The sequence below is a fragment of the Laspinema olomoucense D3b genome, from assembly GCF_025370785.1.
GTDB lineage: Bacteria > Cyanobacteriota > Cyanobacteriia > Cyanobacteriales > Laspinemataceae > Laspinema > Laspinema olomoucense.
The window spans coordinates 173015-288357 of the sequence record NZ_JAMXFA010000003.1 but is presented as its reverse complement, the minus strand read 5'-3'; the positions used below and the strand labels follow the sequence as shown (position 1 = coordinate 288357).

The 115343-nt window shown below is 47.8% G+C and carries 102 protein-coding genes, 2 pseudogenes and 1 riboswitch (2 of these 105 running past the window's edge); of the genes and pseudogenes, 48 read left to right on the top strand and 56 right to left on the bottom strand.

The window, feature by feature from the left end:
- From NG792_RS03590 to NG792_RS03550, 9 genes are all read right to left on the bottom strand, one after another.
- A protein-coding gene (locus NG792_RS03590) for a WD40 domain-containing protein (RefSeq protein ID WP_261234548.1) crosses the window boundary here: on the bottom strand, positions 1–3016 show its 5' portion. It extends 1973 nt beyond the left edge of the window; 3016 of the gene's 4989 nt are visible here — the first part of the coding sequence; the start codon lies at positions 3014–3016; its stop codon lies off the left edge, out of view.
- Between the two features lie 3 nt (positions 3017–3019).
- Positions 3020–4399, bottom strand: a complete 1380-nt coding sequence (locus NG792_RS03585; protein WP_261234547.1) for an ATP-binding protein — start codon at positions 4397–4399, stop codon at positions 3020–3022.
- A gap of 770 nt (positions 4400–5169) precedes the next feature.
- Positions 5170–5445, bottom strand: a complete 276-nt coding sequence (locus NG792_RS03580; protein WP_261200283.1) for a hypothetical protein — start codon at positions 5443–5445, stop codon at positions 5170–5172.
- A gap of 848 nt (positions 5446–6293) precedes the next feature.
- Positions 6294–13082, bottom strand: a complete 6789-nt coding sequence (locus NG792_RS03575) for an AAA family ATPase (protein WP_261234546.1) — start codon at positions 13080–13082, stop codon at positions 6294–6296.
- 850 nt (positions 13083–13932) lie between these two features.
- Complete coding sequence (locus tag NG792_RS03570) at positions 13933–14526, bottom strand: phycobilisome rod-core linker polypeptide (protein ID WP_261234545.1); 594 nt, start codon at positions 14524–14526, stop codon at positions 13933–13935.
- Between the two features lie 216 nt (positions 14527–14742).
- The gene (locus tag NG792_RS03565; RefSeq protein WP_261200280.1) at positions 14743–15255 is read right to left on the bottom strand and encodes a globin family protein; all 513 of its coding nucleotides are present in this window, start codon (positions 15253–15255) and stop codon (positions 14743–14745) included.
- A gap of 164 nt (positions 15256–15419) precedes the next feature.
- A complete protein-coding gene (locus NG792_RS03560) occupies positions 15420–16094 on the bottom strand; it encodes a GvpL/GvpF family gas vesicle protein (protein WP_261234544.1) in 675 nt (224 codons plus the stop codon).
- Positions 16095–16097: 3 nt separating this feature from the next.
- Positions 16098–17675, bottom strand: coding sequence for a hypothetical protein (locus NG792_RS03555; protein ID WP_261234542.1), 1578 nt, complete (start codon positions 17673–17675; stop codon positions 16098–16100).
- Positions 17668–19557, bottom strand: a complete 1890-nt coding sequence (locus tag NG792_RS03550; protein WP_261234541.1) for a serine/threonine-protein kinase — start codon at positions 19555–19557, stop codon at positions 17668–17670. Before NG792_RS03550 ends, NG792_RS03555 begins: the two co-directional genes overlap by 8 nt.
- Positions 19558–19916: 359 nt before the next feature.
- Between NG792_RS03550 and NG792_RS03545 the strand changes: the two genes are divergently transcribed.
- Positions 19917–20399, top strand: a complete 483-nt coding sequence (locus tag NG792_RS03545) for a 2Fe-2S iron-sulfur cluster-binding protein (RefSeq protein WP_261200327.1) — start codon at positions 19917–19919, stop codon at positions 20397–20399.
- Between the two features lie 566 nt (positions 20400–20965).
- On the opposite strand, the gene NG792_RS03540 is transcribed toward NG792_RS03545, so the two are convergent.
- Positions 20966–21496 (bottom strand): pentapeptide repeat-containing protein, encoded by a 531-nt coding sequence (locus NG792_RS03540; protein ID WP_261200276.1) that lies wholly within the window; start codon positions 21494–21496, stop codon positions 20966–20968.
- A 120-nt stretch (positions 21497–21616) separates the two neighbouring features.
- Here NG792_RS03540 and NG792_RS03535 point away from each other — a divergent pair, with 120 nt between their 5' ends.
- Positions 21617–22162, top strand: coding sequence for a YraN family protein (locus NG792_RS03535; protein WP_261234538.1), 546 nt, complete (start codon positions 21617–21619; stop codon positions 22160–22162).
- Between the two features lie 59 nt (positions 22163–22221).
- Here NG792_RS03535 and NG792_RS03530 read toward each other — a convergent pair whose 3' ends face one another.
- Positions 22222–22611: a hypothetical protein gene (locus NG792_RS03530; RefSeq protein WP_207089712.1), complete on the bottom strand. Its 390-nt coding sequence runs from the start codon at positions 22609–22611 to the stop codon at positions 22222–22224.
- Between the two features lie 681 nt (positions 22612–23292).
- Here NG792_RS03530 and queA point away from each other — a divergent pair.
- A complete protein-coding gene (gene queA / locus NG792_RS03525) occupies positions 23293–24459 on the top strand; it encodes a tRNA preQ1(34) S-adenosylmethionine ribosyltransferase-isomerase QueA (RefSeq protein ID WP_261234537.1) in 1167 nt (388 codons plus the stop codon).
- Positions 24460–24580: 121 nt separating this feature from the next.
- Here queA and rpmF read toward each other — a convergent pair whose 3' ends face one another.
- Both rpmF and NG792_RS03515 read right to left on the bottom strand, forming a co-directional pair.
- Positions 24581–24760, bottom strand: coding sequence for a 50S ribosomal protein L32 (rpmF, locus tag NG792_RS03520; RefSeq protein WP_015151487.1), 180 nt, complete (start codon positions 24758–24760; stop codon positions 24581–24583).
- 135 nt (positions 24761–24895) lie between these two features.
- Complete coding sequence (locus NG792_RS03515; RefSeq protein ID WP_261201658.1) at positions 24896–25738, bottom strand: Npun_R2479 family HD domain-containing metalloprotein; 843 nt, start codon at positions 25736–25738, stop codon at positions 24896–24898.
- Between the two features lie 476 nt (positions 25739–26214).
- Here NG792_RS03515 and NG792_RS03510 point away from each other — a divergent pair, with 476 nt between their 5' ends.
- The 3 genes from NG792_RS03510 (at position 26215) to NG792_RS03500 (ending at position 27840) form a co-directional block, all read left to right on the top strand.
- Positions 26215–26415 (top strand): hypothetical protein, encoded by a 201-nt coding sequence (locus NG792_RS03510; protein ID WP_261201657.1) that lies wholly within the window; start codon positions 26215–26217, stop codon positions 26413–26415.
- Positions 26416–26932: 517 nt separating this feature from the next.
- The gene (gene psb28 / locus NG792_RS03505; protein ID WP_261201656.1) at positions 26933–27289 is read left to right on the top strand and encodes a photosystem II reaction center protein Psb28; all 357 of its coding nucleotides are present in this window, start codon (positions 26933–26935) and stop codon (positions 27287–27289) included.
- A 212-nt stretch (positions 27290–27501) separates the two neighbouring features.
- On the top strand, positions 27502–27840 hold the full coding sequence (locus NG792_RS03500; RefSeq protein WP_015151491.1) for a P-II family nitrogen regulator: 339 nt from the start codon (positions 27502–27504) through the stop codon (positions 27838–27840).
- 177 nt (positions 27841–28017) lie between these two features.
- On the opposite strand, the gene rdgB is transcribed toward NG792_RS03500, so the two are convergent.
- The 3 genes from rdgB to NG792_RS03485 all read right to left on the bottom strand — a co-directional run bounded on the left by rdgB (position 28018) and on the right by NG792_RS03485 (position 30613).
- The gene (gene rdgB / locus NG792_RS03495) at positions 28018–28623 is read right to left on the bottom strand and encodes an RdgB/HAM1 family non-canonical purine NTP pyrophosphatase (RefSeq protein WP_261234536.1); all 606 of its coding nucleotides are present in this window, start codon (positions 28621–28623) and stop codon (positions 28018–28020) included.
- A gap of 142 nt (positions 28624–28765) precedes the next feature.
- Positions 28766–30238, bottom strand: a complete 1473-nt coding sequence (locus tag NG792_RS03490) for a phosphoglucomutase/phosphomannomutase family protein (RefSeq protein ID WP_261234533.1) — start codon at positions 30236–30238, stop codon at positions 28766–28768.
- Between the two features lie 243 nt (positions 30239–30481).
- Entirely contained in the window at positions 30482–30613 is a 132-nt protein-coding gene (locus tag NG792_RS03485; RefSeq protein WP_261234531.1) for a hypothetical protein, read from the bottom strand.
- A gap of 68 nt (positions 30614–30681) precedes the next feature.
- Between NG792_RS03485 and NG792_RS03480 the strand changes: the two genes are divergently transcribed.
- The gene (locus NG792_RS03480) at positions 30682–31860 is read left to right on the top strand and encodes a calcium-binding protein (RefSeq protein ID WP_261234530.1); all 1179 of its coding nucleotides are present in this window, start codon (positions 30682–30684) and stop codon (positions 31858–31860) included.
- A 339-nt stretch (positions 31861–32199) separates the two neighbouring features.
- On the opposite strand, the gene NG792_RS03475 is transcribed toward NG792_RS03480, so the two are convergent.
- The gene (locus NG792_RS03475; protein ID WP_261201652.1) at positions 32200–32547 is read right to left on the bottom strand and encodes a hypothetical protein; all 348 of its coding nucleotides are present in this window, start codon (positions 32545–32547) and stop codon (positions 32200–32202) included.
- A gap of 550 nt (positions 32548–33097) precedes the next feature.
- On the opposite strand from NG792_RS03475, the gene NG792_RS03470 reads away from it, so the two are divergent.
- Complete coding sequence (locus tag NG792_RS03470; protein ID WP_261201651.1) at positions 33098–33253, top strand: hypothetical protein; 156 nt, start codon at positions 33098–33100, stop codon at positions 33251–33253.
- Positions 33254–33371: 118 nt separating this feature from the next.
- Here NG792_RS03470 and NG792_RS03465 read toward each other — a convergent pair whose 3' ends face one another.
- The gene (locus tag NG792_RS03465; protein WP_261234528.1) at positions 33372–33530 is read right to left on the bottom strand and encodes a hypothetical protein; all 159 of its coding nucleotides are present in this window, start codon (positions 33528–33530) and stop codon (positions 33372–33374) included.
- Between the two features lie 140 nt (positions 33531–33670).
- On the opposite strand from NG792_RS03465, the gene NG792_RS03460 reads away from it, so the two are divergent.
- On the top strand, positions 33671–34498 hold the full coding sequence (locus NG792_RS03460; RefSeq protein ID WP_261201650.1) for a photosystem II manganese-stabilizing polypeptide: 828 nt from the start codon (positions 33671–33673) through the stop codon (positions 34496–34498).
- A gap of 231 nt (positions 34499–34729) precedes the next feature.
- Here NG792_RS03460 and NG792_RS03455 read toward each other — a convergent pair whose 3' ends face one another.
- Positions 34730–34894 (bottom strand): hypothetical protein, encoded by a 165-nt coding sequence (locus NG792_RS03455; RefSeq protein ID WP_261234527.1) that lies wholly within the window; start codon positions 34892–34894, stop codon positions 34730–34732.
- 115 nt (positions 34895–35009) lie between these two features.
- On the opposite strand from NG792_RS03455, the gene NG792_RS03450 reads away from it, so the two are divergent.
- The 5 genes from NG792_RS03450 (at position 35010) to NG792_RS03430 (ending at position 41096) form a co-directional block, all read left to right on the top strand.
- On the top strand, positions 35010–37217 hold the full coding sequence (locus NG792_RS03450) for a protein kinase domain-containing protein (RefSeq protein WP_261201648.1): 2208 nt from the start codon (positions 35010–35012) through the stop codon (positions 37215–37217).
- A 177-nt stretch (positions 37218–37394) separates the two neighbouring features.
- A complete protein-coding gene (locus NG792_RS03445) occupies positions 37395–38087 on the top strand; it encodes a hypothetical protein (protein ID WP_261201647.1) in 693 nt (230 codons plus the stop codon).
- 57 nt (positions 38088–38144) lie between these two features.
- On the top strand, positions 38145–38759 hold the full coding sequence (locus NG792_RS03440) for a DUF1822 family protein (RefSeq protein WP_261234526.1): 615 nt from the start codon (positions 38145–38147) through the stop codon (positions 38757–38759).
- 149 nt (positions 38760–38908) lie between these two features.
- A complete protein-coding gene (locus NG792_RS03435) occupies positions 38909–39691 on the top strand; it encodes a TspO-related membrane protein (protein WP_261234524.1) in 783 nt (260 codons plus the stop codon).
- 31 nt (positions 39692–39722) lie between these two features.
- The gene (locus NG792_RS03430) at positions 39723–41096 is read left to right on the top strand and encodes an MATE family efflux transporter (RefSeq protein ID WP_261234523.1); all 1374 of its coding nucleotides are present in this window, start codon (positions 39723–39725) and stop codon (positions 41094–41096) included.
- A gap of 32 nt (positions 41097–41128) precedes the next feature.
- Here the strand turns inward: NG792_RS03430 and NG792_RS03425 are convergent, their stop codons facing one another.
- The gene (locus NG792_RS03425; protein WP_261201643.1) at positions 41129–41698 is read right to left on the bottom strand and encodes a Uma2 family endonuclease; all 570 of its coding nucleotides are present in this window, start codon (positions 41696–41698) and stop codon (positions 41129–41131) included.
- 463 nt (positions 41699–42161) lie between these two features.
- Here NG792_RS03425 and NG792_RS03420 point away from each other — a divergent pair, with 463 nt between their 5' ends.
- The gene (locus tag NG792_RS03420) at positions 42162–42386 is read left to right on the top strand and encodes a hypothetical protein (protein ID WP_261201642.1); all 225 of its coding nucleotides are present in this window, start codon (positions 42162–42164) and stop codon (positions 42384–42386) included.
- A gap of 88 nt (positions 42387–42474) precedes the next feature.
- Positions 42475–42551: riboswitch (Glutamine riboswitch) on the top strand.
- A gap of 32 nt (positions 42552–42583) precedes the next feature.
- Positions 42584–42790 (top strand): hypothetical protein, encoded by a 207-nt coding sequence (locus tag NG792_RS03415; protein ID WP_261201641.1) that lies wholly within the window; start codon positions 42584–42586, stop codon positions 42788–42790.
- 243 nt (positions 42791–43033) lie between these two features.
- Here NG792_RS03415 and NG792_RS03410 read toward each other — a convergent pair.
- Positions 43034–43696, bottom strand: a pseudogene (locus NG792_RS03410) (CHAT domain-containing protein); the annotation flags it as partial.
- 158 nt (positions 43697–43854) lie between these two features.
- Between NG792_RS03410 and NG792_RS03405 the strand changes: the two are divergent.
- The gene (locus NG792_RS03405; protein WP_261234522.1) at positions 43855–45810 is read left to right on the top strand and encodes a protein kinase domain-containing protein; all 1956 of its coding nucleotides are present in this window, start codon (positions 43855–43857) and stop codon (positions 45808–45810) included.
- Between the two features lie 27 nt (positions 45811–45837).
- On the opposite strand, the gene NG792_RS03400 is transcribed toward NG792_RS03405, so the two are convergent.
- The 10 genes and pseudogenes from NG792_RS03400 to trmD all read right to left on the bottom strand — a co-directional run bounded on the left by NG792_RS03400 (position 45838) and on the right by trmD (position 52695).
- Complete coding sequence (locus NG792_RS03400) at positions 45838–47160, bottom strand: VWA domain-containing protein (protein WP_261234521.1); 1323 nt, start codon at positions 47158–47160, stop codon at positions 45838–45840.
- A 62-nt stretch (positions 47161–47222) separates the two neighbouring features.
- Positions 47223–47432, bottom strand: a complete 210-nt coding sequence (locus NG792_RS03395) for a hypothetical protein (RefSeq protein ID WP_261234519.1) — start codon at positions 47430–47432, stop codon at positions 47223–47225.
- Between the two features lie 128 nt (positions 47433–47560).
- Positions 47561–47779 carry a PIN domain-containing protein gene (locus NG792_RS03390; protein WP_261234515.1) on the bottom strand — a complete coding sequence of 73 codons (219 nt, stop codon included), beginning with the start codon at positions 47777–47779 and terminating at the stop codon, positions 47561–47563.
- Entirely contained in the window at positions 47754–48017 is a 264-nt protein-coding gene (locus NG792_RS03385) for a PIN domain-containing protein (protein WP_261234513.1), read from the bottom strand. The genes NG792_RS03390 and NG792_RS03385 overlap by 26 nt, the downstream gene beginning before the upstream one ends.
- Before the next feature lie 27 nt (positions 48018–48044).
- Positions 48045–48290: a UPF0175 family protein gene (locus NG792_RS03380; RefSeq protein ID WP_261234511.1), complete on the bottom strand. Its 246-nt coding sequence runs from the start codon at positions 48288–48290 to the stop codon at positions 48045–48047.
- 40 nt (positions 48291–48330) lie between these two features.
- Positions 48331–48621 (bottom strand): annotated as a pseudogene (locus NG792_RS03375) (hypothetical protein); the annotation flags it as partial.
- A gap of 211 nt (positions 48622–48832) precedes the next feature.
- Positions 48833–49834, bottom strand: a complete 1002-nt coding sequence (locus NG792_RS03370; protein ID WP_261234509.1) for a hypothetical protein — start codon at positions 49832–49834, stop codon at positions 48833–48835.
- Positions 49835–49916: 82 nt separating this feature from the next.
- Positions 49917–50507: a DUF1517 domain-containing protein gene (locus tag NG792_RS03365; protein ID WP_261234508.1), complete on the bottom strand. Its 591-nt coding sequence runs from the start codon at positions 50505–50507 to the stop codon at positions 49917–49919.
- A gap of 145 nt (positions 50508–50652) precedes the next feature.
- Entirely contained in the window at positions 50653–51945 is a 1293-nt protein-coding gene (locus NG792_RS03360; RefSeq protein WP_261234506.1) for a DUF1517 domain-containing protein, read from the bottom strand.
- 24 nt (positions 51946–51969) lie between these two features.
- On the bottom strand, positions 51970–52695 hold the full coding sequence (gene trmD / locus NG792_RS03355; RefSeq protein WP_261201638.1) for a tRNA (guanosine(37)-N1)-methyltransferase TrmD: 726 nt from the start codon (positions 52693–52695) through the stop codon (positions 51970–51972).
- Between the two features lie 492 nt (positions 52696–53187).
- On the opposite strand from trmD, the gene NG792_RS03350 reads away from it, so the two are divergent.
- The 5 genes from NG792_RS03350 (at position 53188) to NG792_RS03330 (ending at position 59192) form a co-directional block, all read left to right on the top strand.
- Positions 53188–54039 carry a cyanophycinase gene (locus NG792_RS03350; RefSeq protein WP_261201637.1) on the top strand — a complete coding sequence of 284 codons (852 nt, stop codon included), beginning with the start codon at positions 53188–53190 and terminating at the stop codon, positions 54037–54039.
- Between the two features lie 284 nt (positions 54040–54323).
- Positions 54324–57017: a cyanophycin synthetase gene (gene cphA, locus NG792_RS03345; RefSeq protein WP_261201636.1), complete on the top strand. Its 2694-nt coding sequence runs from the start codon at positions 54324–54326 to the stop codon at positions 57015–57017.
- A gap of 135 nt (positions 57018–57152) precedes the next feature.
- Complete coding sequence (locus tag NG792_RS03340) at positions 57153–57752, top strand: hypothetical protein (RefSeq protein WP_261234505.1); 600 nt, start codon at positions 57153–57155, stop codon at positions 57750–57752.
- Between the two features lie 414 nt (positions 57753–58166).
- Positions 58167–58904 (top strand): phycocyanobilin:ferredoxin oxidoreductase, encoded by a 738-nt coding sequence (locus NG792_RS03335; RefSeq protein ID WP_261234503.1) that lies wholly within the window; start codon positions 58167–58169, stop codon positions 58902–58904.
- Positions 58905–58910: 6 nt separating this feature from the next.
- Positions 58911–59192 (top strand): acylphosphatase, encoded by a 282-nt coding sequence (locus NG792_RS03330; protein WP_261234501.1) that lies wholly within the window; start codon positions 58911–58913, stop codon positions 59190–59192.
- A 38-nt stretch (positions 59193–59230) separates the two neighbouring features.
- On the opposite strand, the gene NG792_RS03325 is transcribed toward NG792_RS03330, so the two are convergent.
- From NG792_RS03325 to NG792_RS03300, 6 genes are all read right to left on the bottom strand, one after another.
- Positions 59231–59749, bottom strand: coding sequence for a DUF29 domain-containing protein (locus NG792_RS03325; protein ID WP_261234500.1), 519 nt, complete (start codon positions 59747–59749; stop codon positions 59231–59233).
- 154 nt (positions 59750–59903) lie between these two features.
- Entirely contained in the window at positions 59904–61166 is a 1263-nt protein-coding gene (locus NG792_RS03320) for a SufS family cysteine desulfurase (protein WP_261234499.1), read from the bottom strand.
- Positions 61167–61530: 364 nt separating this feature from the next.
- Positions 61531–62874, bottom strand: a complete 1344-nt coding sequence (sufD, locus tag NG792_RS03315; RefSeq protein ID WP_317619490.1) for a Fe-S cluster assembly protein SufD — start codon at positions 62872–62874, stop codon at positions 61531–61533.
- A 29-nt stretch (positions 62875–62903) separates the two neighbouring features.
- The gene (gene sufC / locus NG792_RS03310; protein ID WP_261201134.1) at positions 62904–63692 is read right to left on the bottom strand and encodes a Fe-S cluster assembly ATPase SufC; all 789 of its coding nucleotides are present in this window, start codon (positions 63690–63692) and stop codon (positions 62904–62906) included.
- A 118-nt stretch (positions 63693–63810) separates the two neighbouring features.
- Positions 63811–65250, bottom strand: a complete 1440-nt coding sequence (sufB, locus tag NG792_RS03305) for a Fe-S cluster assembly protein SufB (RefSeq protein WP_261201133.1) — start codon at positions 65248–65250, stop codon at positions 63811–63813.
- Between the two features lie 232 nt (positions 65251–65482).
- Complete coding sequence (locus NG792_RS03300; protein ID WP_261201132.1) at positions 65483–65845, bottom strand: ferredoxin-thioredoxin reductase catalytic domain-containing protein; 363 nt, start codon at positions 65843–65845, stop codon at positions 65483–65485.
- 362 nt (positions 65846–66207) lie between these two features.
- Between NG792_RS03300 and sufR the strand changes: the two genes are divergently transcribed.
- From sufR to NG792_RS03265, 7 genes are all read left to right on the top strand, one after another.
- On the top strand, positions 66208–66885 hold the full coding sequence (sufR, locus tag NG792_RS03295) for an iron-sulfur cluster biosynthesis transcriptional regulator SufR (RefSeq protein ID WP_261201131.1): 678 nt from the start codon (positions 66208–66210) through the stop codon (positions 66883–66885).
- Between the two features lie 99 nt (positions 66886–66984).
- Positions 66985–67239, top strand: a complete 255-nt coding sequence (locus tag NG792_RS03290) for an NDH complex assembly factor CRR9 (protein ID WP_261234497.1) — start codon at positions 66985–66987, stop codon at positions 67237–67239.
- Positions 67240–68203: 964 nt separating this feature from the next.
- Positions 68204–69349: a Re/Si-specific NAD(P)(+) transhydrogenase subunit alpha gene (locus NG792_RS03285; RefSeq protein WP_261234566.1), complete on the top strand. Its 1146-nt coding sequence runs from the start codon at positions 68204–68206 to the stop codon at positions 69347–69349.
- A 100-nt stretch (positions 69350–69449) separates the two neighbouring features.
- Positions 69450–69743, top strand: coding sequence for an NAD(P) transhydrogenase subunit alpha part 2 (locus NG792_RS03280; protein ID WP_261234496.1), 294 nt, complete (start codon positions 69450–69452; stop codon positions 69741–69743).
- Positions 69740–71146, top strand: coding sequence for an NAD(P)(+) transhydrogenase (Re/Si-specific) subunit beta (locus NG792_RS03275; RefSeq protein WP_261234495.1), 1407 nt, complete (start codon positions 69740–69742; stop codon positions 71144–71146). Before NG792_RS03280 ends, NG792_RS03275 begins: the two co-directional genes overlap by 4 nt.
- A gap of 261 nt (positions 71147–71407) precedes the next feature.
- Entirely contained in the window at positions 71408–71611 is a 204-nt protein-coding gene (locus tag NG792_RS03270; protein ID WP_261234494.1) for a hypothetical protein, read from the top strand.
- On the top strand, positions 71611–73326 hold the full coding sequence (locus NG792_RS03265) for a serine/threonine protein kinase (RefSeq protein ID WP_261234493.1): 1716 nt from the start codon (positions 71611–71613) through the stop codon (positions 73324–73326). Before NG792_RS03270 ends, NG792_RS03265 begins: the two co-directional genes overlap by 1 nt.
- A 133-nt stretch (positions 73327–73459) precedes the next feature.
- On the opposite strand, the gene NG792_RS03260 is transcribed toward NG792_RS03265, so the two are convergent.
- The 8 genes from NG792_RS03260 to lgt form a co-directional block, all read right to left on the bottom strand.
- Positions 73460–74095 carry a hypothetical protein gene (locus tag NG792_RS03260; RefSeq protein ID WP_261234492.1) on the bottom strand — a complete coding sequence of 212 codons (636 nt, stop codon included), beginning with the start codon at positions 74093–74095 and terminating at the stop codon, positions 73460–73462.
- Positions 74095–74442 carry an STAS-like domain-containing protein gene (locus tag NG792_RS03255; protein WP_261234491.1) on the bottom strand — a complete coding sequence of 116 codons (348 nt, stop codon included), beginning with the start codon at positions 74440–74442 and terminating at the stop codon, positions 74095–74097. Before NG792_RS03255 ends, NG792_RS03260 begins: the two co-directional genes overlap by 1 nt.
- Before the next feature lie 102 nt (positions 74443–74544).
- Positions 74545–74718 carry a type II toxin-antitoxin system VapB family antitoxin gene (locus NG792_RS03250; RefSeq protein WP_261234490.1) on the bottom strand — a complete coding sequence of 58 codons (174 nt, stop codon included), beginning with the start codon at positions 74716–74718 and terminating at the stop codon, positions 74545–74547.
- Between the two features lie 50 nt (positions 74719–74768).
- Positions 74769–75848 (bottom strand): Gfo/Idh/MocA family protein, encoded by a 1080-nt coding sequence (locus NG792_RS03245; protein WP_261234565.1) that lies wholly within the window; start codon positions 75846–75848, stop codon positions 74769–74771.
- A 404-nt stretch (positions 75849–76252) separates the two neighbouring features.
- Entirely contained in the window at positions 76253–76603 is a 351-nt protein-coding gene (locus NG792_RS03240; protein ID WP_261201124.1) for a phenylpyruvate tautomerase MIF-related protein, read from the bottom strand.
- 65 nt (positions 76604–76668) lie between these two features.
- Positions 76669–77148 carry a flavin reductase family protein gene (locus NG792_RS03235; RefSeq protein ID WP_261201123.1) on the bottom strand — a complete coding sequence of 160 codons (480 nt, stop codon included), beginning with the start codon at positions 77146–77148 and terminating at the stop codon, positions 76669–76671.
- 68 nt (positions 77149–77216) lie between these two features.
- Entirely contained in the window at positions 77217–78050 is an 834-nt protein-coding gene (cobM, locus tag NG792_RS03230) for a precorrin-4 C(11)-methyltransferase (RefSeq protein ID WP_261234489.1), read from the bottom strand.
- A 258-nt stretch (positions 78051–78308) separates the two neighbouring features.
- Positions 78309–79175, bottom strand: coding sequence for a prolipoprotein diacylglyceryl transferase (gene lgt, locus NG792_RS03225; RefSeq protein ID WP_261234488.1), 867 nt, complete (start codon positions 79173–79175; stop codon positions 78309–78311).
- Positions 79176–79370: 195 nt separating this feature from the next.
- Between lgt and NG792_RS03220 the strand changes: the two genes are divergently transcribed.
- Positions 79371–80201, top strand: a complete 831-nt coding sequence (locus tag NG792_RS03220) for a SirB1 family protein (protein WP_261234487.1) — start codon at positions 79371–79373, stop codon at positions 80199–80201.
- A gap of 77 nt (positions 80202–80278) precedes the next feature.
- Here the strand turns inward: NG792_RS03220 and NG792_RS03215 are convergent, their stop codons facing one another.
- Entirely contained in the window at positions 80279–80740 is a 462-nt protein-coding gene (locus NG792_RS03215; protein WP_261234486.1) for an SRPBCC family protein, read from the bottom strand.
- A gap of 382 nt (positions 80741–81122) precedes the next feature.
- On the opposite strand from NG792_RS03215, the gene NG792_RS03210 reads away from it, so the two are divergent.
- On the top strand, positions 81123–82829 hold the full coding sequence (locus tag NG792_RS03210) for a mechanosensitive ion channel (protein WP_261234485.1): 1707 nt from the start codon (positions 81123–81125) through the stop codon (positions 82827–82829).
- 85 nt (positions 82830–82914) lie between these two features.
- Here the strand turns inward: NG792_RS03210 and NG792_RS03205 are convergent, their stop codons facing one another.
- Both NG792_RS03205 and NG792_RS03200 read right to left on the bottom strand, forming a co-directional pair.
- Complete coding sequence (locus NG792_RS03205) at positions 82915–84447, bottom strand: GTP-binding protein (protein ID WP_261234484.1); 1533 nt, start codon at positions 84445–84447, stop codon at positions 82915–82917.
- Positions 84448–84572: 125 nt separating this feature from the next.
- Positions 84573–85856: a Sll1247 family protein gene (locus tag NG792_RS03200; protein ID WP_261201115.1), complete on the bottom strand. Its 1284-nt coding sequence runs from the start codon at positions 85854–85856 to the stop codon at positions 84573–84575.
- Between the two features lie 489 nt (positions 85857–86345).
- Here NG792_RS03200 and NG792_RS03195 point away from each other — a divergent pair, with 489 nt between their 5' ends.
- The 3 genes from NG792_RS03195 (at position 86346) to NG792_RS03185 (ending at position 89053) form a co-directional block, all read left to right on the top strand.
- On the top strand, positions 86346–87719 hold the full coding sequence (locus NG792_RS03195; protein ID WP_261234483.1) for a UDP-N-acetylmuramoyl-tripeptide--D-alanyl-D-alanine ligase: 1374 nt from the start codon (positions 86346–86348) through the stop codon (positions 87717–87719).
- A 217-nt stretch (positions 87720–87936) separates the two neighbouring features.
- The gene (locus tag NG792_RS03190) at positions 87937–88491 is read left to right on the top strand and encodes a 3'-5' exonuclease (protein ID WP_261234482.1); all 555 of its coding nucleotides are present in this window, start codon (positions 87937–87939) and stop codon (positions 88489–88491) included.
- 4 nt (positions 88492–88495) lie between these two features.
- Positions 88496–89053, top strand: coding sequence for a GNAT family N-acetyltransferase (locus NG792_RS03185; protein WP_261234480.1), 558 nt, complete (start codon positions 88496–88498; stop codon positions 89051–89053).
- A gap of 44 nt (positions 89054–89097) precedes the next feature.
- On the opposite strand, the gene mutL is transcribed toward NG792_RS03185, so the two are convergent.
- Positions 89098–90768, bottom strand: a complete 1671-nt coding sequence (gene mutL, locus NG792_RS03180; protein ID WP_261234563.1) for a DNA mismatch repair endonuclease MutL — start codon at positions 90766–90768, stop codon at positions 89098–89100.
- A 386-nt stretch (positions 90769–91154) separates the two neighbouring features.
- Between mutL and NG792_RS03175 the strand changes: the two genes are divergently transcribed.
- From NG792_RS03175 to NG792_RS03155, 5 genes are all read left to right on the top strand, one after another.
- Positions 91155–94604 carry a S8 family serine peptidase gene (locus tag NG792_RS03175; protein ID WP_261234479.1) on the top strand — a complete coding sequence of 1150 codons (3450 nt, stop codon included), beginning with the start codon at positions 91155–91157 and terminating at the stop codon, positions 94602–94604.
- A 304-nt stretch (positions 94605–94908) separates the two neighbouring features.
- Positions 94909–95433, top strand: a complete 525-nt coding sequence (locus NG792_RS03170) for an SH3 domain-containing protein (RefSeq protein ID WP_261234478.1) — start codon at positions 94909–94911, stop codon at positions 95431–95433.
- 120 nt (positions 95434–95553) lie between these two features.
- Positions 95554–95751 (top strand): hypothetical protein, encoded by a 198-nt coding sequence (locus NG792_RS03165; protein ID WP_261234477.1) that lies wholly within the window; start codon positions 95554–95556, stop codon positions 95749–95751.
- Positions 95752–96061: 310 nt separating this feature from the next.
- Positions 96062–96427: a hypothetical protein gene (locus NG792_RS03160; RefSeq protein ID WP_261201108.1), complete on the top strand. Its 366-nt coding sequence runs from the start codon at positions 96062–96064 to the stop codon at positions 96425–96427.
- 95 nt (positions 96428–96522) lie between these two features.
- Positions 96523–97026 carry a hypothetical protein gene (locus NG792_RS03155; protein ID WP_261234475.1) on the top strand — a complete coding sequence of 168 codons (504 nt, stop codon included), beginning with the start codon at positions 96523–96525 and terminating at the stop codon, positions 97024–97026.
- A 409-nt stretch (positions 97027–97435) separates the two neighbouring features.
- Here NG792_RS03155 and NG792_RS03150 read toward each other — a convergent pair whose 3' ends face one another.
- Positions 97436–97846 (bottom strand): peptide chain release factor 1, encoded by a 411-nt coding sequence (locus NG792_RS03150; protein WP_261201106.1) that lies wholly within the window; start codon positions 97844–97846, stop codon positions 97436–97438.
- 238 nt (positions 97847–98084) lie between these two features.
- On the opposite strand from NG792_RS03150, the gene NG792_RS03145 reads away from it, so the two are divergent.
- Entirely contained in the window at positions 98085–103802 is a 5718-nt protein-coding gene (locus NG792_RS03145; RefSeq protein WP_261234474.1) for a trifunctional serine/threonine-protein kinase/ATP-binding protein/sensor histidine kinase, read from the top strand.
- 70 nt (positions 103803–103872) lie between these two features.
- Here the strand turns inward: NG792_RS03145 and NG792_RS03140 are convergent, their stop codons facing one another.
- Complete coding sequence (locus tag NG792_RS03140) at positions 103873–104109, bottom strand: acetyltransferase (protein WP_261201104.1); 237 nt, start codon at positions 104107–104109, stop codon at positions 103873–103875.
- A gap of 434 nt (positions 104110–104543) precedes the next feature.
- On the opposite strand from NG792_RS03140, the gene NG792_RS03135 reads away from it, so the two are divergent.
- The gene (locus tag NG792_RS03135) at positions 104544–104936 is read left to right on the top strand and encodes a DUF6464 family protein (protein ID WP_261234473.1); all 393 of its coding nucleotides are present in this window, start codon (positions 104544–104546) and stop codon (positions 104934–104936) included.
- A 25-nt stretch (positions 104937–104961) separates the two neighbouring features.
- Here the strand turns inward: NG792_RS03135 and fmt are convergent, their stop codons facing one another.
- The 3 genes from fmt to NG792_RS03120 form a co-directional block, all read right to left on the bottom strand.
- Positions 104962–105969, bottom strand: a complete 1008-nt coding sequence (gene fmt / locus NG792_RS03130; protein ID WP_261201102.1) for a methionyl-tRNA formyltransferase — start codon at positions 105967–105969, stop codon at positions 104962–104964.
- 470 nt (positions 105970–106439) lie between these two features.
- Positions 106440–107870 (bottom strand): DUF4335 domain-containing protein, encoded by a 1431-nt coding sequence (locus NG792_RS03125; RefSeq protein ID WP_261234472.1) that lies wholly within the window; start codon positions 107868–107870, stop codon positions 106440–106442.
- Complete coding sequence (locus tag NG792_RS03120) at positions 107867–108475, bottom strand: DUF3038 domain-containing protein (protein WP_317619489.1); 609 nt, start codon at positions 108473–108475, stop codon at positions 107867–107869. The genes NG792_RS03125 and NG792_RS03120 overlap by 4 nt, the downstream gene beginning before the upstream one ends.
- 532 nt (positions 108476–109007) lie before the next feature.
- Between NG792_RS03120 and NG792_RS03115 the strand changes: the two genes are divergently transcribed.
- From NG792_RS03115 to NG792_RS03085, 7 genes are all read left to right on the top strand, one after another.
- The gene (locus tag NG792_RS03115) at positions 109008–109520 is read left to right on the top strand and encodes an adenine phosphoribosyltransferase (RefSeq protein ID WP_261234469.1); all 513 of its coding nucleotides are present in this window, start codon (positions 109008–109010) and stop codon (positions 109518–109520) included.
- A gap of 124 nt (positions 109521–109644) precedes the next feature.
- Positions 109645–110706 carry an ABC transporter permease gene (locus NG792_RS03110; protein ID WP_261234467.1) on the top strand — a complete coding sequence of 354 codons (1062 nt, stop codon included), beginning with the start codon at positions 109645–109647 and terminating at the stop codon, positions 110704–110706.
- A gap of 144 nt (positions 110707–110850) precedes the next feature.
- A complete protein-coding gene (locus NG792_RS03105) occupies positions 110851–111153 on the top strand; it encodes a hypothetical protein (RefSeq protein ID WP_261201096.1) in 303 nt (100 codons plus the stop codon).
- Positions 111154–111199: 46 nt separating this feature from the next.
- Positions 111200–111976 (top strand): SAM-dependent methyltransferase, encoded by a 777-nt coding sequence (locus NG792_RS03100; RefSeq protein WP_261234465.1) that lies wholly within the window; start codon positions 111200–111202, stop codon positions 111974–111976.
- Between the two features lie 100 nt (positions 111977–112076).
- Positions 112077–112421 (top strand): cupin domain-containing protein, encoded by a 345-nt coding sequence (locus NG792_RS03095; protein WP_261234464.1) that lies wholly within the window; start codon positions 112077–112079, stop codon positions 112419–112421.
- Positions 112422–112533: 112 nt separating this feature from the next.
- On the top strand, positions 112534–112839 hold the full coding sequence (locus NG792_RS03090) for a BMC domain-containing protein (protein ID WP_261201093.1): 306 nt from the start codon (positions 112534–112536) through the stop codon (positions 112837–112839).
- A gap of 121 nt (positions 112840–112960) precedes the next feature.
- Positions 112961–113323 carry a carbon dioxide-concentrating mechanism protein CcmK gene (locus NG792_RS03085; RefSeq protein WP_261201092.1) on the top strand — a complete coding sequence of 121 codons (363 nt, stop codon included), beginning with the start codon at positions 112961–112963 and terminating at the stop codon, positions 113321–113323.
- A 129-nt stretch (positions 113324–113452) separates the two neighbouring features.
- On the opposite strand, the gene NG792_RS03080 is transcribed toward NG792_RS03085, so the two are convergent.
- Together NG792_RS03080 and kaiC are read right to left on the bottom strand one after the other, a co-directional pair.
- The gene (locus NG792_RS03080; RefSeq protein ID WP_261201091.1) at positions 113453–113809 is read right to left on the bottom strand and encodes a circadian clock KaiB family protein; all 357 of its coding nucleotides are present in this window, start codon (positions 113807–113809) and stop codon (positions 113453–113455) included.
- A gap of 236 nt (positions 113810–114045) precedes the next feature.
- Positions 114046–115343: the 3' portion of a circadian clock protein KaiC gene (gene kaiC / locus NG792_RS03075; protein ID WP_261201090.1), read on the bottom strand. 436 nt of this gene lie beyond the right edge of the window; the window shows 1298 of its 1734 coding nt (coding positions 437–1734); its start codon lies off the right edge, out of view; it ends in the stop codon at positions 114046–114048.

Below are 115343 nucleotides of genomic sequence, written 5' to 3'. Positions count from 1 at the left end.
TCACCAACGCCCCAAATTCGTTGTTTTTCAGGCGCAATGCTTCCGAAGATAAATTTTTGGCTTCCAGTTCAGCAATCTCAGCCTTGAGGCTTTTAGAAAAGGTTTGCCAACTCAACAAACCAAACCCCGCAACCATAATCGCCAGGATCCAATTCAGTTGGGTCTGCATCCACTTTTCTCGCTCCTTGGATTGGGTTAATTGCGCCTGAACTTCTTTCTCTTGATGGAGTTTTAAATTCGTCGCTTGCAATTCTTTGTTTTTTTCTCGTAACCCTTTTAATCCGGCTTGGATGCGGTCTTGTTCTCGGATAAATTTCACTAAATAATCATGAACCAACTGATAGCGGCTTTCCGGAAGTTCCGGCAGCACAAACACTAACCCGGCCTTTTCCAGGATTTTTAAAATTTCTTCTAAATTATCAGGATTAACCGCTAATTCCGGGGTTAAATCGGCTAATAACTCCGCTTGCTTTTTCAGGGGACGAATGCCGCTTTCTTCCGTGAGGAAATAGAGCAACAACCGGGCTGTATATTCATTTTCTGGGCCACAGTCTGCGATCGCCTCTTCTAAGAAGCGTTGCACCAGTTTCTCTTTCGGCCCGGATTGCCGATATTGCGCTAAGGTGGTGATGTTCTCCGCTTGCAGTTGAGCACCGACCACTTGTAACTCAATGGGACGCACCTCCCCGACGCGATCGGCCAGGTCCTCAACCAATTCCTCAATTAAGGCGGGTTCTAAATAAAATTGAGCCCGTTGGGTCAAGCTTTCAATCACTTGCCGTGCTTTCGCCTGGGAGAGATTTCCCAGGTAATAGCGGAACTTTTTATTCAGAATATCTTGATCCACCACCTCCAGATTCCCCAGGCGTTCGCACTCCAGCAAATAATGTAAGTAATCTTCTCGTAAAGAAAAAATTACTTTGACAAAGGGAACATTAACGCAGGCATTTAAGAATTGATAGAATTCCTGTCTCTGACCTGGGTCAGTTTCCACAAAAAAGAATTCTTCAAATTGGTCAAAAATTAAGACCGTCAGTAAATTGCGCTCGTTATTGCGATGCAATTCGGTCAGTAATTCTTGAACCTTCTCCGAGAACTGAGGGGTATTGAAATCCAGAGGAGGAGTCGTATTTCCTGTTAATCGTCCCGAGTCATCCCGGTCATATCCAGACTCTTCTAGTCCCCGTTCGATGCCTTGCTTCAAGCCGGTGACCCAATCGGTGTACACTTGCAGAAGAACCGGGAAGGCATTTCTAGCGGCGATCGCCGTTTGTTTGAGGACCGGCACTAATCCCGCTTGGACCAAGGAACTTTTTCCCACCCCGGAATGACCATGAATCACCGTGAGTCGGTAGTCATTCCGACCCAAGCGTTCGATTAAGCGATTCACATCCCCTTCCCGTCCCGATGTGGCAATTTCCACCGGAACATGAGTGGGTTGAGCACTCACCATCAAGGAGGGATTCAAAGTGTGGAGTCGCGCTTGTAAACGTCCAGCCCCAATAAAAGCCCGCAAGCCAAACTGAGCCTCAACTGCCCGCTGTTTTTGCTTAATTTCAAAGGCTTTTAGATATTCCGACTGTTGAAAATACAGCGATCGCAACTCCTCTAAAATCCGGCGATATAACTGTAAGTCATACTGCGGATCGGTCTGCTGTTCGGCGAGGTGCAAGTGAGAAATCGCCTGTTCCCCCTGCTCCAAGTGAGCAAAAGCCCGGGCCAACAGCAGTAAATATAACCCATGAGGCCGGGGAATCAGCACCTTGGGGGCATGGGAGAGGACCTCTAGGGCGCGTTTGGCAAAGTTCCGCGCTTTTTCCCACTGGGACTGCTGCAAGGCAACCTCAGCCAAAAATCCATAATCCCGGGCTAACTCCTGGGGTTTGCCATGTTGATGCAAGGTAATCGATTTTTTGGCAACAATGGATAAGGCATCCCATGCCTGTAACCGCTGCAAAATCTCGCCCAGTTGTCCGATAAACTTGGCGACTAATTCCGGATGCTGAGACTCCTCAAAGACCCGGATACATTCTTCTAAATAATATCGGGCCTCTTGTAAATGCTGTTGTTCCTGGGGTTGATCCAGTTGTGCTAAACGACAGTAACAAAGTCCGATGTGAAACAACACCACTCCCTGTTGTAAGTAATACTGCAAGGGTGGCATTTCCCAAATCAGGGGAGAGGGGCTAGAGGTGAGGGGAATGAAGGGAATAGACTGGCGATCGCCTCCAGCAATCGAATCTTTTTGACCGTTGTAGCTGGAGGAACGGGGGATTTGTTGTTGCCAAAAGGCCAAGCTTTGGTGATAGCGTTTTAAGGCCAAATCCAGACGATCGCTGGCATAATCATCCCGACCCAGCACAAAGTGTAAGCTGGCTTCCAGTTCGGGAACCAACTGCACCTGGCGATCGCTTAATTCTTGTTTGGCAAATCCTAACTCCAGGCAGTTGCGGGGTCCCAGAATAGTTGAGTTAGGAATAAAGTTGAGGGAACCCCGTTCCACCACCTCGGAGAGCACCCGATCAACACTGATCGCGATCGTCTCGATCGCCGCTGGCGTGGAAAGAGAAAACTCCGTACTGGTGGCCCAGCTTTCAAAATCGGGGGCCACGCGAATAAAGCTCTTTAAAACCCGGTCATCCACCCAAAATACAATGGGAAAAGGAAAGTGCTTTCTAAACTCTTCCCGAACCTGATTGGCAGCCATAAACAGACGATCCAAATGACTGACCGATTCGAGTCCAAATACCATTAATGCCTGGGGTTCTTCTGTGCCAATTTCATCTTGAATGGTTTTGTAAAGCGTCCGTACCGAAGTGGACAGATGAAGTTCTCGAATATCTACAGAGACGGAATCATGCAGGTCTGCGGTGACGCGATCGCGCAAACTAGCATAATTACACCGCGCCAAAATCAAGGAAAACTGCCCTTGAGAAAAGGAAATTGCCCGGTGTAAAACCTTTAAAGATTGTTCATTGCGCCTGACTTCGGCGTCGTCATACTGTAGATTCATCATGGTTCAACCGTCATCGTGGGTCTTGGGTACTCGACTCGGGATTTTAGGCAGGGGAAAAGACGAAGAGAGGGCTTCCTTTTTGGATTGGGCTTCTGCCAAAATGGGGTTGATATCAAACCAGCGACCGGAGTCGCGATCGCGGTATTCAAACACAAACATACTTCGCAATAAATGTTGATAGGCGGCCTCGCCTCTAACATTTTTGGTATCATGCACTTGATTGAGCAGTTCCCAATCCGTCGGGGCGATCGCCAGTACCAAGTCGTTCCGCCGTTCCGAAATGACAGTTTCAATCGTTTCTCGACCAAAAGGCGGGTCTTCTTGTTGTAAGCATCGATAGATCAACCCCAATAAATTTCGCACATGGCCACCACTAATCCGGCACAAGCGGTCTAAGGTTTCCGCACTATCAAAGACTTGGGTAATTAAGTCTAGCCGTTCTCGGGGTGTCAGTTCAGGAAATGCCCGCGCCAGGACCATTTGCCGGAGTAACTCTAACCCTTCCTCAAAGTCTTCCCCATCGCGCGATCGTACGGGCACCATTGGCAGCACTTTCGGGGCCACCCCCGCCCCCAAGCGGCTTTTGAGCGCTTCGGATTCATGGGAAAACATTAAAGAAAGGGGAATCGTATAAACTAAATGACATTTAAGTTTGCGAAGTTGTTCACCCCGATCAACGAATAAATATTCCGTTTGCGATCGCCCAGAGGGTAACGGTCGATTATCCACGCGATCGAGGTTATCTACAATCACCACTAACCCCCGTTTGTCTCTTCGTTGCAACTCTTGAGTTGCCGCCGAAAGAATATCCTCATTAATCGATTGTAAAATCCCACTGGTACGCGGTTCTAAATATTGCCGTAACTGCGTTCGCAGTTTAGGACTTTCTTTCGCTTGGCTGGTAATTTGCGCGATCGAAATCGCTAAATCCGCCGAGGGGTCAATATCAATAGGCGCTTGCCAGACTTCCGTAATTTCTTTAAACAGCTTGGTAAAATAGCTAGAGGTCAGGGGAATTCCACTGACTGCTAGATTTTCCGTCACCTGTCTGGCGATCGCCAGCAAAATATCAGAAATATCCACATCGGCCATTTCCAAGTCCCGAGAGGACTCAAAATACACCACATGAAATTCTGCCTCTTCCAATTGAGACTTTAACCGTAACAACTCCGTGGATTTCCCACAACCAATATGTCCCGTAAATAACTGGCAAGTGGGAATATCCGGAGACAATCGGGTAATGGTTCGGCCCAACTCCTCAATAATTTTACCCCCTCGGACCCCGGAGAAATCAATATAATACGGTCTATCCTCCGGATTTCCAATGGATAACGTCTTACTGGGGTTACACGCTTGATAAAATTTTCTCAAATTAATTTCCATCACCCTTGCCCTTGGTTTTTGAACTGGGTAGAAGCCACTAATCCCCTGAAAGAAAAACCGAAAACGTCAACACTTCTAAGATTAACAGCAAATGGGTTTTTTTCCCATCAGGGTTTTTCCACCGGAAGACCGTACCTACCCCAGTTACTTCGCTGTACTCCCGGGCAGAAACCAACCCCCCTGGGGTATGGGTACAGCGGCCAGAATACCGGGTTTCCTCATCAAATCTCTATCAATTCGTGACCTATCTGGACCAGACACCCCGGTTTTTGATGTGACGGTTTGAATCGTCAATCCATGTCCTACGGGGTTTCCCCTTAGCTCAGTCTCCGTTAGCTACGGTGAGTCCTGATCGGGTATTCAGGTTCAGTTCTGTTCCCCTGGGTTCCAAGCTGTAGAGGCTTTCTTCCACGCCACAACTCGCTTTCTCTTTCCTCAAAAGAGCAGTCGGGTAAGCCCGGTAATAGAGGTCCCTTCAATGATTCGCTCCCCAGAGACCGTCATGCTTTTATTGCTTTCAACTCAATTTAAACGGGATTAGAGCGTCTGGTCTACATCCCGGAGGGCGCACTCACCCCTCACTGTCTGTTTCCGAGGTTTAAAGCATCTGAAAAACCGCCGTCATTTCGCCCTAGTTCTGAGAAAACTTATTCAGGGTGCGATCGCCCCCGTTTATCCCGATTTCCTAGGTTCCTGCTCAAATTTCTACCCTTCCTGGTGAAGCGATGGATTGTTCCTGGGTGAATCAACCGTGATCCCGTGCTCGGAGCTTATTTGCAAATCCCTAATAACTCGCATTTTCCGGGTTGTTCCCCCCTAGCGGCCACCAAGAGTTCCTGTGACCTAGACTCCTCTTGAGTCACCACAGAATTCGATTGCTGCCCTAAAAATAGTCCAGGGTCAGCAGACTTTAACATTCCATCTCTAGCGAAAGTATTGCTGCCAGTCGTGACCAGAACGGGCAGGGCGAATAATAGACTCAACAGTTTGGTATTCATCAGTTTGGTATTCATCATCTCAATCATCTCCTGGGATAGGTTACGCACCCTCTTTTATTCCTCGACTTTTTTATTGTTACTTAAGTTGCTATTTCTAATTATCTTTCCCAAGGTCAGGATTTTTCATCTGCCTGGGGTTAGGACTTAGAAATACTCAAATTTAGGAAAAACCTCGGCAAATTCCCTGATTTTTTTAGGCTTCCTCCCGTGGATGAAGCCACTTGATTCAGGGAAGGCTTTTACACCTTGCGCTGCTCTCGCCGCGCTTTGCAGTCTTCCTCAATCCAACTCCCTTAATTTTGTCGAGTTTACATCCAAAATTGGAGGAATAGAGTGACAGTTTCGACAATGGATTGTCCTGTGGCGTTCACACTCCGCCTGGAAAGTGCTCCTACCCTCCTACACCCGGGATAACCTTGACGCCAGTGCCGGTAATCCATTGGTTTCTCACGCCCCCCTCTGCTCCAATCGGAGGCGATCGCACCTCGATTCGCGAATGAGGACAGGACGAGATGTGGCACAGTCTTCGCCCACAAATTAACCCCGCTTACGGAACTCTACCTTTATTGTACCAAAAATGGAAATCCCCCAAACCTAGCACGATAAAATCACCCCCCCTAATCGGCTAACTCAAAGGGTATATTCTTCTCGGAACTTGCAGTCTGGTGGGTTACCTCCCCCAATAGGGCTGCACTTCTACCGCAAAGGGTAGCAACCGGGTTTCTTGACACACGCTGTAGCCATCCGTAATGCACCTGAGCGAGAGACCCGCTTTCTGGTCCCCTGGCGCTCAGTCTTCCACTGGCGTCCTCGGAACTGAGCGTTTCCATCCCCCTGTCTGGAACACTCTACAAGGTTATTCCCAAAAATCCGGGCTGCTACGGTAAAAAGGGGGATTATAATTTCTCATTGACATTCAGCGGATCTAACCCCTCCCAAACTTTCGAGATGCCATGTCTCAAGAAATACTCGCAACGCTCCACGTAGAACCGCGCCGCTTGGTCTTGTGGGTTATTTTCTAAGACTTTTTTAAACAATTGATGGGCTTCCGCAAATTTTTCCCCTTGATATAAAACAATGCCTCGCTCAAATTTAGTCCGCGAGCCTAACTTCGTCTCAATCAAACTTTGAGGATAGCAATCTAGCACTTCAAACACTGCAACCGAGTCTTTTTTACCCTTAACTTGGACTTTACCTAAAAATCGATAATTGTACTTCGTGGGGTCATCTAAATGAATCAAGGTTTGGCCGCTAATCACGATAGAAGCGCCATACAATTTAGTGAGTCCTTCCATCCGGGAGGCCAAATTCACGGCATCAGAAATCACTGTGGTTTCCATGCGTTGTTCTTCGCCAATGGTCCCCAGCATCAAGCTGCCGGTATGTAAGCCAATCCCAATGGCGATCGGCATATAGCCGCTCTTTTGGCGATGGACGTTGTAAATCATCACCTGTTTTTGCATTTCGATCGCCGCGCGCATGGCATCTTCTGCGGTATCGGGAAATAGCGCCATCACCGCATCCCCAATATATTTATCAATAAACCCATGATGGTTTCTAATCACCGGACCCACTCGACTCAAATAAGAGTTAATAAAGTTAAAGTTCTCCCGAGGGGACATCCGTTCCGAGAGGGTGGTAAAAGAGCGAATATCCGAGAACAGAATAGTCATATCTTTCTGGACTTGATCCCCCAATTGCACATCCAAAATGGTGTCATAGCCGAGGAACTGGATAAACTCTCTTGGCACAAAGCGGGCATAAGCCAAGTTAATTTTAGACAATTGGATGTGCATTTTAATCCGCGCCAACAGCTCATTTTTGGAGATGGGTTTGGTCAGATAATCATTGGCCCCAGAGCCAAAGGCTTCCATCATGTCCGAGGCTTGATTTCGGGCGGTTAACAACACCACAGGTAACTCATTGGCGGGGAACTTTTCGCGAATCCGCTGACAGACTTCATAGCCGGTCATTTTCGGCATCATCACATCCAGCAAAATCAAATCGGGTCGCAAGCCATTTTCCAGTTCTGCTAAGGCTTCGGGTCCATTACTCGCCGTGGCGATCGCATAATTTTCCAGGGATAAATGATTGACCAGCACTTGTAAATTAATCGGTTCATCATCCACGATTAAAATTTGGAACTCGCCATTACTCCGGGTCCGCCACCCTTCCACCGGGGCGATCGGTAGGGCGACTGGGGCGAGTGCTTCTTCCGTGACAACGGGTTCCGAAGGTTCAGGCAAGGCAATTTCCAGGTTCTGAACCTGGTTCGCCGAGATGGGCAGGGTAAAGGTAAACCGAGACCCTTCTCCCACTCCAGACTCCACCCAGATTTTACCCTCATGGAGTTCCACCAGTTGCTTGGCGATCGACAATCCCAACCCCACAGACCCGTAAGCGCGGAGTGAGGCCCCATCGCTTTGCTCAAACAGTCCAAAAATCTGACTTAACTTACTCTGGGTAATCCCAATCCCCGTATCTGAGACGGTAATTGCTAAATATAAATGTTGGTTTTCCGCATCCACGGTAGGGCGAGTCACTCTTCCTTGGAGGATGGAACGGGGATATCTCACACGACTCCATCCCCCATCCTCTGTTGCTCCTTCATCGTCTTCTGTCATCAGTCCTTCTTGTCCCGATAACACCGTCGCCGAAACTTCAACGGTCCCGGAATCTGTATATTTGATGGCATTGCCGACTAAATTATGTAAAATTTGCTGGACCCGGTTTTCATCGGCATCCACCAGGGGAACATCTTTCCCCACGGCATTCACCAGTTGCAGGGTTTTCCCTCCCACTAAGGGTTGACAAATGGTGAGGACGACGTTGGTAATTTCTCGCATTCCCAAGGGTTTTAGGTCAAGTTGGATATTTTTATGCTTGAGCTTGGAAAAGTCGAGCAAATCCTGGACCAATTGCGCCAGGGTTTGACCACTAGAGACAACCAGGGAGAGATTGGCCCGTTGCAGTTCGCTGAGGTCTCCCGTGGCCCCATCTAACATGGATTCGGTAATCCCGATAATGCCATTCAGGGGAGTGCAAAGTTCATGGGAGGTACTGGCGAGAAATTCGTCTTTGAGTTCATCGAGGTCTTGCAGGGCCCGATTTTTGGTTTCTAACTCTTCCGATGAGGTGAGTAAGTTGGTATAGAGGCGAGCATTATCGATGGAAATAGCAGCTTGGGAGGAGAGCAGTTTGAGGACTTCCAAGCGGTCCGGAGTAAAGGCCCCGGTGGTGATGTTATTTTCTAAGTAGAGAATACCGATGAGTTTGCCCTGATGAACGATGGGCGCACAGAGGATGGACTGGGGTTGATAGTCGATAATATAGGGGTCATGGATGAAGCGTTCCTCGGCGATCGCCTCTTTAATCACCACCGATTCCTGAGTCCGGGCGACATAGTTAATGATAGTCAGGGGCAGGCGGCTGCTATTTTCCACCGGGATATGTTGGCCGATGATCACCTCAGTTTCGTGAGTGGTTCCGGTGGCTTCAATATAGAGTTTATTGTTGGTTTCTAAAATTAATGAGATGGTTTCTGCGCCCGCATTTTCCATGACAATTTTCATGAGTTTTTTCAGCAGATTATCTAGGACGATTTCGCCATTAATTGCAGCAGAGGCTTTGACAAAGGCGGTTAAATCGAGTAAACCTGCATGAGAACCCGTGGTGGTTGAAATGGTGGTGGTGGTGCTCAGGACTCCCCCTCCTCCTTGTCCCTCCAGACTCCCTCGGGCGATGGAATTGGAATAGCTGGCATCTAGTTCGCTGGCTTTGCGAGTTGCCCCCCAACGCAGATAGGCATAATAAGCTTCGGTGATATAGGTGGAGGTGATTTTGTCAAGATTGAGTTGCTGATAAAATTCTCCGGCGCGTTCGCAGGCGATCGCCGCTTCATGAATGTAACCATATTTGCGGGCGGATTTGATGGCGCGATCGTAATGGGTCATCGCCGCCACTTTTCGACCTAAAACCCGCGCTTTTTCCGCCTCAATCAATTCATACTTATGCCGATAGTTTTGTGGGGCGTGTAAGGCCCATCGCTTCATTTTTTGCTGGGCCAGTTGGACCCGCGCCAACCCTTTAATTTTCTGGGCGGGTGTCCCTTGGGGATAGAGAGCAAGTAAGGCTAAAGACTGGTAAAAATTGTGTTCATTAACGCTGAGTAACCCGACTACGCCTTGTTGATAATTTTCTGCTAAAGCAGCATAATAAACTGCCCGTTCATATTCTCCAAATAAATAACATAAGATGGTTTTTGCCAGATAGGCCGCAAATACCGACATGGTATTGTTAGATTGAATCAAAATCGGGAGCAGGGTTTCTTCATCAAAGCTGTCTCCACTCAAGAGGCAGGGATTGGGTAATTCTCCTTGGAGGTTGAGGATGAATTGTCGCCAAATCCGCGCGTAATGGACATGAAAATCCAGCTTGAGTTGGACCATCCAAGCAATATAATGATCGGATTCGGCGGCCACTGCCTCCAGGGGTTCTCCTCGAAATAAATTATGATTGCAATAATGCAGGGCGGCGTGTCCTGCCCATTCAATATCCCCGGTTTCGAGGCCATAAGTAAAGGCATTTTTTAAGGGATCGATGGTATCTTGGAGGGGAATTTTGGCGTGTTTGATATGGGCATAAACTAAATCCCCTACTTTCGCTTTCATGGTTTTATCGTCAAATTGCTCTAGCAGCCGTAAGGCGAGTTCACCACTGCGATCGCCTCCCTTAATATCTGACCAGGAACCATACAACAGCACCCCATAAAACCCATAAGCAAAGGCAGAAAGCACGGAGTTTCCATACTTGACGCAGAGGTCTATCATGGTATAGACCACCAGATGCAACATATTCACCGAAGAGATATATGCCGCTGGGGTCATGGCGACTAAAATTCTCATAGCGGCTAACTGTTCAGGATTGCTCATGGGTGGTAAAGCCGCTAAATCTTCAAGGCTCTTGTTTTTGAGAATCCATTTCGTACGGATTGCGCCCCAAATTCGATGGAATTGATTCGGCTGTTTCGGCATGGTTATTCCTAACAGTTGGAGAACCATAGCGCCGGTATTGATAGCCTTATCCATTTGATTTTGAGAAACATAAGATTGTATTTTCTTTTCGTAAATCCCAATCTTTTCTAATAAGGTTCGGGTGTTTTTTAGGGCATCCTGGGCCAGGTAATTGGCTCTTTCATAATTTGCCACTAAATATTCAGCTTCAATTAATTCATTGTAGAGATTTAAAGTAAATTCATACCGAGAAATCCAGCTATCTTCGGGGAGTAATTCTAGGGCTTTTGATAGATATTTGACCCCATTTTGATAAGCCATTGTAGTCTTGGCTTTTTGACCGGCTAGAAAATTGAGATGAGCCACTTTACTGGTTTCAGATTGAGAGGCGATTAAACTCAAGCCCGTATTCAAATGATTGACAATCTCAAACAGCTTTTCTTCCCGTTCTTCGGCAGTACAATGTTTGAGCAGGAGTTTTCCTACTTTGAGGTGAACCTGTTGTTTACGTTCCTCGGAAATCAGAGAATAGGCAACCTGGGCGACGCGATCGTGCAAGAATTGATAGGCCACCACTAAGTTATCGACCGGCAAAGCAACGGGTTCCTCATTGCCAAAAATGAGAGGAATTTTATAAGTATTGGCGACGGGTAGAATTAATCCTTGCTGTACCGCTTCTTGGAGGTCCGTAGCGGTAGCTGAAAGAGATTTTTCATTGACGAGGGCAAGAATATCAATATAAAAGATATTGCCAATACAAGCGGCAACTTGTAAAGCCTTTTGGGTAGATTCGGGAAGCTGTTGAATTTTATCGACCATTAAATCCACCACATTATCAGTGATGGAAAGTTGCTCAATTCTGGGGAGATCCCACTCCCAACGCCCTGCACTGAGGTTACAAACCAGTAGATTATCCTGGATGAGGGAATTGAGCAGCATCCTCACAAAAAAAGGATTGCCATGAGTTTTATGGTGGATGAGTTCCGCTAAGGGTCGCGATCGCACCGTGGGACAGCTTAGGGTATCGGCAATCAGTTGGTTAAGACATTCGATATTTAAAGGTTCCAGCGCGATCGTTGTCACCCGCACTCCAGACTGTTGAAATCGCCGGATCATTGGGAGTAACGGATGGCGAGGGCTATCGATTTCGTTTTCGGGATAGGCTCCAATCAGCAACAAACATTGGCGATCGGATGCGCTGACGATCGCCTGTAACAGGGTCATCGATGCAGCATCTGCCCAATGTAAATCGTCTAAAAATAGCACCAGCGGATGTTCTTGAGTCGTAAAAACGCTCAGGAATTTTTGAAAGACCACACTTAACCGATTCTGCGATTCCGAAGGCGGCAGAACCGGCACCGGAGGCTGTTTCCCAATAATGAGTTCCACTTCCGGAATCAGGTCAATAATCACTTGACCATTTTTACCCAGTTGCAATAAAATTTGCTCTCGCCATTCGGTGATTCGGTCTTCACTTTCGCTTAAAATTAGGCGCATTAATTGCTGGAAGGCTTCAATCAGTCCGCCGTAGGGAATATTGCTTCTATACCGTTCAAATTTTCCCGAAATAAAATAGCCATTTTGTCTAATCAAGGGTTGGTGCATCGCCTGAAGTAGGGCCGATTTTCCCACCCCGGAATAGCCGGAAATTAGAACAATTTCACAGGATGATGAGGGGAGTTCGGCGGTTTTGTCTGTGCCGGAAATGGCGGAGATGACGGGGGCTTTGCGCCTAATTCTCCAGTAGGCTTCTTGGAGTAGCGCCAGTTCGCGATCGCGCCCATAGAGTTTTTCCGAAACCAGCAATTCCCCGGATAAATCCGCCGTCCCTAGGGCGAATTTCGTGATTTTGCCGCTTTCATTCAGTTGAGTTAAACAGGTGAGCAGATCCCCTTTGAGTCCGTAAGCACTTTGATAGCGCTCATCTGGGTTTTTTGCCAACAGTTTCATCACGATATTAGAAACTGCCCGAGGAATTTCTGGCTTAACTTCCGTGAGGGGACGGGGATTTTTGGCTAAATGAGCATGGACAATTTCCATCGGGTCTGTCCCTTTAAAGGGCAGTTCCCCCAGGAGCATTTCATAAAAAGTTACCCCCAGAGAATAAAAGTCCGACCGATAATCCAGTTCCCGATTCATCCGCCCGGTTTGTTCCGGGGACATATAGGGCAATGTCCCCTCCACGGCTCCCGGATTGACGGCCTTTTGGACGATAGAAATACTAAAATCTGTAATTTTTACTTGCTGGGTTTTTCCCTGAATAATAATATTTAAAGGATGAAGGTCGCGATGAATAATATGAGCGTTATGAATTTCTCCTAAAATTTCCGCCAGTTGGATGGCGATCTGTAAAAATTCTTTTAAATTTAACCTGATTCCGGTCAAATAGTGTTTGAGGGAAACCCCGCCCATATCCTCTAGGACTAAGGCAAGCTGATTGTATTCAAAGGTTTCCAAGGCATACACCTTGATAATTCCTGAACTGTTTAAATTCCGGGTAATTTCATATTCATGGTGAAGTTTGGCCAGTTCCTCCGGGGTGGGGTACTCGGCTTTGAGGAGCTTGAGGATCACTCGTTGGTCGTCGAGTTCTCGTTGAGCACGATAAACGATGGTGTTGACACCTTCGTAAATTTTTTCAATGATGGTGTAGCCTTTAAGCGAGATCGTCATGAGTCTCAACAATAGTCGATAGGTAGGCGTTAGAATGAAAAAGGTTTGATCCCCAGTTCAAGAGTGGGTTGTTTTCACGGACTTACCCCCTTTACGGCTCAATTACAACTGAGACAATCGGCAGAGGTAGACCCTTGATGTGCCAGGTCTGGATTGTGTTTCTCCACAGGGGATGTTTGTTACAATCCATTGAGACTGACTCTCCTCATTGAATCATCGCACCCCACCTCCGAGCCATTGTCATGGATGCTCACCCCTGAATCGGACCCAAACGGGTTCTTTTGAGCGGAGCGAAACAATCCGGCGTCATTTCACCGGGCGGAGGAACAGAACCCTGAGAACACCACTGTAGAAGCTGCACCCCGTTGCCCTCAAAATATGGATTAATCCATCGCAGTCGAATGAATCTCTATTGATTATGATAAGACGCCTTCGAGAGCTTTTAGTCCCCCGTTGCTAGACGCCGGTGGAGGAAAGCCTGGGGGAGGATAAGGGCGTCCCCTTCACTTGCCACCGATTCAATGTTCTATCGGTTGTAAGGGAGGTATGGAATAGGGCAAGGGAAAGCATTTTGATACACCCGCTTTCCGATCGCGCTGGGAATGTAGACTGACCTGATCCTTGGCCTCGGTTACCATCCCGAGGAAAGGGTAGGGATTACCCCCTTACCTGCTCACTGATTTTAAAGGTAATTTTGTGACTGTGCTAGAACCTCGGTGAAATCTTTGCTGGAAGGGGGCTAATTTTGAGCTGTTGGTGAATCAAACGGGCCGATCGCAACCCTCCCTAGATCTCAAAGGGGTGCGAAAACTCGCACCCCCTGGAGAATACCTGACATCAAACTCCCAATTCAAGATTCCCGGACTCGTGAGGAAGGGGTCCAAGAGGGCCGACAAGTCCCTCCCGTGCAATTGAGATGGAGTTCATGCCAATACAGGGTTGGAATCGCCCAACCGCGATCGCCTGCGTGTTCTTCTCCCAACCAGCGGTTTTCTAAATAATCATTCGGAGATTCATAGCGATGAGGATGCCAATAGGGAACGGTCAAGGACCCATAAACCTTGCGATACTCTTCCGAGTCAATCAAGGCCGATACCATTGCCCCCACACCATGTTCAACCAGTAACCAATCACATTCGCGGATTTCTGCTTCATCATGAGGCGATCGGCCTAAAAAATGCTTAAACGCATTCTCAATAAATTTGACATTGGAACTTTTCTCATAGAAACTTTCCAAATAAATTGAAGAGACGGCAATACTCTTTAAAAAATGCCGAATTCCAATTTTCCCCTTGATAAATTCTTTCTCTAACCCCGCTAACTTTTTCCGCTCAAACTGATAAGGTTGCCGTTCTAAGACTTGATGATAAATTTGTCGCAGAACTCCTTCTCGTTCTTCAACCGAGGCTTTCTGCTTCATCGTCACTGGTTCTTGTAAGCTCATGGTCTGCTCCTTTATTTGGATAAACCGAGTGGGATATTCATCCCGACATGAGGAGTGAGGCTGCTGATGGCTCACTGAAAACCCCTTTTTTGTCCCGGGATGGGAGACCGTATTAAATAAGTAGGACCAGAAACCGGGTTGCTGAACATAAGGGGTGGCTAATTAACAGCATTTTGGTGAAAAACCCCGGTTTCTAACCCTTGCTGCGTTCGCGTCCTAGGTGGCGATCGCCGCTTTTTGAACATTTGCCATCAGTTTTGGCGGAATATCTAATGCCTCAATCATCCGATTAATATAAGGATCAAGGTACTGATTTGCACTACTGGGTAAATGAGCATTGGTCGTTTCTTTCAGACAACGATAGGCTACCCCACAGGAATTTTGTCTCTGATAGGCCGTCAAAATATTAGATTGCCACAACACCAAGGAATCATTAAAGAACCGTGGATCATCTTTGAGAATGGCTAAGGCACTGTAGCGCATCACTTGAGTCATATCGTAATAACAGCGTTGTCCGTGCTTTTGCATAATGTCTGGATGCAGGGACATAAACTTCTTCAAGGCATGACGGACCAACAGGTCTCCCTTCTCCCGTAACATTTCGTAGGTTTTCACTCGTTCTGCAAAGGTTTGCAGATACCGTTTCATCCCTTGTAAATCCCCGGGACTGAGATACTGCCCTTCGTTTTCGTTAATGAGTTCTTGTAATTTGGAATTGATAGCTTGCATTGCATCCCCCTCTTTCTGAACCCGGACCCAATTTTTATGGCTTTTCTATGTCTAGTGTTATCGATCGCCGCCTCTTCCGGCAAGGGATTGATTTAATTTTTAATATTTCAGTAAATACCCTGAGTAGCGGGAACTAGCGGGGGGTGACAGGTGCCAGCAGCCTCTCAGACAAAATGATAGGGCGGGAGGGCATCCCCCAACTGTAACTCCCAGGCGGAACAGGTTTGCTGCCACTCTTGAAATCGTTCATAGAGTAAAGGTTCTTCCTGGATGGGGGCTAATAGAAAAATTCGATGACTCTGATCCTCAAGGTCCGAGGCGATCGCCTGGGGATAGCATTCAGTCACTTGGCGGCGAATCCAGTCCCACTGGGCGGATTGCTCATTTTGAAAGGCTTGAATCACTTGATAGCGCTGTTTTTTTGCGAGTAAATAGGCTTTACCACGGACCTCAGCGGAAATCTCAAACTCGGGTTCAGGACGGGGAAGGCATTTTAAAATGTACTCCCCTTGACCGACAAAGCGATCGAGTTTCTCTAAATATTCCGCTTCCCGAGTGATTAAATGCTCTTGTAATGCCTGGAGGGACCGAAATAGGGTTCCAAATCTCAGGGGTAAGAGGCACTGTTGGGGAAACAATTCTCCCAGGGTGCGATCATGGGCGACGATCGCCTGAACCAAAAGCGCATCATCCCCTTGCAAGCGCTGAATATCCACATCGAATTCCACCACAGCACAAATCTGCTTCCCGGGAACCAGTTGCACCGCTTGGCCAATTCCGAGGGGCAGTTCTAACTCAACCGTAGGTATTTTTAAAAAAGCGTAAGCGTAAACTTCCATCAGTTAACTAGGAATAAATTCGATCGCCAAGCCTAGCTGTGCCCAACCGGATTGCCAGTATTGCTCGCCGGGGCAGATTTCTACTGCTAAAGTATCCTCCCGGCTTAACAACCCTGTCACCAGAGTTTCTACGGGATCACAGGCGGTTTTCTCCGGCATGGAGGGGAACGAGACGGGGGCAACTCGGTCCCAGAATCGGGCAGATAACTGTTCCAGGGCGATCGCTTCAGAATACCACCCACTCGGAGAAGATTGAATCACCGTCCCTAAAGCTAGAGGCGCGATCGGCGAAGCAGGCTGTCCCGTAGCAATATCAATTGACCAGGAGAACCTGGGGGTTTCCACGGTCAAAATTCCCACCAGGCGCACCATTCCGGTTTCCCACTCTCGTTCCGGTTGCAGGATGCGGCCATTGACTCCAGCAATCCATTGCATTGCCTCTAATCCTGACCCTAGCATCTTCCACAACAGTTGAGAGGCTAATTCATCGATGGAAATCTCTGGGGGAGGGGGTGGTTGGGGGGGAGTCAGGGCGAGGCGACTGGCGATCGCCACCAATAAGGGAATCAATTCCGACCCCTTCCCGTGGTTGTTGCTTCCAGAAATGCCCTGACTCTTTTCTTGCCATTCCCAGAAAAGAGGAAGGACTGCAGCAGCAATTCCCCCATCGCAAGTCCCAGGAGTGGTGGAGGAATCGGGATAGTCTACCAGGGCTTGACAGGCGCGAATTTTCACGCAAGTGGGGTGATCTGGGTCTGAAAATGGCCCCGAGAAGAACTCCAGTTCCGGATCCCGAACAAATTCAAACTCTAAGGTGAGTTGAATCTCACCCACCTGCCAGCGACTCCCGGGTTGCAGGAATTCCACCGCCGTGGGTTGGAGGAAGCGGGCGAGTTCTGGGGTAGCCCGGTGCAGTTGTTCGAGGAGTTGGGAGAGGAAGTCGCCCAGGGGAATGGACTCACGCAAGGGGGCAATTGCATCGGACTGAATCCGAGTGGTTTCCGGGTCCAGGGGGACTAATTCGCCGGGGTAGGGACAAGGGCGATCGCTGGCGAGGTCAAAAAACCAGTGGCAATCCCCACTCTTTCCCCGTAATCCGAGCACCAGTCGCACTATTCCCCCGTCCCATCCCTGTTCGGGTTGGAAGATATGGGCAGGAATCCCGCTAATCAGTCGCATCACCGCTTCGCAACTGCTGACGGCGTACCAGAGGAGTTCTGGAATCCAGTCTTCTAGGGGGATGAACAGAGATTCTGGGGCGGCAATGGGGTCTAGGTTGGGTTCTGGGGAGAGAACAGCCGCTTGCTGGAAGGCATCGAGGACCTGACAAGCTTCCGGGAGGACGTAGGGGGTGAGGATTTCCGGAGTGGGGGGAGAGTCGAAGAGGCGGACGACTTCGGGTCGCCGCATTTCGGATACCTTGGCGATTAGTTTCTCCCAGGCGGAGATCGCCCCGGGGTCTAAGCAATATTCACCGGCTTTAGGGCCGGTCTTTGGGGGAATCAGCTTGAGAATGGTCTGCCGGACCTTTAAAGGGTCAAAGGGTGGATGTTCCGGGTTTAAGGGTTGGGGTTCACTCATCAGGTTTCCTTCCCTCGATCTGGAAGAAGTGGATCGCGCCGCCAAAGTCAGTCCGGGTGGCGATCGCTAAATTTAGGGGATTCGGTGGCATTTGGGTTCCGGAATTGAAGGCGGCAGCCAGGGCGATGGGGGACCCCGGTCCTTGCACCGCAGCCACTGGCTCTAAGTCGTTATTAAACCAGAGAATTTGCCCTTTCTCATCGGCAGTCGCCCCACCTCCAGGGACAGAGGACAAACAAACTGGCAGGGTTTCTAAGGGTAGCCGACGCACCCGCAGGGGCCAAAGTTGAATCTGCCACAGGGCGGGTCTGGGGTGACGGCTGATTCCCACCAGGGTATAGGGTTGTTCAGTTAAAATCACCGGGTCCAAAATGCCCTGAAATGATTCTGCACCGACTCGGGTTCCCCGTCGGGTATAAACCTGAAACAGGGTCCGGCCCTGGTTGGGGGTGGAGTCATAGCGAATTGCTAGGAGATGTTTGGAGTCGAGAAAGAGGATCCTAGGCAGCTCATCGTCAGGAATTGGGCAGTGATGGTCTGGGGCCTTAAATCCAGTGGGGGGAAGGCTGGCAAGGGAATAAAAGTTGAGTTGTCCGGGAAGGGCAATGGCTAACCAGCGGCAGTCGGGGTCGATCGCCATCCGAAATTCGCCATCACAGGTGAGTTGCTGTTGGGGTTGACCCTGGGCGATCGCCAGCCAATACAGCCGACGTCCGGTACTGACCCAACAGCCCCCCGTCCCGGGCAGAACTTCCGTGACGCGATCGGGAAAATCGACCACCTTGGGGGGGAGGGCTAGTTGATGCCAGAGTCTCACCTGATTAGCATGGGCAGCGTAGAGATAGCCATCCTGGGAGACTAACGCCGTGGTGGGGACCGCCAGGGGAATGCGGGAATGTTGGCTACTGGGGCATTCCGGCTTGGACTGCAACGGGGACTCGTTCAAGGGTAACGGGCGATCGCCCCAGAGTCTGACTGCTGGTTCATTCATCGCTTCCTGTATCCCTTGTGCCATTTGTGCCGCGCTAGAGTACCGACGCGCCGGGAGTTTCTCTAAGGCTTTTTCCACGATTAACCGCAAGGGCAAAGGCACCTGTTCTGGAACCTGCAAGCGCTGATTCAAATGCGCCCACATCAGGTCCCCAGGTTTTCCCGTAAAGGGTCGATATCCCAGAAGCAGTTCAAACAGCAAAATCCCCATAGAGTAAATATCCGCACCCCGAGAGTACAAGCCATAAAAGCCTTCCGGGGCTGCATAAGCCGTCGCCCCCACTGCTTCCATTTCATCATTCTCCCCGCGACGACTCCCTTGCAGTTCGCCGAAACGCCGCGCAATGCCAAAATCGGAGAGACGGGCAAACCAAGACCCATTTCTGACGCTTAACAGGATATTTTCCGGTTTGATATCACAGTGAATGATTCCCTCATCATGAGCCGATTCCAATCCCGCCAGAATCCCCAGCATTAATTGCATCCCTTCCCCTAAACTCAGGGAAGCGTTTGCTTCCAGGAGTTCCCGCAGGGTTGCCCCTTCACAATAGTCCATCACTAAATATCGGGCAGCAGGGGTTTGTTCTAAGGCACGACAGGTGACAATATGCGGATGTTGCAACGTGAGTAAGGACAACAGTTCGCGCAAAAATTTATGGGTGGGTAGACGCAGGTGAGTCAGTTCTTTGAGGGCCACCAATTGGCCGGTTTTGCGCTCGATCGCACAAAAGACTTTGCCAAATTGTCCCTGCCCCACTAAGGCTAAAACTCGGTATTTGGGCAGTTGCTTTTGGAGTTGCCGCAATTCCTTGGGTGTTGCGGGTCCCGAGGGACGACTTCCTCTCAGATAGCCGCGATTCGGCCCCTCATCGGATTGGTTAGTCCGGTCCATCCTCTCTCCCTTGTTGATCAGGTCTTGATCATGCGATCGCTTTGTGCTCTGATGAGTCATCCCAACTCGCCGCGTATGTTGCCCCTTCCTATCCTAAATCCCTTTGCCTGCGAATGACCGCTTTCCACCCCGCCTCGGGCCTGCTGACTTGAACCGCCAATGTCACAATAATTAAGATTGAGCCAGCCTTCAGGGTGCATCAACTTTTCAATCGGTCGGGGTGAGCATAATTATCTTTAATTGTCAAGGGTTAATATCAAAAAAAGCCCGTCCCCTTGCTCATTATCCGCACACTCAAAACCGGATCTACCCTAACTCGTGATCAACCCCACAACCCACAACAAATCACCCAATATAAGATGGTCAAAACTGTTCGCCTAGAACCAATCGCCCAAGATACCGAAGTTCAGACAAATGCTAACATTCTCTCGGCCCTACTCGCTGAAGATCTCCACGTACTCAAAGAATGTGGAGGGCGAGGATTATGTGCCACCTGCCATGTGTTTATCAAACAAGGCATGGAGAGTCTCTCTCCAATGGGACGCCGAGAACAACGCACCCTAGAGGTGATCACCACCGCCAAAATGAACTCTCGTCTCGCCTGTCAGTCCCGCATCCTCGGAGAAGGAGTCGTCGTCGAAGTCCCGACAGGGATGTATCTCGATGCGATTGAAGATATCGAGGCCCTCATCGGGCGGCGCACCGAACAAGATCTCTTACATCCCATCACGGGTCAAATTGTGGTGGAATCGGGTAAGTTAATTACGCGATCGGTCATTCTTGAGCTCAAAGATGTTCGCCTGCAAGTCGGACAATATTTAGCCCGCACTCGCGAAGCTTAAAAGCACTGGGTTTCTGAGTGTAATGCTCTCTCTAGTTCGGAAATAGAGCTCTTACCTCATTCCCGATTAATCCCCCCAAACTCTCAGAGAAAGGGGGGATTTTAATGCAACAGTCCTGCCAGAATGGTTCTGACAGGACTGCCTGTTATAGTGACTTGTTAAAAAGACCTTTGAGGTCTGTGTTATTTAGATTTTCTATGTTTCTACTTTATCTGAACCTCGCAAGAGCGCACATCTATCTTTAGAGAGAAGTTGCCGGAGTCGGGGGTTAGAGGCGGCAGAACTTTAGGAGGTTGGTCGAGTAGAGAGTAAAAACCGGGTTTTTTCAGAAAGTAAACCTCTGGCAAAATTCTTTTAAGCCTCCCTTAATACCGCCAATCGGTTGGGGGGTTCTCTCCAGTATTTTGCCAGAGGTCAAGTCTAGGGCGATGGGCAACAAATCTGGCAAGAAACCCGGTTGATTGTCCTCCAGATTGAATCGAGAAGTGCTGTTCTAGGAGAAGCCAAAACAGGCGATCGCCTCCCTTCCAGGGCAGGAAATTGTTAATCCCTCACCACCACCCGTTCTAATCGCAATAAAGGGTATCGCGGGTGTTGCGTCCCGTAACAGGATTGGTCCCGGTAGCCAGTTCACAGAGGATAGCAGTGGCATCATCGCGCAGGTAAACATCGGTAAAATCTGCGCCTTCGATGTTGGCCCCGTTAAATTTGGCACTGAAGGCAAAAGACCCTTCGAGAATGGCATTTTTGAGGTTTGATTTGATAAACCGGGCCGTATCTAAGGTGGCGTTACTCAGGTTTGCACCTTCTAAATTTGCCTCTTCTAGGTGGGCGGCAAATAAGCTGGCCCCTTGCAAGTTGGCATGACTTAAGTTACTTTTACGCAGGTTAGCGTGGTTAAAGCTGGCTTGGGTAAGGTCGCGACCGGAAAAATCCACACCGAGGAGGTTTTCTTTGTTATAGTTTTGGGCTAGAGCCTCGGGAGGATAAGCTGTGGTCAGGGTGGCAACTGTTCCGACTGCCAAGAGCCAAACCAGTACCGAAACAACCAGACTCATGACCCGAGTCCAACCCCAGTTACAAAACCAATTTTTCATACGTTCGTTTCGTCGATCCAAAAGTGACTCCTGCGCGATGGGAGGGATAATTTTTTAAGACAAAGAAAATTCAAGTATCCGTTGTTATTTTACCAGCAAGAGTAACCCTGGAGTTGTCTGATGTCTGCCTCTTCTCCCCTGTGGTTCAGTATTCCGGCTGATCAAAATCCCACTCCTGGTTTGTGGGGTGAAGCGTTTGTTGCTCAATGGTTACTGGATAAGGGATGGGAGATTTGGGCCCGACGTTGGCGCTGTCGCTGGGGGGAAATTGATCTGATTGCTGGGCAGTATTCTTATACAACACAAAGTAAGCCGGTTGTCAAGGGAGATCTCTCCCCTCATTTAGTCCGGAGTGAGGGGGGTCTGTTGGCATTTGTGGAAGTCAAAACGCGATCGCCAGGGAGTTGGGATGCCGGGGGTCTGCTGGCCATTTCGCCGGGGAAGCAAGCCAAACTGATCCAAACCGCCCAGTTATTTTTAGCGGAACATCCGGAGTTAGCTGAGTTTCCCTGTCGGTTTGATGTAGCTTTGGTCCAGTATCACCGCCAAAGGCGATCGCCCCAGTCAGGGGTTAATCTCCCAGGCGATCGCGCAGGTCAATCCCAACCCACTACAGACTATTGCTTTACCCTGCATGATTATATTTGTGGAGCGTTCGATGCCTAAAATCGAAACCCCCTAATGTGTCCCGGGGACGAGAGTTCAGTTGTGGGAATTGGCCCGGTTTATGCTAAAGTTTCCGGACAATACCCCAACCCTTGCACAAATTGTTCGCGAAATTCCTCAATTTCACTCAAGTCAGGATGACCGTGAGAGACAACCGCAATCTGATAGCGACGCATCACCTCAATGGGAGACTGTTCGTTTTCCAATGCCCACAGCGCCATTTGCAAGCGGATACTCGGTTGACCGGGGATTCCTAGTTCATTCATAAAGGCTCGAAAATCCCCATCCTGCTGCGCTTTCAGGGGGTGATTCATTTTCACCCGCACAATCCATCCGTCAATTTGATGAATCACGGTGAGGAAACGCACCGGCAGATTCGCGCTGGTGTTGAGATATTCCGCAACTCTTAGGGTTAGACTGGCATTTGCCAGGTGATAGAGGTAATCCATCTTCACCAATTTCCGTATTCTGGGACAATAATGAGTCATCTGGGTTGTCCTGTGGGTTAGTTGATTGCTTGTTGGCTCCATGAACCTAGCTTTCCCCATCCCTAGCAAAGCTTTAATAACTCTAGCCTTTGGACTTTGTAGCGCCAGGGAAAATATGGCTACATGAGTTCAGGCCAGTGCTAGGAAAGGAATCCAGATGCTTTGCGTTCTCATCGAATTAAGAAGAAACTTAACTGAAGTAGGGAAGAATTGAACTTTCTTAGAGATGTGACTTTACAGGAAAGGTTCGCTGGTAAAAATCTGGAGATTTTGCCAACTTTGTGTATAGGTTGCTCTGCTTTTATTCAATTCACCCCTGTCCTTGTCATCCTTCGATCGCGTAACTCTCAAAGCTTCACCTTCTATTGTGGCGATCGCTTGGTTTTTCTAACATGGGTAATATCCCTCTGATGATATGGGGAAGTCTACCCAAGTTCTTACACTTACCCAGAGATTCCCTTTTGTTAAAGCTTTCTTAAACTATCCTAGGTATTTATCGGCAGGTTTCTCTCATCCCTTCACTCTCCTTTTATTCAATTTAGCAGATTTTAAAAATAAAAGTTTAATTAGCCAAACCTTATATTATAATCTTCTATCTTAGCACAGATTCAACGGAATAAATCCCTTTTTGGGATGACAAGTATGTTACCTAACGAAATGGATTCTGAGACCCTAACATCCCCGGTCAACGCCCTCAACGGCCCAACCCACAGTAATACCGGGGGCGATCGCACCCTATCCGGATATGACTACCACCTGCCGGAAGACCGAATCGCTCAGAATCCGGTAACCCCTCGGGATAGCTCTCGGTTGCTGGTGGTGGATTCCCCTACCAGTCACCAGCATCGGCGATTCCGAGACCTTCCAGAACTCCTAGAACCTGGTGACTTACTGGTTCTCAACAATACTCGGGTGATGCCCGCTAGACTCTACGGTTATAAATCCACAGGTACACCTGTTGAGGTCCTGCTGTTAGAAGAACAAGAGAATAACCAGTGGTTAGGATTAGTCAAACCCGGTCGGCGGTTAAAACCTGGGGCGCTGATTCAGTTTACTGCCCCTGACACTCTCAAGGGCGAACCTTTATCAAACTCTACCTTGCGGGCGAGGGTATTAGCCACCGATGAAGCGACTGGGGGGAGAATCTTACAATTTGAGGCGGCACCGGGGACATCAGTCCGGGAGTTGCTGGAGTCCTATGGACAGGTGCCGTTACCGCCTTATATTACCCAATCTGTCGCGTCACCGGACCAATATCAAACGGTTTATGCCGAAGAGTCTGGATCCGCTGCTGCACCCACTGCGGGGTTGCACTTTACGGAAGAATTGCTCGATCGCCTGGAAGCAAAGGGAATTAAGCGGGCTTTTGTCACCTTGCACGTGGGAGTGGGAACCTTTCGCCCGGTGGAGGTTGAGGATGTCACCCGCCATCAAATGCATGAAGAGTGGGTGCAAGTCCCGCCGGAAACGGTGGAAAAAATCCGCGAGACGAAAGCGCGGGGGAATCGAGTGATTGCGGTGGGGACCACCGGGGTGCGATCGCTGGAAGGGGCAGCCGTTTCCGGGGAATTGCAGCCGTTTTGTGGCAAGACGGATTTATTTATCTATCCGGGATATCAGTGGCGGGTCGTTGATGGATTGATTACAAATTTTCACCTACCCAAATCGAGCTTGCTGATGTTGGTGAGTGCATTAGTGGGACGCGATCGCCTGTTGGATTTGTATCAGGAGGCGATCGCCCAAGAGTATCGCTTTTATTCCTTTGGGGACGCGATGATCATTTTGCCTGCCGCCAAGACTGGCGTCTGAGCCTCCTAAAAAATTAAGCATCAAGCACTTGACAAACGGCAATGCTTCATGCTTGATTTTTGCATTTAACTGATAGCAAGACGCGATCGCCCGCGTCTTGACCATCAATGAACCCCTACTTTTAGGATTCTTCGTCCTCGTCATCTTCGTCAGAAGGATAGACAAAACCCGTAGAACGTCCGGTCAATACCGACTTGCCGAGGGACAGGGCTTTTTGAGCTTGCAAAGCTGCTTTGTTCTTCCAAGTGGCTTTACGTTTATCGCGCTTGGATTTCGAGGTTTTCTTCTTGGGAACCGCCATAACCTGAATGACTCAAATTTTTGACAACCTTTCCATTTTAAGCCATAATCTTGACTCTGCGATCGCACCGAGAGTCGTTTGCGGCTATCTGGGGTAAAAAAATTTCACCCCCTACCCAGTTTTTGCCCGGGGTCCTCACGAATGAATATTTTCATGCTCAATCACAAACACATTCGCATACAGATTGGCTAAAACCTGCTGTCCTTGTTGGGTCAACCCTAAGTAAGGTAGAGCTTCCTGAATGTAAGGATAAACGCTTTCCCAATAAACCCGAGGATATTTAGCCCGCAGATCCCCCGGGTTTTCATACCCGAGCTTTGCATTCATGCCAATTTCTTCAAATTCATAGAACAGCGCACTAATCTTTTTCAAATATCTGGGATCGCTGAGTTGGCCAACTAGGGCCGCCGCCCGCACCAGTCCCGGATAAGTGCCATTTTCCTGAGAATCTTCAACCACCGGCATGGGAAACCGCGTTAGTTCAATATTCCGCTTGAGGGCTTCGGCATCAATCAGTTTATGGCCGCCAAAGCGCTCTTGAATAAACAGCTTATCGCGATCGACTCGATAGGGAGTCAAGCTGGCAGAGGTCGCCCCTTCCGGTAGAGTTACCGTTTCGCCATTGCAACCCGTGGCATAGATCCCAGCAGCAGTTTGATCCTGTTTGCAAACCCCTTTGACATAGCCGATATCGTGGCAGACCAGAGAAATGATAAAGTGCAGCCAATCTTCACAGGAAACGCCCCCCTCACGGATGTGTTTCCCCCGCAAGATCTCTTGTCCCACTAACGTGATGTTAATGGTGTGTTCGATATTGTGGTACAAGGCATCGGTATTTGCTAGGTTCTCTAGGGCCATGTGGCCCGCCCAACCGATAATATCTGCATAGTCTGGTTTCAAACCCCCGTATGTCCGAGCATAGCCTGCTTTAAGCTGGCGCACGAAGTCATCAATCAAGATTTCCGTGGTATTAAACATATCCCCTTCTGCCTGTTATTATTCGCGCTTGGTTGCCCTGGAGGGGCCAAAAACGCCGAGTAGACCCCAAACTTTGCTCCTGTCAATCATAAAAACTCGGATTTGTGAGCTTGAACCAGAGATAATGGTGCTGGTATTCAGTGTAGACAATTGGGTGACCTCAGAGGTAAAAATACAGCAGTCACGCTCCGACTCCGGTCCCCTTAGGAACGGGGGTTAGGGTGGGGACCCACCTTGGCCGGATGTAGAGACCCGAAATGAGGCGTCTGTAGCAACTGCGGACTGGCCTTCCCTCGCTGTTTTTTTCAATATACGGTTTTCGGATCTACTTCAATGACGGAGATCCTCGGGGGTCACGATCTAGATCACACCCATAGGCCGGATGCGATCGCATCGTAGAAAAGCAGAATCGCTAAGATCTATATCATATTGATCCTACCGATTTTCAGTGGAAATTATAGGTTTCCAAAAGAACAATGGAACTAACTGCAGCCATGTCTCAAGTCCCGCTGGAAGAATTATACGGTCAAGTCATGTTTTCTAATGTGGTCACTCGTGCCGATCGCCAACAGCTTAAAGCCGCTCTTTTAAAAGATTGCTTGAGCGAAGATGAACAAGCCATCATTGACCGAGTGCTTTATAACGTCCGCCGGGGATGGCTCCAGCTGAGCGATTGAACTCCGACCCACTTATAAAAAAACCTGCTTCTGACTTTTAGCAGTGACTACGGTATCCTTATTATTCATTTTGTCCGATTTTATATTCGGATGCTGCCTGGTGGGGTCAGTTCCTCAACCTGTCAGCACCCTTTAGCTTTTAATCTCTCAATAATTTATTTTCCCGGCCCCCAAAATCATCGAAGGGGAGAAAATTTCGATGAACGTCCCTCTGGTGTAGCGAAAATTGAGGGAAATTTTTTATGCTCATTTTCTACCCTTCTCCTAGGACCTCGGTTCAGTAGAAGTTAAAAACCGGATTGATTCAGTCTAGGCGAATTTTCCACCCTGGCTTGGCTTTAAACGCGGTTTCTTGTCCCCTGGATCTCATCCCTAGGCTGTGGCCCTCGGTCCCATCCACTATCGAGGGTTTGAGTTTGCTCTAGGGGAGAAGTCAAACTCTAGAGAGGGTAAATCTTAAGAGCGATCGCCCCTCTAAAATGCTACAATAAGAGAGACGTTTAGGCGGGTGCGACTCGTGAGTGTCTCCGTACAATTTATCAAGGGATTAGATGAGGAACTCGGCGGAATTAGTCTGCGAAAAGGCCGAAACTCGGGAACGAAAACTGTAGTATTACTGTTTGAACGGGTGCAAGCTATGGAAAAAGGCCGTAGCTTTATCAATAAAATAGAAACCTTAAATTTGTGTGATGAAGAAGGGGAAATTAAAGTCACTCCCAATGGCATGAAATTTCAATTTGTTGATGATGATAATCTGTCCCAAGCGGAATGTTCATTTGAGGTAACTTCTGATGAAGCATGGGAACGGGTAATGAGATTTTTGCACCGATATGCCGATGCATACGGGTTTGAATTTCAAGCGCCTAAAATCTAGGCTTTCTTCTGGGGCGATCGCGAAGTCGAGGGGGATTAGGTGGGAGCAACTCGATTGATTGACCCCCGCAATTTTCCTGGATCCCCACCTAACTGGTACCTTAATCCCGGATTTCTGTATCAAAAACTACAAAAAATCAGGACAGGGCGGTGATACTAAGGTACGATGCAGGTTACGCAATCAGCAGTTAAACAGCGTGAGGAGTCAGCAGCTTGAAAAAGGTAGAAGCCATTATTCGGCCATTTAAACTCGACGAAGTAAAAATCGCCTTAGTTAACGCAGGCGTAGTAGGGATGACGGTTTCAGAAGTCCGAGGCTTCGGACGGCAAAAAGGTCAAACTGAACGCTATCGCGGTTCTGAGTACACCGTAGAATTTTTACAAAAACTCAAAGTGGAGATTGTCGTCGATGACGACATGGTGGATCTGGTGGTGGACAAAGTGGTTGCTGCCGCTAGAACAGGCGAAATTGGGGACGGTAAAATTTTCATCTCCTCCGTGGATGAAATCGTCCGGATTCGCACGGGAGAAAAGAACCTGGAAGCCATTTAGACCCCTTAGACAGAATTAAGACTCCCCAATTGAGACTCAATTCTCCGTTCTCCTCAAATCTCCCCCCAACCTCAGTTGGAGGGGGATTTTTTATTAAACTTCTTGCTTTCCTTCTGTGCAGCCGATTGGCGTTTTTAAGGGGGGAAAGGGGGAGCAATCCTGTTTTTGGCAAGAGGTCTATTCTAAATCTAAGGTAGCTAACTGAGGCAGGAGAATATTAAAAGCTTGACCGCGATGACTCAGACGTTTTTTAGTCTGGGGGTCCATTTCCGCAAAGGACTGACGCTGTTCGGTGTGGTAAAAAATTGGGTCGTAACCAAAACCATTATTTCCTCGGGGACGATGGAGGATCCTGCCCGGACAAATCCCTTCAGCTTGTAATGCAATAGAACCATCGGGACGGGCGATCGCGATCGCACAGACAAACTGGGCCTCTCGGTTCAGTTCACTGCCTAACTCAAACAGCAGGCGCTCAATTCGCTCCGGATCCGTTGCGCCATAACGAGCGGAAAAAATCCCGGGACTGCCATCGAGAGCATCCACAGACAACCCCGAATCATCTGCGATCGCCCATTGTCCCGTCGCGATCGCCACCTGTGACGCTTTGAGGACTGCATTTTCCATAAAGGTCTCGCCAGTCTCCTCTACGTCAATTTCCGGGGGTTTGAGCTGCAATTCCCAGCCCAATTCTCCCAAATATGCCTCCATTTCTTCCAGCTTACCGGGATTGCTCGTGGCAACCACCAGGGTTTTTTGCGTTTCAGGTTCTGATTCTAAATTCATAGTAAAAACGAAGGATGTGGTAGCAACGGTTTCAGCAATCGGGGGTTGACGGTTCAGAGGGAGGACCCCACCCTAACCCTCCCCAAGGCACAGGGGAGGGGACCGGAGGTGCACTTAAACGTCAAAGTCCTATTCGGGTCCGCTAAACCCCCTGAGCCCACTGTTTGGCCCAAGCTAAGGTATCACGGACTTGGGCCAGGGTGGGCGCTTCGCAATAGAGGCGCAAAACGGGTTCAGTGCCGCTAAACCGAATCAGCAGCCAACTGCCATCGCTTAAGCGGAATTTGTAGCCATCAATGGTTAGACAATCCACCACCGATTGACCGGCGATTTGCGTCAATGTGGTAGTTTTGAGTTGTTCCCGGAGGCGATCGGCCACTGCCATGCTGCTCAGGGGTAAATCGATGCGGTCATAGCTGAAGTGATAGTCAGCTTGCTCCTGAGCGCGACGATAGAGGGTTCCTAATTCTAAGCCGGAGTGGACGATCGCCTCTAGGAGGTACAGGGAGGAGAGCAAGGCGTCCCGTTCTGGGACATGGGTGCCATATCCAATGCCGCCCGACTCTTCGCCACCAATCAGGACGCGATTTTCCAGCATCCGATCGGCGATATATTTGAAGCCGATCGCGGTTTCCATCAGCGGTCTATCGTACAATTTGGCCACCCGGGGAATGAGGTCGGAACCGCTGACGGTTTTGATGACGGCCCCCATAAATCCGCGCCGTTTCGCCAGATGTTCGATTAAGACGGGGATCAAGATTTGGGAACTGAGGAAGGTGCCATCGCCATCGACGGCAGCAATGCGATCGGCATCGCCATCGAAGACAAATCCCACAGATAAACCCGGATTGGTTGATCGCCGGTGGGTTCGCATCTGGCGGAAGAGGGAGGAGAGGTAGCGCGGCAGGGGTTCGGGGGCACCGCCATCAAAGAGGGGGTCGCGATCGCTGTTGATTTCCTGCACCGGGACCTCCAGGATTTTACCCAGTCCACTGGCTCCCGCGCCATGCATGGCATCCACAAACACCGTGAGTTGACCTTGGGCGACTGCCTCTTTAATCCGGGCAATATCCACCATTGAGCGCAGCATTTCGCAGTAACTCGGCCAGATATTGAACTTCTCTAACTTTCCTGGGTTCGGGGACGCGGACCCTAGAGGGTTCTCCTTGGCCAGTTGCGCTTCGATTCGTTGGGTGACTTCTGGAGGGACTGAACCCCCAAATGCACCCTTGACTTTTAAGCCCAGGTAGGCTGCGGGATTATGGGAAGCAGTCAAGACAATTGCGCCGAGGGCCTTGCGTTGGTTGGCTAACCAACTAAAGGCAGGGGTAGGGGCGTAGGTTTCTGACAGCATCACGTCAAAGCCTACGGATTGGATAGACTCAGCAGCGGCTTGGGCAAAGGTTTCCGCCATAAAACGGCGATCGAACCCCACGATAATGCTCCGGCTTCCCGTGGAGGGTCCATAAACTTCCTCTAAAACTTGGGCGGCGATCGCCGCCACCCGGACCACCCGCTCGAAGGTAAAATCAGCGGCAATCACACCGCGCCAACCATCGGTACCAAATTTAATCGGGCTACCATTCACCGGGAGAGAGATGGGCGCAGAACTCATAAATGTGTGCCTCAAACCACAATAATTTTTAAAGGAATATCGACTTAGCCAGGATCCTAATCGACCTTCAGAGAATCAGAGCAAAAGATAGATTGACCTATAAGGTTTTGCACTCGGTGGTTACCGACTCATCTCTGTCCTAAGCGTTTAAGATTTTATCAAAAAACTTGAAAGATAAAACAGGTTAGAACAGATTAGTGAGCCAAATTTCCTCCCGTTTAAAGGAGAGATTTGTGAGAGATTTTAGGCCAAGAGTTCATGAATCGACACAATTGCCAGCTTCACAGCGATCGGGTAGACCAATAATAGAGTGCTGGCGCTTGTTAAAATGTAAATATTCGGTAATTTTTCAGGAAGTGGGCTACCGGGAGCCATCCTTAAAACTGCTAAAATAATTAAGTCTGTTTTATTCTCTTGTAAATTCAGGAAACCCGTAATCGAATATGGCTATTATAATTGGCACAGATCAGGCTGAGCTCATGTTGGGAACCGCTGAATCCGATTCAATTTTGGGCTTAAAAGGTGAAGACACAATCGAGGGAAGCGCAGGAAATAATACCCTCAACGGCAACCAGGGGGCAGATATCCTCATTGGCAAGGAAGGGGATGACTTCATGTTTGGGGGTCAAGGAAATGACGTCATGTATGGCGGCACTGGGAATGAAACCCTGTTTGGGAACTTAGACAATGACACCCTATTTGGAGAATCGGGAAACGATCTGCTATTAGGTGAGGCGGGACGGGATATCCTCTACGGGGGAGACGGAAACGATGTTTTACAGGGTGGGGAGGATAATGACACCCTCCTTGGCGACAATGGCGATGATACTCTATTTGGAGAAACAGGGGATAACGTCTTATTTGGCAATAAAGGCGATGATCTGCTCCTGGCGGGACTGGGAGACGATACCCTCTATGGTGGACGGGATGACGATAACCTGTTTGGAGAAGACGGAAATGACCGGCTATTTGGAGATTTAGGAAATGATATCTTAAATGGCAACATCGGTACGGATACCTTAGAGGGGGGAGAAGGTGAAGATACCCTCTATGCTGGACGTGGGGATGATAGCCTTTTTGGAGGTGCTGGAAGTGATTGGCTCTTCGGAGGATTAGGCGCGGATACCTTGACTGGCAGCACTGGCTCGGATTATTTTGTGTTGCAGTTAAATGCTGGGGTAGATCTGATTACTGACTACAACCCTCAAGAGGATTTCTTGGTTTTGGATAAGGGTTTAGAATTCGGAGATTTGGACTTTAAAAATATTACGAATGTTGGTCCAGATAATAGTCTTACCTCTAGTACCGCTATTTTGCTTACCGAGACGCAACGAATTGTTGCTCTGATATCGGGAGTGTCCGCCTCTGGTTTCACCGGGGCTGATTTTGTGGATAGTTCTGGAAAAGCGATTTCTATCGAACGTGCCCCAGTGGAAGATAATACGACTTCGACAACGACAACTGAGAATTTTACAGCGACTAATAATCTATTTGAGACGGGTTTGGCGGATCTGTTTAGCACGGCTACAGAGGATACTTTGGAATCCAGTGCTAATCAGAATATTCGCAGTGGGTCTGATTTTTTAGCTTTGGATAATACGGATACCCTGGCACTGATTTAATGACTGGGAGGCAGGAGGAGGGAAGAGGGAGTTTGAAAGGCTCAAACTCTACACCTGCAGTGAGTCAGGGTAGAGGCGATCGCCCCCTAAATGCACCTGGCGATCGTCTGAATCCCCAGCAAAGTAGCCGCGCTTTGGAGAGGAGCGTAAGCGGGTAACTACCATCAAAGGGACCCTGGGGAGGGTCGAACTCCCGATGGACCCGACCCTCCCCAAGGCATCACAGAGGGCGATGGGACAAAACACCTCAAAACCTAGCAATTTGAGGCTTTTTTCCGGGAAAAAGTTACTGGGGTAAGGGTGGGAAGGAGACAGGGGAAATCCCCTTCCCCAGAGTCGTCATTCTCCATCAACGCTCACCGAATCCTCAAGATCGGGAGTAAGATCCGCCGCAGCTTCAGATAAAACATCCAGGAGCGATCGCAACTTGATCCGCTGGATGTAGGGCCACCCTCCAGAGGTTTCGATATCTCGCAACAAGTTGTAAAGTGCCTGTCGGTTACTCGGGAGAGATTCCAAAAACAGACTTTCGCAAATTTCTCGATGAAGTCGCTCTAAAGTCCGCAGTAACTCCAAGAGTGCCAGACAATCTCCCTGATAATGATTGGCGACAAGACGCAAGTCCTCAATCGTAGTGCTTAAATTGGGTAGTTTGCCGTCGGAGTCAAGATTTGTATTCAAGTTCATGTAGTTTTTTGCCTCAAAGTCGCGGGTAAACATTCCAATCCTTAAGCTGGGCTTTCACCGGCTTGTGCTGGGAGTCTAGGGCTATCAAATTTGATATTTTATCTAACTTTGTGCCGAGGGAGAGAAACGGAATCCGGTGAAGGTGGGTCAAAAATCCGGGTTTCCCCAGGCGATCGCCCTCCATTCCTGAAGCCGGGGGACCTTATGGGGTAGAAACCCCGTTGCTTTAAAAATGCTCTGCCTGCGTTGCCACAAAATTAGGATCAAAAATCGGATTTCTTGTGCCTTTTAATTCTGTACCGCTGCCCTAGGATCCATGCAGAGGTAACCCGGAACATACCACAGTCCTCAGTCAAACGCTTCGGTCCCAGTGGCGATCGCTCAGGAGGGTTACCAATAATGAACCCGATGAACCCAGATCCGGGGCGATCGCTCAGACCCTCTTCAACCCCTCTCTCCTCCCCCCACTGCGCTTTCAAGGCGGCGGGTTCCGAACAAGACATTCAACCTATCAGTCTTTTCCCAAGCGCCGGTTTAAGGATCCCGATAAGTGGTACATTCTGGCATTGATGAAAATACCATTGGATGCTTTGGAAATACAGTCTGGGGATCACAACCCTTGCATTCTTTCCCCTCTCCAGAAGAATTAAAAGCAACCTACGTTACGATGGGTGCTTATTTCGGTAAAATGCTCTATGGCATCTAAAAGCAACGTAAAATGCTTAAACCTCGACATGAGAATTCCCGCTTCCCTGCGAAGTCGGAGTCGCCTTGTCGCCGTAGCAAGCTGAAACGGACTGAGGAGATCATCTCTTCCGGTCAGCTTACCTAATCCAGGTGACTGACATAGATGCTGCCTCCTCAATCCCCGATCGCCGAACAAAAAAGCCCGCACTATTTTCCGAGAGTGCTACAACTGACAAAACCGATTGAGGATTTGGGTTGCTCGGTCGTTGTTTCTGCGGTAGGCATTTCGTTGTCATAGATGAGTAAGTTTACTCATTAGTTCTGAATCGAACTTGCAAAGGCTTAACGGTTTGGGTTCGGTCGTCCGAACGAAGTTGAACCCAAACCGAAGATTAACCCCTGGTGGGATTGTCAAATTTTGAAATAAAGGTTGACCATGAGGTATCGCGCTTTAATTGTCGCATTTCTAGCAGTATGCTTGAGCGTGCTAACGGCTTGTAGTGAAGGGCCGACGGTGGGGAGTAAAGAACTCACCTATGATGATATCAGAAACACGGGTTTAGCAAATAGCTGTCCGGAATTGGCAGAAACCGCTCGGGGTGCAATTCCCATTGATGGCAGCCAATCTTATTTGCTGAGTGATCTGTGTTTGCAACCAACGGAATATTTTGTTCTGGAAGAAGGAGCAAATAAACGGAAAGACGCCGAATATATTCCCAGCAAACCGTTGACTCGTTATACCTCCTCCCTGACCCAAATCCAAGGACCCTTGACTTTGGGCAACGATGGCAGCTTCACCTTTGTAGAAAAAGATGGGATTGACTTCCAAGCGATCACCGTCATGCTTCCCGGTGGTGAAGAAGTTCCTTTCTTGTTCACCGTCAAAGGTCTAATTGCAAAAAGTCAGCCCGGACTTGACAGCATTAATACCTCGACTGACTTTCAAGGAGACTATACCGTTCCTTCCTATCGTTCTGCTTCGTTCCTTGACCCGAAAGGTCGGGGTGGTACCACTGGATACGATAATGCGGTGGCGTTGCCTGCCCGTTCTGACGGGGCGGATTTGAATCGCTCTAACGTGAAGCGTGCACTTCAGGGTAAAGGTCATATTTCCTTGAGTGTTTCTAAAGTCAATAGTACCACTGGGGAAATTGCTGGTATTTTCGTCAGCGAACAGTCTTCGGATACTGATTTAGGTGCGAAAGAGCCTGTAGAGGTGAAGATTCGCGGTCTATTTTACGGTCGCGTGGAACCAGACGCATAAGCGATCGGGTTGCACTCATCACCTGAAGAATCCGACTAAAGGGGCAATTGGCCCCTTTTTTTTTGGAGATGGGATGGGGAAGATGGGGAGGATGGGGAAGATGGGGAGGATGGGGAAGATGGGGAAGATGGGGAAGATGGGGAGGATGGGGAGGATGGGGAAGATGGGGAGGATGGGAGATAACGACGGCAAGTCGTGAGGTTGAACATCTCCCCTATCTCCCCATCTCCCCTATCTCCCCATCTCCCCCATCTCCCCTATCTCCCCTATCTCCCCTATCTCCCCTATCTCCCCCATCTCCCCCATCTCCCCCATCTCCCCCATCTCCCCCATCTCCCCTATCTCCCCTATCTCCCCTATCTCCCCCATCTCCCCTATCTCCCCCATCCTCCCCATCCCATCTCCAATCCCCTGTCGTTTCTTGATAAAGAGAATATGACCGAGGATAGTTGTTTTTTCCCAAGTGAAGTTAGGATAATCAAGGTATCCTCAATCGTTGGATAGAGTTGCCGTGAGTTATTGCCTCAATCCTAAATGTCCGAATCGGGCTGACCCCTTGAATGCACAAAACCGGATCTGTCGGCATTGTGGTTCGCTGTTGATTTTCCAAGGGCGCTACAGGATTGGGCGATTATTGGGAGAAGGGGGGTTTGGTCAAACCTTTGAGGTGAATGATGGAGGGCTCCTGAAGGTCCTGAAGGTCTTGACGGATGATAATCCGAAGGCGATCGCTTTGTTTCAGCGCGAAGCTCAAGTCTTAAGTCATTTGAATCACCCCGGTATTCCCCGGGTGGAATCAGACGGTTACTTTACAGTCCTGCCCAGAAATAGCCAGCAACCGTTACACTGTCTGGTAATGCAACGGATTGAGGGCCGGAATTTAGAGGTGTGGATGGCCGATCGCCATCATTTGCCGATTCCCCAGCATCAAGCCCTCAATTGGTTCAAACAGCTTGCAGAAATTTTAAATATTGTCCATCAACAGCAGTTCTTCCACCGCGATATCAAACCGTCGAACATCATGCTTCAGCCGAATGGTCAACTGGCGTTGATTGACTTTGGCAGTGCTAGAGAGGTGACGGGAACCTATCTGGCTAAAGTGGGAGGAGGTCATCAAATTACGGGGATTGTTTCTCCGGGTTATACTCCCCCGGAACAGGCGAATGGAAAAGCGGTGCCCCAATCGGATTTTTTTGCCCTAGGACGAACCTTTGTGTTCCTGTTAACCGGAAAAGAACCCAATGCCTTTCCTGAAGATACGCGCACGGGTCAACTTTTGTGGCGATCGGATGGAAGTCGCGGGGGTCCCACAGCGGGATTCACCACGAACCCGTTAGCGGATTGTATTGATTACATGATGGCCCCTTTTCCGGGGAATCGGCCTCAAAATACTCAGGTGATTTTAAAGCGGTTGGAGGAAATCGAACAGGAGATGCAGCAACCTTGGGGTTCCTCTGTGATGCCTGGGCGATCGCCTCAACCGATGGGCCCCATTCAACCTTATCAAGCAGCAGCGAGGATTCCCACTCGACTGCTACGATTGAATGGGGCCAGAAATTATAGTCGTCACAGTGGTCACAGTGGGCGATCGCGCTTTCATTACAAAAAAGCCCTGAAATCCTCTCAAAAATTCCTAGTGGGTGGATTTCTCTTAGCCTTAGCTGCAACAGCCACTCACCTATTTGGGGGATTTACCGTCCCCAATGTCTCGGCTTTACTCTGGTTGAACTATGGCAGTCCCGGGGTGATGCCTGAAGTTCCCCCTAACCCGAACGAACCATTCAGCGCGATTTCTACGGTGTCGGCTCAACCCTTGGCAGCAAAACAGCCGATCACGTTAACAAAAACCCTCGGGGGTCATCTGTGGGGGGTGAATTCCATTGCGCTGAGTCCCGATAGTCGCCTGCTGGTCAGTGGTAGTGTGGACAAAACGGTGAAACTATGGGATATAGAATCCGGTCAGGTCCGGCAGAGTTTATCCGGTCATTCTAATGAAATTTGGTCTGTAACTTTTAGTCCCGATGGCAGCAAGGTTGCCAGTAGCAGTGGAGATGGGACGATTAAAGTTTGGGAGACGAGTACGGGTAAGCTCTTACATACGCTCTCGGATCATGCCGCTTGGGTGATGTCGGTGGCGTTTAGTCCTGATGGCAAGCAGTTAGCCTCTGGTGGGTTTGACAATACGATCAAGTTATGGAATGTGGAAACTGGGGAGTTGATTCGGTCGATCGCGGGTCATTCGGGTTGGGTATTTTCCCTGGCTTATAGTCCCGATGGTCAACTGTTAGCCAGTGGCAGCTTCGATCGCTCCATTAAAATCTGGCATACTCAAACCGGAGAGGTGGTCCGCACCTTAGAAGGAGGGTTATATCGGTTCCGTTCAGTGGCTTTTAGTCCCAATGGTCAGTGGGTGGCTGGTGCGAGTGGAGACAGTTCGATTCTGATTTGGCAGGTGAGTAGTGGTCAGTTGGTCCGCACGTTATTCGGACATTCTGATGCGGTACACGCGATCGCCTTTAGTCCCGATGGTCAGATGTTGGTGAGTGGTGGCGGGTCTCTCGATAGTACGCTGAAACTTTGGAATATTGGGACGGGACAATTGTTACAGACCCTTAAGGGTCATTCGGATACGATTAATTCGGTTTCGATTAGCGCCGATGGCAAAATACTGACAAGTGGCAGTCAAGATAATACAATTAAGGTGTGGCAGTTACAGTAGAGGTGGTTTGCCTGGGGGCGAGTGACTCAACTAGGCCCGCTCTTTGTTCCACCTGAGTGGGATTTCACGGCAAATCTCTATCGGGAGGGCGATCGCCCCTCTATTCAGTCGGTCACTTTTTACAGTAAGATCAGAATATATGCTTTGAAAGGCGCTTTTCAAATGTAGGGGGAGTGTTTGCAATCGATTGAAATCGAGCCGAAACTTAGGGAACTCATGGGGATAGCTTCCTCTATAGATCCAGGGCTAGAGTACCGTTTGGAGGAAATCTGGCGTTGGATCAAAGATATGAGACCGGGTTTATTAATGCAGAAAAAATTTTTAATGGGGTTTCTGCTCGAAGTCATAAAGGATGCAGAATTTTGGTTGGCGCTCAAAGTTTTAACTGATGAGGAACGGGAATTATTTTTAAATCAGCTTACTCCCCCGGTCCGATTTTGGTACGAATTCCTGTTCCCGAAGTGGTTTAATGAAAAAGATAACAAATTTTACATTTGGAAACAAAAATTAAGATCCGGAGAATTCAATCAGGAGGATGCTCAACTGATTGACCTAATCGCACAAAAGATAAAGATTCGCGAAGGGAGCCTCGTCCAACGGTATGTGGCAGATTTTTCTATGGCAACCGATGCGATCGTCAGCAGCAACAAGGGCAGACCGCTTTGCGTCCAAGTCACTAGCATCTCTGATGATTTTTCTGACCATAAATACGAAGAGTGGAAAAAAACCCTGAAAGACTGGAATATAGAACGGGGGATTTTTGTGAGTTACAATCCGGGAAAAGAAGAATTCGTGAGTCAAGTGGTGAATTTGGTTTTGCATAACAGCAGCCATCTGGAAGAGTCAAAATATCTGAAATTCAGTTTTTAAGAAACTCTGTTTCTTAATAATTCCATTGGACAACAAACCTTTTTTAAGACTTTAGATATGGGTACGACAATCCAAACATCAAGTAAAGACCGCCTCGAAAAAGCATGGCAAGCCCTTCAAGGGGCTCAAGATTTACAGGAAGACCGCCTAAGATTTGGTCTGGATCATGTGAATCTTTATGTGGAGGATGTAGAGGGGGATTGGATAGAAACCTGGGGAGAAGGGCAGCAGTGGCAGAATCCTGTAAATTTGGGAAAGTGGTTTCAAGAGCGATTTGAACCGGGATGGCAGGCGATCGATGAAGTGTTTTGTCCAAAAAAAGATTCACTGGCGTTAATCCGGGAAACTGCCGGGGTAAAACGGGCGAAAACGTTGCAATTAGGCCATGAAACTAGCAAGCAGCGTCCGATCGCCTTGATTGTGACGATTAAGGCGGAATCTCACGGGGAAACGGGGGTATTAGTCCAGGTTTATCCCACAGGCGATCGCCCCGAATTACCCGCCGGTTTACAACTGACTTTGCTCTCTCACCACGGCGATCGCCTCCATGAAGTCGTCGCCCGCAATGCGGACTCGGGACTGCAAATGGAGTTAAGCGGACAACCGGGAGAACGCTATACCCTTCAGGTTACCTTAGAACGCGAGCAAGTCACTGAAGAGTTTGTAATTTAATTTGACGGCGTTGAACGGGCGGGGTGTATTCACCGTCCGTTGGATGGCTATGGCGCGTGACTCTAACCCGGGGGAAATAGACTCCCAGGAGGAGTGCAAAGTTATGGGCGATCGCCTAGGATAAGGTTTAGAATCTAGGACTCATTGCCATGACACCGCTCACTGAACGCTCTAATTCTGACCTCTTCCGGTCGGTATCAACGTTGCTGGCGATTCTTGCTGCCTTTGTTACTAATATTCTCGCCAATCTTTTCCCCTTTAATGGCCTAACGATTGGCGAAATTTCTAACCAAATGTTTCGGGATGTTTTAATTATTCCCGCTAACTATGCCTTTGCCATTTGGGGGCTAATTTATTTATCCCTGATAAGCTTTGGCATCTATCAAATGTTACCCGCGCAACGCCATCATCCTCGGTTAAGGCGCATGAGTTACTTGCTGGTTCTAGCCAGTTTAGCTCAGATTGCTTGGGTATTTTTATTTGAATATCTCCAGTTTGGCTGGTCCGTGTTAGCCATGCTGATTATTTTAGGGTCGCTGATTCTCACCTATATCCGCCTACAAATTGGGAAAGAACGAGTTCCCCCTCGGGAAAAATGGTTTATTAACACTCCCATAAGTATTTATTTGGCTTGGATTAGTGTTGCCACCGTGGTGAATATTGCTAGTACCCTCTATGCCTGGGGTTGGAATGATCCGAATATTTTGGTATTTTGGACGGTGATTATGCTCGCGGTTTCGGTGGCGATCGCCGCTGTCGCCACGATTCAACGAGGAGATACCGCCTTTAATCTTGTATTTGTGTGGGCTTATATTGCGATCGCACTCCGGCAAAGCGAGTATCTGGTAATCGTTAGCACCGCTTTAGGATTAGCGATCGGGCTGATTCTCCTCCTCGGTGTTCCCTGGTTGAAGAAGCGCCGAAAAACTTGACGAAAATATCCCTTGCCGCAATAGTATTTTAATGCACAGCCTGTCTCAGTCCAAAGTTTTTGCCGAAGTCAAAGCCACCCTGTACCTGGCAATTCCCCTGATTGCCGCACAACTGGCGCAAGCCGCTACCGGCTTTGTGGATACAGTCATGATGGGGTTACTCGGCAGTGAAACTTTAGCCGCCGGTGGTTTAGGCGCGATCATCTTTTTCACTTTAATCCTAATTTGCACCGGGATGGTTTCCGCAGTTGGGGCGATCGCAGCCACCGCGCATGGTGCCGGAGAACTCCACCGGATCAGTCACTTAACGGTTCAGGGACTCTGGCTGACTGTGGCCCTCTCGGTCCCGGTGGGGGTTGTGATGTGGAATCTCAGTCCCCTGTTACTGCGCTTTGGACAGGACCCGACGGCTGTGGAATTAGCTCAAACCTATCTGCGCGCGCTGATCTTGGGATTTCCCGCCGCCCTTGGATTTGCGGTTTTACGCAATATTCTCTCCGCCCTGAATTATACCCGCCCGATAATGGCGATCGTCGCCAGTTGCGTCCCCCTGAATATTGGCGGAAATTACGTTCTCATGTTTGGCAAATTCGGTTTACCCGCCTTGGGTTTAGCGGGAATTGGATGGGCCAGCACCCTATCTTTTTGGGTAACATTTATCGCCGCTGCTGGCTTTCTCTGCCTGAGTCGCCGTTTAAAACCCTATCAAATTTTTCGGACTTCTTATCAGTTTGATGCCTCGGAATTTTGGGGAATTGTCAAAATTGGGTGGCCGATCGCCGGACTCTTTGCTATAGAAACCGGCCTTTTTGCCGTGACCACATTTATGATGGGAACCTTGGGAACCGTCACCTTAGCCGCCCATAACATCGCCTTGCAAACGGCCAATATCACCTTTATGGTTCCCGTTGGATTGTCTCTTGCCACCACAGTTAGAGTCGGACAAGCAATGGGCAGAAAGGAGATTCTCAGTGCCAGACTGGCGGGATATGTCGGCATTGCGATCGGCGTCAGCTTTATGAGTCTCATGGGGTTATTTTTGTGGACCAACCCCGATAAAATTGTAGCCTTGTATTTGGATATTCAAAATGCCGAGAATCAACCTGTGCTGGAATCGGCAATGTCCTTGTTAGGAATAGCTGCCATGTTTCAAATCTTTGATGGAATGCAAATTATTGCCGCCGGTGCTTTACGCGGAGTGAAAGATACCCGAATTCCTATGGCGATCGGCTTTTTGGGTTATTGGTGTATTGGCCTATTCAGTGGCTATATCCTCGGGTTACGTCTTAATTTTGGCGGAACCGGCTTGTGGTTAGGATTGGTCCTCGGACTGGCTTTTTCCGGTTTATTGTTGACCTGTCGTTTCGCTTATTTACTAACCGGCAAAACAGATTTTGTTGAATAGGAAAGCGCTATCACCCCAAGGAATCAACCAGATTAACCGGCAAAGACTTCATCATAAATTTCTGCCATAGTCAAGGTTAAAGCCACAGAATTTAATTCTAACCTATCATTCGGCCCTAATCGCTCTAACTCCCAATTTCCTGACGTCTTGCGTCGATAAACCTCCACCTGCATCTGGTCTTGAGAAACCAGCACATATTCCTGCAAACTTGCCAAAGTTTGGTAATTAAGCCGTTTTTCTCGGCGGTCTATCGTTTCCGTCGAAGGAGATAACACCTCTATGACTAAACAGGGGTGAGTTTTATAAAATTTGTCTCGGTCTTGCTCGTCACAAGTTACCATGACATCGGGATAGTAGAAAATATCTCCAGTCCCTTGGGCGACTTGTATTTTTACTTTCATATCCGAGATAAATGTTTTACAGCCAGTCCCTCGTAAATGAGTGATTAAATAGGCACAAAGGTTACCGGCAATCCGATTATGTTCCTCACTGGAACCCGCCATTGCAAAAAGTTGTCCCCCCAGATATTCATGGCGGATGGGGCTAGTTTCTTCATGTTTGAAATAATCGGCGACGGAAATAAAAGCTGGGGCTAGATCCATAAATTTTACTCCTTTTTTTATCTCTACTGTACCTACGCTTTAGCTCATTAGTACCCTGTTAACCCCCGGGGACAAGAAACCGGGTTTTTGGCCCAGATTGGGTGCTTTCTTGCCAGAAAGGGGGTGAAAAAACCCGGTTTCTAACCTATCCTCTATCAACCATCCCCTGTCAGGGGAAGCTCTCTCGATCGCCCAAAAGGAAGGGGAAAGGAAGGGATAGATTATTCAACCCCGGGAAAAATGCTGCTTTTGACAGATGCCCTTGGGCGACGATTGTTGCTAATCTGAAGTCAAGTGAAGTAGATCTAACTATTGACCGGATTTGCCCGATATAGTATAGGTCTTTTACTAAAAAATTATATCAGGGATTGCCCTCTCTGTGAAAGTTTTGTAGAAAAATTCTGCAACTAGAGAAGTGCGATCGCCTCCTTCCTTAGAATCCCCTTCTTAATTCAAAACAATCATGAGCTATCTTACCGTTACTCTCAACCCTCAAGGGATTCAAATTCCGGATCCTAATCCTTTACCCATGCCGGAACCCCCCCCGAATCCCGAAACCCCGACACCGGAACCAGTCCCTGCACCCATTCCGCAAACTGTTCCGGCACCTGTACCCGAAACAGTACCGGCACCCATTCCGCAAACCGTTCCTACGCCCATTCCTCAAACCATTCCCGAACCCCAATAAATTGGACAATCCGGGGCCTGTGTAACTCGTTTCCGTCAAGGCTTGACAAGACTTACAAAAAAGTTGTAAAACTTATTAACTAAATCTCATCGTTCATTTTTCCCCGTAGCGCGATCGCTCTACAAGGAAAAACGGAAGTAGGTCTCCTAGCCGAAGGAACGCATTGCATCTGTCGATAAAGTATAGAGGTAAATATAATGATGCTTGTGCCTTCATTAATATCCTTGACAGTCGCTTCCTTAGCGTTTTGTCTGAGTGTCAATACCACCGAAGAAATCGTCAAAGTCGCGGCGACGGTTCTTGCTGCCTTTTGTGTGATTTTAAGCGTGATATTTGCGCCGTGGATGGTGAAGCTTGCGCTATTGGCAATTCCCTTCCTCAGTCAAAAACTCAATCCGGCTTAACCGCTGCCTCCACCCCTCCAGCAGTATAGCACAAAGGGCAATTTACCCGCAAAATTGTGAGAAAATTCTGGAGGCAGCTTGAACTTAATCTCCCCTGATGGGGTAACCGGAGGCAGAACCCAAGTTATTTCGCCTCATTGCCTATTGTTCAGAAAATAGGGACAACGGGTTCTCACTAACCGGATTGCTGTGCCAAATTTTTCTACAGAAACACAGATTTTGCCAGAAACCGGGTTTCTTGCCTTAAGGCGATCGCCGCTTTTTCTTGAACTTAATCAAGGCGATCGCCACGAGTGACGCTAAACCAGCAAAAGCGAAACTCAGCAGCAAGGCCCAAATAAACGGATGGGGGCGATCGCCGTGGGATGCTTGCCAGGGAAAAGTCATCGGTTCTTGCTGAAAGATTAACGCTGAGGTAGAGGCAACGATCGCCCCCACCGCAATCCCCCACCCAGCGATTTGGATTCGGTTTTCCAGAATGCGATCGCGTTCCGCCTGGTCAATTTCCACCGTTCGCGTTCCGGCGTAGAAAAAGGCGCTGGATAATCCCCCATAGTCATCTGTACGGGAAGTTTCCACCAAGCCAGTTTTGCAAGCCGACAGCACCAGCAGGCGACAGAGGGGAATATTAAGACCGTTGAAAATATCCCGAAACGTCAGATTTCCCTCATTCGCCAGTCTCAGATAGGCGTTGAGGGGGTTGCGCTGGTCAAATTCACCGTGACAGCCAAAGTGGACCGCTTGACTCTGCTCAAGCAAGGTTTGGGTGTGGGGTTCGGTTAAATTATCCAGGGTAGCTTGGTGGCGACGCAAGACTTGATGGGGGCTGAATTGGCGACGCAACAGTTCCACCCCCCACTCGGCATAGTCCAAGTCTTCCGTCGGGTTTTGAATCGCGAAGAAGGGGGTCGATGGTCAGGACTTGCAGAGTTGGGGGGAGGTTAGTGGCGGTTAGTTGGTTGTGGAAGAGTTGGGAAAGTTGGGCGAGATTGACGGTTTCGAGAGAACCATGTCATGCGTCGTGGCATTATAATTGATTCCAAAGTCAACTCAACCAAACCCAAATGGCTATTATTCCTGGACAGACTCAAAAGCGCCTTGCTTTATTTAGTGCAGTTTTGCTGGGCGCAACCCTATGCCCAACACTCTCGACTCTCTTCGGAGGAACTACTTCGCCTGCTATTATTTCAACCTTGGCAAATATGGTTTCTAGTGTCTTTGGCGGTTTAGTCGCTAATGATATGGGAGAATTAGCTAAACGCCTCGAAACAAAGGATACAAGCAATCATGACTTAGCCAAAGCTACGGGAGAAGCAATCTCCCTAGTAATTCGCAATCTCGCCGAATTGAATGGAATTGACAAAATAACTCATAAAAGCCTAAAAAAATTAGCAGAAGTTACTGAAAAAGAGTGGTCAAAAATTTCAGTAAAACCGAATAATTCAAATGTATTTTTACATATTACAGATAATGACTTGGTACGTTTGATGTCAGCGAAAGCGTCAGAATTTGCCAAGGCCACAGCACTAACAGAAGATATTTGGGAAGAAATAGTTAGGATTTTAGATAATCTAGCTAAAACCCATCTTACAGATGATTGGATATTAAAACTGGCTTTTCAACTTCATCACACTTTTCCCCAAGGGTTCCGGGAAATTTTAAAAGTGGATGCGGCTAGGGGAGGAAAAGCTTACGCGGCAATGTCGTTGAGTTTGATGGGAGAAATTGCTGCCTTATCAGCAGAAAGAGGTAATTTTCCCTCAGAACAAATAGAGCAAATAAAAAAATATTTAGAACAAGCGAACCAGGATTTGCACTCAGAACAAAAAAATATTTTTTGTCAAGTTATGGCACAAATTGAATCTGGTTTTAACCTGGCTTTAGAATCGGCAAAGCAGGAAATAATATGCGAAATTCAGTCGGGTTTTCAAAGTACAGAACAAAAAATAGATAAAATTTATATGATTATAACCCAAATATCCGATTCTTTGCATCAAAAAAATATTAATAATAATCTACGGCAAATAAATCCAACCTTAAAATATAATGATTCCAGTTTTTTACAAGAAAATTCAGAATATTTTTTGCAGGAGAAAAATATTGCAGATATCCTCATCGCCAGGAATTTACCCGGATTATTTGAACGGCTGTTAGAACTTAAAGGATTGTCAATTTCTGAAAAATACACATTACGCTGGCTATACGCTGTAGGAGGTCAGAGTATTGTTTACTTGGCAGAAAAAAACAATGGAGATTTAGTAATTGTTAAAATTCCTTATCTTGATTATCATCGTCCGGCGTACATTAGTATAGATAAAATCAATAAATCTCGCAGTTATTTAATCCAAGAAGCCGAGTTGCTCAAAAAACTTAATTATATGGGGTTGCCGAATTTTACTGATTTAATTTATACTTCTAATCCCCTTCATGCAGATTATAGAGATCATGCAACGGTCAACGGAGAACCATTTTTAGTGATGGAGTTTATTTCTGGAGTAAATCTATTACAATTTGGTCGCTATATTCATAATCAGTCCTCAATAGATTATAGAACACTTGAGAAAATAGTATGGAAAACCCTATCAGAAATAACAGATTTTTGTATTACCCTTTCTGAGGCAGGTTATCTCTATTCGGATATTAATCCTTTGAATTTTATTTTGGCTTCTAATTTTAGTCTGATTAGAATTTTAGATGCTGGCTCATTAATTCCTCTTCATTCAGATTCCCATATTACACCACCGTTTACTGAAAGTTATATTCCAGTAGAGTATTTCAATGCTTATGATCGGGGGCAAAGGATGTACCCTAACTCTCAATATGTGATGTATGCTTTAGGCAAAATGTTATGGGAAATTTTAACGAATAAACAACCGTATCCCGGTGAACATCCAAATCTTTTTGAACCAGTTCTTCAACAATACTCTACTGAAATAAGAATAACAATTTGTTCTCTTATTGAGAACCGATATAGTGATTTTAATGTTTTAAGAAAAACCCTAAAGTCGTTCTTTAGTTGAAAACTAAATATATATCTAAACCATCCATTAGCTAGGATCCGGAAAACTCGTAGTTTGTTCGGAGTATCCCCCTTTATTGATACTGATGGCAGTTATATCGTCTGCACGTAATCGACGTTGTTCAACTTCTGACAATCCCTCTAATGTTCCTTCTTTAACTAATTTATCAATCACTTGTTCAATCAGTTCAATTTGTGCAGTGTCTGCACCTTCTTGACGTAATATTTTTAATCGGGCTTTTAAACTTTCCATTTGAGCTTGAGGATCGTTAGTGCGGAGTCCATCTAACAAAGAAAACCAATCCGCAATTTCATCATCTGTCATTCTATGACGAAATTGATCCTGACTGCGATTAACAAAAATTTCCTGAGTCACGATTTCTTGTTTTCCTTGAAAATTAAAGCGTAATATTGCCGTGGCAATTTGTTGACGATCTTTTCGGGATGGTTGAAGTCTGGCTTCAAAGCAATATTTATAGACACGCCCTTTTTCTAGCCCACCGATTGCAGTAGAAAAAAGTCGAGTTCTTCCCTCTATTGACCTAAACCATTTTGTTCCCGGTTCAAAGCGAAATGCATCGCCCGGTATCACATTTGGAGATAATATTAATTCCACCTCAGCATCAGTTGCGATTAAATTTCCTGCTACTTTACCAATGTAAGCAAATTCTTTAGATATTTCCTGCTGATTATAAATACATTTAACTCGACCTCCTCGACAACCGTTCATGATTTGACGCATTGTTTCTTCTGCAAAATCTTGACCAAATCCATAAGAGTTAATTTCTAAATCAAGATTCAGCAATTGTGAGTTAAACTCATAGCAAACTTCAGCATCATGTAACTGACCATCCGTCAAAATATATAGTCTATTCACTACATCTGCACGATAGTGGGATAAATATTGAATTTCCTGAATAGCTAAACGTAAGCCACTAGATAAATATGTTTGCTCAAACTTGACACCTGATTGGTGAATTCTTTGAATGATTTCTTCTGTGCGTTCACGACTACTGCCAATATCGTTAGACCAAATTAATTCTCCCCGAGTTGAAAAAAGAATAATAGAAAGCCAATCATTATCTGAGAGGGCATCAACAATACAGGGTATTGCATCTAAAAGAAGTGGATATTTATCAGAAGTGTTCATACTACCACTGATATCTAATACCAAGCAAATATGAGTGGAAACATCAATTTGAGATAAATCCACATCGTCACGATTGCTGAAGGTGACAGCAAATTGAACTAGGGGATCGCTGTCCATTGCTACATAAGGATGAACGAAACTGTAGTTAATCCGAAAAGGATTAGTTGATGAATTTAATTTATCTGAGCTATTTGAGAACATAGACTAACTTTTGAGAGTGGTGGCAACCTAAGTTTTAACAAAAAATCGATCTACCAAGTAATTTACACAATACCTTCGCTAAAAAGAGGGCCACTGGCCTCTTCTGAATGTTGATGGATAAAGCCTAGACTGGATAAGCGTTTCAAAATCTGACCCAATAAAACTGGCTCAGGGTTTTCCTTGCTCAGACAGTCTAGGAGTTCTTGAATCAGGGAGAGATAAGCCTGCGCTCGTTGTTCATCCATAGCCACACACAGGGTAGGGGATACCATCCCGATTTTACCCCATCCCCGCGACCGAGAAACCCGATTTCTTTCTTAAATCTTTGTGAAGAAACAGAGATGCTGCTAGAAACCCGGTTTCTTTTTCCCCACCCCAAACGCAGAATTTTATCACTTTATCATTCCCCAGCAGCCGCTAAAACCTCTCTATATAAATTTGGCCCAATCCGAAAATTAGCCTCCCAGATTAAACTATCCATAATCGGTCTAATCTGAGTAATCAAACCCCGACGCTTTGCCACTAGCAAAATCCCCAATAATCCCGTAATCGACAACCCCAAGTTGATTGCTTCCCTTCGTCTTAACCGTTCATCAATCAATAATTCTTCTGCATTCACTTCCAATGCCAAAGCGATGCCTCTGATTCTCCTCGACTAGATGACGTTCAGTTTGTAAAACATTTACCAGTTGTTGATTAGTGGGTTGGCAAACCTCAATCCAATCAAGACCCAACACATCTGTGATGCGCGGGTCATCTTCTCCTCCTCGCTGTAATTCATGCCAAACCCCCGAAGGAATCAATACCCGTCCGTAGAGTTGTTCTAATAACCCCAGATAACCGGCGAGCCAACCCACTTAAAGGAGAAGTATCACTCACAACAATCATAGCCATCCCTTAGCCGTGAAATGCTGTATATCCTCCTGCAATTCCTCCAGATCGTAATGAATATTAATGCCCCTCTCTGATAGAATTTGTTGGAATCTAACCTGAGAGATATTCAGTAACTCTGCTGCTTTACCCAAGCTAATTTTTTCCTGCTGAAACAGCAATAATACCAACTCGATAATTAACTCTTGTTCAAAAAGTCCACGAGCTTTAACAATATCTTCGGAAATCACTAGGCTCATTATATCACCTCAAAAAAGATAAATTATTTTAATCCCAGATTCAGAAGTCACGGGAAAACTGAGCTAAAAGTTCCTCGCGCGATCGCTGCAAAATCAACTGAGCTTGCTCCAATGGGGGAATTTCGATTAACGCCTCGATAATAGATGCTAATTCCGCATCCACGGCACCAAACTTCACTTGCAGCAGGCTTTCCACCAGCCGCCGCTGTCCTTGCTGGATGCCTTGCTGGAGTCCTTGTTGGACTCCTTGTTGGATGCCTTCTTCTTTAACAGTTTGTAACCGTTGTAAATACAGGGGTGATAGTTCCATAATTAACTCCCTTGTCCTTGGTCATTTGTCCTTGGTCATTTGTCCTTGGTCATTTGTCCTTGGTCATTTGTCCTTGGTCATTTGTCCTTGGTCATTTGTAAAAACCCGGTTTCTTGTCCTTTACCCCAGAGTTAGAAACCGGGTTTCTTCCCTAAATTTTTGATGAAAACCAGAGATGTTACTAGAAACCCGGTTTCTTGTCCCTCCCGGTTTCTTTTCCCCCACCCCAGGTTCAGAAGTTACGGGAAAACCGAGCTAAAAGTTCCTCGCGGGATAGCTGCAAAATCACCTGGGCTTGCTCCAATGGGGGAATTTCGATTAACGCCTCGATAATAGATGCTAATTCCGCATCCACGGCACCAAATTTCACTTGCAGCATACTTTCCACTAGCCGCCGCTGTCCTTGTTGGACTCCTTGCTGAATGCCTTGCTGGATGCCTTGCTGGACTCCTTGCTGGACTCCTTGCTGAATGCCTTGCTGGACTCCTTGCTGAATGCCTTGTTGGACTCCTTGTTGGATGCCTTCTTCTTTAACAGTTTGTAACCGTTGTAAATACAGGGGTGATAGTTCCATAATTAACTCCCTCTCTTCTGGGGCCAAATTTTGCCGAGCTTCTAACAGTTCACGCAGGTTGTACAGTAATTCTAGCGTGGTTTCTCGCGTGGGATTATCGGCGGGGAGTTGATACAGTTCTTGCAGGGCTTGTTTTTGGACTTTGCCGGTGCCTAAAATCCGCAACCACAGGGTTTCGGGGGTCGGCGGTAGTTGGTGAAGGACGATAATCGCGCTTTGTAGTCCCTTGGGGAGAAAGTAAACGCCGCTCATCCAGTTTTCCAAGTCTAAGGTAGCGCCAAAATCTGCTAAGATGGCGGCGGATGCGGTGGGAGTCATCATCCACAACCTGGGTGATTCGGCGGGAGTGAGCCGTCTTTTTTCCCGGATGGCTTGGCGTTCAAATTCTGCGTTGAGGTCTAATAGTTTCAATAGACAACTGCGAATTTCTCTGGGTTTAACGGGATTGCTAAAGGGTTCAAATACTGCTGGAGTTGTCGCCAATCTTCCCAGTAAGCCTAGGTGACTAGCATCGGCAATGTTTTCGGGGTTGGGTGTAAAAAATATGTCAATTTCTCGCCGTTCTGAAGCCATAGTTTTGCTGGTTTCAGTTTGACCTAATTGCTTTAAGAGTTCCTGGATGTATTGTTTGGTGAATTGGTCGTAGATAAATCGGGTCATTTATGGGGTTTTTAGTCGTTGGTCATTGGTCTTATGTCATTTGTAAAAACCGGGTTTCTTGTTCCCACGGAGACGGGGAAGTTCATGCGATCGCCTTCATGTTGCCGTAGTAGGTTGCCATATCCTGCACCGAGAGGGTATCGGTTTGAGCTTGTGGACTCCATAGCAATTCTAATACAAGCAGATAGTCTGACGAGAGCGATCGCAATTGACTCAGGGCAGTTTTCATCCCACCGATCGTATCAATTGGGCCAAATAACGGCTGATCGTGTGCAGTCCCCAGCAACAACGTAATCACCACATAGGCGGCTTCTCCTGCGTCCTGAAGCACTGCCGGTTTATCGGTTTGGGTAATGATTCCCTCCACATTACTGAGGGTTTCCGCACTAAATTTACCCCTTTCCTGAAGGGATAAGCGTTCAAATACCTCTTCTGCTGCTTCGCGACTCTCGAAAGTTTCGGAACTGCCTAAAAGGTGAGTCCAATGGAGAGCATTTTCGAGCAACTGTTCTACAGTAACTTCGAGTAACTCATATAATCCCTCTGGGGTTTGTGTGTCCGCTTTCAGACTTAAGTTGGACAATTGAGATTGAATCGAGTTCACTCCAACACTGAGGGCAATCTGAAGTTGGCTCACGGTGACGATATCGTTATCGAGTTCTGAATGTATCATTTATATGTATCCTTTGTAGATTGGCTTGGTTGTTATACAGATACCCTTTTAAAAAGTTAAAAGTGGGTTGTTCTTACTTTAGCCCGCGCAGGCGGGCTTTGTTGTCCGGATAGCCGCACTATACAAGGGCTGGAACTGCTGCTTATCAAATTTGAACTAGGTCACTATACTGAGTTAGCAAGTCATCATAGCTCAAACTATCCGTGGCTTCCTGGGGACTCCAGAGTAACTCAAACACCAAGAGATAATCTGGGGTGATGGCGGCGACTTGTTGGAGGGCCGATCGCAGTTCTTCCGCCGAATGGAGGCGATCGAATAAGGGGTGATCATCTTCTGTTCCCAGGAGGAGGGTCACCACCAGATAAGAGGCGGGGTCCCCTTCGGATTGGGGGCGGGCTTGCTTCTGGCGAATTTTACCCCCAACATTACTCAAGGTTTCTGCACTAAATTTACTGCGTTCTTGAATCGATAATTGCTCAAAAACTCGGGCTGCTTCTTCCCGACTCTTGAGGGTTTCGGAGTGGGTTTGAACATGAGTCCAGTATTCGGGATGGCGCAGTAAGGATAAGGCGGATTCTTGTAAAAATTCAGTCAGTCCGGCAGGGCTATCAAGTTCAGCGCTGAGGCTTAAATCGGTGAGATGGGATTGAATATCTCGGGCGGAAGCTAAGAGGGCAACCTGCAATTTTGTAACAGTGACAATCTCATTGTCGAGTTGGGAAACGGCTGTAGCTGCACGTTTAGAACGAAGCCACCACAGGGCAGCGATCGCCCCTCCGGCTATGAGTAAAAACAGTAACAATTTCCCGAGAAAGCGATTATTCCCAGCAGCTTGGGTCCCGGCATAGCCCGATTGAGGAGGGGGAGGTGCGGCAGGGACTGGTTGGGTCGTTGCCGGTGCCGTGGGACTAGGGACATAAGTTGGGGGGACGACTGGGGAGGGTTTGAGTCCGGTTCCAGCAGAATCCTGATACGGGCGATCGCTGTATTGGGGAGTGGGATAGTAGGGTGGCGGGACCGGAAGCGGGACCACCACTGTTCCGCCTCGGGATGGGGAAGTGATTGGGGGGACTGGAGTGGGCGCAGGAGTCGGGGCGGGAGTGGGTGGAGCCTGGAAGGAACCGCCCCTTGCGCGTCCTCCCGTATTGCCGCGACTGGGAGTGGAATCTGTAGGCGGGGGATTGTTCCGGCGCGAGGGGCTGTTGCTACTATTGGAACCCGGGGAACTCGGGGCCGAACGGCTGGGAGTAGGATTGCTGGAACGGGAGGGGGTGGGGCGACTGAAAGACCCCCCCCGGCTTCCTCCTCGGGTGCGGGCTAAAGCAGTGGATTGGACCTCGATCCACTCTCCCAGTGGGCGGGTTGTGGGGTTAATCTTGACTTCATTAACGAGCAAGAGACACAAAAGAGTGGTTAAGGTGAGATTAAATTTAGGCATGGTTGAAAACCCAGCTTTATTTATTTAGTCATAGCCTATCCCCTGGGAATTGTCATCTTTTACTGACAGATTGTCGAGGTTTTGGAGGAGGTCCGGGCGGCGATCGCGAGTGCGTTGCAGTTGTTGTGCTTTGCGCCATTCCTCAATTTTACCGTGATGTCCCGAGAGTAAAACGTCCGGTACTTTCCAGTCACGAAATTGGGCCGGACGGGTGTAGTGGGGATAGTCCAGCAATCCATCCTCAAAACTCTCTGCTTCTAGGGATTCGGCTTTACCCACGGTTCCCGGGAGGAGTCGGACGACCCCATCGACTAAGGCTAGGGCGGGAATTTCACCTCCGGTTAGGACGAAATCCCCCAGGGAGACTTCCCGAGTCACGATATTCATTACCCGCTCATCGATGCCTTCATAATGTCCGCAAATCAAGACAAGTTGATCGAAGTTTTGAGCGAGTTCCCAGAACAGGTTGCGATTCATGGGTTGCCCTTGGGGACTCAGAAAAATCACCTCGCGGCGAGGGAGGATGGGTAAGGATTCGACTGCCGCAAATAAAGGTTCAGGTTTCATGACCATTCCGACTCCCCCACCATAAGGCTCGTCATCGACTCGGCGATGCTTATCCGTCGTAAAGTCGCGAGGATTAACGAGATTGACGGCAGCAATCTGGTTAACAAGGGCTTTCCCAAGGAGGGAAGATTGCAGTGGGGTGGCAAAAAAATCGGGAAATAACGTGATAATATCTATTCGCACAGGGACAACAAGGGAGCGGACACAATCTTTTATTATAAGTCCGAGTATCCAAGCTACCCGAGGTTAGGAATCTCTCTCTGATCCGGTAGAGGCGATCGCCTTAGCCTAATGCTTTACCCTGCTGTTATCTTTGCCACGGGCACGCCACTATTGAGGAAAAATACCAGGGGGGTGATGTTTGAATTTTAAATATTTGTGAAAAATTTTGCCATTATATTGACTGAATAAGCACCCACGCTGACCCGGTAAAAGCGGGGAAAAATCCTGGGAGCAAGCAAGCGGGGCGATCGCCAACTAGCTCAAGGATTCAGCAGGCACGGAAAAAAAAACCGTGGAATCGTAAAAAACGTGAGAAAATTAAACTCCCTGACCCTGGGTCCGCACTTGGGCGAAGAAAAGCCCCTCCGGTGATGCAAAGAATGCCCTCTAAAGCCCTGCGCTTGGGGAAGGATCGAAACGTACAAAAAATAAGGGCCAATAGCAAGACCATCCATGCTACAGTTAGACACTCAATCCCTACAACAGAAGATGCCCCAAACACTTAAAAGCACTGTAATGGTGATTGGCGGTGCGGAAGACAAAGTTCATGGCCGCGAGATCCTGCATACGTTTTTTACTCGTGCTGGAGGAAGCGAGGCAAAAATTGCGATCGTCCCTTGTGCTTCGCGAGAACCCTCGGCGATCGGGGACCGATATCAAAAGATCTTTGCGGAGATGGGTGCCACCAGCATAGAGTTGCTAGATATCCGCGAAAGGACCCAGGGAGAGGACCCGAAGTGGCAAGAGTACATGGAAGAATGTACTGGAGTCTTTATGACGGGTGGAGATCAACTCCGACTCTGCGCTTTAGTCGCGGATACGCCTTTGATGGAAAAGGTTCGGATGAAGGTGCGGGAAGGAAAAATTGTTTTGGCAGGAACCAGTGCCGGTGCCGCAGTGATGGGACATCACATGATTGCCGGGGGAGGCAGTGGAGAATCGCCGAATCGCTCCTTAGTGGATATGGCAACGGGATTGGGAATTCTACCCGATGTGATTGTGGACCAGCATTTCCACAACCGGAATCGCATGGCACGGCTACTTTCGGCGATCGCCTCTCATCCAGACCGCCTCGGCATCGGCATTGACGAAGATACTTGCGCCATGTTTCAAGGCGATGGCGTTATTGAAGTGATTGGCAAAGGCACGGTGACCATCGTCGATCCCGGTTCTGCGTTTGTCACGAACGAGCAACAAGTGGGAGCCACAGACCCCTTGAGTTTGTACAATATGCGCTTACATATTCTGTGTCACGGCGATCGCTTTGAGTTACGTCAGCGCGTCAGTCGTCCCAATCACCCCTAGGCTTTTATGGCAGCATACCCATCCGACTCCCTCGTTATGATTAAACTGCACAGAAGAGAATAGGCCAGTTCCGGTGAAACCTGAAAGTTCACAGCTTAAACCTTCCCCCATGCGACTTCACGCTTCACCTGAGTCCCCCACTCTCTCCTGATTCAGTTTGTGCTTGTCCCTCACTGGACTCAATCAAGATGTTCATTTTGAACATCTTGTAACGGACGAAAGCCAGAAACTAGAACAAGTGCCTCTATTGCTTCCAACACAAGAGCTTCATCCTCGCGCAGCTTATGAAAATACTTAAAATCCAGACATTACGGGGTCCGAACTACTGGAGCATTCGACGCCACAAGGTCATCGTGATGCGCCTCGACCTAGAGGACTTAGCACCCAAGCCGACCTCTTTGATCCCCGGCTTCTATCAAGGTCTCGTGGAGGCGCTACCGAGCTTGGTAGACCACTACTGCTCTCCCGGTTGTCGAGGAGGATTCCTCAGCCGAGTCCAGGAGGGGACCTATATGGGTCATGTGGTGGAACACGTTGCCTTAGAACTCCAGGAACTCGCGGGGATGATAGTTGGTTTTGGTCGCACCCGCGAAACCTCGACCCCAGGCACCTACCAAGTTGCCTTTGAGTATGTCGATGAACAAGCGGGTCGTTATGCTGCTAGAGCAGCAGTGCGCCTCTGTCGCAGTATTGTCGATACGGGTCGATATCCGGCTTCCGAGTTGGAACAAGACCTCCAAGACTTGAAAGATTTGGCGGCTAAAGCGTCCCTGGGTCCGAGTACCGAGACCCTGATTAAAGAAGCCGAAGCCCGAGAGATTCCCTGGTTTCACTCCAGCGCTAGATCGATGATCCAACTGGGAACGGGGATTTATCAAAAACGACTCCAGGCAACTTTGACCGATCGCAGCAGTATTTTAGGGGTTGAACTGGCTTGCGACAAAGAAGGGACCAAAAAAACCCTGCGGGATGCGGGAGTGCCGGTTCCCCGAGGGACTTTGATTCACTATCTCGATGAACTGCAAGAGGCGATCGATGAAGTGGGTGGCTATCCCATCGTGATTAAACCCCTCGATGGCAACCACGGACGCGGCATTACCATCGATATCAACTCTTGGGAAGAAGCAGAAGAAGCCTACGACGCCGCTACCACAGCCTCCAAAACGCGATCGGTGATCGTGGAACGCTACTACAAAGGTCGGGACCACCGAGTTCTCGTGGTCAATGGCAAACTGATCGCCGTGGCGGAACGGGTTCCGGCTCATGCGATCGGTAATGGCAAATCCACCATCCAGGAACTCATCGAAGAAACCAATCGCGACCCCAACCGAGGCGACGGTCACGATAACGTTCTAACTCGCATCCAAGTAGACCGCATGAGTATGCAAATCCTGGAGCGCAAAGGATACAGCCTCGACACCGTACTCAAAGAGGGAGAAGTCTGCTATCTGCGCTATACCGCTAACCTCAGCACCGGCGGTATCGCCATCGATCGCACCGATGAAATTCACCCAGAAAATCTCTGGATGGCCGAAAGAATTGCCAAACTAATTGGTTTAGATATTTGTGGCATTGATGTCGTCACCCCAGATATTTCCCAACCCCTGCGCGAAAATGATGGCGTCATTGTTGAAGTCAATGCTGCACCGGGTTTCCGGATGCACGTCTGCCCCAGCCAGGGCCTGCCCCGCAACGTCGCAGCTCCGGTTATGGAAATGCTATTTCCTACAGGCACTCCGTCACGAATTCCCATTCTCGCTGTCACCGGCACTAATGGTAAAACTACTACCACCCGCCTGTTAGCTCATATTTATAAACAAACTGGCAAAACCATCGGTTATACCACCACCGATGGGACTTATATCGGCGATTTTATCGTCGAAAAAGGGGATAATACCGGACCCCAAAGTGCTGAACTGATTTTGAAAGACCCCACCGTCGAGGTGGCAGTCTTGGAAACCGCCCGGGGTGGCATTTTGCGATCGGGTTTGGCTTTTGATCGCTGTGATGTCGGCGTCGTTTTAAACGTCTCCGCTGATCATCTCGGCATCGGCGATATCGATACCATCGAACAAATGGCGACCCTCAAGAGCGTCCTGGCTGAATCTGTAGATACCAAAGGCTATGCCATCCTGAATGCCGAAGACCCCCTCGTCGTCAAGATGGCGAAACGGGTTAAATCTCAAATCGCCTATTTCTCGATGGACCCCGAGAACGAAATTCTGCAAAATCATGTTCGCAATGGGGGACTCGGGGCAGTCTATGAAAATGGCTATCTCTCGATTATTAAAGGAGATTGGACTCTGCGGATTGAGCAAGCGGTTAATGTCCCGCTGACGATGGCAGGATTGGCTCCCTTTATGATTGCTAATGCCCTCGCTGCTGCCTTGGCTGCCTATAGCAATGGGGTTCCCATTGAGCAAATTCGCAGTGGATTGGCGAGTTTTGAGGCATCGGTTGCCCAAACCCCGGGACGGATGAATCTGTTCAATATGGGGACTTATCATGCTTTGGTGGATTATGCCCATAATCCCGCCAGTTATGAAGCTCTAGGCGGGTTCGTGCGAAATTGGCCGGGAGAAACCATTGGCGTCATCGGTGGTCCTGGCGATCGCCGGGATGAAGATTTGACTAACCTCGGCAAACTCTCCGCAGAAATCTTCAACCAAATTATTGTTAAAGAAGATAATGATACCCGAGGTCGTCCCCGAGGAAATGCCGCCCACTTCATCTGTGAAGGCATCGCCCAAGCCAATGGTTCGGCAGCGTATCAAACCATCATCAATGAAACCGAGGCGATCGAAACTGCCCTCAATTCTGCCCCCTCTGGTAGCTTAGTCGTGATTCTCCCCGAAAGTGTTAGCCGTGCGATTAACTTAATCGAGAAGCGCAAACCCCTAGAAGAACCGCGCATTCCCCTCAATGGTTCTAAGCCGGTAGAATCCTCCTCGGTTGAATATAGCGAGTCTTCCACTTAATTCACCCCTCCACCTTTACAAAAGACTTGAAAAGGATAACTCTCCATTTTCAAGTCTTTTTTTTATGTAAAACCAACCCAATTCAAGCTAGATTCCAGATAACAATCAAATAATCTCTTAAAATTTTAGAAAGCTATGAGTGGCAATTGCAATCAAACATCTGGCAAATTATGCGGTCATCCTCGTGATAGCAATACGACCCGTCAAAATCAACTAACTCTTGCTGATTGGGTGAATGATTATCTGGATCGTTTCGGAACTTGTTATCTCGCTCAAACCCAATGGTGGGGCGATCGCACCCTGACTTGGGATGCAGCCTTGGAAAGAGCTTGGCTTTCTAGATTTGCCGATGGGAAAATGCACCCCCATCAACGCCGAGTCTCCTCTAAATTAGCAGAAGGATTGAACGTATCTCGCCAAGATGGTCACCAAGCACAGCAGTTTACAACCTTTGAAGAACTTCATCACTGGATAGAGTCAGTGACTGCTCGCGTTAAAGGATTAGGAGACACCACAGCTTACGATGTGGCTCAACGCTTGGGAATGTGGCTAAATTTAGCACCAGATTTAGTGTATCTTCATGCGGGGACAGGTAAAGGTGCAGCCGTTTTTAACATGACCGGAAAAACCGCATTTTTAAGTGCTTTCCCTCCAGAAATTCAAAAACTCGGAGCAACTCACGCAGAAAACTTTTTGTGTATTTATAAAGATAAACTCAAGTCATTATCTTTATAACTAAGGGACTCTGCTTCAAAGGTTAAATTCTGGGGGAATTTCAAAAAATTATGGCTGCCAAGAAGAGAAAAAACCCAGACAAGTGGTTTGTCAAAGTAAGTTATTATCGCAATTCCCTCCGGGAATTTATCGACAAAATTAATCAATTTGCTGATTAGTTTAAGAACCAATCAATTGAGGGTTAAGTCGGGATTTTAACAGTTTATAATATTTTGATTTTAGGTGAAGCGAAACCCAACACCCGACAGCCCACACCATAGCCAAGGGTCGTTCTCTTATCGTCGTTCGTAGTAACGACTTCAGTCGTTCTCTAACTGCACTGTAACAACATCCCAATTTCCCAACCCCCTAAATAAGATAAAATAAACACCGCGCCCCGCGCAATATTGATCCACCCTCATATAGGAAAAACCCGTGACATCAACCTCTAGTCCATCCCTGCGAACCGAACAACATAGCCTGATCCAAAAACTCGCCGATTGCATCGAGGGAGTATGGCAAGAAGAATTAGAACTCTCCCCTTATCCCCTCCCCGAGGACCTGGGATATGTCGAAGGAAAATTAGAAGGGGAAAAACTCAGAATTGAAAATCGCTGCTATCAAACCCCAGAATTTCGTAAAATCCATTTAGAATTGGCAAAAGTTGGCACGACCCTGGATATTTTGCATTGCGTGATGTTTCCTAACCCCAACTATGATTTACCGATGTTTGGGACTGATTTAGTAGGGGCAAAAGGGAAAATCGGGGCGGCGATCGCTGACTTATCACCCATTCGGCAAAACGTCCTCCCCCCAGCTTATCAACAGCAACTTTCTGACTTACCGGCGATCGCCTTTACCCATCCCCGAGACCTCCCCCCCTGGGGTCATATCTTCTCAGAATTCTGCCTGTTTGTGCGACCGGATAATCCCGACGAAGAAACCCTATTTCTTAATCGCGTCAAGGAGTATGTCCAAATTCACTGCCAACAAGCCAGAAACACCCCAGCTACCCCCGAACTCCACAGCGAAATTCTCGCCGGACAACGCAATTACTGCGACCATCAGCGCAAAAATGACAAAACTCGCCGGGTTTTAGAAAACGCTTTTGGCAACGAATGGGCCGAATATTATATGACCCAAGTCTTATTTGACCTGCCTGCCGAGGACTAAAAGACCATGACCGAAACAAAGTGCGCTCACGTCTTAATTTCGGGAATTGTTCAGGGAGTCGGGTATCGATTTAGTACCGTCCATCAAGCCCAGAAATTAGGCGTATCCGGTTGGGTGAGAAACCTCACCGATGGACGAGTCGAAGCCATCTTTGAAGGCACTTCCGAAACCCTCGATCGCATGATAGCTTGGTGTCATCAAGGACCCTCATCCGCCCAAGTCACTGATGTCACCGTCACCTATCAACCCCCCCAAGGACTCACCGGCTTCACCACCCGCTATAAATAACACACTCTCGGGACAAGGCATTGCCTTGTCCTTTTTCCTCATTGCCGACCTTCTTTCCAGGTTTCTCCTCCCGCTAAATGGCTGAGTTTCTCATCAACTTTTTCAGGTAATTCTAGGGCTGAATGGGTATAAATTAGGCTTAACAAATCTTGCGCTATTGCCATTACTTCGGGCCGATTCACCCGGTTTGAGAGTTGAAAGGGTGAATAGGCCCCTTCTAACACTTCCACGCTGGCATCCCGAATAGCTACCTCGATCGCTTCTGTTAAGAGGCTATCCCATTCATCGGATTTTATATAGTAAGAGGTTTGATTTTCTTTTAAGTTGAGGTCTTGGATTTCTAAAATAGAACCGCGAATGGAAGCCGCCCAAGAATTCGTGAGACGCTGCTCTAGTTGATTTTTAATTAAATGCAATAACATTCTAATCGCAAAAGATTTAATGGCTCTTACGGTGGCTTTTTTGCTCATGCCATCTAGTTCATTTAGCAGTGTCAAAGCATCTTGATAACGTCCCTCTAGGATACTGTTTCTTAAATCCACGAGTTCTTGAGTCATAATTTTCTTCTCCCAATTGAACGGTTATTTCTAATTCAATTGTCAGATTACAATTCTATGTTAATCCTGCTTTACTGTTGAAAAGTTATGCCAAATCTGGTATTTGTAGCAAAACCCCGCAACCTGTAGGTTGCGGGGTGATTGAAATTAGGGATTACCCAAATATGCCACCAAAAAAGTCGATCGCCTCTTTTAATGCCACAATAAAAGCATCAATTTCTTCTGTGGTATTGTAGAAATACAAACTCGCCCGGGCGGTGGATTGTGCGCCTATTACACGATGTAAAGGTTGAGTGCAATGATGTCCGGCACGAATCGCCACCCCTGCTTGATCTAAAATCGTAGAAAGGTCATGGGGATGGACTGTTCCGCAGGTAAAGGAAGCTAATGCCGCTCGTCCTGATCCATCTGCTTTCGGTTGAGGTCCGTAAATTTTGACATCTGAAATGGGGTTGAGTTGCTCAAACAAATAGGCAGTCAACTCTTTCTCATAGTCATAGATTTTATCCATGCCAATGCTGCTGAGATAGTCTACTGCCGCACCCAGCGCTACCGCTTCCCCGATCGCAGGAGTTCCCGCCTCAAATTTATGAGGGACATCGGCATAGGTGGAATGGTCTAAAAATACATCGGCAATCATCTCTCCACCCCCTAAAAAGGGCGGCATCGATCGCAATACTGCCAGTTTGCCATACAGGAACCCAATTCCGGTTGGCGCACACATTTTATGTCCCGATGCCACTAACCAATCACAATCCATATCCTGGACATCAATCGGCAGATGCGGCATACTTTGGCAAGCATCAATCAAGACTTTTACCCCCTGTTCATGGGCCAGGGTCGCAATTTCTTTCACCGGATTAATACAACCCAAGGTATTAGAAATATGAACCACTGCTACTAATTTCGTTTTCTCCGAAAGCAGGGTTTTATATTGGTCCATATCAAACTCTTGGGTTTCCGTGAGTTCGACAAATTTGAGAACCGCTCCTGTTTTTTGGGCTAAAATTTGCCAAGGAACTAAGTTGCTGTGATGCTCCATGACGGTGAGGATAATTTCGTCTCCCGCCCGAATATTGCTCATTCCCCAGGTATTCGCAACGAGGTTAATTCCCTCACTGGCGTTGCGGGTATAAATTATTTCCTGTGATGATGCCGCATTCACAAATTTGGCAATTTTTTCTCGGGCCCCTTCATAAGCATCCGTAGCACGTCCACTGAGGGTATGAACCCCTCGGTGGACGTTGGCATTGTCAAAATCATAGTAACGGCGCAAGGCATCCAAAACCTGTACCGGCTTTTGGGAAGTGGCGGCGTTATCTAAATAAACTAACGGTTTGCCATGAATTTCTTGATTTAAAATCGAGAAATCAGGGCGGACTTTTTGGGCTAATGTTTTTTCTTGGGTAACTATCATGGTCCTGAATGAATAAAGGATAAATGGGTTGGAACTGGGAAAAAAATCAGTTAGAGAAAATTAATGCAAAATTATTCAATTTCTCTCTTAGCCTGCGGAGGCAGGCTTCGTCTGTATAGCCCCACCCTTTAGGGTGCGGGTTATATCTTGCAAAAATCCGAATTGATCCCCCCAACCCCCCTTAATAAGGGGGGCTTTTTAGTATTTTGCTAGAAGTCTAAAGACAGAATTGTTATCATGATTTTTTATAGCGTTAAAACTGGGGTTGTAGAGACGCAATATTTCACGTCTCTACATCGATAAATTGCTCGATAATGCTTTCACCGCTTCGCCCGTCATTAAAACTGTCGGGTTATGGAGAAAATTAGATACTTTTGCAAGCAACACATCGAGAAATTTTCGTTTGCAAGGCACCGGAGGGTAATTCTTGTAGAATTTCTCCGGCAAATCCATCAATTAGCAGATTGCGACTCATCACGGGGTCTAATCCGCGACTCCGCAAGTAGAAGAGTTCATCTTCTTCCAGTTGGCTGATGGTGGCACCGTGAGAACATTTGACGTTATCAGCGGTGATTTCTAGCTGGGGTTTGGTATCAACTCGTGCTTTCGGCGAGAGCAATAACGTGCGATTCAACTGGCTGGCATCGGTGAGTTGTGCCGGTTTGGGGACAAAAACTTTACCATTAAATATGCCTTGCGCTGCATCATCAATGATACATTTGTGCAGTTGTTTGCTGGTGCCGTGGGGATGGTTAAGCACGATCGCACTGTGGGTATCGCTGACTTGTTTTCCCGCAGCGATCGCCAATCCGTTGAGGGTGGTATAAGTTCCTTCCCCCTGTTGGTACACTTCCAGATTATGCCGGGAGAGTAAACCGCCGGTGGAAACTGCGGTACAGGAATAATTGCTATCTTTCGCTTGGGCGATCGCACTCTTGCCAATATGGAATGAGCTCGTACTCTCACGCTGTATTTTGGCATGAGTCACTTGAGCATTTTCCGCTACCCAGATTTCCGTGACGGCATTGGTAAAATAAGGCGCATTCCCCTTAAAATTGCCGCAGGAATCGTCATCCGCCACCACATATTCCTCGATCGCCGTGCAGCGACTTCCTCGTTCCGCCACCACCAAACAGCGGGATTGAACTAACCGGGGTTGATCTCCAGGAACTGCCATAAATAACAGATGAATCGGTTTGTCAACTGCCACATCCTTGGCAATCCACACCACTGCCGCATCCATTAATCCCGCCGTATTCAAAGAAGTAAACACCTCTTTGTTTCCCTCAACATTGCCCAAATATTTTGGCAAATCAGTCTGCAACAATTCTGGCAATTGTCCCAGATTTCCGACAAATATCCCTTCCGGTAATCCCGAAACATTGGAAAGTTCAGAGGAATAACAGCCATTAACAAACACTAAGCGGCTGTCTAACATTTCGGGTAACTCAAAAGGCGCAACTCCCGTCGCCGGAATTGCCTCCGGAGGTGCTGCTTGGAACGTCAATGCCTGCAACCCCGACAAATCCGTAACTCGCCATTCCTCATCTTTGCGCGTCGGCATTGCCAACTCTCGCACCCAGGTTGCGGCATTATCTCGCACCTGCTGCAATAAAGCCGCAATCGGGGGTGCAATTCCATACTGTGGATTCACCACCGGCGCAGGAGAGGCGACTGCCTGTTTCAACAATTCATCTAAATAAGACACCTGGGGTTTTTTAGAAACCTCTATAACCATTATACACCTGCCTTCACCCGATCGGCTTCTACCACCCAATCATATCCACGTTCTTCCAATTCCAGCGCCAACTCTTTGGTTCCGGTGGTCAAAATTCGACCCCCTTCCATGACATGAACATAATCCGGCACAATATAATTCAGCAAGCGCTGATAGTGGGTAATTGCTAACACGGCATTATCTGCCGAAGATAACTGATTCACCCCACTGGCAACAATTTTCAAAGCATCAATATCTAAGCCAGAATCTGTCTCATCCAAAATGGCTAATTTTGGCTCTAACAGCGCCATCTGCAAGATTTCGTTGCGCTTCTTTTCCCCGCCGGAAAATCCTTCATTCACACTGCGGTTGAGAAATGCTGGATTCATCTTCACCACGTCCAGCTTTTCTTCAATGATGTCTTCAAAATCAAAGGCATCGACTTCCTCTAACCCCAAATGTTTGCGGCGAGAATTGTAGGCAACCCTTAAAAAGTCTAAGTTACTTACCCCCGGAATTTCCAAGGGATATTGAAACGCCAAGAAGACTCCTGCTAACGAGCGTTCTTCTGGTTCTAACTCCAGAAGATTTTGACCCATAAAAATCACTTCTCCCCCGGTGACTTCGTAAGCGGGATGACCCGATAGCACCTTAGAAAAGGTACTTTTACCAGAACCATTCGGTCCCATAATTGCATGGATTTCTCCCGCCTTGATTTCCAGATTCAAGCCTTTGAGAATGGGGGTATCATTCACATTCGCCGTTAAATCGCGAACGGAGAGAATCACTGGACTACCTTCTTTAATCATTGCTCCTCAATCATTTCATTCCATTGACCAAACTAAATTCGAGGGTTAGAAAAGGCGATCCATCAGCGGCGATCGCCTCTTTCCAATCCCTTGACTACCGGGAAATATTCCCGAACCCTTAACCCACTGAGCCTTCTAACTTCAAGCTCAACAAGCGATCGGCTTCCACTGCAAATTCCATCGGCAACTGATTAAACACATCCTTGCAGAATCCGCTAATCATCATAGAAACCGCATCCTCCGGCGAGATTCCCCGTTGCGCAAAATAGAACAGTTGATCTTCCCCTATCTTAGAAGTAGAGGCTTCATGCTCAACTTTTGCCGTATCATTCTCTACCTGAATATAGGGGAAAGTATTCGCCTGAGCGTTGTCCCCAATCAGCATAGAATCACACTGGGAATAGTTGCGTGCACCTTGGGCTTTCGGTGAAACCTTCACCAATCCGCGATAGCTATTGGCCGAATTTCCTGCCGAAATTCCCTTTGAAATAATCGTGCTTCGGGTATTTTTGCCGATATGGATCATTTTGGTGCCGGTATCAGCTTGTTGTTTGTTATTTGTGAGGGCGACGGAGTAAAATTCACCCACAGAATTATCCCCCACTAACACACAACTGGGATATTTCCAAGTAATCGCTGAACCCGTTTCAACTTGAGTCCAAGAAATCTTAGAATTCTTGCCTTTACACAATCCGCGCTTGGTAACGAAATTATAAATTCCGCCCTTGCCATTTTCATCTCCAGCGTACCAGTTTTGGACCGTGGAATATTTAATTTCGGCATCATCCAAGGCAACCAGTTCGACAACTGCGGCATGGAGTTGGTTTGTGTCAAACATGGGGGCAGTGCAGCCTTCCAAATAGGAGACATGGCTGCCTTCTTCAGCAATAATCAAGGTGCGCTCAAACTGCCCCGATTCGCCATTGTTAATCCGGAAATAGGTGGAGAGTTCCATCGGACATTTGACGCCTTTGGGGATATAGACAAAGGAGCCATCGCTAAACACCGCAGAGTTGAGGGCAGCGAAGTAATTATCGGCGATGGGGACGACACTGCCTAGATATTGCTTCACCAGTTCAGGATAGTCCTTGACGGCTTCAGAAATGGAGCAGAAAATTACTCCTTCTTCGGCCAATTTTTCTCTAAAGGTGGTGGCGATCGAAACGCTATCAAAGACGGCATCTACGGCAACGTTACTCAAGCGCTTTTGTTCGGAGAGGGGAATTCCCAGTTTCTCGAAAGTTTCGATAATGGCGGGGTCCACCTCATCCATGCTATTCAGTTTTTGCTTTTTCTTGGGAGCAGAATAGTAAATGATATCTTGATAATTAATTTTGGGATAGTTAACCTGCGCCCAAGTTGGATCCGCCATTTTTTGCCATTGCCGAAAGGCTCGGAGGCGGAATTCTAACATAAACTCCGGTTCTTCTTTTTTGGCTGAAATTAACCGGACGACATCTTCATTAATGCCGGGGGGTAAAGTGTCGGATTCAACGTCGGTGATGAATCCATATTTATAGGGTTGATTAACAAGGGTTTTTGCAGTTGTAGCAGTCATAGTCTTAGTTGAGTGTTCTCTCTAGGTTCGGATCCAGGGCAGGGGGTGGAACTGAGTCAACGGGACGGTTGAGTAGGCTCCTAGAACGTCAGCTTAGGGTTAGAGTCGGGGGAGAAGAAACCGGGTTTTTTACCTAGATTGGGTGCAAATCCGAGATAATTTTTGTTATAAAACCCGGTTTCTAATCTTTGCAGTGCCGACGCCCTTGGAATTTTAAAGTGTTCGGAAGGGGTTAATATTGATTGGTCATTTCGCGAATTTCGTCAAACGAAATGTTCTGTTCTTTACCCGCGAATGGATTATCTTCGGTCAGAAATAACATACAGTGACATTCTTTGCGCTCGCGCATGGGAATGCAGGGACAATTCCAGAAGGTGGCTTTGACTTCGGCTTCTTTGTCTTCGTAGTGGCGACAGGGACATAGGGGTGCACCCAACTCATCCTTGTTTTTCGCCAATCCTTCGATGACTACGGCAGTGACGCCCAAATCGGAGCAGAAGTAGGTCCCAGTGCGTTGGGCGTACTGCTCGGAAAAGTGCCGCATCGCTTCTAGGTTTTTGTCGGTGGCTTGTTTTGTCGGCTGTTCTAAAGTCATTATCCAGGTTGATATAACGAGCAAATTTTGGGGGGAGGATCCCCGATTTAGGGGAAGGTTGAGGTCGGATTCAGGCGATCGCCCCTTGAATGAGTCAATCGGTGAACTCTCAGCCAGGGACTGCGCCCTCTTTACTGGGGGGCAGTTTGCTGTTATCGTTCCCAATCACTGGTCCATGATCTCCCGTCCTTTGGATTCTTTCTCTTTGCCTGGTTGGGCATCCTTGCCCTCCGTCTATATATAATAGGGTTAAAACAACACCCCTGTTGCTTAATTCTATTTTAGAATACTTTAGCAACAAGTGTGTTGTCAAAGTCGGCAATAGATTTTTTCGAGCGTTTTGGCGTTTGACTACAGGCAGCATGATGACGACTACTCAGCAACCTTCCACTAAAGAAGATATCCTGCAATACTTATTAAAGCAGGGTCTAGCCACGGCTCAGGAGTTAGCCGAAGTTTTAGATATCTCTCCCCAAGCAATTCGCCGCCATCTCAAGGACCTCGAAGCGGAGGAGTTGATTCGCCATAAGGCGGTACAGGCGGGAATGGGACGACCCCAGCATCAATATGAACTCACCCACAAGGGGAAAGATTACTTCCCTAATCAATATGATGATTTTGCCGTCTCCCTCTTGGGGACCTTGGCAGAAACGATGGGGGAGGACCAGATGACTTCAATTTTGCGGAAGCAGTGGGAACGCAAAGCTATCCATTACCGCGATCGCCTGGGAAATCAGCCCTTATCGGAACGGGTGGCGGGATTAGTCAAACTGCGCCAAGCCGAAGGCTATATGGCGGAGGTCCATCGGGTCGAATCGGAGGGGTCCAACAGCCGCGACTGCTTTTTGCTCACGGAACATAACTGTGCCATTTCCACCGTCGCGGAATCCTTTCCCAGCGTTTGTGGACATGAGCTAGAAATGTTTGAAGCAATCCTCCCCGATTGCACCGTGGAACGGACCTACTGGATGATTGACGGCGAACACCGTTGCGGCTATTTAATTACCCTGCAATCAGAAACGGTGCGATCGGCCCTTTAACCGCTTCCAGAATCCTCAACCTGTAACGTTAAGGTTTAAAATTGCTTCGGAAGTTGTCGCAACTGCGGCATCAATATTATGCTGTCTAAATAAAAAACTATGCCCTCTCCCGAACCCTCTGCCCAATTTTTAACCCCGGAAGAATCCTACGCCGTTGATGGCGCTCTCCTGGCATCCCATGAAAAGTTTTTAACCCGCCTGACGATTTCTTCCTTGAAGCTACTCCGACATATCGCTACAGATTCGGGAGTGGCAATGGAGTCCCTCACCCACAAGGAGATCATTGCTTGGTTTGAGAAGGACGCCAAGTTGCGTTATGAACAAGGTCCTGAAGCTGCCTTTTTGAAATGGTAATGGGGGGGCGGCCCGCACCCTCTTACAAGAGTATTCCGGTCCCCTCCCCTGTGTCTTGGGGAGGGTTAGGGTGGGGTTCTTGAGGTGGCGATCGCGCGTCAGTTGAGGCATGAGTGGGTGGACACTTCTCCTCGTGACTTGGCTCCCCCAGTCATGCCCCTTCCTCGTGACTTGGCTCCGCCGAGTCACGCGCTTTTGGAGGCTCTGCCTCCTGTCACCACACCTAGACTATTAGACGGCAGAGCCGCACAATGCCCGTGTCACGGCGGAGCCATGACACGAGAGGAAGACTCTGAAGACCGATCGCACCGCAAACCGAGCGATCCCCATCAACTAATCGGATCCTTTCTGCAAAACGTAAGTTTTTCTAAAGATTTGTCAGCAAACAAAGATAAAGTTATCTGAATTTATATTAAAACTCCGAGATAAAGGGGAATTCAGCCGAACAAGAGCGAAAAAAAAACGCTAATATCGAGGGCAAAGGTTACCGATTACCCCGGTTGACAGAGGAGGGATAACCCATCTAAACTCATCTCGAAGCAGGCCGATCCATTGCGATCGCACCCAGCCACTCCTTCAGCCGGTGAACAGTTCCGTTTTCCTGATAAATATACCCAGAACAGATAAAAAATGGACCAAGACCTGGGGATCGAATCCGACGCAAAACGGCAAAAGCTCAACCCCCGTTTCCCAGCAATCAGTTGACTGGTGTCATGGTTTCTCAACTTTAAGCGCACTCCCTAACCTCGTAAAAAGTACAACGGATGTCTCTACCCTTGCTAATAGAAAGCACCATCCCTCCGGGATCAGCCACCCCCCAAAAAATTAGTAACCTTAATACCATTGAGACAATTGAGATCAAAAAGCCCTGGTAGCCATCAGTCACGCCCACAGAGCGGCTACCCCCTGCCTTGTTCAGTCCCCCTCACACAAATTTAATGGGTCTCACCCATAAGGAGAAATGATGAAAATAGCCGTAGCAAAAGAAATCGAAGTGGGAGAACGTCGTGTTGCCTTAATCCCAGATATGGTGGCGCGGTTAGTTAAAGCCGGACTAGAAATTTTCGTGGAAGCTGGCGCGGGAGAGCAATCGTTTTTTTACGATGACGCTTATGAAGCCGCTGGCGCTAAGATTGTGGCCGATAGCGGTCAATTGTGGGGGGAAGCGGACTTATTGCTAAAAGTGGCGGCCCCGAGGGAAGAGGAAATTCAGAAACTGCGCGAAGGCAGTGCGATCGTTAGCTTTCTGAATCCTCTGGCAAATCCAGTCATTGTCGATCGCCTTGCCCAAAGGGGGGTCACCGCTTTCAGTATGGAAATGATCCCCAGGACCACCAAAGCCCAAAGCATGGATGCGCTGTCCTCCCAAGCGGCGATCGCCGGATATAAAGCCGTCCTGCTGGCGGCTGCTACAGCCCCGAAATTCTTCCCCATGTTAACCACGGCGGCAGGCACCATTCGACCCGCGAAAGTGTTGGTGATGGGTGCAGGGGTGGCAGGATTGCAGGCGATCGCCACCGCCCGTCGTCTGGGGGCTGTCGTGGAAGCCTTCGACATTCGCCCTGCGGTGAAAGAAGAAGTGCAAAGTCTTGGGGCCAAATTCGTAGAGGTCAAACTTGACGAAGAAACCGTGGCAGAAGGGGGATATGCCCGAGAAATTTCCGAAGAATCCAAGCGGCGCACCCAAGAAGTGCTTTCCGATACGGTTGCGGCTGCGGATATTGTGATTACAACCGCTCAAGTTCCCGGCAGAAAAGCGCCGCGACTGATTACCGAAGAAATGTTTGCGCGGATGAAACCCGGGTCGGCGATCGTGGACTTAGCTGCGGAACAAGGGGGCAACTGCGCCTATACCGAAGCCGGAAAAGATATCGTTCGCAATGGTGTCACCATTGTGGGTCCGATAAATTTACCCGCTTCCATGCCGGTCCATGCTTCTCAGATGTACTCCAAAAATATCGCCACATTCATCCAGTACATGATTAAAGACAACGCCTTAAACCTAGATTTTTCTGACGAAATTATCGGCAGTACCTGCGTTGCCCACGGTCATGAAATTCGCAACTCCCGAGTGCGGGAAGCGTTAGAAGTTGTCGGGGGAAAAGTGTAAGTTTTGCCGAGGAACATGAAAGATGAAAGTCAAAAATTTATCCTTCATTTGCCGAGTTGCAATTTTCCCAATCATCCATCAACCGGAGTATTAAATTAAGATGACGGAAGCCATCATTTCTGCTTTATTCGTGTTTGTTCTGGCTTCATTTGCTGGATTTGAAGTTATCAACAAAGTACCACCCACTCTGCATACTCCCTTAATGTCCGGGGCAAATGCGATTTCCGGGATTGCCCTGTTAGGAGCCATTATCATAGCGGGAGACCGGGATTGGAGCGTGACGGTGATTTTAGGATTAATTGCCGTAGTGTTTGCCACCATTAACGTCGTCGGTGGATTTCTCGTGACCGATCGGATGTTGCAAATGTTCAAGAAAAAAGAGGTGAAAGCATGAGCGACTTAATCCCAACCGGAATACAGTTAAGCTATTTAGTAGCATCATCCTTATTTTTCGTCGGTTTGAAACAGTTGAGTTCACCGGCGACGGCCCGCAACGGAAATTTATTAGCATCCGTGGGGATGTTGTTGGCGATCGTTGCCACCCTACTCGATCGCCAAGTGCTCAATTACGAGATGATTTTGATCGGGATTGCGATCGGGTCCGTAATTGGAGTTGTCTCCGCCCAGAAAGTGGAAATGACCGCCATGCCGCAGATGGTCGGTCTCTTCAACGGGTTTGGGGGTGCTGCCTCTGCCCTAATTGCCGTCGGTGAATTCTGGCGCTACTATCAAACATCCCAGCAACCACCTCTGGATACCACCATCACCGCCTTACTCGGCATCTTAATCGGGGGAATTACCTTTACAGGTTCTCTCATGGCCTTTGCTAAACTGCAAGGACTCGTCACCGGCAGACCCATCACCTTTCCCTTGCAGCAACCTGTCAACGCCCTCCTCTTCGGCGGCTTCCTCGTTGGCAGTGTATATTTAGCCTTCAATCCCTTAAATACCCCAGTATTTTTGGCCTTAACCGGCGTTTCCTTAGTCCTGGGTGTGATGTTCGTGATTCCCATTGGCGGTGGGGATATGCCCGTGGTGATTTCCCTGTTAAACTCGTTTTCGGGTTTAGCGGCATCCGCTGCCGGTTTCGTGGTCATGAATAATATGTTGATCGTCGCCGGTGCCTTAGTCGGTGCCTCGGGGATCATCCTAACCGTGATTATGTGTAAAGCGATGAACCGATCGCTGACCAACGTCCTGTTTGCCGCCTTCGGAACCGGGGACGATGGTGGTTCTGTCGCTGCTGCTGGGGACATGGGTGATAAAACCGTGCGCTCCATCGACTCGGAAGAAAGTGCGATGATGTTAGGATATGCCCGTTCCGTCGTCATCGTTCCCGGATATGGCATGGCCGTCGCCCAAGCGCAACACGCCGTCCGAGAATTAGCCGACCAATTAGACCGATTGGGTGTAGAAGTCAAATATGCCATTCACCCCGTAGCGGGTCGGATGCCTGGACACATGAATGTGTTACTGGCCGAGGCCAATGTGCCTTACGAACAGTTGTATGACATGGAAGATATCAATGCCGAATTCGATCGCACTGATGTCGCCCTAGTCATTGGCGCAAACGATGTGGTCAATCCTGCCGCCCGAGACAATGCGGGCAGTCCCATCTACGGAATGCCCATTTTGGAAGTAGATAAAGCGAGTCATACCATTGTCATCAAACGGGGAATGAGTACCGGATTTGCCGGGATTGACAATGATTTGTTCTACAAAGATAAGACTATGATGCTGTTTGGTAGTGCGAAAGAGGTGATTACCAAGTTAGTTTCTGAAGTCAAGCAGTTGTAAGTGAATTAGGACTTACACAGTCTTGCAGAATCAAGCTTAAATGGAGGGGCGAGAACATGAATCGCCCCTCCATTTATTGATTAGGGGTCAGGACTTACGCAGATTTTAAAAAAATGAGCTAGAGGCATTTTTTTAGCGTAGGGGTTAGGCCGGGTCGTAGCGGGGAATACTGCAAATATGATTATTGATACCTTACGCCCTGAATCGCAACGTCTGGACACAGAATCATGACTTAACCCCCATCGCGGGGAAATCGCCCTCATGCACACCCCCGGAATACCCAACCACCCCTTCGAGAAAATCACCCCCAAACCCCACCCAAACTCGGTGAATCTGGTGTCCCCGCAACTCACTCAGGAACGCTACCCCCAACTCACCAAAACCAACCTGGCCCCATTTCTCGCCCGAGAAGATTACCTAACCCAAGCGCGAAACCAACCCCACTATCCTTTGGAGGAATCTTGATGAGTCTATGTATTAACCCCTCCTGCCGCAAAGCCCAAACGGGAGTCCATCAAGCTCAGAGTCTCTATTGCAGTGGCTGTGGTTCTCCTCTGCTCATTTTGGACATCTATCGAGTCCTGGAAAAATTGGGGACAGGAGGATTTGGTACAACCTACCTGATCAGTGATGCCGGGTCAAAATATGTCTTAAAAGTCCTGCATAATACTGCCCCAAAAGCGATCGAGCTATTTAAGCAAGAAGCGGAAGTTTTAAAAAAGCTCGCTCATCCCGGTATTCCTAAAGTCAAACACCCCTCCCCTTTTACCTATCTTCTTCAAGGCAGTTCTTCCCCTCTTCACTGTCTGATTATGGACTATATAGAAGGGCAAAACCTCTATGATTATCTCAAAAAACGCAACTTTCAGCCCATTTCCGAACCAGCCACTTTGCTATGGTTGCGGCAATTAGTAGTAATTCTCAATGTAGTGCATCGGGCTAATTATTTTCATCGAGACATCAAACCCGAGAATATCATGCTGGGCACTGATGGTAAGTTAGTCCTGATTGATTTCGGAACAGCCCGAGAAGAAACCTTGACCTATTTGTGCAAACAACAGGGCAAACCAGGAACGAGCATTAATTCCGTGGGTTATACTCCCTACGAGCAGCAACAGGGTCGTGCTGAACCCCGTTCTGATTTTTTTGCCTTGGGTCGAACTTTTGTGTTTTTACTGACTGGAAAAACCCCCAGAGAGTTTGAGGACAGTATCACCCAAGGGTTGCAGTGGCAACAGACCGCTTCGGGATATGCTAAACCGTTGCGGGATTTTTTGGATGAATTGATGCAGCATGATGTGAATAAAAGACCGGCCAACACTACGGTGATTTTATCGGCAATCCAGGGATTAGAAAAACAATTACAGCCTCAATACTATACTCGGTCAAATTTTTCAATTTTATCGCAATTACCTCCGAAAATATTGATGGGGAAATTCCAGAAAACAGCCCCCACTTTTATATTAAATACCTTTAACTTTGTTGGGGATATCTTAGGTGTGATGAGGACGACTTTTGTGTCTGGGTTTTTTGGGGTAATTCCAGGCTCTGGCAGGGGGAGTGTCTTGAGCTTTATTTTCGGAGGAATAGCCTATGTTTTTGAAAGGGTTTTGTCTGGATTTCAGGCGCTTGGAGAAGCTTTATGGAGCTTGAGTAGCAGTTTTCCTTGGAAGGGTTTTACCTTGAATTTAATTTCTTTTGCTTTCATGGGGTATTGTATTAGCCCTTGGAATCGAGAGCTTATAATTTTCGGAATTTTGATGATTTTTTTTGTGATTTCAACACTTATTTTTAAGGCTGTTAAGAATAAAATTTTTGTATTTATTTGGGCTGGCTTATTTATTTTTCTACAAAAAATTACATTTATGGGAGTTTACCCAGTTATTTTTGACACTCAAAAACAAATTAATATTTATTTAAACTTAAATTTACATTCAGACTTCATCGCTACTGTATTAACTTTTTGGTTTTTCCCTATTGTATTTTCAATTATTTTCTTTTGCTTACTGTTTGTATGCATTTTTAAAAATACCCAAAAATATGACAGTAAAAATATTGTTTTGCAGTCAATTACTCTGTCTATAGGATTAGGGATAGGATGGATGATTTATCAACAGGTTCCCTTTTCTGAATCGCTACCTCCGTTACTGGAAATTTTAAAAGATTTGCTAAAAAACTAACTTCTACATAGTTCGCATCGGACATCGGGCTGTTGATCGTTTTGGTGCAAGGAGTCGGAGAAACCCAGGATGATGCAGGGTGTGGTTTATGATTCTGAAGGTCATCTGACTGGGTTCGGACTGTTTCCTGTTCTTATCTTACCAAAAATCTGCCTTGATTTTTCGCCTGATTAATGACATTGTGATTGGCTGTAAATACTTTGATTCCGGGAACAGTCACAAAATCACCGTCATCGGTAATCACCTGAGATATCCCTTCTTTCTGCATCGTTTCAAGAAAAAATAAATCGTAGCCATCCAGTAATTCTAAACTAAACCGATTTAAAGCTGCATCTGTTGTCACTTGATCCAGAGTGAGAGTAATCGGCGTGGCGATCGCTTTAACTTGACTCCAGGCTGCTTGCACTTCAGAGATAACTTTAGACCTTTGCGTTGGGTAATTATGTCGGTATTCCTTGGCGGGGATGACTCCGTATGATTTAATAAAAATTTCTCTTTCGGTTTTTTCGATTAAATGTGCTAATTCAGCCAAGGATAATCCCATATAAGCCAGCAAAGATTGAGTAGAAATTGCTTTTTGCAGATATTTGGGATAGTGTTTGATTTGGTAAGAAGTCCGTGATATCTTCCCGGAAGAAGGTGATGTACTGGCTGAAGAATAAGTCAGCCAATACCACACATTTGTGTCTACTAAAAAAATATCCTCGGATCTTGGGGAGTCAGATCGGATATCAACCACCTCAGATTTAACGGTGTAGTTAACTGCCATTAGACACTCTCTGCCTGTTCACGCATCACTGCATCTACTGCCTCGCGGATCTTGTCATCAGAATAGTAACGCTTCGAGTTTTCAATGACTTGCTTGAGTACCTGCTGGCCCACTAGATTTAAGTTAGATACTTTTAGAAGACAATTGAGTTCGTTGAGTTGGATATCTCTGAGAAGTTGTCCAATTGCAAAATTAAAAAAGGGAGACGCAAAAATCTTCACCTTAGAAAAGTCTAGTTCCACGGGACGACCCGCCACTAATTGCGGATGGATCTTGTCATAGATTTTTTGACCGTCATTCGGGGTCATGCAGTTTTCGCCGATTAAACTGTAAATGTCATATATCATACCTTCAAACCTCCCTTGAAAAAGTGGTGCGTCACCGATTATTAGTTAAAACTTGGTTAATAGGATTCGTCACAATTTAGGATAAGGCTAACCTATATCCCCTCAACAGTTGTCTTCATAATCTATGGTCCCAAATAATTCTAATATTTTCTGTTGCTGACGCCGTTGAATGTATTCCCGCAAAGCATCTTCTATTAATTGATTTTCAGTGGAAAAGTTACTCAAGGCTAGAGCCTCAGCAATCAGTTGTTCATCAATCTCAATGGGGATTTTCATGATTGATAGTTAGTTAAGGATGTATTGCCACTCTACGAGGTGGGTTCGCGTTACCCAAAACTGACTCCAGTGGGTTTGACGAACTCTAAATTATCCACATTCCAGACTTGACCATCGAGGGCCATTTGCTCGATTAAACTAGCTAATCTGAGCGCTTTGAGGGCTTGTTCTCCGCCGACAGAGGGTTTATTGCCACCGCGAACGCAACTAATAAAGTGTTCTAATTCGGCGTGTAAGGGTTCAATATTACTGGTATAAACTTTTTCGATTAAGCCATCTTGGCGGTACAGCACTTGACCATATTCGGTCCTATAATTCGCTGTGGTTTTCCGGTGGATTAAAATTTCATTGTTGAGAAAATCGGCTTCGGTTAGGGAATTTTTGCAATGGGTGACGATGCGTCGTAATTTGCGGTGGGTGACTTTACTGGCGGTGACGGTGGCAATTACGCCATTGGCAAATCCCAAGGTGGCAGTGACATAATCTAAATAAGAATTGGCTTGCGAGGTGTCTTGACTGGTGCGACTACCACTGGCGGTTAATCGCACGACGGGGGCGGCAGCTAATTCTAAAATGAGGTCGATGTCGTGGATCATTAAATCCAAGACGACGGAGACATCGTTTGCCCGATCGCTGTAGGGACTCATGCGGTGAGCTTCGATCGCCAGCACTTGTTCAGTTTTGAGAACCTTGCTCAATTCCTGGAATGCCGGATTAAACCGTTCAATATGACCCACTTGCAGAATACATCCCGACTCTGCTGCCTCATTCACCAGGGATTCGGCTTCAGCAATACTGGCGGCGATCGGTTTTTCAATTAACACATGAACCCCCGACTGCAGGCAAGTCATTCCGACCGTATGATGCAGGCGCGTGGGAACCGCAATACAAACCGCATCCACATGAGGCAGCAAATCTTGATAATCTTCAAAAAAGCGAATTCGATATTTACTGGCAATGTCGAGTCCACGCTCTACATTAACATCAGCTACCCCGACTAATTCAATATCTTTGAGCAAGCTCAGAACGCGGGTATGATGCTGTCCCATACTGCCCACGCCGATCACCCCAATTCGCAAGGGTTCCGGTTGACTTTTTAGGTTATGATGATTCACTTGCCGAGCTTTCATGGGATTATTTTGCACTCCTTGATGTCTCCTCCACCACCATTAGTCAGAGCCGCTTGACAGGCATCTGGCCTCGCATACCAACCCGATAGTATCACAGGCGATCCAGTTGTAAAGATTTACAACATTTTCGACCCCCTCCAGTATAGAGTCGGAAATCCGTTGGCGAGGGAGTGAGCTTCTCAGAGTTTTAGGCGATCGCCTTTCCATCTCCCCCAACTCTTCAAAAAAGTCACCCTCAATCCTGCCCTCCAGTCACCGTCAGACAAACCGGGTTTCTTGACCAAATTTCTGCTCATGGGCAACAAAATAGGGTCAGAAACCCGGTTTCTACTCCGACGAATTGAATTGGACACCGAGGTCCTAGCCCTGAACTAACAGTGGACCATCCTGAATCCGGCTAAAATTTAAAACGTGGAGCCATTCCAGCCCCACATGGAACCCTCGGCGTCGGTAAATTCGATATAGATCCGATTTTGCGGAACCCCGATCGCCTGGTGAATCTTATTGCAAAAATCTTTGCTCATCGACTGGGTTTGTTCCGGACGGATCGTCCCCACACTCTTGACCTCGATGTAGCATACCGGGTCAAAAGTTCCGGCAAATGTCATCGGGACATCCGCATTAAACGCCGTCATCACATAGGATTCAGGTTTCCCCAGATGCTTCGCCAAGCTGGAGGAAAGTCCCTTGAGCAGGGTCTGGATTTCAGCGGTTTCCGGTGCGGATACAGAGGTTTTAACTTTAATCAGGGGCATAATTGACCTTCTAACTTGCGTCTTTCTGATTCAAATCGGGATCCCGGAACAGTCTCTATTCCAAATTATCCGCCGTAATTCCATCCGGTGCTTTCCAGCAACAAGGGTTCACCCTCTCGGTGGACTCCTGCGGCAATCACTTCCCCGACAAAGACGGTGTGATCACCCTTTTTCACCGAACCCACCACATTACATTCCACATACCCCAGGGAGTCAGAGATAATCGGACAGCCGGTTTCCCCCAGATAAAACTCCACATCTTCAAATTTATCCCCGACCCGGCGCTGGGGCTTAAAGAATTTTTGGGCTAAGTCTTTTTGTCCCGCTTCTAAGAAACTTAGAGCAAAGACGCCACTGGCTTCAATCATGGCGTGGGACCCGGAATCTTGTTTAACGCAGTTGATGACTAAGGGCGGTTCAAAGGACCCTTGCATCACCCAACTGGCGGTGAAACCGTTGACATTTTCCCCATCTTTGACACCGCAAATATAGAGTCCGTGGGGAATCTTACGGAGGATTGTTTTTTTCGCTTGTTCGTCTAGCAAGGCTTTACCTATCTCTTGATACAGAACTGATGGACATTTATATTAGAGTATCCGACGGGGCGTCATCTCTAGCGAGGGGTAGGTCGAAACAGGTGGCTATGGTCCGGATGGTAGAGGCGCGATCGCGGGGTTTCCGTTCCTGCCTGGGTTTTCGGTTCTGCCAAAGCTGGACTAATTAAATACAGGGTCGTCCGAATTAAGTTTTCAGAATGAGTAACTCGCGCCATCTCTTTCAGAGGGACCACCACAATTTTTTCATCGGGCCATCCAATCCGGTAGCAAATAGCAACGGGCATTTCTGGGGGATAATGTTCCATCAGTTTGGCTTGAGCCTCTTCAATGTGGCGCGCACTCAAATAAAGGCACAAACTGGCTTTATGGGCGGCTAAAGCGGCTAATTCTTCCGATTCCGGGACCGAGGAGGCTCGACCACTGACCCGGGTGAGGATGATGGTTTGCACCAGTTCGGGAATGGTGAGTTCCAGGTTGAGTTTAGCAGCAGCCGCTTGAAAGGCACTAATTCCGGGGATAATTTCACAGGGAATGTCTGCATCGGCTAAGGCGTGCATTTGTTCTGAAATGGCACTGTAAAGGCTGGGGTCCCCGGAATGGAGGCGAACGACAGAGTGACCTTGGCGTACTCGGTCAATCATGATGGGTAGGATATCTTCTAGGGTTTTATTGCCCGTGGGAATGACTTCGGCATCAGGACGAACCCCTTCTAAAATTTGTTTGGGAACGAGGGAGTCAGCGTAGAGAATCGTATCGGCGATCGCCAGAATTTTTTGAGCTTTGACCGTTAATAAATCTGGGTCTCCCGGTCCGGCCCCGACGATATAAACAGCAGGTTTGAGCTGGGCCGAGTGGGTTGGTTGTCGGTCAGTTGGTTGGAATTTTGACATTAAAATCAAACAAAATCAGGGAAAGAATTAAGAAGGTTCCGGATGTTACCGGCTCTATGAGGTAATCAAGCACTGGTAGATGCACCCTGGTTAAACCCTAGAATTTATTCTAGGGTTTTTTTATTTTTTAGATCCCAATTATACGGCAGGGTTACCGTAAAGATTAGAAACCGTGTTTCTTGACTACATCTATGTAACTTTGCCATCAATTTGGGTAAGGAACCCAGTTTTTGGTCCTTGGTTTTTTTTGGAGAATTTCTAGGAAGAAGAGGGCTCATCGTTGGTGCGGGATACGACGTCAGGTAAAGGACGATTGAACCCATAAAGCCAGACTAATCCAGCAATGCCTAAGACAATACCCGTTAAACTGACAAATTGAGCCATGCGTAGGGGACCGAACATTAAGCTATCGAGTCGCAACCCTTCAATCCAGAAGCGACCGCAGCTATAGACGGCCATATAAACTAAAAATAATGTGCCGACTTTTAAACGTGGTTTACCTTGGAGAGAGCGAAAGAATAAAAACAGTAATAAGGCAAATAAGCCCAGATTCCACAGGGATTCATATAAAAAAGTGGGATGGAAATACTGCTCGCCAATATATTTAAACGGACGAGATTCCGGGGGAATGTAGAGTTTCCAGGGTAAATTGGTGGGTCTGCCGAATGCTTCAGAATTAAAGAAGTTTCCCCAGCGTCCGATCGCCTGACCTAAAATTACGGACGGGGCAACTAAATCGGCTAATTGCCAGAAGGGAATTCGGTTGAATCGGGCAAAAATCAAGGTGGCGATCGTCCCTCCAATAATTGCGCCGTGAATAGCAATACCTCCTCGCCAAATCGCAAAGATTTGGCCCGGATTATCGGCATAGTTTTCCCATTGAAACAGGACATAATACAGTCGCGCCAAGGGAATAGCGCCCAGGACTAACCAGAGGATCAAGTCACCCATGAGCTCGGGGTTGACGTTGCGGCGTTTGGCTAAAAATTGAGAGAGACTGACGCCAATCAAAACGGCAGTCGCAATTAAGAACCCGTACCAACGGATGGTTAGGGGTCCGATTTCGACGAGGATCGGGCCTGGGGAGGCAAATGTCAGGGCGAGGGGTAGAGTAACAATAGTCATAAACTTAATAGTACGCCGTTGGGGGGACGACAGGTGCAGTCGTCTTGTTTCTCTTTCGTTTCTAGGGTACTTCAGGCTATGAAGTCATGGAGGCCAAAAATAGTCAGGGGGCCAAATCTTTGCTATCTTCAGGGGGAGATAGGCGCGATCGCCTTGAGACCCCAAGGCAATTCTATTTAATCGTTTTAAATTCAGATGAACTTTCCCCTAGCGCGGCAATCGTTCTACCAAGAGATTCAGCAAAACGACAACCAAATCGATCTCGCTAAGGCAGCGCTATATATCGCGCAAGAAGAATACCCCACCCTGGATCCGGCGGAATATCTCAATGTGCTGGATGTGATGGCAGGGGAGGTTGCACAACGGTTAAAGGAGCAACGCTATCCCTTGCGAATTGTTAGGGCGATCAATGGCTATCTCTATGAAGATTTGGGATTTACTGGCAATACCCGGGATTATTATGACCCCTGTAATAGTTTCCTGAATGATGCGATCGCCCGTCGGACTGGCATCCCCATCACCCTAGCCTTAATTTACCTAGAAATTGCAAGGCGGCTGGATTTTCCAATGGTGGGAATTGGGATGCCAGGACATTTTTTAATTCGCCCAGAGTTTGAAGGGGCGGGGATTTTTGTGGATGCGTTTAATCGGGGCGAGGTGTTGTTCACAGAAGACTGCGAACAACGTCTACAGCAAATTTATGGTCCGGAAGTGTCGATGCGTCCAGAGTTTTTAACAGCGGTAACGCGCAAACAGTTTTTGGCCCGGATACTGACCAATTTAAAGATGATTTATCTGAATCGCGGGGATTCGGAGAAATGTCTAGGGGCGATCGAAAGGATTTTGCTATTGTTTCCAGATTCGCCGTTGGAATTGCGCGATCGCGGTTTGTTTTACTATCAAAATGGCCGATGGACCCAGGCCCGTCAGGACTTACAAACCTATTTGGACCGAGTTCCCCAAGCTGAAGATGCCTCAGTAATTCGGCAAATTCTCGATCGCATCACTTGGCAGGAGAATGAGTAAAAGAAAATCTCCGACACCTACGGCTACACACTTCTTTCAGTTTGTCAATCTTTCTTTAGAAATAAATTTTTCCAACTTTAACCTTTAGCAATATCGGGATCAATCTGTTCAGCAAGTTGTTTGAGGCGATGGAGTTGGGCCTGCATATCTTTCTGGGTCCAAGTTGCAGCAAACAAATTAAAGCCCCAGGCGACTAGGGGATTGGGAATTTCAAATTCAAAGCGATTGATGAGTCGAGTCTGGTTGCCGTCCTGTTGACAATCCCAGCGATCGCAGCCTTTGAAAAATCCCTGAAACTCCCAGACAATCAGCCCCGGTTCCCGTTGGGCGATCGCACAGTTTAAGCTCGGTTGCAACAAGGGAATATTCAGAATAAACCGACTACGACTCCCCACAGAGGTATCCCATTCGCCAATCGGTTCGCAACGCAAGGCAGGATTTAACCACTGGTGCATTAATGCGCGATCGGTAATACAGTAATCAACAACCCTAGGGCTGGCCTGAATTTGAATAGACTGTTCAAAGACTTGAGATGACATGAGAAATTAGACCTAATGATGACAATCTTTTACAAAAATTCCCCCTAGAAAAGAAATTTCTATGGGCTAGAAGGGTGGGAAGGGGAGTATCGGCGGGAGAAGACAGCAGACCCTTCCCTTGGACTGGGGCAGAATTGTTACAAATCACTACAGTTCTAATATTTTGTGACAAATTGTCCCTAATCTAATTTCTAGTTACGAACAATTGAACCATAAAGCGTTTGCTCCACCTCAGTTGAGAATTGGGAAAAACGCAAAAGATCGCATAGACTACAGCAACAGATGCATAGCCCTGTAGGATAGGGGCAAATGCACTGACTCGCATTTACTTGATGATCAAGTGTGTTGAACGGTCATATCGGAAGTACAGCCAAATCACCTTATGAATGGAATTTTGCACGAAACATCAGTCATGTTTTGGGGTAATTTAAACCCTGAAGCGCTGCTGGCTCAGGAACCCGGATTCGCGGCGGGCTTTGGCCTGGGGCAGATTACGGGATTTGTTCAAGCCCTCTTGGTCCAGCTGGGGACATTCCTGCCCAGTTTATTAGGAGCGCTCGCCATTCTCATCGGTGGCTGGATCGTAGCTACCCTTGTGGCAGGAATTATTAGAAAGATCCTCCACAGCACAAATCTGGACAACCGGATTGCCAGTGCCGTCATGGGACGAGCACCGGGACAGGAGATGCCTCCCACGGAAAAGTGGATCTCGAATACGGTTTACTGGCTGATCATGATTTTTGTCTTGGTCGCCTTTCTCCAGGCCCTGAATCTGGAGGTGGTTTCCCAGCCCCTAAATCGGTTCTTAGAGCAGATTTTTGCTTATCTACCCAAGATTGGCGGTGCGGCAGTCCTGTTGGGTGTGGCCTGGATCCTGGCAACCCTGTCCAAAATGTTGCTGACTCGGGGATTAGCGCAGTTCCGGTTAGATGAACGGCTTGCAGAGCAAACAGGAGAGGCGACAGACCCCCAAACTGCTGGGGAAAGCCGGTTTTTACTCAATGAAACCCTCGGCAACGCCCTCTACTGGTTTATTTTCCTGTTCTTTCTGCCTTTAATTCTGAATGCCTTAGAGTTAAATGTGCTGCCGGTTCAGAATTTGGTCAATGACTTTCTGTCGGCGGTGCCTAAAATTCTGATGGCCCTGATTATTGGGGCTGTGGGTTGGTTTATGGCCCGGATTGTGCGCGGCATTGTCACCAACTTGCTGGCGGCGACGGGAACCGATCGCCTCGGTGCTCAGTTGGGTCTGTCCCGGACTCAAGATGGGATGTCTCTGTCTCAACTGATTGGGACGATTGTCTATGTCTTGATTCTGATTCCAACGGCGATCGCGGCGTTGAATGCGTTGGAAATCGCGGCGATCTCCGCGCCTGCGATCGCCATGTTGTCGCAAATCATGTCCGCCATTCCCCTGGTTTTGACCGCCGGGTTCATTTTGGCGTTATTTTATGCGATCGCCAAGTTCGCCTCGGATCTGGTCATCCGCATTCTTCGCAGCATCGGCTTTAACAATATCTTCTCCTGGCTGGGTCTGCCGACGACCCGGAGTGGTAATCCCCCCCCACCCCCACCGGCAGATGCACCGGATATGCGATCGGGTCAACAAACCGTTGTCCAACCCTCCGCGACTCCTACAAGAACTCCCGCAGAAATTGTCGGGATTGTCACCTGGGTTGGCATTATGCTCTTTGGGGCCGTGGCAGCGACAGAAGTCCTGCAATTACCCGCCCTCACGGTGATTATGCAGGGCCTGCTAGTGATCGCCGGTCAGGTTCTCGTCGGTTTGATCGTGTTTGGCATTGGCCTTTACCTGGCAAACTTGGCCTATCATCTCATTTCCGGTTCCCGAGGGTCCCAATCCCAGCTTCTGGCTCAAGCAGCTCGAATTGCGATTATTGCGCTGGCTGGTGCGATGGCACTCCAACAAATGGGGATTGCACCTCATATTGTTAACTTGGCCTTTGGTTTACTCTTTGGTGCCGTTGCTGTTGCCCTTGCCTTAGCCTTTGGGTTAGGGGGTCGCGAGGTGGCGTCGGAGCAATTGCGAGAATGGCGCAATGATTTCAAACAACGACAAGAAAAATAATGAGAGGGTTTACCTCACTTAATTTCAGTCTTTTTTAAGTGAGGAACATCAGGCTTTTTCAGGGTGAAGCCTTGATGAAAAAGTCTTAGCCTAACTCACTGGAGTTTTTATGCTTTTTTCTTTCTCTCACTTTTAGGAGTTTTTCTTGGAGTTCCTCCTTAATCCGACCCATAATCGTGGTTTCATCAAGGGAATCAATAATTCGGGTGACCACAGCTTTTGGCCCATCCGGTCCCCAGGATGCCCCATTGGCGAGGTAGGTTTTGGTCACCTGACCAATGGCGTAGGACGAAAACCCGGCGACACCGGCTTGGGTAATGGCAACGGAAAGATAGGGTACTAAAGAGGCCCCCCCCGTAGCCGGTGCTGCTAATCCTAATAACCCTTTCAGGGATGATAACCCCAGATTTGCCAGGAGTTCGCTGGCACTAATTCCGCCCATACTCAGGGCTATTTTTTTGAGCAGATTGATGGCACCGGCTTGGGTCATGGGAATGCCATAGAGCTTTGATAAGGTTAAAATCGTGGTGACATCAATCACCGCGCCACTAAGGATATCGATCGCCGTAATCGGATTCAGGGCGATCGCCACCGCTTTTGTAATCACCGCATTCCAAATCAATCGGTTCGCACTCTTGTCCCGAATCTGCATCTTGCGCTCAACCAATTGTTCATTCACGTCCCCAGCATAAAGCAGGGTATTCAGCGCTACCAGAGATTTCCCTTCCCGGTCTAAAATTTCGAGAATTTTTAATTTTAAGTCATCAACTTGCGGTAAACCCCGCTTCATCTGCACCGCCATTGTGCCATCGCTCTTAGGGGTTGCTTGGGCGATTAAGGGGGCTGCGGCTGCCATGACGATTTCATCCTCAGACAGCAGTTCTTTGACCCGATCATCGCGGATTTTGCGATAGACTGCCTCGCGATCGGCTTCGGGATATTGGTCAATTTTGTTAAAAATCAGCAGCATGGGTTTCCCCGCATCCCGCAACTGGGACAGGGCTTCATATTCCACCTGGGTCATATCCCCGGCGACGGCAAATAAAATTAAGTCGGCGCGAGAAGCTACCTGCTGGGCCAAAACTTCCCGGGTTTGACCATCGACTTCATCAATTCCCGGGGTGTCAATCAGTTCGATCTGAGACTGTCCAACTCCAGAAAGGGTGAGTTGAGTAATGTTGCCTTCTCCCCCATCTAGGGGCGATCGATCTACTCGCCAATTCACCCCTTGGGAGGTCCGGGTTACCCCGTGAATCGGGCCGGTTTCAAAAACATTCTGCCCTAATAAAGCATTCAAAATCGACGATTTTCCCCGTCCCACCATGCCAAACACGGCGATTTGCACCACCGTCCGTTCTAGTTTATCCAGCATGGTGCTGAGTCCTTCAATCTCTGGATCCAAGCCCGCTCGTTCTTCCGGGGTCAGGTCCAGATTCGCGACTAACTCTCGCAGGGCGTCTTTAGCTTGTTTGTAGTTCAGGTCCGCCTGAATATCTGCAAATGACAAAATCGCCTCATCCAGTTCTCCATCTAAATTGGCGGAACCGGGTGAGGGGAAGGGGGAATGAGGGGTGTTAGGAATTTGTTCCTCGTTCTCGTGGGAACCTCCGTGAGTCATAAGAGGTGGGCTATCCTTCAGCGCTCTACACTACCAATCCTAGTGCAGACCAGCCCGAGACGGGGAGAGAAAATCGAGGGGGGATGCCTCAAGTTCAAGGATTAAAACTATTTTATTGTGGGTTCTTAAGCAATTTGGCTCATGAAAGATAGATCAAGCGCTCCAAAATTTGTACTTAAGGCTACGTTGATATTTTCTAACATTTTGATGAGCCAGATAATGCTATCATTGTTAGAATTTTCATAGTGGTTAAATAAGATAGACAGGCGTTTTTCTAAATAGGGTTTGACTTTCCGACAGAGCAAAACAATTTTTAGAAGCATCCCGGTTGTCCGGGTGGGTCCAATATTAGAAACGACATCTAGAAAGATAAAGTGAGTGGGCTTTTGAGAACTTTCTACTACTAAAAAGTTCAGGAGTTGGCTGCAAGTTCTAACCACCAGAAAATCGCTGAGTTTCTGGGAATCACTCTGGGGCAAGGTGGCTTTTAAATGCTTACATAATTTATCGTTAAATTGGCGTTTGCCATATTCGGGGTCGATGGACCCGATTAGGTAGTCGTAGAGATCGGCTTTAAATTCTGCGTAGTTTGGAGCCTGACTGGTGTGGGTGATAAAGCTTTGGGCTAAGTCGCGGTAAGTGTGGCCCCCTTCTGCTTTGCCGACATAATCTTTGAGGGAATAATAAAGTTCGCGATCGCTGAGTAAGGTGGGATTGTTAACCGGCGACAGGTTTCGGACTGCATTAACATTCCCCGTCCGTCGGACCTGCGATCGCCGGACTTGATAGGTGACATACTGGGATAAGTTGATTTCAAATTGCCGTTGCCGTTGCGCTTGAATTTTTCGCACGGTTTGCTGATGCTCATAGCTGCTATCTTCACTCAGCAGGCAATGCGAGTACAAGTAGGGATAGCGATCAATAAACGTTCCTAGGGGCCTATGCTCTTTAGGCGGGCTGATTTCCGAACTATGTTGCACTACCTTCGATAAGCGGCGCAGGGTCAGATACTGATCGGTGGAGGTGAATTCTTTAACTAATTCTTGCAACTGTCGCCCCGTTCGCGATCGCCCGTAAGGATTATAGCCCCCGGGTCTCTCGAACAGGGCCACCAACTCCGGAATCGCCTCTTGGGTTTGGCTGTGCATTTGCCACCGATTCACTAAAATGTGGCAACATCTATTTAAAATGAATTTAAAGTCTTGGTCCATGCCCTTATAGGTGAGCATTCGACCTAACGCTCCGGAGATTTCGGCTTCGGGGTAGTCCCTGCCTTCAATAAAGAGGCTTTGAAAGCGCGAGATCATCTCCGACGGTGGCTCCGCTTTAACCAGATTAAGGAGGTGATCGTATAGTAACTGCTCCTCCTGGCTTGTTTTTCGGTTGTAAGGATCCGTTCGATGATTCACTTGACTTTCCCCCTGCCCAGATGTTTGGCTTGATTCAATTTCCCAGAACGCGCGTTTTCAATAGGAGACAATTTTTCCTTGTGGAATATTGTCAGACCTTAATGGATAATTTATATTTAATCAGCTTGGATAATGGCTATCAACCAGATTCAGACCAGTCTTTGGCCATTAAGATTCACCCATATTACAGGAAACTCTCTAAAAGTGTCGGTGATCTCAGGCAGCTTTTGAATGGGTCTGAGCTTTCCGTGATCCATAGGATCTCTATCTATTAGAATAACCTAGGCAGATCTCCTCAACCATCCAGTATCGTAAAAAGTTGATAAAGATGCCAGGGGAGATTCACGGAATTTTCATCAAGATTGAACAGGGGTGACCGTGGAAACACCTTTGTGGTATGTCCGATGCTCAGCTTGAGGCGATCGCTGGCTTTGTCCCCGCTTTAGGGGATGGTATCATTAATTTTTATTAAATTCAAGTCCTGCCACCATGTCTTGTTTTGTGACCCTTGCTCAACTGCTTTCCCTCTTAAATGCCCAAACCGTTAACCCGCTATCGGAGGAACTTGGGGCAAAACAGGCCCTCAATATTATCACGGATACGCGCAGTTTACGGGCTGGAGAAGTATTTGTGGCCCTAAGAGGGACACAATTCGATGGGCATCAGTTTATTGGGGCTGCATTTGACAAAGGGGCGATCGCAGCGATTGTCGATCGCGACTATGTTAGTCCCAACTCCGACTGGCCCCTGTTGGTGGTATCGGATACCTTGGCTGCCTATCAGGCGATCGCTCATTGGTGGCGCACCCAGTTCGACGTCCCCCTGATTGGGATAACAGGATCCGTGGGTAAAACTACCACCAAAGAATTAATTTCAGCGGTTTTGAACACCCAGGGTCCCGTTCTCAAAACTGAGAAGAATTATAATAACGAAATCGGCGTTCCCAAAACCCTGCTCAATTTGACGGCAGACCATGATTATGCTGTCATTGAAATGGCGATGCGAGGCAAAGGAGAAATTGCCCTCCTCGCAGAAATTGCTGCCCCTACAATTGGCGTTATTACCAATGTCGGTACAGCCCATATTGAACGCTTGGGTTCCGAAGCGGCGATCGCATCCGCCAAATGTGAATTATTAGAAAAAATGTCCCCCGAAGGGATTGCCGTCCTCAATTACGATAATTCCCGGTTGATGGAAACGGCTGCAAAAGTCTGGTCCGGAAAAACTCTCACTTATGGCTTCACCGGGGGAGACTTGCAGGGAACCTTCAAAGAGGGGGATTTCCTAGAAGTTGAAGGAATAACTTTCCCCGTTCCCCTTCCCGGAGAACATAATGCTTTAAACTATTTAGCCGCATTAGCCGTAGCAAAACTGCTCAATGTGAGTTGGGAACCGCTCAAAGCCGGTTTAGCTGTGGAATTACCCGACGGCAGAGCAAGACGGTATGAATTAGCCCATGATATTGTAATTTTAGATGAAACCTATAATGCCGGGTTAGAATCCATGACGGCTGCACTCCAAATGCTGGCACAAACCAAAGGAGAACGGCAGATTGCGGTCCTAGGAACGATGAAAGAATTGGGAGAGCGATCGCTAGAATTTCATCAGCGTATCGGCAGCATTGCTAAATCTTTAAATCTGGATGCATTGTTTATCTTTGCTGACCCCGCCGAAGCCGCAGCAATGGCAAAAGGTGCTACAGGGTTACCCTTTGTAGAAATTATCGATATCGAACAGCCGAACGCCCATGATTACCTCTGCCAGCGGGTGAAAGATTGGGCGAAAAAAGGCGATCGCATTCTCTTTAAAGCCTCTCATTCCGTCCAACTCGATCGCGTTGTCGAAAAATTTCGGGCCGGTTAAATTCGAGGTCAGTTAAAACTCCTCCAGTCATTATCCCCAAGTTCGTAGTAACGACTTCAGTCGTTATAGCCCGGGTTCAATTGTAAAATTCAGGCAACAAAAACCCGGGTTTCTGTACCAGATAGGGTACAAAAAAACAGAAATTTTTGGTCAAGAAACCCGGTTGTCTTTTCTCTATTGTACGGACATCCTATTACTTCCCTAAAATTATTCCAATATGGCAATCAGATTAGATCAGATTATAGTCGTCGATATTGAAGCAACCTGCTGGGAAAAAGAACCACCCCCCCATCAAGAACGAGAAATTATTGAAATTGGAATTTGTCCCCTGGATATTACTTCCGGGGAATTACTAGAAAAAGAAAGTATCTTAGTCAAACCTAAACAGTCCCAGGTGAGTGCATTTTGCACCCAACTCACCACTTTAACTCAGGCCCAGGTAAACCAAGGAGTCTCCTTGGGACAAGCTTGTTCAATTCTCAGAAATAAATATATTTCTCATCAAAGAATTTGGGCCAGTTATGGCGAATTTGATAAACGGCAATTTGAAGTGGAGTGCGAAAAAAAAGGGGTGCGCTATCCCTTTAGTAATCGGCACATTAATGTAAAAACTCTATTTTCCGTGATGTATGCCTTAGAAAAAGAAGTGGGGATGGCAGCGGCATTAGAACGGCTCAATTTGCCCTTAGAGGGAACCCACCATCGAGGTCATGATGATGCTTGGAATATTGCTAAAATTTTGTCTCAATTAATTAGTCATCAACGCAAATGAGCTTATGATTAACATCATTGATTTAGGCGATCGCCTGGATACCTTCATCGAACCTTTGAGTGAATTACTCCTAGAAGGGTTTCGCGAAAACTGGCGGGAAGCATGGCCCACAATCGAGGCCGCACGACAAGAAGTTTTAGATTCATTGACAGAAGATAGAATTAATCGCGTTGCCATCAATGATGCAGGCCAAGTAGTAGGATGGGTTGGGGGAATCTCTCAATATAACGGCCATGTTTGGGAAGTTCATCCCCTTGTGGTTGCTGCGGATTATCGCCGCCAAGGAATTGGCAGAACTCTGCTTAAAGATTTAGAAGAACAAGTTAGAATACGTGGTGCATTAACCCTGTGGTTGGGAACCGATGATGAAATGAATATGACCAGTCTTTCGGGGGTGAATCTTTATTCTAATCTGTGGGAAAAAATTCAGACTATTCAAAATTTACGCGGTCATCCCTATCAATTTTATCAAAAGTGTGGGTTTGAAATTGTCGGCGTCATGCCCGATGCCAATGGTCGAGGGAAACCCGATATTTTTATGGCTAAATCGTTGAATGTATAAACAATTCCCTGAAGTTATGACTACAAACAGGGGGAATTATTTTGTTAAATGCCGTGACTTTTTCCAATGACCCAGTGACGGCGGAAAAAGCGGGCGAGGGATGACTCTTCTAAGGATAAATAGATGGGTCTGCCGTGGGGACAGGTGCGGGGGTTGCGGGTGCGTTGCCAGCGGTCTAAAATATCCTGCATTTGGGATAAAGTGAGGGGGGTTCCGTTGCGGATGGCGCTGCGGCAGGCGGTGGCAACTTGTGCTTGTTGTAAGTCACCCCCTAAGCTAAGTTCGATGAGGGCGTCGGCACAATCGTCCCGTTCTGCTAAGAGTTCGGGGAGGGTGCGAACGGCCCATAATTCGCTGCCAAAGGGTTGGATATCGAGTCCGAGGCGGTTGAGTTGTTCGAGTTGGGCGGGGGTGAGTTGATTGAGGACGATGGGAGGTTCGATGGGTACAAGTTGCCAGCGATCGCAGAGTTGTTCGTATAAAATCCGCTCATGAGCGATATGTTGTTCCACCAACCATAATCCGTTGGGATGTTCGGCGACGATATACATTTGGCTAACTTGGGCGACAGCGCGCAGGTGCAGGGGTTGCGCCCGACTACCCGAGGGGGAATTCGCCTCGGGGGTAGATTTAACGTGATATGCACCTTTTTCTTCGGACGCTTTCAGCAGTTGGGTGACTCGGTGTTGTGCGGCGTCGGGGGTGGTTTCTGGATTTAGCTGCAACCCTATTGCGATCGCCTCACTGACTCGTTCCTGCCATTGGTTGATATTCTTTAGATAAATTTCAGCTTTCGCCGGGTGGCGGTTCCAGTCGATTTGTTCCGGGGAAATTCGCAGATGCAGCAAGCAGACGGGGTAGCGATCGCGAGGTAAGGTCCGGGCGAATCCAGCAATCAAGGTTTGTTCCAATTCCGGCGATCGCACACAGCGTCCGTTTACCGCTACCTTGACCCAATCAGGACGTTGGCGATGACAGCGATCGGGTAATCCCAACACCAGGGAAATCGATTCCGCCTCACTTACTGACTGGGTTAATGCTTCTAAATCCCCACTCTTGACCCCGCGCAGAATTTGCGGCAGAATCTGTTGGGCGCTTTGTCCGGGAGTAATTTTAAACCAAGGGCGATCGTCTTGTTCCACCTGCCAGAGCACGTGAGGATGGCATAAGGCAATGTGCTGAATCATCTGCTGAATGGATCGCACTTGTTGCGGAAGAGCGGGCAACCCCTGACGCCGAGGTTTCCAGCGTTCAAAGAGATCACAGACGGTTACGATCGTTCCCGGGGCGATCGCGGCGGGTTGGACTTGCACTGCCTCACCCTGGGAATTGTATTTCGCACACCATCCCTCACCTTCGGCCACTCGACTCCTAATTTCTAACTGGGACAACTGCGCCAAACTATGCAGGGCCTCACCTCTAAATCCCAGACTGGTAATGTTCCACAAATCGTAAACATTGTGAATTTTGCTGGTACTGTGGGCAGTTGCCGCCTGTTGCAAATTCGGCAAATCCATCCCACATCCATTGTCTGCCACCCGCACGCGCCAGAGTTGGGGCCACACGGACACCGAGATCCGCGTCGCACCCGCATCTAGGGCATTTTCTAGCAATTCCCGCAAAACTGCCGCTAGAGAGTCGATCACCTCTCCGGCAGCGATCAGATGTACCACATCTGGGGGTAGGGTTTGAATAATCCGTAACCCAGTTGGCATTTCGTTCCTAGAATTGGGTGGTAACAGAACTTCGTTCACTCCCGTTATGGTCACTCCTGAAGCAGACTAATTGATTCTTATTGTATCAGAAATGGGAAGCAATGATGGTGAATTCAAGTGCCGTAAAAACTTAAACCAGAGGCGATCGGTTTCCGGGTGGCGGCGCCTTAAATCGGGTCCTTCGATGGGCTCAGGTGGATACCCTGAGTGGAAAGTTGGCGATCGCTCACCGATTCTGGATGCCCCAGTGAGAGATACATGGGCCAGAATGCCCCTGCTGTAGCCACAAGGATAAACTATTGTTGCTAAATTCAACCGTTTCTGGAACTCAGTGCTTTAATAGAAGTCATCCTAGCGAATATAAAACACTTCTGGACTGATCGCCGATGTCTTTAGACTTATTTGATGCTAGTTATTATCTCGCAGCCAATCCGGATTTGGCCGCCGTTGGAATTGCCACGCCAGACCGACTGTACCGCCATTTTCAAACGGCGGGTTTAGAGGAAGGACGGCCTTTTTCCCCGTTTGTCAATCTAAATTATTATCGAGAACAAAATCCGGAATTAGCCTTTGCTGGACTCACCTCTAACAGCGAACTTTTAAAACATCTTGAAGGGTGGGGGATTGCTGAGGGTCGGAGTTTCTCCCCTGTGTTCGACCTCAATTTTTATGTAAATGGAAATACCGGCCTTGCCTCGGCATTTGCGGGCAACCTGAAAGGGGCATTTCAACACTGTTTAACGAGAGGATTTGCTGAAAATCGCCGATTTTCCCAATTTATCGATTTGGACTACTACTTAGCAGTTAATCCGGATTTAGAGCAAGCGTTAGGAGGCGATCGCCGTGCCGCTTTCTACCATTTGGTGAATACAGGGATTGCCGAAGGACGTCGATATTTGCCCGGAGATCTCGGGGTGATCACTTCGTCTCACACCGTGGGATCTGACCCTAACACTCGTCCCGGCGTCACCTCTGTGGATACCCAAGACTATTATAAGTTTCGCGTGGATACCTTTAGCGATATCAGTGTCAAATTAGACGGCAGCAATGCCTCGGCGAATATCCACTTAATTCGGGACCTGAATAATAATGGGATTCCCGATGACGCTGAAGTGCAAGAGGCGATCGCTGCCGAAAAAGCTCCCGTCTCACAACTCGATCGCTTTGCCACAGCACCAGGAACCTATTTTGTCAAAGTTTCTGAAGATCAGGGAGATACCGCTTACCAGCTTAACGTCTCTGCCGTTCCATCAAATCGCCAGTTGCAAGCTCATCCTAGTAATACTTTAAATGAGGCATTATGGATTGGAGATGTAACCCGTCCTCAAGCACATCAAGGGTTTATTGGCACTGACAATTTCCAAGATTTCTATCGCTTTAACGTCAATTCCAGGAGCGATTTACGTCTATCATTAGATAATTTAAGTGCGAATCTCCAAATTCAAGTGATTCAAGATCGCAATGGGAATGGCCTTCTTGATAATGGAGAAATTGTTTCAACTGAAGCTAATAATACTCGCAACCTGATTGATTTAAACGGGGATGGAAAAATTGACTTCATGGAGTATCTCAACTCCTTCCGACCCGTAGAAGAACCGGAACCCTATCCTGCTACCGTTTATCTATCCGGGTTGCAACCGGGAACCTACTTTGCCAGAATTCTTCAGGTCGATAATGAGACAGCTTACGATTTAATGATCGAGTCTATTCCCTCCGGAGTACCCGCATCCGGAGCGAGAAATACCGAACCTATTAGCTTCGCGCAGATTGGGGGATTACCCGATGACTTTGAAGTAGCAGATTTTATTGGTGAAGCCAATCCTTACGACTTTTATCAATTTGAACTAGATAAAACTAGAAATATTGATATCAAACTCCGCAGTTTAGAACAGCCTGCGGATTTTTTCTTGATGCAGGATATCAATAATGATGGGACATTTACTTTCCAGGAATTTATTACTTATCCCGGACAGGACCCCACGCTGACACCCCAAATTAATCGGGTACTTGGACAAGGAACTTATTTTCTGGGAGTGGTTAAGGTGGGGGGAAATACGCCCTATTTACTAACCATTGATAAAAATACTCCCACCCTCCCTTCTTCCGGAGCCGGAAATACCCTAGCAACTGCCGCCGATGGGGGAATTTTATCCGAGGTGCAAATCAAGAGTGATTTTTTGGAAAGCACTAATCCAGAAGATTATTATAAGTTTACTCTGGATTCTTTTAAAACAGTGAGGCTTTCTCTGTATGAACTCGGTGGCAATGCTCAACTTTCTTTGATTGAAGATATTAATGGCAATGGTATCATTGATCCAGATGAAGTCATTGTTACCTCGCAATCACAGGGTGCGGCTCAAGAGACAATTGAACGGACTTTGAGTCCCGGAACTTATTTTGCCCGAGTCAATACTATCCAAGGAGATAGCACCTATAATCTCTGGATAGAACCGAAGGCTCCCGAACTTTCTCCGAATGGAGGGGGAAATGGGGTCGCCGATGCGTTTAACTTCGGATTGCTCGATCGCGTGCAGCGAACATCCGGAATCATTGGGCCCGAAAATCCCAATAAATTTTACCAATTCCAACTGGATCGCCCTCGAACCATCAGCCTATTTTTAGATGGGTTAAGCGATAATGCAGATTTGTTTTTAGTTCAGGACCGCAATTTTAATCAGGCGATCGAACCCGAGGAAATGGTTGCCCTTTCTACCCAAAAAGGGGCGACCCTAGAACAAATTCACCTCACCCTAGACCCCGGAAACTATCAAATTTTAGTTTCCCAAGTGGGTGGTCCAACAGCCTATGACCTGAGTATTTCTCCTCAGCTTTTTAATCGTTCATCGGGCTATGGAATGGTGAATGCAGCAGCGGCAGTGGCAGCGGCGATCGGGACTGAACCCTTCCCAGAAGCGCCGAAACAGGTGGGTTCCAATTGGGTTCCAGATATGGTGAATGCACCCGCCGTCTGGAATCAAGGCTATACGGGTGAAGGGGTAATTGTTGCCGTCATTGATGGTTATTTAGACTATACTCACCCTCAGTTAGCCGGAAGTATTTGGACTAACTCCGATGAAATAAACGGTAATGGCATTGATGATGATGCTAATGGATTTGTGGATGATATCATCGGCTGGAATTTCTTGGATGGCAATAATCAGATGAATCGCATCGATCCGTTAGAGGGTCATGCCAGCCATGTCGCCGGAATTATTAGCGGCAATAATAATGGCATTGGTAATAGCGGAATTGCTCCGAATTCTATTATTATGCCCGTCGCTGTCATTGGTGCATTTACCGGAAAAGAAGAACGGATTGCCAGTGGAATTCGCTATGCTGTGGATAATGGCGCAAGGGTGATTAACTTAAGTTTGGGCGGCGGGAGTGTGAATAATACCCTGAAAGAAGCCCTGATTTATGCCCGAGAAAAAGGAGCAGTGATTGTCTCGGCATCGGGAAATGATGGATTAAACTCGGCAGGAGGAGATCAACGCTTTAGTTCCGTCCGATATCCTGCCGCTTATGCCTCAGAATTCGGCATTGCAGTTGGTGCAGTGAATCGCGATCGCCAGATTGCTGACTTTACCAACCGTGCAGGGACCGACATCTTGAATTATGTTGTTGCACCGGGAGAAGATATCTATTCCTCTGTGCCAATTAATACCTATGATTTCTGGAAAGGAACCTCAATGGCAGCTCCTGTTGTCAGCGGCGTGGCTGCACTGATGCTCAGTGCTAATCCAAATTTGACCCCCCAACAAGTGGAGCAAATTATTACCGGAACCGCCAATCCAAATGGCATTATTGAGGATGGTGTATTCGATATCTTAGGTTAATTTCCAATTAACCTGCTACCAACATGGCACAGCCATGTTTTAATAGAGATAGGGAAATCTCCCTCATCAAATCGCACCTTAAATCCGTCTCCAAACTAGGCCCGGTTCAAAAAAGACTAAACCAAGTAATCTATAGCAAGTCTAAATGAATTGACAATTTTTAGGCATCCGTTGGAGCATTTCACTCCCTAAGTGAATTGTATTGCGATTAAATTTAGACTTGCTATTTCTTTATAAAAGACTCTCCCAGTTTCTTGAAAAAACATCAGATCACGGCTATCTCTGAGCCTATAGGAGTGTAGAAATGAAACCCAATGTAGTTATCTTTTCTGTATTGAGCTTGTTCACGATTTTGGCGGTTGTACCGTTGAGTTTGGCACAATCCGATGAGAATATTGATCCACGCTGCCGGACCTGGTATCAGCGGGTGACGACGCAAGGGGGTGTGCTGAATGTGCGAGAGAATACCGCTACGAATGCGCGAATCCGGGGAACGGTTGCTAATGGGACGGTGGTGTTATTTAATACAAGCGATCGCAGTGGGAATTGGTCAGAAATAACCGCCCCAGGCCGGTTGACAGGGTGGGTCGCCGATCGCTTTCTCACCTACCATCATTACGGGAACCGTCGGTTTACAGGGACAATGCAGGTCAAAACCTTAGAAGGGGGACCCGTTAACCTGCGATCGCCCAGTGGAGACGTGATTGGTAGTGTCCCCAACGGGACCCTCGTCACGACCGAGAATCATACGGTCGGCTATTTTGCTAATGTCACCACTCCGGAGGGTCGCCAGGGCCAAATCGTCACTCAATTTTTAATCTGCAATTAGCCCGTTCCTGGAGTCATCCAGACAACGGACCTAAAAACAGGGAAAATCTAATTTCTAGGGACGAAATCAGAACAAAATTCCGCTAAAATTCAGTTAAAAACCTCAATGGAGACGGATACAATGGGACGAAAAGCTAAACTTAAAAAACTTAGACACACAGCGCCACTCCCAGCCGCAGCACCCCCGGTAGAACTAGAGGAACCGACGAATTTTGTGCGAGAAATGGACCATCAGGGTTATCACTTAAAACAAACTATCCCTGCGCCGGATATCCCCGAATCCCAAATGGAACCGAAAGCACAAAACCCCAGACTGTAGCATCGCCCCTGGATTAAGGGTGGGGTTCCCGGGTCGCTTGTAGCCCAAGGGTGACTCAGCGATCGCCAGAAAGTCTGTTTCTAACTCAGCTTGGTGGCGCTTGAATCCCTATCTTGCGGTGCGCAACCCGGTTAAAAGTCGAGGTCCTCTGGATCAAAACAGTTGGATCTCGGTCCTCTTAAACTCTACAATTCAAGAAGGGAATCGCGCTCCCAGCTAAGGGGACAGTTGCTAACCGTTCCTTGAGGGCTGGCGATCGCGACCCGACCCCACTCTAGGGTTGTTCTGCCGCACGATTTAAGGTTTGATTATGTTGGAAATGCTGCTATTAGATATCTTCGTTATTCTTGGCGTTCTGTGGTTCATTGCGGATCCGACCAAGCCCAAACCTGTGATGCGTCGTCCGAAAAAAGTTCGCGCTGTTCAAGGGAACCCAGAGGTTTTGCCAAGGACGGTGGATGCTGAACCTAAAGAAATGACTGCAGAACTGATACCGCAACTCTCCGAGTGGCGATCGCCCGAATTAGCCAATCCCCATCCCGAATCCACGGGATCCGAGTTGGCAACTCCTAGCGTACCTCGTTTGGAAAAGCAATCCGTGCGAAATCAGAGCAAACAGGTGAACACTCAGCCGAGGTCCAGTGAAGCTCAATGGGGTTCAGTGTCCACCAAGTAACTCCTCCGACTTGGCCCTATCCGCCCAGGGCGGGTCCTGATTGAGCTTTCTTGATGACAGGCGATCGCCCCGTCCCCAAATTCAACCTTAAATCCATGAGTGAATCCTTTCTGGTTAATCTTAAAGAAGCCTTCCTAAATGCACCAGGTTTTTGGGAAGGCACTCTTTCCGAAAAATCAGGTAACTGGTGCAAACGAATTGAGGGAATTGATACCACGGTGACCGATGGGTATTCGATTTTGGGTGATTTTGTCAGCAACCTGAGCGTCCAAACCTTTCAACAACCCGGACTCTATCTCCATTGCGAGAAAAAAGGCAGCAAAAAAGCGACTCAGAAGCGGTTGTACAGTTTATTTGCACTCGAACCCAATGGCACGGTGCAAATTATCAAAGAATACCGCAGTTCGAGTAAAGATTGGGCGGTGGAATTATGGCCGGATATTGAAGCCTTTTTAGCATTTCAAACCGATGGGGTAGAACAACGACGACAGCAACTGCTTTCGGAAATTGAATCTTTGGAGTTTCAACTTTCTCAGCGTCGCGCTCAATTAGCTGCCTTGGAGTTTTCTGACCTATTTTCTTCCTCAGAACCCCTATAGTCGGTCTTTCCAGCAGAAGAGGGACAATTCACCCCCGGCCCTGTCTTAGTCTACCCCCGGACTAAATCTCTCGCCAACCCCTTAAATTAGTGATAATTAATCGGTTGTTTTAACCGAAGTTGGGTTAAATAGTCCCGAACCCGTTAACGAGACAGCGACCTTTTCGGCGATTTTATAAATTTTTGTTAAAGAACTGTGGGGTTAGACCCCTCATCGGTTAATATAAGGTGCATTAGTAGATGCACCCTGATGGCTTCCCGTTCAACTTGAGCGGGATTTTTTTTTGCCCAGTCAAAAATAAAGGCGCCCGGATTGACAATTGAGCAGGGACGATCCATCTACAATCCTCAAGGCTCAATTCTCAATCCGGGCATGGTGATGAAGTTCAATCGAATGCCTGCAAGGTGAGTTAGCGGATGTAAGGTCGCCCTTTCCAAAAAATGCCCACCACCACAGCGATAAAAGACAGTTCGGAAAGATGCACGAGTAACCCGGGGATGGGGAGGAGGGACTTAATGAAAAGCCCCAGGAGTAAGCAAAAGGCTAAGGCCCACAGACTGCTGGTGTTGAGCATGGACCGATTCCAGAGTTCGCATCCATAGACGGCGATCGCCCCCATTCCCATCGCAAATGCAAACACAACCAAGGTTCCCAAGGGAGGTGCATAGAGTAAAGTCAAGGCATTCCCAATGGCGCTTGATTGGGTGGCACCATAGGCTAACCAGACCTCAACTGCGGCCACAAGTTGAGTAGTGAGGCCCGCAACCGGCAGCAGGGAAGTCCAGGGTAAATATTTTAAGCGTTCTAAGGGATTACTCATGGGAAAAAGGCCGCTAAATTATGTCTTAATTTTAAAAGAATTAGATACAAATCGAAGATTGCTCAGGGGGGATTCAGTGAGAGAAGAAGGATAAATCAGGAGGTTAACTCATTGGGGAAGGGATTTCCCTATCAGTTGCGATGGATTCAGTGGAGATTTCTTGATTTTTTTTACAGACAAGTACAAAGGCTTAAGTTAAACTGAGAAAACAAAGGCAAGCCAGGTTTGTAACAGTATCGTGCTTCCCTGGGCGATCGCCATCCTAAAACCCGTTGGAACCCACCCCGAGAAGACTGATTTGAACCGTTCTGGGGGTATTTTAACTTTTCCCTATTCTGACTGGACCAATCTACCCACTGGACCTATGATAGAAAGCCAAATACCGACCCAAGCCCTCAACGGTTTTAGAATCATTGACCAACTGAGCAAAAACTCTCGGTCAAGCGTCTATCGCACCATTCGATCGCGGGATAACTTACCGGCGATCGTGAAAATGTTGCATTCCGAGGGAGCCAGTGCAGCAGATTTCAGCCGATACAAACAAGAGTATGAAATTTATCGGCTCAATTTAGACGGCGTGGTGCAGACTTATGGCCTACATAAGTATAACCAGGCGATCGCCTTAATCTTAGAAGACTTTGGTGGAGAATCCTTAAAACAATTCACCAAAAATCGTACCTTGACCCAGGCAGAATTTTTAAACCTTGCCATTCAAATTGCTGAAGTCCTGGGTTCCATACATAGCGCCAACATCATTCACAAAGATATCAATCCCGAGCATATCCTCTTCAACCCCGAAACCGAAGAAGTAAAGCTCATTGGATTTAGTATTGCCACCATTGTTTCCCAAGAAAATTCCCCCTTAAAAAATCCCAAACCCTTAGAAGGAACTCTCGCCTATATGTCCCCGGAACAAACCGGCAGGATGAACCGTACCCTGGATTATCGGACCGACTTTTATTCCCTAGGCGTCACCCTCTACGAACTCCTGCTCAACCAACTTCCCTTTACCAGTCCCGACCCGATGGAACTGGTCCATTCTCATCTGGCAAAACAGCCGATTCCCCCCCATCAAATCGACCCCTCCATTCCGAAAGTCGTTTCCGACCTCGTGATGAAATTGCTCTCTAAAACCGCAGAAGACCGCTATCAAAGTGCCTGGGGAATACAAGCCGATTTAGTCATCTGCTTGATGCAATTAGAGGCAACCGGAGAAATTGAAGATTTTATTTTAGGGGAAAATGATATTTGCAGAAAATTTAACATTTCCCCTAAATTTTATGGACGGCAAAGTCAAATTAAAACCTTATGGTCTGCCTTTGAGCGCACCCTGACTTCCCAACGAGAAGTGATGCTCGTGGTCGGGGAAAGCGGCATCGGGAAAACCTCCTTAGTGCAGCAACTCGAAGCTCCCATCGCCAAAAGAAATGGCTACTTTATTTCGGGAAAATTTGACAAAAATGAGCAGGATATTCCCTATATGGGCTGGATTAGAGCCTTTGAGGAATTAGTAGGTCACCTGCTCATGGAACCGGACGATCGCCTCAACCGCTGGCAAGAACAACTGAGAATAGCCCTCGGAAACAATGGACAGGTAATTGTGGATGTAATTCCTGAAATGGGGCTGATTTTGGGCCAGCAACCCCCCATCACCCATTTACCCCCAGGGGAAGCAGAAACTCGCTTTCATCTAACCTTTAAAAACTTGCTCAAAGTTTTCGCAAATCCCCATCATCCCCTGACCCTATTTTTAGACGATATTCAGTGGGCGGATGCCGGGTCTTTGCGGCTGATTGAACGGCTGATGACTCTAGCCGATCCGGGACTTTTTTTAATTCTATCTTATCGGCAAGTAGAATCTTCTGTATCCTTCAAAGATACAGAAACACCCGTGCTTGAACTACTGACCCAAATTGAAAAGACTGGCGGAATTGTCAATCGCATAGAATTAGAACCTTTAAAATTAGCCAGTATCAATCAGCTAGTAGCCGATAGCTTTCAATGTTCCTTACGACAAGCCGGACCCTTGGCGGCATTAGTGGTGGATAAAACCGGAGGAAATCCCTTTTTTATTCAAGAGTTTTTGACAGCGCTTTATGATGATGGATTAATTGAATTTGATAATAAAAGTTTGGCGTGGCAATGGTCGATTGAGAAAATTAAAAAACGAGGGATTACGGATAATGTCGTGCAACTGCTGGCGGGAAAAATCCGTAAACTCGGGGAACGAGAGCAATCCGTACTCAAGCTGGCAGCTTGTATTGGTAAAGGCTTCGATCTGCAAACTTTGGCGGCTATTTCAAACCAGTCCGTGAAAGAAACGGCGGCGAATCTGCGTGCAGGGGTTACCCAAGGGTTTGTGGTACCGGCAACGGAGAGTGCAGATTGGTCCGTAGCGATCGCGGAGTGGAAAGCCGGGAGTCATGAGGAAGCAAATCTGGATTCCCTGAGCGCACACTATAAATTTGTCCACGATCGCATTCATGCTGCCGCCTACTCTCTAATTTCCGATTCCGCCAAGTCTGCGGTGCATTGGAGCATCGGACAATACTGGCTCAACCAGACTAAGAGCGATCGCCGAGAAGATGAGATCCTGTTTGATATCGTCAATCAACTCAATAAAGGAATCTCACCGAGTGAGTTTCCCGGAGAGCTAGAAAAAATTGCTCAATTAAACCTCAGCGCCGGACAAAAAGCCAAGCGATCGGCTGCCTACGAAACAGCTCTCAACTATCTGAATCAAGGCATTCAATTCTTAGGTAAAGATGGCTGGCAAACCCACTATGACTTAACCTTAGCCCTCTATCAAGAAGCCACAGAAGCCGCCTATTTATGTGGTGACTTCCAGCAAATGACCACCTTAGCTAATCCCGTCATTCAAGCCAGTAAAACCCTACTGGATGCCATCAAAATTTATGAATTCACGATTCAATCTTATATGGCCCAGGCCCAACAACTAGAAGCCCTACAAATTGGCGTAAAAATTGCCCAACAACTGGGGATTGATTTAATAGCTCATCCCACCCGGGCCGATATCCAACGGCAACGGGAAAAAAACCAAGCGGCAATGGGGGACAAAGACCCAACGGACTTACTGGCATTGCCAGTCATGATGGAACCCGAGAAACTCGCCGCTATGAGAATTCTCTCTAGCTTGGTATCCGCAGCTTATCAAGCCGCCCCTTCCTTACTGCCTCTGATTGTATTTGAACAGGTGAACTTATCCATTCAATCGGGCAATTCACCGTGGTCCGCCTTTGCTTATGCCACCTATGGTGTGATTTTATCTGGCGTATTTTGGGAAATTGAACTGGGGTATAAATTTGGACAATTAGCCTTAAACCTGTTATCTCAGTTCGGTGCCGGTCAAGCCAATGCCAAAATTTTAACGATGGTAGAAGGGCTAATCAACCCTTGGACCCGGCATCTCAAAGAAACCTTGATTCCGTTACAGAAAGCCGAACGAAGCGGGATTGAAAATGGGGATTTAGAATGGGCTTCTTATGCCGCCAAAAACCGATGTCAAAACTTATACTTTTCTGGAAAAGAACTCCATGAGGTAGAACGGGAAATGGCGTCCTTGAGCTATTCCCTGAGCCAATGGCAACAGATGACCGTGATGCAATGGAATGAAATATATCGGCAAGCGGTGCTGAATTTGTTGGGAAGAAGTGAGAATCCGTATCAGTTAGTAGGAGAAGCCTATAATCGGGAACAAGCGCTTTCCTTGATGATTACAGCCAATGACCGCAACGGACTGCACGATTATTTTGTGAATCAATTAATGCTGTGTTATTGGTTTGAAAATTACGCCGAAGCCCTGGTGAATGCTGAACAAGCTCAGAACTATTTAGACGGGGCGATCGCCTTGCCGGTAGTGGGGCTGTTTTATTGGTATGATTCTCTCACGCGAATGGCCCTGTGCGATCGCGCCAAGGAGCCAGACCGCCAAATTCTCCTCAAAAAAGTCGCCACGAACCACAAGAGACTGAAAAAATGGGCCGCTCATGCCCCCATGAATTATCTACATAAATGTTATCTCGTTCAGGCCGAGAAAGACCGCGTTTTCGGCCACAAATTGCAGGCGATGGACGGGTACGATCAAGCCATCCAACTGGCTACAGAACAGGAGTATGTGCAAGAAGCCGCCCTCGCCAACGAACTGGCGGCTAAATTTTATTTAGGATTAGGAAAACTCACCCAGGCTAAAGCCTATATGCAGGAAGCGCGGGAGGGGTATAAAAAATGGGGGGCAATAGCAAAAGTGCAGCAGTTGGAGTCTACCTATTCCCACTTGTTCCCCGTTGCCCCGGAGCAATTTCATCCCACAAAGGGACAAAAACCAAGCCCCGAGGTAGTTTCAGTCTCTCGGGAGAGTAGCGATCGCCTAGATTTGACCACAGTCCTGAAAGCCTCACAAGCGATCGCCAGTGAAATCGTCCTGGATAAATTGCTGGCGACCCTGATGAAAACGGCCATCGAGAATGCTGGGGCCGAAAAAGCTTTTTTAATTTTAGATGTTGACGGTAAACTGTTAATATCTGCCTCCGCTTCTACCGATGCTGATGCAGTGACGGTTGAGCAATCCATTGATATTGAAACCTGCTCCGATTTACCCGTGGCGATCGTTAAATATGTAGCTCGAACAGGCTCTAATTTAGTCTTAAGTGATGCGGCTTGTGAAGGGGCCTTTACAAAAGAGCCTTATGTAATGGCTCATCAGTTAAAGTCCTTGTTATGTACTCCCATTGTGAATGGGGGAAAAACCTTAGGCTTCCTCTATTTAGAAAATAATTTAACCCGGGGAGCCTTTACCAAAGACCGCCTAGAGATTTTGAAAATTCTCTCCTCCCAAGCAGCGATCGCCTTAGAAAATGCCCTGCTTTATGCCAACCTCGAAGCAAAAGTCCAAGAGCGCACGCAGGCTTTAAATCAGGCCAATGATGCCTTAAATGAAAAAAATCTCCGCTTGTCGCAAACCCTAGAAACCCTCAAACAGACCCAAGCCCAACTGATTCAAACTGAAAAAATGTCCAGTCTCGGCCAAATGGTCGCGGGAATTGCTCATGAAATTAATAACCCCGTGAGTTTTATCTATGGCAATATTAATCATGCCGAAGAGTATCTGGATGATTTGTTTAACTTAGTCTCTCTTTATCAGCAGCATTATCCCGATTCAAAACCGGAAATTCAAGCGGCTATCAAGGACATGGATTTGGAGTTTTTACTGGAAGATTTACCGAGGTTGCTTTCTTCCCTGAAAACCGGGGCCGATCGCATTCGTCAGATTGTTCTGGGATTGCGAAATTTCTCGCGCTTGGATGAATCAGCGATGAAAGAGGTGGATCTTCATGAGGGGATTGATTCTACCTTGTTAATTTTGCAGTCTCGTCTGACGAGTAAAAATGGGCATCCCGCAATTGAGGTAATCAAGGAATATGGCAACCTCCCCAAAATTACCTGTTATGCCTCCCAAGTGAATCAGGTGGTGATGAATATTTTAAATAATGCGATCGATGCGATGGATGGGTGTGAGGGATTCGTTGAGGAAAGTAACGAGGAAGGTCCGGCTTATTCTAGCTCTTCGGGAACTGCTGCGGATGTCATGCTATCGGATTTACACCGGGGGAAAACCCGCTTACCGAGAATTATTCTGCGCACCGAAGTGAGCGATCGCGATTGGGTACAGGTTCGGATTGCAGATAATGGTCCGGGCATCAGTGAACAGGTGCGGTTGAAAATTTTCGACCCCTTTTTTACAACCAAACCCGTCGGAAAAGGGACGGGTTTAGGACTATCAATTGCCTACTCCATTGTGGTAGAAAAACATGGGGGAAAACTGCGCTGTATTTCTACTCCAGGAGAGGGGACAGAGTTTATCATGAGTTTACCCCTCACGCCGCGATCGCCCGGTGAAATCGAGGGAAAAAAACCGAGCGATCGCGTCATGGAATGAGCAGCGTCGTTTCAGCGATGGGGATACCCCAGTACCCCCCGTTCCTATAGCCTACAGGGTCGTTTTTGCTTTATCCTGCGGACGATGACGCCGCTGGCGCAGAAGCCCGATAGTTCGGATCGAGCCAGCAGGTGGGTAGGGTTTCCCCCGAGGGGAATTTCAAATCTTCTTTCGCAAAAGCCTCCACCTCTTGCATTTCTTCTCCCGCATGAGAGCGTCCCTCAACTTCAGTACAACTGGGGTCCGACAAATCCTCTGTTTTGACGATTTCAATCAAATTTCCCGTGGATTTTTGTTCTAAAAACATATCAATTTCTCCCGTTTAAGTCTGGCGAATTGTGATTTTTTATGCTTGGCTTTCGAGTGTTTCTGCAAGGCGCTGTGATGGCGCTGCTTTGTTTCTAGCTGCCGACTTGATGTTATAGATTGAGAAATTAAAAAATTTTGACAGCTTTTCTCGTTTAAATTATATCGAATTTTAGGGGGGTTAAACGGATTGGTGAAAATCTACAAAAAGGTGAAATTTAGGAAAACCCATAGGCGGTTCGGCGTGGAAGCGCACCGGATCAAGCCCGCTTGACAGGGGTTAACCTGAAAAGAGGGCGTTTCCGAACTGGGGGATAACCGGCGATCGCCCGGTGGAGTCTCAGGCGAATCAAAGCTAAAGGGATCTGGAGGAGTATCGGCATCCAGAGGCGGTGTAAGGTAACGTAAAAAGGTAAAGAACATCACAGAGGAATCATGGAACCCGATTCTTTACCCACAGAGGTGATATTGACCAAACCCTCGCAATCCTTGGGGAAAGTGCATTTAGATTGGAATCCGCAACCGGGTCACTATCTGGATCTGGAAGGAAAAACTTACGCAGTTCTAGAACGGCGCCATCGATATCAACTGAAATCCGGTCGTTATCGCTTGCAAAATATTGCTTTGTACGTTCAGTCAGCGCAGCGACCGATTGAAAAAAGCCTTGTAGAGGGTCGTTGGGTGATTGGAGAGGCCAGTTGCCGCTTCAACGCTAAATCCGAACTGATTCGCTGTGCCGTCAATCCAGAAGGACCCTGTGCAGGATGCCGCTTTTTTGAACCCTTAAGCGAATCCGAATTCCCAGAGACGCGATCGCTTCCTAGTTAGGCATCGATCGCGTGTCTATCCGCACTCAGGCATTGCCGTTACCCAACATTTCGCCCTTGAGTAAATGCATCCCATTTGCAAAATCCCAACCGGATTGAGCGCGTTTACCCGAAACCTGGACTTGTTGTAAGAGTAAAAAACCGTCTCCGGTTTGAATAATCGGCCCGATATGTTTGGCAATACTGACAATTTCACCGGGTTTTCCCTCTCCAGGAATTAGGGCAGGCCAATTATGTTCGAGAACGGTAAACGATGGGGGAAGATGTTCCCAGTAGCGATCGCCCACAGGTGCAGTGGCGATAATTTTGAGGTCCTCGCCGCGAAACTGAGCCATGCAGTTCGGAAAAAAGCCGCGAATTTGGTTATGGAGGGCGATCGCACTGCGGGACCAATCCAGCACATAATCCTCTTTCTGAATTAACGGTGCATAAGTCGAATCCGCGTCATTTTGGGGGACGGGTTGAATTTGCTGACGGCCTAACTTCACCAGCGTTTCCAGCAACAACTCAGCCCCTACTGTAGAGAGCGTACGAGCCAAGCGATCGGCATTGTCTAAAAGTTCGATCGGCACAGCAGCCTTGAGCAGCATCGGCCCGGTGTCCAATCCTGCCTCCATTTGCATCGTCGTGACGCCAGTTTCCGCGTCCCCATTGTACAGAGACCATTGAATCGGAGCCGCCCCTCGGTATTTAGGTAAGAGAGAGGCATGGACATTCACACAACCCAGGGCGGGCATATCCAAAATTTCCTGAGATAAAATCTGTCCATAAGCCACCACCACGAATAAATCTGCCTGAGTTTGTCTCAGAAAAGCCAGAGTCTCGGCATCTTTTTTGACTCGTTGGGGCTGCCAGACGGGGAGATTATGAGCTAAGGCTAAACTTTTGACCGGGGAGGGGTCCAAGTGGCTGCCGCGACTGCGACGTCTATCTGGCTGAGTCACCACAGCTAATACGTCAACCTCGGGAGTGGCTAACAGAATTTGCAAGGTGGGAACAGCAAAATGGGGAGTACCGAAGAAGACAACTTTCATGGTGCGTCAGCGCTCAGTGGTAGGTGGTTAAGGGGGGACTTATCAGAATTGAAGGCTTTGGAGTGGATTGCAACGGACTATTGCGAGTTAACAAATTACATTTAGCAGCGATCGCCCTCCCTTGGCAATTGGGAGTTGGCCCTTGCCCGAGTCCAGACTGACCCCACCCACCTAACAACCGGGGTTGTCTGCCGAAACTCGGGCTTGAAATCATCAGGTGGCGTTCCCTTTTATCTTCTATAGCTATAGATCTAGAAGCAGCCCAAGTCCTATCCCTGTCTGCTTCTGTTGGCGATAGGACTGACTCCGTAGCTGGATCACTCCGGGGAACCTGGGGGTAAAATTCCCGAGGGTATGGAAGGCTAGAACCCGTTCAGGTAAAGGTGTTAGGACCGGACTGAAGCGGCCTATCCGTGAGCGAGAATCCAGGAGGAGCAAGGAGGTGGGGCGAGGGTTGCCCCGGACCCCGCCTACCGAAAACCCTTCCAGGGGCTAACCTGCAAAATGCCACCGGCAGTAAAAACCACTCGGAATTCAGCCAAAGAGGAATCGCTGCCGGTGGTGTTGCGGACATAATCGGCGGAGGGTTGATGTAAATCCTGTAGGGGGGTTTGATTCAGAGCAGTCTTTGCCAGGGAATCCGTTGCTTCGTAGTCTACGATCGCCCCTTCTGAATTCACCCAAATCCGATAGATCAGGTCCCGTTCAAAGTCGGGATTTTGGGTCCAGGCTCGGTCCATCGTCTCGTAAATCTGCTGTTGTAACGATTCTAGGACGACCGGATCTTGAATATCCGCTACCGGAGTGACTTCCGGGACTTCGGAACCCTCGCTGACTTCGGATTGAGCGCTTGACCAAGGACTCACCTGGAGTAGGTTTGGGGGTTCAAACACCACTCTAAAGACAGCCACCTCTTCTGCCGTTGCCGTGCCCCCATCAACGGGGATGTAGACCAAATCTAACAGGGGGGTTTCATCTTGATAATCCTGTGCCGCTTGGTTTTCGGGTTTATATCCCAGAATCGCCCCATCAGTTCCTGCGGTGACTTGATAGACTAACTCCTGATTAAAAGTTGGAGTGGTTCTCCAGGCGCGATTAATCTGTTCATAAACCTGCCGTTCGAGACGCTGCAATTCACTGACATCAGTAATCTGGCGATTGCTCACCAGGGTTGTGCCGAAGGGGGCGGGACCTGGGTGGGAACCCGCAGGAGGGCTGCCTGGACCATTGCCACTGGCGATCGCTGCCGTTCCCTGGCGCGACTCCTCGGAGCTCTCTTCCGGGACGGGTTCGAGGGGACGTTGATATTCCGGAATCGGCATAAAGAAAAAGGCGAGGGCCGCGATCGCTAAACTCGACAGTCCTACGGTTGCCGGTAACGCTCGTTTGGCGACAGGTTCGTGAACCTTGGCTTCTTGTTTGCTCACAGAGCGTAAATTGCCGTGGATCTGGGGTAGAGTCTGGCTATCCGCGCAGAATTGATCCACCGCCTCCACTAAATCAAACAATTGCACCGAACTCAAATCAATCTCAATGGGAGCACTGTTGTAAGACTCCTGGGGGTGGACAATCAAGCGATGCAAATTGGGATTAATTTTTTGCAACTGTACCGGCGTTGATACCCCCTCTCGGCGTTCCACCGGAAGGGTATAGAACGAGAACCGCTTGACCCCACTCAAAAATTCTTGGGCGTAGTGGCTGACGGCATTCACTAAACTTTGAAAGAACTCCTGTCCCCCAGCAATGGGTTCCTTCCGGGGGGGTAAATAGCACTCAGCACTGACCAAAATCGACATCAGAGGTCTGGCTCCATCCTGGCGATCGCCCGAGGGATTGTCGTCGGTTAAACCCTCTAACACCAGCTTGCAAGTTGGCAAACTATATTGACGTTGAATACTCATTCAACCTCCCCATCAAACAAACTGAACCACAACCGTTGCATCCCTGCTGTTCCGGTACAAAATAATAATTCCCCCAGCAGTTCCATTGCCAGGTCATTTAACTTTTCATTGGTATTATAAATCGCCACCCCCGCACGGCGCGGATTCATCCGACTCCGGAAATGCGCCCGGAAGCGCTCTAGGTAATGAGATAATCGCAAATGATGCTCCAGGGGAATTTGTTTGTGTTGCAATTGCTGATAGTCCGTGAGTAACTGCCGAATCGTGACGGTCATCCTCCGCGCTAACTTACAAGCGATCGCCACCAACGCCTTGGCTTCCTCTAAACTCAGGGGGCGACGTTGACTATAGCGCCGCAGGGGATTTGTGCTTCGCAGCAGCCAGAGGAAGACCCGATTTTTAATGATATCTTGCAGTTGCTCTTCTTTGGCGATGGCTAAAATCGATTGAGCTGCATTCAGATCCAAGGCTTCGATCGCCAACAGCAGCAAGTCAATTTGCAACCGCGCGCGTCTGGGGCATCCCCGCCCGGAAAATCCCGGGGGTTCCGGCAGATGCTCTAAAATTATGGGAGTCGTCGTTTCGGGTGGATGGGTTGTTTGCATTACGCTTACCGGAGCATTCATTGTAATTCGCCTTGATCGATGACTGACTTGAGTGCAATTGACCGCAAGGTTTCTTTCTCTAACTTTGATTTTAGTATTGACCTAAAGAGTTGAGCTTTGATCTAGCGATCCAAACGATCCTGTTGCCTCACCTTTCTGGTAGGAGCAACCGCCACCAGGGAACGCCCAAATGTTTTATTCTACCAATCCCGCGCCTTCCCCCAAAAAAGATCCCGGGTTTTACCCGGTTTGGGGATAGATGTCCTTTGAAGAAAGGCGATCGCGATGATCAACCCCGGGCTGAGTCTCCCTGGGTAATGGTAGGATTTAAAGCGCGATCGCACCCTTGCCGGTTTTATTGTAGCCATCGCCCCTCTCGGCGATCGGTACAGTAGAGGGCAGACCCCCGGGTTTTGGTGCAAATTCTTTGCCCATTCGTAACCAATCGGGTCCAGACTCCCGGTTTCTTGTCCCCGGATTGAAGACGGAACTTACATCCTCGGCACTCTTTCATCTTCTAAACTTTACTTTTATGGATATAAAATCTCTGGTTCGTGACATTTCCGACTTTCCCAAACCGGGCATTCTGTTTCGGGATATTACCACCCTCCTGCGAGACCCCCACGGTTTACGGTATGCGGTGGATACCATGACGGAAAAATGTGCCCCTCTCCAACCGGATTGCATCGTCGGCATGGAGTCTCGCGGGTTTCTGTTTGGGGTCCCCCTCGCTTATCAACTCGGCATCGGCTTTATCCCCGTTCGCAAACCCGGTAAATTACCCGCCCCTTGTCACGAAATTGAGTATGAGTTGGAATACGGCAGCGATCGCCTTTCCATGCACCAGGACGCCATCCAACCCGGTGCTCGGGTCTTAATTGTAGATGACCTGATTGCCACCGGGGGAACTGCCGTTGCTACCGTCCAACTTTTAGAACTCGCCCAAGCTGAACTCGTGGGCTTTTGCTTTTTAATTGAATTGCAGAATTTGAAGGGACGACAAAGACTCCCCAATGTCCCCATTTTGACTTTAATAGAGTATTAGAACTTTCCCGGGCTTGCTTCCCCCAATGTCTCTCGCGCACTCCCTCACCGCCTGAAAACTCCAACCTTTACGGAATGAGCCACCCAACAATCCTAGAGGTTGTTACCCCATAAAAATAAAACCTATGGCTACTACTAAAAATCCCTCGGGTCACCATCGCCTAGACTCGGCCAAAGACAGCCTGACTAACGCCTTCAGCAGCGAAACCTTTTTATATGTGGTTAAGCGCTTATTACAGGCATTATTAACCCTATTACTAGCCTCGGCTCTGAGTTTTTCAATTATTCAACTTGCCCCAGGCGATTATTTAGATACCTGGCGGCAAAATCCCCAAATTGCTCCGGAAACCTTAGATGCTTTGACTGCCCGCTTCGGTCTCGATCGCCCTCCGGTTGAGCAGTATTTCCGCTGGCTGACCCAAATTATCACCCAAGGGGATTTTGGCTATAGTTTCAAATATCTTCGCCCAGTAACCGAATTATTATGGGAACGGATTCCCAATACCCTGCTCTTGTCCTTTTCTTCCTTAATCCTGACTTGGGCGATCGCCATTCCTCTAGGGATTATCAGTGCAGTTCAACAAAATACCACCCTGGACAAATTCTTACGCACCCTCAGTTACATGGGACAAGGGTTTCCCAGCTTCATTACTGCCTTGTTATTCCTATTTTTAGCCCAAAGACTTTCTCCCCTTTTTCCCGTTGGAGGCATGACCAGTATTTATTACAATGAACTCACCCCCTTCGGCAAAGTTGTTGATATTGCTTGGCACATGATTTTACCTACCCTGGCCCTTTCAATTACCAGTTTTGCCGGGTTGCAACGGATTACCCGGGGGGAGCTATTAGATGTTCTTCGTCAAGACTACATTCAAACAGCTCGTGCTAAAGGATTGCCGGAAAATCGCGTCATCTACGTTCATGCCCTCAGAAATGCTATCAATCCTTTAATCACAATTTTAGGCTTTGAATTTGCGAGTTTACTCAGTGGGGCATTTATTGCGGAATTCTTCTTTAACTGGCCCGGTTTGGGACGGTTGATTTTAGATGCAGTCAGAAGTCAAGATATTTATCTAGTCATGGTCAGTTTGATGATGGGGGCAGTCATGTTAATTCTCGGCAACTTATTAGCGGACTTGCTCCTAAAATCCATTGATCCGCGCATTAAGTTGGCTAATCTCAAATAAACGCAAATGCCCTCACCCTAAATCCCTCTCGCCCTGGAAGAGGGACTTCTAGCTCCCCTTCTCCCAAAATGGGAGAAGGGGTTGGGGGATGAGGGTCCGGATGCACCCGTTTTATCCCATTTACTCCCAATACTTTAGATAATTATGTACTCGCAAATTCATTATTTAATTCGATCCAAAATTGACGGTAGCTATATAGCAGCCCATCCCGATCGCGGAAATAACCCCGACAAACCAGCAGATTCAGGATATTTGCTGCTGTTTCGTGAAAACTTTGATGCCTTAACCTATATGAATAAATATGCCCCGGACCTCAAGGACCGAGTGGCGATCGAATCCCTACCGGGTTCTCAGCTCGGTGCTATACTGAATCGGTGGGGGTTTATAGGAGTAGGTCTGGTTCAAGACCCCCTACTACCCCAGGTAGAATTTTTAACAAAAAGTTAAGGGATTTCCACCCCTTTTTGGCATCAAAAATCAGGAAGTTAATATCATGACAACAGTCCCTTTAAATTTTAAAACAGCCCCAGGACATCAAATTTTAGCCGCTGCGGGAAAAACGGTTCTCCGACCCGGAGGACGTGCGGCAACTGAGCAATTATTGGACTGGGCTAATTTTCAAGGGGGAGAAACGGTGTTAGAGTTAGCCTCCAGTTTCGGGGAGAGTGCGATCGCCATTGCTCAACGGTTTGGAGTGCGGGTAGTTGGGGTAGAAAAAAATCCCCAAAGTGTTGAGCGATCGCGCCAAAATATTCGCGCTGCTGGATTGGAATCTCAAATCGAAATCATCGAAGGGGATATTTTTCATTTAGAGGAAATCCCGGGAGAATTTGATTATGTCCTAGCCGAAGCAATTTTAACCCTGCAATCCCTCCCGGGGAAAACCAAATTGGTCAAATCTATTCGCCAGAAACTCAAACCGGGCGGCAAATTTCTCTCCCAAGAAATGCTGATTCGGGACAAAGAAGAAGAAATTCATAAAGTCTTAGCTCAAGTGATTCGAGTCAATTCCTCTCCCCTTTCCCTCACCCATTGGCAAGAGCTTTATGCAGAAGCCGGGTTACAAGTGCAGCAAACCGACAGCGGAGGGATGGAATTATTAAGCCTTAAACAACTGATTCGCGATGAAGGATTGGGGGGAACCATCCGCATTGCCAAAAATATTTTAAGCAATCCGCCCTTACGAGAACGGGTGTTAGAAATGCGCCGCACCTATCTCAACTATCAAAAGGAATTAGGATACGTCACTTTTTGTGCGATCGCGCAATAAAGATTTAGGGAACCGCCCAAGTTCAGGGATTGCTTGATAAAATGTAGGGACAGTCCCTTGAATTCAAGGGGCGGTAACAATAATAGGAGTAAAGATAACCATGACTGCGATCGCCCCTAATAACGCCTCGTTTACAACCCAATTAAAAACCCTGATTGAATATCCCACAGCCGGGGTTTTGAGCAAAGTAGTCTTGCAAGATAAAGCCTGTCAATATACCCTATTTTGCCTAGCTGCCCATACCGATATTTCTGAGCATACCGCCCCGCGCAATGCCACAGTAAATGTGATTGAAGGGCGAGGCATCCTTACCTTAGAGGGGAAAGAAATCATCCTAGAACCCGGTGTATTTGTATTCATGCCCGGTAGCGCCCCTCATGCTTTAAAAGCCGAAGAAAATTTAGCCTTTTTGCTGACTTTTTCTGAAAATCCCAAAGCCAGCTAAAACCCTCGGCTTAATTCTCCCATCGGGCGATCGGCACTTAAGAGGCAAAAACGGGCTAAAAACCCCCTACAATTAAGGGATACCTTTTATCGTTCGAGGAGACAGAGCGAGAATGCCTGCTGCTGTTGGAGTAATTCAAACATTAGGGTTTCCGGCTGTGCTTGCCGCTGCTGATGCGATGGTTAAAGCCGCCCGAGTCACCCTCGTGCATTATGATTTAGCGGAAAGAGCCGAGTTTATGGTGGTGATTCGCGGACCTGTTTCTGAGGTGGAAACGGCAATGGCGGCAGGAATTGCAGCCGGAGAGAATACCCCTGGGGGTGTCGTCGTTACCCATTATATTATTGCCAATCCCACCGAAAATGTGGTCGATGTCATGTCGATCGCCTACACCGATGCAGTGGAACAGTGGCGATGATTCCTACCCCTACCCAGGACCCCAGAATTATAAAATAATCCGCATCTGAAGACTAAATGTGTCAACAAGCTGCGTAAAATTGGGTTTGGGAGTTTTACCGTTTTGATTGAGGAAATAGAGGATGCCATCACAGCAAGCAGTTGGAGCACTTGAAACCAAGGGGTTTCCCGGAATTTTAGCAGCAGCAGACGCGATGGTGAAAGCAGGTCGCGTCACCTTAGTGGGATATATTAGAGCGGGTAGCGCCCGGTTCACCGTGATGATTCGGGGGGATGTCTCGGAAGTCAAAACGGCAATGGCGGCTGGAATCGATGCCGTAGAGCATACATTTGGGGCGACCTTAGAAACGTGGGTGATTATTCCGCGTCCCCATGAAAACGTGGCATCCGTGCTACCGATCGACTATTCCGATAGTGTGGAAGAATACCGGCAAGCAACAGAAGGGATGAGACTCCCTCGGGGAAATGGTGCACCGCCGCTCTAAGCACCGATGAGGGAGGAGTCCCCAGAATTGGGGCGCACACCATCGTGCGCTCCTTCTCTTGCGGCTGCTGAACAACAGGAGTACAGTGAAGCATCAAACCCCCTTTAACTCTCCATCATTATGCCCCGGTTAATTGGAGCGATAATAGTTAATATCTAACCCGAGCAGAACCTTTTCCGTATTAGCCAGATCCCCTATAAACCTCTGTAGCGGTGGTGGTAGTTTCTTGACTAAGGTCGGAATGGCAATAATTTGTTCTTGTTCCATCAGTTCGGGCTGTTCATAAATATCAATAACTTCTAATTCATATCGGCCTTGTAAATATTCTTCACAAATATTTTTAATTTTGTTGAAAGCCCGATTAGAGTTAGGCGTATTTCCGGCAATAAATAAACGGAGTAAATATTTTTCCTCCTGGGGTCGGGACAAAAACTCTTCAAATACATCGACCTCGGGTTTAGAGATTTTTTCCGGATTGTTTTCCATGTTCTTTTCCTTAAATGAGTCACTGATATCATGGGCTACTCCTAAAAGAGAAATAGCAGAGGTTTAAACATTGATACGAATTCTTGGGAACCCGGGGAAGAGGGCCCCTGGGCCCTTCCAGACTTTGCAGGGGAATACTCGAATGGGAGGCTGTAGCCCAGTTTGTACGAGGGATAATCTATGGTGACGCCCACTAATGGCAGGGGGAATCGCTCTTTCACCCCTCCGGGAATAATTCAGAGTCGCTCTAGGTCACTATTCTCATCAAAACGCCTCATTTGTCCCATTTTTATTTCAGTTTGTTGGTGAATTTTTTCCTCCAACTCTTCTTTATGGATCATCCGTTCTATTTCAGCTTTTTCTAATTCAAAATCTGCTCTCAAGGCCTGGATTTTGGCTTCAATCACTGCCCGTTTCTGTTCGATGTTTCGTTGTTTTGTTTCAATTTCTTTTTGTCGCAGTAATGTGTCTGCTTGTTCACGAGATTCCTGGACCGCGCGCGCGGAACCCGTGAGGACGCCTCCAGGTCCAAGATAGGCTTTGATTAATTCTACCCCAGATGAACTCAGCCGAAATTCCCGGACTTGATTGGAGTGTTCCATGCCGCGCGATTTGAGCAGGTAAAGTAATCGATTGCGTTCGCCGTTGGTTTCCATATCCCGCAGCATCAGCCAGGTATCCATTAATGAAGAAACCCCTATATCTGTGCGTTCTAAGGATGTACTGCTGCTGATGGTGAGGCTAGTCATCAAACTGGTGATAATGTGGGTTTTCAGAAAGTCGATCAGGCGCATTAAAAAGGATTTGACCTCAATATCATTCCCCACATAATGTAGGTTAGAAATGGGATCGACAATCACCACCTGGGGTTTTAAGGTTTCGATCGCATGATAGAATTTGACCAGGTGCATTTCTAATCCGTACAGGGTCGGTCGGACGGATTGGAAGACGAGCAGACCATCTTGAACATAACTTTCTAAGTCTAACCCAATCGATCGCATATTCCGAATAATTTGGTTAGGAGATTCCTCAAAAGCAATGTACAAACATCGTTCTCCCCGGCTACAAGTTGCTTGGGCAAAATGTGCCGCAACTGTGCTTTTTCCCGTACCGGCGGTGCCACTAATTAAAACACTACTACCCCGATAAAATCCCTGGCCTCCCAACATGGCATCAAGGCGATCAATTCCCGTTGAAATTCGTTCCGTAGACACTTGATGATTGAGTCCGATGGAGGTAATGGGAACCACAGAAATTCCGTCTTTTTCAATTAAAAAGGGGTACTCATTACTACCATGTTTAGACCCGCGATATTTGACAATATGTAAAGTCCGGGTGGCAATGCGATCGCTAACTTGCTGTTGCAGACGGATGACACAATCGGAAACATATTCCTCTAATCCTTGACGGGTGAGGGAATGTTCTCCACTTTCGGCGGTAACAATCGCCGTCACCCCTTTATCTTTCAGCCAGCGAAACAACCGCCGCAGTTCGGACCGGACGATCGCCTCGTTGTCCAATCCTCCAAAGAGCA

Coding starts and splice junctions, on each gene's coding strand:
- NG792_RS03585 (WP_261234547.1), bottom strand. CDS start 4,399: ATGGAAATTAATTTGAGAAAATTTTATCAAGCGTGTAACCCCAGTAAG.
- NG792_RS03575 (WP_261234546.1), bottom strand. CDS start 13,082: ATGACGATCTCGCTTAAAGGCTACACCATCATTGAAAAAATTTACGAA.
- NG792_RS03570 (WP_261234545.1), bottom strand. CDS start 14,526: ATGAGCTTACAAGAACCAGTGACGATGAAGCAGAAAGCCTCGGTTGAA.
- NG792_RS03565 (WP_261200280.1), bottom strand. CDS start 15,255: ATGCAAGCTATCAATTCCAAATTACAAGAACTCATTAACGAAAACGAA.
- NG792_RS03560 (WP_261234544.1), bottom strand. CDS start 16,094: ATGGAAGTTTACGCTTACGCTTTTTTAAAAATACCTACGGTTGAGTTA.
- NG792_RS03555 (WP_261234542.1), bottom strand. CDS start 17,675: ATGAGTGAACCCCAACCCTTAAACCCGGAACATCCACCCTTTGACCCT.
- NG792_RS03550 (WP_261234541.1), bottom strand. CDS start 19,557: ATGGACCGGACTAACCAATCCGATGAGGGGCCGAATCGCGGCTATCTG.
- NG792_RS03545 (WP_261200327.1), top strand. CDS start 19,917: ATGGTCAAAACTGTTCGCCTAGAACCAATCGCCCAAGATACCGAAGTT.
- NG792_RS03540 (WP_261200276.1), bottom strand. CDS start 21,496: ATGAAAAATTGGTTTTGTAACTGGGGTTGGACTCGGGTCATGAGTCTG.
- NG792_RS03535 (WP_261234538.1), top strand. CDS start 21,617: ATGTCTGCCTCTTCTCCCCTGTGGTTCAGTATTCCGGCTGATCAAAAT.
- NG792_RS03530 (WP_207089712.1), bottom strand. CDS start 22,611: ATGGATTACCTCTATCACCTGGCAAATGCCAGTCTAACCCTAAGAGTT.
- queA (WP_261234537.1), top strand. CDS start 23,293: ATGTTACCTAACGAAATGGATTCTGAGACCCTAACATCCCCGGTCAAC.
- rpmF (WP_015151487.1), bottom strand. CDS start 24,760: ATGGCGGTTCCCAAGAAGAAAACCTCGAAATCCAAGCGCGATAAACGT.
- NG792_RS03515 (WP_261201658.1), bottom strand. CDS start 25,738: ATGTTTAATACCACGGAAATCTTGATTGATGACTTCGTGCGCCAGCTT.
- NG792_RS03510 (WP_261201657.1), top strand. CDS start 26,215: ATGGAACTAACTGCAGCCATGTCTCAAGTCCCGCTGGAAGAATTATAC.
- rdgB (WP_261234536.1), bottom strand. CDS start 28,623: ATGAATTTAGAATCAGAACCTGAAACGCAAAAAACCCTGGTGGTTGCC.
- NG792_RS03490 (WP_261234533.1), bottom strand. CDS start 30,238: ATGAGTTCTGCGCCCATCTCTCTCCCGGTGAATGGTAGCCCGATTAAA.
- NG792_RS03485 (WP_261234531.1), bottom strand. CDS start 30,613: ATGGCTCCCGGTAGCCCACTTCCTGAAAAATTACCGAATATTTACATT.
- NG792_RS03480 (WP_261234530.1), top strand. CDS start 30,682: ATGGCTATTATAATTGGCACAGATCAGGCTGAGCTCATGTTGGGAACC.
- NG792_RS03475 (WP_261201652.1), bottom strand. CDS start 32,547: ATGAACTTGAATACAAATCTTGACTCCGACGGCAAACTACCCAATTTA.
- NG792_RS03465 (WP_261234528.1), bottom strand. CDS start 33,530: ATGACAACGAAATGCCTACCGCAGAAACAACGACCGAGCAACCCAAAT.
- NG792_RS03460 (WP_261201650.1), top strand. CDS start 33,671: ATGAGGTATCGCGCTTTAATTGTCGCATTTCTAGCAGTATGCTTGAGC.
- NG792_RS03455 (WP_261234527.1), bottom strand. CDS start 34,894: ATGGGGAGGATGGGGGAGATAGGGGAGATGGGGGAGATAGGGGAGATA.
- NG792_RS03440 (WP_261234526.1), top strand. CDS start 38,145: ATGGGTACGACAATCCAAACATCAAGTAAAGACCGCCTCGAAAAAGCA.
- NG792_RS03435 (WP_261234524.1), top strand. CDS start 38,909: ATGACACCGCTCACTGAACGCTCTAATTCTGACCTCTTCCGGTCGGTA.
- NG792_RS03430 (WP_261234523.1), top strand. CDS start 39,723: ATGCACAGCCTGTCTCAGTCCAAAGTTTTTGCCGAAGTCAAAGCCACC.
- NG792_RS03425 (WP_261201643.1), bottom strand. CDS start 41,698: ATGGATCTAGCCCCAGCTTTTATTTCCGTCGCCGATTATTTCAAACAT.
- NG792_RS03420 (WP_261201642.1), top strand. CDS start 42,162: ATGAGCTATCTTACCGTTACTCTCAACCCTCAAGGGATTCAAATTCCG.
- NG792_RS03415 (WP_261201641.1), top strand. CDS start 42,584: ATGATGCTTGTGCCTTCATTAATATCCTTGACAGTCGCTTCCTTAGCG.
- NG792_RS03405 (WP_261234522.1), top strand. CDS start 43,855: ATGGCTATTATTCCTGGACAGACTCAAAAGCGCCTTGCTTTATTTAGT.
- NG792_RS03400 (WP_261234521.1), bottom strand. CDS start 47,160: ATGTTCTCAAATAGCTCAGATAAATTAAATTCATCAACTAATCCTTTT.
- NG792_RS03395 (WP_261234519.1), bottom strand. CDS start 47,432: ATGGTATCCCCTACCCTGTGTGTGGCTATGGATGAACAACGAGCGCAG.
- NG792_RS03380 (WP_261234511.1), bottom strand. CDS start 48,290: ATGAGCCTAGTGATTTCCGAAGATATTGTTAAAGCTCGTGGACTTTTT.
- NG792_RS03370 (WP_261234509.1), bottom strand. CDS start 49,834: ATGACCCGATTTATCTACGACCAATTCACCAAACAATACATCCAGGAA.
- NG792_RS03365 (WP_261234508.1), bottom strand. CDS start 50,507: ATGATACATTCAGAACTCGATAACGATATCGTCACCGTGAGCCAACTT.
- NG792_RS03360 (WP_261234506.1), bottom strand. CDS start 51,945: ATGCCTAAATTTAATCTCACCTTAACCACTCTTTTGTGTCTCTTGCTC.
- NG792_RS03350 (WP_261201637.1), top strand. CDS start 53,188: ATGCTACAGTTAGACACTCAATCCCTACAACAGAAGATGCCCCAAACA.
- cphA (WP_261201636.1), top strand. CDS start 54,324: ATGAAAATACTTAAAATCCAGACATTACGGGGTCCGAACTACTGGAGC.
- NG792_RS03340 (WP_261234505.1), top strand. CDS start 57,153: ATGAGTGGCAATTGCAATCAAACATCTGGCAAATTATGCGGTCATCCT.
- NG792_RS03330 (WP_261234501.1), top strand. CDS start 58,911: ATGACCGAAACAAAGTGCGCTCACGTCTTAATTTCGGGAATTGTTCAG.
- NG792_RS03325 (WP_261234500.1), bottom strand. CDS start 59,749: ATGACTCAAGAACTCGTGGATTTAAGAAACAGTATCCTAGAGGGACGT.
- NG792_RS03320 (WP_261234499.1), bottom strand. CDS start 61,166: ATGATAGTTACCCAAGAAAAAACATTAGCCCAAAAAGTCCGCCCTGAT.
- sufC (WP_261201134.1), bottom strand. CDS start 63,692: ATGATTAAAGAAGGTAGTCCAGTGATTCTCTCCGTTCGCGATTTAACG.
- sufB (WP_261201133.1), bottom strand. CDS start 65,250: ATGACTGCTACAACTGCAAAAACCCTTGTTAATCAACCCTATAAATAT.
- NG792_RS03300 (WP_261201132.1), bottom strand. CDS start 65,845: ATGACTTTAGAACAGCCGACAAAACAAGCCACCGACAAAAACCTAGAA.
- sufR (WP_261201131.1), top strand. CDS start 66,208: ATGATGACGACTACTCAGCAACCTTCCACTAAAGAAGATATCCTGCAA.
- NG792_RS03290 (WP_261234497.1), top strand. CDS start 66,985: ATGCCCTCTCCCGAACCCTCTGCCCAATTTTTAACCCCGGAAGAATCC.
- NG792_RS03285 (WP_261234566.1), top strand. CDS start 68,204: ATGAAAATAGCCGTAGCAAAAGAAATCGAAGTGGGAGAACGTCGTGTT.
- NG792_RS03280 (WP_261234496.1), top strand. CDS start 69,450: ATGACGGAAGCCATCATTTCTGCTTTATTCGTGTTTGTTCTGGCTTCA.
- NG792_RS03275 (WP_261234495.1), top strand. CDS start 69,740: ATGAGCGACTTAATCCCAACCGGAATACAGTTAAGCTATTTAGTAGCA.
- NG792_RS03270 (WP_261234494.1), top strand. CDS start 71,408: ATGCACACCCCCGGAATACCCAACCACCCCTTCGAGAAAATCACCCCC.
- NG792_RS03265 (WP_261234493.1), top strand. CDS start 71,611: ATGAGTCTATGTATTAACCCCTCCTGCCGCAAAGCCCAAACGGGAGTC.
- NG792_RS03260 (WP_261234492.1), bottom strand. CDS start 74,095: ATGGCAGTTAACTACACCGTTAAATCTGAGGTGGTTGATATCCGATCT.
- NG792_RS03255 (WP_261234491.1), bottom strand. CDS start 74,442: ATGATATATGACATTTACAGTTTAATCGGCGAAAACTGCATGACCCCG.
- NG792_RS03250 (WP_261234490.1), bottom strand. CDS start 74,718: ATGAAAATCCCCATTGAGATTGATGAACAACTGATTGCTGAGGCTCTA.
- NG792_RS03245 (WP_261234565.1), bottom strand. CDS start 75,848: ATGAAAGCTCGGCAAGTGAATCATCATAACCTAAAAAGTCAACCGGAA.
- NG792_RS03240 (WP_261201124.1), bottom strand. CDS start 76,603: ATGCCCCTGATTAAAGTTAAAACCTCTGTATCCGCACCGGAAACCGCT.
- cobM (WP_261234489.1), bottom strand. CDS start 78,050: ATGTCAAAATTCCAACCAACTGACCGACAACCAACCCACTCGGCCCAG.
- lgt (WP_261234488.1), bottom strand. CDS start 79,175: ATGACTATTGTTACTCTACCCCTCGCCCTGACATTTGCCTCCCCAGGC.
- NG792_RS03220 (WP_261234487.1), top strand. CDS start 79,371: ATGAACTTTCCCCTAGCGCGGCAATCGTTCTACCAAGAGATTCAGCAA.
- NG792_RS03215 (WP_261234486.1), bottom strand. CDS start 80,740: ATGTCATCTCAAGTCTTTGAACAGTCTATTCAAATTCAGGCCAGCCCT.
- NG792_RS03210 (WP_261234485.1), top strand. CDS start 81,123: ATGAATGGAATTTTGCACGAAACATCAGTCATGTTTTGGGGTAATTTA.
- NG792_RS03205 (WP_261234484.1), bottom strand. CDS start 84,447: ATGACTCACGGAGGTTCCCACGAGAACGAGGAACAAATTCCTAACACC.
- NG792_RS03195 (WP_261234483.1), top strand. CDS start 86,346: ATGTCTTGTTTTGTGACCCTTGCTCAACTGCTTTCCCTCTTAAATGCC.
- NG792_RS03190 (WP_261234482.1), top strand. CDS start 87,937: ATGGCAATCAGATTAGATCAGATTATAGTCGTCGATATTGAAGCAACC.
- NG792_RS03185 (WP_261234480.1), top strand. CDS start 88,496: ATGATTAACATCATTGATTTAGGCGATCGCCTGGATACCTTCATCGAA.
- mutL (WP_261234563.1), bottom strand. CDS start 90,768: ATGCCAACTGGGTTACGGATTATTCAAACCCTACCCCCAGATGTGGTA.
- NG792_RS03175 (WP_261234479.1), top strand. CDS start 91,155: ATGTCTTTAGACTTATTTGATGCTAGTTATTATCTCGCAGCCAATCCG.
- NG792_RS03170 (WP_261234478.1), top strand. CDS start 94,909: ATGAAACCCAATGTAGTTATCTTTTCTGTATTGAGCTTGTTCACGATT.
- NG792_RS03165 (WP_261234477.1), top strand. CDS start 95,554: ATGGGACGAAAAGCTAAACTTAAAAAACTTAGACACACAGCGCCACTC.
- NG792_RS03160 (WP_261201108.1), top strand. CDS start 96,062: ATGTTGGAAATGCTGCTATTAGATATCTTCGTTATTCTTGGCGTTCTG.
- NG792_RS03155 (WP_261234475.1), top strand. CDS start 96,523: ATGAGTGAATCCTTTCTGGTTAATCTTAAAGAAGCCTTCCTAAATGCA.
- NG792_RS03150 (WP_261201106.1), bottom strand. CDS start 97,846: ATGAGTAATCCCTTAGAACGCTTAAAATATTTACCCTGGACTTCCCTG.
- NG792_RS03140 (WP_261201104.1), bottom strand. CDS start 104,109: ATGTTTTTAGAACAAAAATCCACGGGAAATTTGATTGAAATCGTCAAA.
- NG792_RS03135 (WP_261234473.1), top strand. CDS start 104,544: ATGGAACCCGATTCTTTACCCACAGAGGTGATATTGACCAAACCCTCG.
- fmt (WP_261201102.1), bottom strand. CDS start 105,969: ATGAAAGTTGTCTTCTTCGGTACTCCCCATTTTGCTGTTCCCACCTTG.
- NG792_RS03125 (WP_261234472.1), bottom strand. CDS start 107,870: ATGAGTATTCAACGTCAATATAGTTTGCCAACTTGCAAGCTGGTGTTA.
- NG792_RS03120 (WP_317619489.1), bottom strand. CDS start 108,475: ATGCAAACAACCCATCCACCCGAAACGACGACTCCCATAATTTTAGAG.
- NG792_RS03115 (WP_261234469.1), top strand. CDS start 109,008: ATGGATATAAAATCTCTGGTTCGTGACATTTCCGACTTTCCCAAACCG.
- NG792_RS03110 (WP_261234467.1), top strand. CDS start 109,645: ATGGCTACTACTAAAAATCCCTCGGGTCACCATCGCCTAGACTCGGCC.
- NG792_RS03105 (WP_261201096.1), top strand. CDS start 110,851: ATGTACTCGCAAATTCATTATTTAATTCGATCCAAAATTGACGGTAGC.
- NG792_RS03100 (WP_261234465.1), top strand. CDS start 111,200: ATGACAACAGTCCCTTTAAATTTTAAAACAGCCCCAGGACATCAAATT.
- NG792_RS03095 (WP_261234464.1), top strand. CDS start 112,077: ATGACTGCGATCGCCCCTAATAACGCCTCGTTTACAACCCAATTAAAA.
- NG792_RS03090 (WP_261201093.1), top strand. CDS start 112,534: ATGCCTGCTGCTGTTGGAGTAATTCAAACATTAGGGTTTCCGGCTGTG.
- NG792_RS03085 (WP_261201092.1), top strand. CDS start 112,961: ATGCCATCACAGCAAGCAGTTGGAGCACTTGAAACCAAGGGGTTTCCC.
- NG792_RS03080 (WP_261201091.1), bottom strand. CDS start 113,809: ATGGAAAACAATCCGGAAAAAATCTCTAAACCCGAGGTCGATGTATTT.